At 67.8% G+C, this 96,731-nt stretch carries 85 protein-coding genes, 10 pseudogenes and 2 CRISPR repeat arrays; of the genes and pseudogenes, 38 read left to right on the top strand and 57 right to left on the bottom strand.

The window, feature by feature from the left end:
- Nucleotides 1-126: 126 nt before the first annotated feature.
- Complete coding sequence (locus tag IE277_RS34105; protein ID WP_229882164.1) at nt 127-411, bottom strand: hypothetical protein; 285 nt, start codon at nt 409-411, stop codon at nt 127-129.
- A gap of 197 nt (nt 412-608) precedes the next feature.
- Nucleotides 609-1,205 carry a site-specific integrase gene (locus IE277_RS47900; RefSeq protein WP_229882163.1) on the bottom strand — a complete coding sequence of 199 codons (597 nt, stop codon included), beginning with the start codon at nt 1,203-1,205 and terminating at the stop codon, nt 609-611.
- Nucleotides 1,206-1,319: 114 nt separating this feature from the next.
- Between IE277_RS47900 and IE277_RS34095 the strand changes: the two genes are divergently transcribed.
- Nucleotides 1,320-1,820 carry a hypothetical protein gene (locus tag IE277_RS34095; RefSeq protein ID WP_189957594.1) on the top strand — a complete coding sequence of 167 codons (501 nt, stop codon included), beginning with the start codon at nt 1,320-1,322 and terminating at the stop codon, nt 1,818-1,820.
- Nucleotides 1,821-2,015: 195 nt separating this feature from the next.
- Here the strand turns inward: IE277_RS34095 and IE277_RS34090 are convergent, their stop codons facing one another.
- Nucleotides 2,016-2,510 carry a hypothetical protein gene (locus IE277_RS34090; RefSeq protein ID WP_189957593.1) on the bottom strand — a complete coding sequence of 165 codons (495 nt, stop codon included), beginning with the start codon at nt 2,508-2,510 and terminating at the stop codon, nt 2,016-2,018.
- Nucleotides 2,511-2,724: 214 nt separating this feature from the next.
- On the opposite strand from IE277_RS34090, the gene IE277_RS34085 reads away from it, so the two are divergent.
- The 4 genes and pseudogenes from IE277_RS34085 to IE277_RS47890 all read left to right on the top strand — a co-directional run bounded on the left by IE277_RS34085 (nt 2,725) and on the right by IE277_RS47890 (nt 5,639).
- Nucleotides 2,725-3,084 (top strand): hypothetical protein, encoded by a 360-nt coding sequence (locus tag IE277_RS34085; RefSeq protein WP_189957592.1) that lies wholly within the window; start codon nt 2,725-2,727, stop codon nt 3,082-3,084.
- A complete protein-coding gene (locus tag IE277_RS34080) occupies nt 3,081-3,749 on the top strand; it encodes a nucleotidyl transferase AbiEii/AbiGii toxin family protein (protein ID WP_189957591.1) in 669 nt (222 codons plus the stop codon). Before IE277_RS34085 ends, IE277_RS34080 begins: the two co-directional genes overlap by 4 nt.
- Before the next feature lie 608 nt (nt 3,750-4,357).
- Nucleotides 4,358-4,843: pseudogene (locus IE277_RS47895) on the top strand (RNA polymerase sigma factor); the annotation flags it as partial.
- A 67-nt stretch (nt 4,844-4,910) separates the two neighbouring features.
- Nucleotides 4,911-5,639 carry a hypothetical protein gene (locus IE277_RS47890; protein WP_229882166.1) on the top strand — a complete coding sequence of 243 codons (729 nt, stop codon included), beginning with the start codon at nt 4,911-4,913 and terminating at the stop codon, nt 5,637-5,639.
- 200 nt (nt 5,640-5,839) lie between these two features.
- Here IE277_RS47890 and IE277_RS34070 read toward each other — a convergent pair whose 3' ends face one another.
- Nucleotides 5,840-6,514, bottom strand: coding sequence for a hypothetical protein (locus tag IE277_RS34070; RefSeq protein ID WP_189957590.1), 675 nt, complete (start codon nt 6,512-6,514; stop codon nt 5,840-5,842).
- A 396-nt stretch (nt 6,515-6,910) separates the two neighbouring features.
- On the opposite strand from IE277_RS34070, the gene IE277_RS34065 reads away from it, so the two are divergent.
- Entirely contained in the window at nt 6,911-7,417 is a 507-nt protein-coding gene (locus tag IE277_RS34065; RefSeq protein ID WP_189957589.1) for a hypothetical protein, read from the top strand.
- A gap of 525 nt (nt 7,418-7,942) precedes the next feature.
- Here IE277_RS34065 and IE277_RS49760 read toward each other — a convergent pair.
- Nucleotides 7,943-8,140 carry a DciA family protein gene (locus tag IE277_RS49760; protein ID WP_373310951.1) on the bottom strand — a complete coding sequence of 66 codons (198 nt, stop codon included), beginning with the start codon at nt 8,138-8,140 and terminating at the stop codon, nt 7,943-7,945.
- Nucleotides 8,141-8,780: 640 nt separating this feature from the next.
- Here IE277_RS49760 and IE277_RS34055 point away from each other — a divergent pair.
- The 5 genes and pseudogenes from IE277_RS34055 to IE277_RS34035 form a co-directional block, all read left to right on the top strand.
- Nucleotides 8,781-9,413: pseudogene (locus IE277_RS34055) on the top strand (ISAzo13 family transposase); the annotation flags it as partial.
- 69 nt (nt 9,414-9,482) lie between these two features.
- Entirely contained in the window at nt 9,483-9,863 is a 381-nt protein-coding gene (locus IE277_RS34050; RefSeq protein WP_268252684.1) for a transposase domain-containing protein, read from the top strand.
- Complete coding sequence (locus tag IE277_RS34045) at nt 9,845-10,840, top strand: IS4 family transposase (protein WP_189957602.1); 996 nt, start codon at nt 9,845-9,847, stop codon at nt 10,838-10,840. The genes IE277_RS34050 and IE277_RS34045 overlap by 19 nt, the downstream gene beginning before the upstream one ends.
- 18 nt (nt 10,841-10,858) lie before the next feature.
- Nucleotides 10,859-11,545 (top strand): annotated as a pseudogene (locus IE277_RS34040) (ISAzo13-like element transposase-related protein); the annotation flags it as partial.
- Nucleotides 11,546-11,680: 135 nt separating this feature from the next.
- Entirely contained in the window at nt 11,681-12,823 is a 1,143-nt protein-coding gene (locus tag IE277_RS34035) for a GDSL-type esterase/lipase family protein (protein ID WP_189957601.1), read from the top strand.
- Here the strand turns inward: IE277_RS34035 and IE277_RS34030 are convergent.
- A complete protein-coding gene (locus IE277_RS34030; RefSeq protein WP_189957586.1) occupies nt 12,820-13,518 on the bottom strand; it encodes a nuclear transport factor 2-like protein in 699 nt (232 codons plus the stop codon). The genes IE277_RS34035 and IE277_RS34030 overlap by 4 nt on opposite strands.
- A gap of 453 nt (nt 13,519-13,971) precedes the next feature.
- Here IE277_RS34030 and IE277_RS34025 point away from each other — a divergent pair, with 453 nt between their 5' ends.
- The gene (locus tag IE277_RS34025; RefSeq protein ID WP_189957585.1) at nt 13,972-14,130 is read left to right on the top strand and encodes a hypothetical protein; all 159 of its coding nucleotides are present in this window, start codon (nt 13,972-13,974) and stop codon (nt 14,128-14,130) included.
- A 5-nt stretch (nt 14,131-14,135) separates the two neighbouring features.
- Here IE277_RS34025 and IE277_RS34020 read toward each other — a convergent pair whose 3' ends face one another.
- Nucleotides 14,136-14,738, bottom strand: coding sequence for a hypothetical protein (locus IE277_RS34020; RefSeq protein ID WP_189957584.1), 603 nt, complete (start codon nt 14,736-14,738; stop codon nt 14,136-14,138).
- Between the two features lie 82 nt (nt 14,739-14,820).
- Here IE277_RS34020 and IE277_RS34015 point away from each other — a divergent pair.
- Nucleotides 14,821-15,155: pseudogene (locus IE277_RS34015) on the top strand (transposase family protein); the annotation flags it as partial.
- A gap of 78 nt (nt 15,156-15,233) precedes the next feature.
- Here IE277_RS34015 and IE277_RS34010 read toward each other — a convergent pair.
- The 3 genes and pseudogenes from IE277_RS34010 to IE277_RS49755 all read right to left on the bottom strand — a co-directional run.
- Nucleotides 15,234-16,550 (bottom strand): hypothetical protein, encoded by a 1,317-nt coding sequence (locus IE277_RS34010; protein ID WP_189957583.1) that lies wholly within the window; start codon nt 16,548-16,550, stop codon nt 15,234-15,236.
- Nucleotides 16,550-16,846, bottom strand: coding sequence for a hypothetical protein (locus IE277_RS34005; RefSeq protein ID WP_189957582.1), 297 nt, complete (start codon nt 16,844-16,846; stop codon nt 16,550-16,552). The genes IE277_RS34010 and IE277_RS34005 overlap by 1 nt, the downstream gene beginning before the upstream one ends.
- Before the next feature lie 340 nt (nt 16,847-17,186).
- Nucleotides 17,187-17,297 (bottom strand): annotated as a pseudogene (locus IE277_RS49755) (IS5/IS1182 family transposase); the annotation flags it as partial.
- Here IE277_RS49755 and IE277_RS34000 point away from each other — a divergent pair.
- Entirely contained in the window at nt 17,288-17,506 is a 219-nt protein-coding gene (locus IE277_RS34000; RefSeq protein ID WP_189957581.1) for a hypothetical protein, read from the top strand. The pseudogene IE277_RS49755 and the gene IE277_RS34000 overlap by 10 nt on opposite strands.
- Nucleotides 17,507-17,849: 343 nt before the next feature.
- Here the strand turns inward: IE277_RS34000 and IE277_RS33995 are convergent, their stop codons facing one another.
- Nucleotides 17,850-19,199: an NsdA family TPR-like regulatory protein gene (locus IE277_RS33995; RefSeq protein WP_189957580.1), complete on the bottom strand. Its 1,350-nt coding sequence runs from the start codon at nt 19,197-19,199 to the stop codon at nt 17,850-17,852.
- A gap of 985 nt (nt 19,200-20,184) precedes the next feature.
- Here IE277_RS33995 and IE277_RS33990 point away from each other — a divergent pair.
- From IE277_RS33990 to IE277_RS33955, 8 genes and pseudogenes are all read left to right on the top strand, one after another.
- Nucleotides 20,185-22,008 carry a 1-deoxy-D-xylulose-5-phosphate synthase gene (locus IE277_RS33990; protein WP_189957579.1) on the top strand — a complete coding sequence of 608 codons (1,824 nt, stop codon included), beginning with the start codon at nt 20,185-20,187 and terminating at the stop codon, nt 22,006-22,008.
- Nucleotides 22,005-23,144, top strand: a complete 1,140-nt coding sequence (gene ispG / locus IE277_RS33985; RefSeq protein ID WP_189957578.1) for a flavodoxin-dependent (E)-4-hydroxy-3-methylbut-2-enyl-diphosphate synthase — start codon at nt 22,005-22,007, stop codon at nt 23,142-23,144. Before IE277_RS33990 ends, ispG begins: the two co-directional genes overlap by 4 nt.
- On the top strand, nt 23,141-24,232 hold the full coding sequence (locus IE277_RS33980; protein ID WP_189957577.1) for a polyprenyl synthetase family protein: 1,092 nt from the start codon (nt 23,141-23,143) through the stop codon (nt 24,230-24,232). The genes ispG and IE277_RS33980 overlap by 4 nt, the downstream gene beginning before the upstream one ends.
- On the top strand, nt 24,229-25,209 hold the full coding sequence (locus tag IE277_RS33975) for a 4-hydroxy-3-methylbut-2-enyl diphosphate reductase (RefSeq protein WP_189957576.1): 981 nt from the start codon (nt 24,229-24,231) through the stop codon (nt 25,207-25,209). Before IE277_RS33980 ends, IE277_RS33975 begins: the two co-directional genes overlap by 4 nt.
- 93 nt (nt 25,210-25,302) lie before the next feature.
- Nucleotides 25,303-26,871 carry a hypothetical protein gene (locus IE277_RS33970; RefSeq protein ID WP_189957575.1) on the top strand — a complete coding sequence of 523 codons (1,569 nt, stop codon included), beginning with the start codon at nt 25,303-25,305 and terminating at the stop codon, nt 26,869-26,871.
- 426 nt (nt 26,872-27,297) lie between these two features.
- Nucleotides 27,298-28,254 (top strand): terpene synthase family protein, encoded by a 957-nt coding sequence (locus IE277_RS33965; RefSeq protein ID WP_189957574.1) that lies wholly within the window; start codon nt 27,298-27,300, stop codon nt 28,252-28,254.
- A gap of 55 nt (nt 28,255-28,309) precedes the next feature.
- Nucleotides 28,310-28,450: pseudogene (locus IE277_RS47885) on the top strand (thiamine pyrophosphate-dependent enzyme); the annotation flags it as partial.
- A gap of 307 nt (nt 28,451-28,757) precedes the next feature.
- Nucleotides 28,758-29,033 (top strand): cupin domain-containing protein, encoded by a 276-nt coding sequence (locus IE277_RS33955; protein ID WP_189957573.1) that lies wholly within the window; start codon nt 28,758-28,760, stop codon nt 29,031-29,033.
- A gap of 621 nt (nt 29,034-29,654) precedes the next feature.
- Here IE277_RS33955 and IE277_RS33950 read toward each other — a convergent pair.
- Both IE277_RS33950 and IE277_RS33945 read right to left on the bottom strand, forming a co-directional pair.
- A complete protein-coding gene (locus IE277_RS33950; RefSeq protein WP_189957572.1) occupies nt 29,655-32,129 on the bottom strand; it encodes a M48 family metalloprotease in 2,475 nt (824 codons plus the stop codon).
- 94 nt (nt 32,130-32,223) lie between these two features.
- A complete protein-coding gene (locus IE277_RS33945; RefSeq protein ID WP_189957571.1) occupies nt 32,224-32,787 on the bottom strand; it encodes a hypothetical protein in 564 nt (187 codons plus the stop codon).
- A gap of 208 nt (nt 32,788-32,995) precedes the next feature.
- Here IE277_RS33945 and IE277_RS33940 point away from each other — a divergent pair.
- Nucleotides 32,996-33,151 (top strand): annotated as a pseudogene (locus tag IE277_RS33940) (IS256 family transposase); the annotation flags it as partial.
- Between the two features lie 1,077 nt (nt 33,152-34,228).
- Here the strand turns inward: IE277_RS33940 and IE277_RS33935 are convergent.
- Entirely contained in the window at nt 34,229-34,783 is a 555-nt protein-coding gene (locus IE277_RS33935) for a hypothetical protein (protein WP_189957570.1), read from the bottom strand.
- Nucleotides 34,780-35,475, bottom strand: a complete 696-nt coding sequence (locus tag IE277_RS33930; protein WP_189957569.1) for a hypothetical protein — start codon at nt 35,473-35,475, stop codon at nt 34,780-34,782. Before IE277_RS33930 ends, IE277_RS33935 begins: the two co-directional genes overlap by 4 nt.
- Before the next feature lie 104 nt (nt 35,476-35,579).
- Here IE277_RS33930 and IE277_RS33925 point away from each other — a divergent pair, with 104 nt between their 5' ends.
- A complete protein-coding gene (locus IE277_RS33925; RefSeq protein ID WP_308433445.1) occupies nt 35,580-35,831 on the top strand; it encodes a zeta toxin family protein in 252 nt (83 codons plus the stop codon).
- A gap of 235 nt (nt 35,832-36,066) precedes the next feature.
- On the opposite strand, the gene IE277_RS33920 is transcribed toward IE277_RS33925, so the two are convergent.
- The 4 genes from IE277_RS33920 to IE277_RS33905 all read right to left on the bottom strand — a co-directional run bounded on the left by IE277_RS33920 (nt 36,067) and on the right by IE277_RS33905 (nt 38,520).
- A complete protein-coding gene (locus tag IE277_RS33920; protein ID WP_189957568.1) occupies nt 36,067-36,567 on the bottom strand; it encodes a hypothetical protein in 501 nt (166 codons plus the stop codon).
- A 74-nt stretch (nt 36,568-36,641) separates the two neighbouring features.
- Nucleotides 36,642-37,004, bottom strand: a complete 363-nt coding sequence (locus IE277_RS33915; protein WP_189957567.1) for a hypothetical protein — start codon at nt 37,002-37,004, stop codon at nt 36,642-36,644.
- A gap of 442 nt (nt 37,005-37,446) precedes the next feature.
- Nucleotides 37,447-37,695 carry a hypothetical protein gene (locus IE277_RS33910; RefSeq protein ID WP_189957566.1) on the bottom strand — a complete coding sequence of 83 codons (249 nt, stop codon included), beginning with the start codon at nt 37,693-37,695 and terminating at the stop codon, nt 37,447-37,449.
- 78 nt (nt 37,696-37,773) lie between these two features.
- Nucleotides 37,774-38,520: a hypothetical protein gene (locus IE277_RS33905; RefSeq protein WP_189957565.1), complete on the bottom strand. Its 747-nt coding sequence runs from the start codon at nt 38,518-38,520 to the stop codon at nt 37,774-37,776.
- A gap of 187 nt (nt 38,521-38,707) precedes the next feature.
- Between IE277_RS33905 and IE277_RS47880 the strand changes: the two genes are divergently transcribed.
- Nucleotides 38,708-40,036, top strand: a complete 1,329-nt coding sequence (locus tag IE277_RS47880; RefSeq protein WP_229882162.1) for a hypothetical protein — start codon at nt 38,708-38,710, stop codon at nt 40,034-40,036.
- A 256-nt stretch (nt 40,037-40,292) separates the two neighbouring features.
- Here IE277_RS47880 and IE277_RS33890 read toward each other — a convergent pair whose 3' ends face one another.
- Nucleotides 40,293-40,841, bottom strand: a complete 549-nt coding sequence (locus tag IE277_RS33890) for a hypothetical protein (RefSeq protein WP_189957564.1) — start codon at nt 40,839-40,841, stop codon at nt 40,293-40,295.
- A gap of 11 nt (nt 40,842-40,852) precedes the next feature.
- Nucleotides 40,853-41,326 (bottom strand): hypothetical protein, encoded by a 474-nt coding sequence (locus IE277_RS33885; protein ID WP_189957563.1) that lies wholly within the window; start codon nt 41,324-41,326, stop codon nt 40,853-40,855.
- A 296-nt stretch (nt 41,327-41,622) separates the two neighbouring features.
- Here IE277_RS33885 and IE277_RS33880 point away from each other — a divergent pair, with 296 nt between their 5' ends.
- The 4 genes from IE277_RS33880 (at nt 41,623) to IE277_RS33865 (ending at nt 45,967) form a co-directional block, all read left to right on the top strand.
- Complete coding sequence (locus IE277_RS33880; protein WP_229882161.1) at nt 41,623-42,279, top strand: HNH endonuclease family protein; 657 nt, start codon at nt 41,623-41,625, stop codon at nt 42,277-42,279.
- Nucleotides 42,276-42,878, top strand: coding sequence for a hypothetical protein (locus IE277_RS49305; RefSeq protein WP_308433444.1), 603 nt, complete (start codon nt 42,276-42,278; stop codon nt 42,876-42,878). Before IE277_RS33880 ends, IE277_RS49305 begins: the two co-directional genes overlap by 4 nt.
- Before the next feature lie 897 nt (nt 42,879-43,775).
- Nucleotides 43,776-44,735: a polyprenyl synthetase family protein gene (locus IE277_RS33870; protein WP_189957561.1), complete on the top strand. Its 960-nt coding sequence runs from the start codon at nt 43,776-43,778 to the stop codon at nt 44,733-44,735.
- A gap of 68 nt (nt 44,736-44,803) precedes the next feature.
- The gene (locus IE277_RS33865; protein ID WP_189957560.1) at nt 44,804-45,967 is read left to right on the top strand and encodes a terpene synthase family protein; all 1,164 of its coding nucleotides are present in this window, start codon (nt 44,804-44,806) and stop codon (nt 45,965-45,967) included.
- Between the two features lie 257 nt (nt 45,968-46,224).
- Here the strand turns inward: IE277_RS33865 and IE277_RS48980 are convergent, their stop codons facing one another.
- The 4 genes and pseudogenes from IE277_RS48980 to IE277_RS33845 form a co-directional block, all read right to left on the bottom strand.
- A complete protein-coding gene (locus IE277_RS48980; RefSeq protein WP_268252686.1) occupies nt 46,225-46,680 on the bottom strand; it encodes a trypsin-like serine protease in 456 nt (151 codons plus the stop codon).
- A pseudogene (locus tag IE277_RS48975) lies at nt 46,670-47,002 on the bottom strand (trypsin-like serine protease); the annotation flags it as partial. The pseudogene IE277_RS48975 and the gene IE277_RS48980, both read right to left, overlap by 11 nt.
- Before the next feature lie 239 nt (nt 47,003-47,241).
- Nucleotides 47,242-47,874 (bottom strand): HNH endonuclease family protein, encoded by a 633-nt coding sequence (locus IE277_RS33850; protein ID WP_189957557.1) that lies wholly within the window; start codon nt 47,872-47,874, stop codon nt 47,242-47,244.
- A 111-nt stretch (nt 47,875-47,985) separates the two neighbouring features.
- On the bottom strand, nt 47,986-48,213 hold the full coding sequence (locus IE277_RS33845; protein WP_189957556.1) for a hypothetical protein: 228 nt from the start codon (nt 48,211-48,213) through the stop codon (nt 47,986-47,988).
- 169 nt (nt 48,214-48,382) lie between these two features.
- Between IE277_RS33845 and IE277_RS33840 the strand changes: the two genes are divergently transcribed.
- From IE277_RS33840 to IE277_RS47870, 3 genes are all read left to right on the top strand, one after another.
- The gene (locus tag IE277_RS33840; RefSeq protein WP_189957555.1) at nt 48,383-49,030 is read left to right on the top strand and encodes a glutamate ligase domain-containing protein; all 648 of its coding nucleotides are present in this window, start codon (nt 48,383-48,385) and stop codon (nt 49,028-49,030) included.
- Between the two features lie 174 nt (nt 49,031-49,204).
- The gene (locus tag IE277_RS33835; protein WP_229882160.1) at nt 49,205-49,738 is read left to right on the top strand and encodes a GNAT family N-acetyltransferase; all 534 of its coding nucleotides are present in this window, start codon (nt 49,205-49,207) and stop codon (nt 49,736-49,738) included.
- A gap of 44 nt (nt 49,739-49,782) precedes the next feature.
- On the top strand, nt 49,783-50,304 hold the full coding sequence (locus IE277_RS47870; RefSeq protein ID WP_229882159.1) for a helix-turn-helix domain-containing protein: 522 nt from the start codon (nt 49,783-49,785) through the stop codon (nt 50,302-50,304).
- A 255-nt stretch (nt 50,305-50,559) separates the two neighbouring features.
- Here IE277_RS47870 and IE277_RS33825 read toward each other — a convergent pair whose 3' ends face one another.
- From IE277_RS33825 to IE277_RS47865, 7 genes and pseudogenes are all read right to left on the bottom strand, one after another.
- Nucleotides 50,560-50,982 carry a transposase family protein gene (locus tag IE277_RS33825; protein WP_189957554.1) on the bottom strand — a complete coding sequence of 141 codons (423 nt, stop codon included), beginning with the start codon at nt 50,980-50,982 and terminating at the stop codon, nt 50,560-50,562.
- A gap of 1,608 nt (nt 50,983-52,590) precedes the next feature.
- Nucleotides 52,591-53,139: a CRISPR direct-repeat array (repeat unit 37 nt; unit sequence ATGGCGGTCGTCTTCCGGGACGGCCGAGGATCGCAAC).
- Between the two features lie 118 nt (nt 53,140-53,257).
- The gene (locus IE277_RS33820; RefSeq protein ID WP_189957553.1) at nt 53,258-53,629 is read right to left on the bottom strand and encodes a fic family toxin-antitoxin system, toxin component; all 372 of its coding nucleotides are present in this window, start codon (nt 53,627-53,629) and stop codon (nt 53,258-53,260) included.
- Entirely contained in the window at nt 53,626-53,883 is a 258-nt protein-coding gene (locus tag IE277_RS33815) for a hypothetical protein (RefSeq protein WP_229882158.1), read from the bottom strand. The genes IE277_RS33820 and IE277_RS33815 overlap by 4 nt, the downstream gene beginning before the upstream one ends.
- Nucleotides 53,884-54,173: 290 nt before the next feature.
- The gene (locus IE277_RS49750; protein WP_373310949.1) at nt 54,174-54,560 is read right to left on the bottom strand and encodes a mycothiol-dependent nitroreductase Rv2466c family protein; all 387 of its coding nucleotides are present in this window, start codon (nt 54,558-54,560) and stop codon (nt 54,174-54,176) included.
- A 131-nt stretch (nt 54,561-54,691) separates the two neighbouring features.
- A CRISPR array of direct repeats spans nt 54,692-57,126; the repeat unit is 37 nt; unit sequence ATGGCGGTCGTCTTCCGGGACGGCCGAGGATCGCAAC.
- A gap of 332 nt (nt 57,127-57,458) precedes the next feature.
- Nucleotides 57,459-57,728, bottom strand: a complete 270-nt coding sequence (locus tag IE277_RS33810; RefSeq protein WP_189957552.1) for a hypothetical protein — start codon at nt 57,726-57,728, stop codon at nt 57,459-57,461.
- Nucleotides 57,725-57,943 (bottom strand): annotated as a pseudogene (locus tag IE277_RS50150) (hypothetical protein); the annotation flags it as partial. The pseudogene IE277_RS50150 and the gene IE277_RS33810, both read right to left, overlap by 4 nt.
- Nucleotides 57,944-58,345: 402 nt before the next feature.
- Complete coding sequence (locus tag IE277_RS47865) at nt 58,346-58,660, bottom strand: DUF6009 family protein (RefSeq protein WP_373310948.1); 315 nt, start codon at nt 58,658-58,660, stop codon at nt 58,346-58,348.
- A gap of 808 nt (nt 58,661-59,468) precedes the next feature.
- Between IE277_RS47865 and IE277_RS33805 the strand changes: the two genes are divergently transcribed.
- The gene (locus tag IE277_RS33805) at nt 59,469-60,401 is read left to right on the top strand and encodes a helix-turn-helix domain-containing protein (protein WP_189957551.1); all 933 of its coding nucleotides are present in this window, start codon (nt 59,469-59,471) and stop codon (nt 60,399-60,401) included.
- Between the two features lie 13 nt (nt 60,402-60,414).
- On the opposite strand, the gene IE277_RS33800 is transcribed toward IE277_RS33805, so the two are convergent.
- A complete protein-coding gene (locus IE277_RS33800) occupies nt 60,415-61,251 on the bottom strand; it encodes an SAM-dependent methyltransferase (RefSeq protein WP_229882157.1) in 837 nt (278 codons plus the stop codon).
- 275 nt (nt 61,252-61,526) lie between these two features.
- On the bottom strand, nt 61,527-61,769 hold the full coding sequence (locus tag IE277_RS33795; RefSeq protein WP_189957549.1) for a DUF397 domain-containing protein: 243 nt from the start codon (nt 61,767-61,769) through the stop codon (nt 61,527-61,529).
- 1,037 nt (nt 61,770-62,806) lie between these two features.
- Here IE277_RS33795 and IE277_RS33790 point away from each other — a divergent pair.
- Genes IE277_RS33790 through IE277_RS33780 form a run of 3 tightly spaced genes read left to right on the top strand, consistent with a single transcriptional unit; the run spans nt 62,807 to nt 64,772 of the window.
- Nucleotides 62,807-63,031, top strand: coding sequence for a hypothetical protein (locus IE277_RS33790; RefSeq protein ID WP_229882156.1), 225 nt, complete (start codon nt 62,807-62,809; stop codon nt 63,029-63,031).
- Nucleotides 63,028-63,921, top strand: coding sequence for a sigma-70 family RNA polymerase sigma factor (locus tag IE277_RS33785; RefSeq protein WP_189957548.1), 894 nt, complete (start codon nt 63,028-63,030; stop codon nt 63,919-63,921). Before IE277_RS33790 ends, IE277_RS33785 begins: the two co-directional genes overlap by 4 nt.
- On the top strand, nt 63,918-64,772 hold the full coding sequence (locus IE277_RS33780) for a hypothetical protein (RefSeq protein WP_189957547.1): 855 nt from the start codon (nt 63,918-63,920) through the stop codon (nt 64,770-64,772). The genes IE277_RS33785 and IE277_RS33780 overlap by 4 nt, the downstream gene beginning before the upstream one ends.
- A 1,070-nt stretch (nt 64,773-65,842) precedes the next feature.
- On the opposite strand, the gene IE277_RS33775 is transcribed toward IE277_RS33780, so the two are convergent.
- The 19 genes from IE277_RS33775 to IE277_RS33685 form a co-directional block, all read right to left on the bottom strand.
- Nucleotides 65,843-66,394 (bottom strand): aminoglycoside phosphotransferase family protein, encoded by a 552-nt coding sequence (locus IE277_RS33775; protein ID WP_229882155.1) that lies wholly within the window; start codon nt 66,392-66,394, stop codon nt 65,843-65,845.
- Between the two features lie 190 nt (nt 66,395-66,584).
- Complete coding sequence (locus IE277_RS33770; RefSeq protein WP_189957605.1) at nt 66,585-67,100, bottom strand: hypothetical protein; 516 nt, start codon at nt 67,098-67,100, stop codon at nt 66,585-66,587.
- 74 nt (nt 67,101-67,174) lie between these two features.
- Nucleotides 67,175-69,058 (bottom strand): NACHT domain-containing protein, encoded by a 1,884-nt coding sequence (locus IE277_RS33765; protein ID WP_189957545.1) that lies wholly within the window; start codon nt 69,056-69,058, stop codon nt 67,175-67,177.
- Nucleotides 69,059-69,153: 95 nt separating this feature from the next.
- The gene (locus IE277_RS33760) at nt 69,154-69,636 is read right to left on the bottom strand and encodes a chromosome partitioning protein (protein WP_189957544.1); all 483 of its coding nucleotides are present in this window, start codon (nt 69,634-69,636) and stop codon (nt 69,154-69,156) included.
- Between the two features lie 310 nt (nt 69,637-69,946).
- Nucleotides 69,947-70,435 (bottom strand): hypothetical protein, encoded by a 489-nt coding sequence (locus IE277_RS33755; RefSeq protein ID WP_189957543.1) that lies wholly within the window; start codon nt 70,433-70,435, stop codon nt 69,947-69,949.
- A gap of 90 nt (nt 70,436-70,525) precedes the next feature.
- A complete protein-coding gene (locus IE277_RS33750; protein WP_189957542.1) occupies nt 70,526-71,326 on the bottom strand; it encodes a class I SAM-dependent methyltransferase in 801 nt (266 codons plus the stop codon).
- A 12-nt stretch (nt 71,327-71,338) separates the two neighbouring features.
- Entirely contained in the window at nt 71,339-73,708 is a 2,370-nt protein-coding gene (locus IE277_RS33745) for a tyrosine-type recombinase/integrase (RefSeq protein ID WP_189957541.1), read from the bottom strand.
- Nucleotides 73,705-74,958, bottom strand: coding sequence for a tyrosine-type recombinase/integrase (locus IE277_RS33740; RefSeq protein WP_189957540.1), 1,254 nt, complete (start codon nt 74,956-74,958; stop codon nt 73,705-73,707). The genes IE277_RS33745 and IE277_RS33740 overlap by 4 nt, the downstream gene beginning before the upstream one ends.
- 66 nt (nt 74,959-75,024) lie before the next feature.
- Nucleotides 75,025-75,387, bottom strand: coding sequence for a class I SAM-dependent methyltransferase (locus tag IE277_RS33735; RefSeq protein ID WP_229882154.1), 363 nt, complete (start codon nt 75,385-75,387; stop codon nt 75,025-75,027).
- Between the two features lie 38 nt (nt 75,388-75,425).
- The gene (locus IE277_RS33730; RefSeq protein ID WP_189957539.1) at nt 75,426-76,295 is read right to left on the bottom strand and encodes a phytanoyl-CoA dioxygenase family protein; all 870 of its coding nucleotides are present in this window, start codon (nt 76,293-76,295) and stop codon (nt 75,426-75,428) included.
- Nucleotides 76,292-78,430: a phosphoketolase family protein gene (locus IE277_RS33725; RefSeq protein WP_189957538.1), complete on the bottom strand. Its 2,139-nt coding sequence runs from the start codon at nt 78,428-78,430 to the stop codon at nt 76,292-76,294. Before IE277_RS33725 ends, IE277_RS33730 begins: the two co-directional genes overlap by 4 nt.
- Nucleotides 78,431-78,433: 3 nt before the next feature.
- Nucleotides 78,434-79,591, bottom strand: a complete 1,158-nt coding sequence (locus tag IE277_RS33720) for a nucleotidyl cyclase domain-containing protein (RefSeq protein WP_189957537.1) — start codon at nt 79,589-79,591, stop codon at nt 78,434-78,436.
- Nucleotides 79,591-80,319 carry an HAD family hydrolase gene (locus tag IE277_RS33715; protein ID WP_189957536.1) on the bottom strand — a complete coding sequence of 243 codons (729 nt, stop codon included), beginning with the start codon at nt 80,317-80,319 and terminating at the stop codon, nt 79,591-79,593. The genes IE277_RS33720 and IE277_RS33715 overlap by 1 nt, the downstream gene beginning before the upstream one ends.
- Nucleotides 80,320-80,326: 7 nt before the next feature.
- Nucleotides 80,327-81,508: an enolase C-terminal domain-like protein gene (locus tag IE277_RS33710; protein WP_189957535.1), complete on the bottom strand. Its 1,182-nt coding sequence runs from the start codon at nt 81,506-81,508 to the stop codon at nt 80,327-80,329.
- Entirely contained in the window at nt 81,508-82,572 is a 1,065-nt protein-coding gene (locus tag IE277_RS33705) for a radical SAM protein (RefSeq protein WP_189957534.1), read from the bottom strand. Before IE277_RS33705 ends, IE277_RS33710 begins: the two co-directional genes overlap by 1 nt.
- 85 nt (nt 82,573-82,657) lie before the next feature.
- Nucleotides 82,658-83,083, bottom strand: coding sequence for an ATP-binding protein (locus tag IE277_RS33700; RefSeq protein ID WP_189957533.1), 426 nt, complete (start codon nt 83,081-83,083; stop codon nt 82,658-82,660).
- A gap of 267 nt (nt 83,084-83,350) precedes the next feature.
- Nucleotides 83,351-84,592: a helix-turn-helix domain-containing protein gene (locus IE277_RS33695; protein WP_189957532.1), complete on the bottom strand. Its 1,242-nt coding sequence runs from the start codon at nt 84,590-84,592 to the stop codon at nt 83,351-83,353.
- A gap of 85 nt (nt 84,593-84,677) precedes the next feature.
- Nucleotides 84,678-85,799, bottom strand: a complete 1,122-nt coding sequence (locus IE277_RS33690) for a helix-turn-helix domain-containing protein (protein ID WP_189957531.1) — start codon at nt 85,797-85,799, stop codon at nt 84,678-84,680.
- A 435-nt stretch (nt 85,800-86,234) separates the two neighbouring features.
- A complete protein-coding gene (locus tag IE277_RS33685; RefSeq protein WP_189957530.1) occupies nt 86,235-86,576 on the bottom strand; it encodes a hypothetical protein in 342 nt (113 codons plus the stop codon).
- Nucleotides 86,577-86,723: 147 nt separating this feature from the next.
- Here IE277_RS33685 and IE277_RS33680 point away from each other — a divergent pair.
- A pseudogene (locus IE277_RS33680) lies at nt 86,724-86,948 on the top strand (ABC transporter ATP-binding protein); the annotation flags it as partial.
- 747 nt (nt 86,949-87,695) lie between these two features.
- Entirely contained in the window at nt 87,696-88,079 is a 384-nt protein-coding gene (locus IE277_RS33675; protein ID WP_189957529.1) for a hypothetical protein, read from the top strand.
- A 311-nt stretch (nt 88,080-88,390) separates the two neighbouring features.
- Here the strand turns inward: IE277_RS33675 and IE277_RS33670 are convergent, their stop codons facing one another.
- From IE277_RS33670 to IE277_RS33655, 4 genes are all read right to left on the bottom strand, one after another.
- Nucleotides 88,391-90,067, bottom strand: coding sequence for a hypothetical protein (locus tag IE277_RS33670; protein WP_189957595.1), 1,677 nt, complete (start codon nt 90,065-90,067; stop codon nt 88,391-88,393).
- 1,352 nt (nt 90,068-91,419) lie between these two features.
- On the bottom strand, nt 91,420-92,157 hold the full coding sequence (locus IE277_RS33665; RefSeq protein ID WP_229882153.1) for a hypothetical protein: 738 nt from the start codon (nt 92,155-92,157) through the stop codon (nt 91,420-91,422).
- Nucleotides 92,158-92,609: 452 nt separating this feature from the next.
- Nucleotides 92,610-93,263 (bottom strand): hypothetical protein, encoded by a 654-nt coding sequence (locus tag IE277_RS33660; protein WP_189957527.1) that lies wholly within the window; start codon nt 93,261-93,263, stop codon nt 92,610-92,612.
- 568 nt (nt 93,264-93,831) lie between these two features.
- Nucleotides 93,832-94,830 carry a ParA family protein gene (locus IE277_RS33655; protein ID WP_189957526.1) on the bottom strand — a complete coding sequence of 333 codons (999 nt, stop codon included), beginning with the start codon at nt 94,828-94,830 and terminating at the stop codon, nt 93,832-93,834.
- Nucleotides 94,831-96,731: the final 1,901 nt, after the last annotated feature.

Below are 96,731 nucleotides of genomic sequence, written 5' to 3'. Positions count from 1 at the left end.
CCTGCCCAGCCGAAGAACTGATCCACCCACCCCAGCAAGAGCCATCAGAAACGCCCTAGTGCTCTAGCAGGAGGGCGATCCCCATTGCCGTCGGGGGCCCGTCAGTTACGGGCCCGCCCCGCGCGCCTACGGACGTGCCCTGAACCGCCCGTCGCCCCGCTTGCGCAGCCAGCCCCGGGCGGCGAGCTTGGTCATCTTCGCCCGCAAAGGTTCCAGCTTGCCGTGTACCGAGGCGTCCAGCCCCAGCCGCTCGCCGACCGCCCTGACCTGCACCGGGCCGTCCCCCTCCCGCACGATCGCCAGGATCTTGCGGTAGTCGCCGGGCAGCCCGCCCTCGTCGGCCGCGTCGCCGCGGTGCGGGACGAGCAGGACTGCCCGCCCGGCCACCTTCGTCGATTTCAGGATGCACACCGCTCAATGGCGAACCGTGCAAACCGTCCGCAGCGACGCGTACACACGCGATCAGTTCATCTCGCTGGCTGAGAACGCATCAGCCCTGCCTTGCTCCCCGATCGTCGGCACAGGTGACCGCACCCCCTGCAGGGGGTGCGTGATCGCTTTTTCGGTGCTGCCTACACGGGCATTTCCGAGGCGGCAAGTTCCTTGCCCTACACGGCCCTTGGCGGGGAATTGGGCTCTGACCTGGTCAGATGCACCCCTGGGTGCATCAGGGTGGGGTTCTGACAGCGCGCCAGCCTCTCGTCCCTACAGCACCCCGTGCAGGCGTTCTCCTTGAAGCCGTCGTCTTCCTCGCGGTAGCGGCGCATGACCTTGGAGCCGGGGGCCCACCCGCCCTGCTTCTCCATGACGGCGTCGGGGTTGCCGGCGCGGGAGGACTCGGTGACCAGCCCGCGGCGGGGGCTGTGCCCGGTGGGCCGGATGTCGAGCCCGGCGCGGGCGCCGATGCGGGTGAGGATGTCGCCGATGGTCACGGGGTCGAGCCCGCTCTTAAGGACGGTCTTCCAGCGGTTGTGCACCGCGCGGAAGGCGAAGCTGTCGGGGTCGACGTCCTCGCCCAGCTCCTGCTTCCAACGGCGCCAGGCCCTCACGGGGCAGAGGTGGGCGCGTGAGCCGAAGGGGACCGCGACGGTGCGGGGAGCGGCCTTAGACACCCGGACGTCCACGATGAGCCCGCGGCCCTCGGGGTCCTCGGTGATGTCGCGTACCCGGCGGGGACGGGTCGGCGGACGCCGACCGAAGCTCACCGAAGACCAGGCCGCGCTCGCCCAAGCAAAGCAGGGCAAGATGGGCGCACCTGACGGCAGATGGACTGCCGTAGCATGTCCGGCTCTGCTGCTCGCCGTGTCGTGAAAGGCCCTGTGTTGATCCCGGAATACTGCCCGTTCCACCAGGTCGAGGACGCCTGCGGGCCCATGGCCCGGCTGCTGGAGCAGGCCGGTCTGCTCGCTCTGACGCCGAATGCTCCGGCCCGTCCCGGTCAGGAGGCGCCCGCCGCTGAGGACTCCGCCTTCGGCGTTCCGATGGCCGAGGTCTCGTTGCGGCGGATTGTCGCGCGGATCAACACCTGGGGCCGGACCGCCCTCGACCCCACCATTCCCCGTCTGGACGTGGCACCGGGCGACGTGCGCTCAGTCCGCTACGCGCTGCAGGCCCTGTACGAGACGGTCCAGGAAAAGGCCGGCCTCGACCAGCGATGGTGGCGGGTGAAGGACCGGCTGACCCAGGCGCGTGCCAGCCTCGTCCGCGACGCACTGGCCGATGCCGAGGACGACCGGCTGGCCGCGTATCTGGCGGCCCTGCACGTCGACCGCGCCTACGCCGTCTGGGAGGCGGAGATCAAAACGGGGCTCGGCTCCTGACCCGGCCCGACGCTCTCCCTCTGCAAGTCCTCGCCGACGGCGTACGGGGTGGGAACGAGGCCGGTGTCCTGGCAGGGGCAGCAGGTGTGTGCCGGGCCGGCCGCAAGCAGATGAATCCGCCCCGCGCCTTCGACCGATCGCCGAAGCGCCGACGCCCCGGACCACAACACAGAGCAGCCCGGCGGGCGTCATCGCCTACCGATCGCCGTCCTTGTCGTCCTCCGAGATGAGGAAGCCCCGCATCAGCGTGGGCGCCTCGGACAGCACCTCACCCACGGTGGGCGGCAGGCCCAGCGGAGCGGGCTCGGGCATTGGGATGTCAGGCAGGCGTTTGACCAGCACCCCATGGTCTACGAGTACATCGGTCTTCAAGTTGCCGTGCGCACCCAGGACCGCGGCGATCGCGTGATGCATGTGACGGCGCCCGTCACGGTGGAGGAGAGTCGCTGGGCCCTGGACGATGGCCTCGCGCTGCTCGGTGGCCGCCGTCTCACGCAGCGTGCGGGAGGTGAACCACTCTACGAACACCGCGCCGTCCTCCGCATCAGTGACGACGACACCATGGGCACGGTCACGCTCGGCGGTATCCGATCCAGGAAGACCGACGCTGGCCAGGACGCGCCGCACCTCCTCGTCCAGCGGCTTGGGGCGCGGGGGCTTGCGGCGCAGGGGTGCAGTCTCATCGGTCATGCGCTTGGACCTTACCGCCCTCCCCTGATTGTGAGAGCCGGACAGGTTGACGCGAAGGGCACCCTAGGGTGGAAACGGCCTGGTCAGGCGGCAGACCAGGGCGGAGGCCGCCCGCTGCACAGGTCGATGGGGACCAGGTCGATATCCTGTACGGCCGTGTAGTCGCCGGGGCGCAAGTGGTGGTTGACGCGGCCCTGCAGGCGATACTGGACCCATGGCCGTCATGTCTCCCCGCTCGCCCGTCCCCGACGCCGCCCAGGTGCTACGGGCCCGGTACACCCACCGGCTGCCGACCCGCCTGGAAGACCTGACCGGCCCCGACCACGGCACCGTCGACCTGCCGCTGCACGTCGTCTGGTCCGGGCGCCGCTCCTACGACCTGACCGGCCTCAAGTCCCGGATCAGCCTCTACCGCACCGTCCTCGCCGAAGGACAGCGCCAGGACCTGGAGGTCTTTCTCAACCGGGACCTTCTGATCAGCCAGTGGCCCATCCTGCGCACCCTGATCAGCCGCTTCGTCCGCGATGCGTGGGAGGACGCCTTCCCCGAGCTGGCCAATGCGAAGGCCCCGTGAACCTGACCCAACTGCACCGCCGCCTGCTCGCCGACGTACTCGCCATCGGCACCCCGTACCCACTGGTCATCACCGGCGGGTACGCCGTGCAGGCCCACGGCCTGGTCGACCGGCTCTCCCAGGATCTGGACGTCGCCACCGAGAATCCCGCCCCGATGGATCAGATCATCCGCACCGTCCAGGCGGGCCTCACCGAACGCGGCTGGAGCGTCCGCGAGATCGAGACCGACCCGCTCTCCGGCCGCCTCATCGTCACCGACCCCGCCACCGGCGAGGACTGCGAGGTCGACATCCTCAAAGAAGCCTTCTGGGCCCCACCCGCCGCCACCGAGCACGGGCCGGTCCTCGCCCTCGACGACGTGATCGGCACCAAGGTCCGGGCCCTGGCCGAGCGCGGCGCGGTCCGCGACCTCATCGACGTCCACGCCGCGTCCCGTCACCACACCACCGCCGACCTGGAGAGACTCGGCCGCCGCCATGCCCGCACCGAGTTCAGCCTCAGCGACCTGCGCGACCGCCTCGCCGGCGCGGAATGGTGGGACGACGCCGACTACACCGGCTACGGCCTCAGCCCCCACCAGATCGCGGACCTGCGCGACTGGGCTCTCGCATGGGCGAGCGATCTCGACACCCGCCTGCACGCCGAGGAAGATCCCGACGACTGACTGCGGCCGTCGTACGCGCTTCAGCCACCACCCCAGGGCCCACCGCCGCCCGCGGACATCGTCGTGATCTGCATCACAGGCCGACCCTGCGCGAGACGGGTGTGGCGGCGCCGTGAAGGTACACCGCGCGGCTGCCGTGAGTGATCTTTCCGCTGCTCAGCGTGGCACCTGGTACGGCGCTCCAAGTGAGGGGTCCGGCACTGTGTGAACTCGCTGTGCGTGACCGCAAGTTGACTGTCCGGAAGATTTCGCGGGCGGCCGTTGCACGAATCGCGTCCTCGATCGGTTTGCTGATTCCCGGGAGCGCAGGGCTCTCCGGTGCCCCGGCAAGGGGAGACGGCGCACCGCCCGCTGAGGACAAGGACTGCATAGCCGTGAATGACGTAGCCGATCTTGCGCTGGCCCTCTCGGGGGTCACGGCGCTGCGTGTGTTCGGCCCAGGTGCGGGGACGCTCGTGCGGCGTCTGCTCGGTGCCACTGTGCGCATCGGAGCCGAGTCGCTCGCCGAGCAGCGTGCCGCCGGCCTGCCGGCCGGCCCCGCGCAGCGCGACGACGAGAAGGGGGGGCTGTCTGTGACCGGCCAGGAGCCCCAGCGTGTCGTGCGTACGATGACCACCGAGCTGCCCAACACCTTCTGGGCGTTTCACAGCCTCTACTACCGGCCCTACCTCGAATACGCCCACATCCAGCTCGGTGACCGCCGTTTCGCCGGCGAGCTCGTGCACGCCACGTTCATGACGCTGGCGCTGCAGTGGCCGGACATGATGGAGGACGCCAACCACGAGGCGTACGCGTGGGCGCTGCTGCGTGAGCGGATCGCCCTCGAGCTCCACCTGCAGGGCCGTACTCCCGCGACCGTGGAGACCGCGGCGTTCGCCCGGGTCAACCGTGCAGCCCTGGAGTCCGTACGTGACCAGCTCGCCGACATGGAGAGCGCCCTGGGCCTGTACGCGGCCATCTCCCGCCTGCCCGAGCGGCAGTTCGACGTGATGGTGCTGCGCTACGTCCTCGGCTACACCTGCGAGCGAACCGCCCACATCCTCGGCGTGACGGAGGCGACGGTTCGCTCGCAAGCCCGGCACGCCAAGCGGAAGCTGGCCAAAGACCTTGACCTGAACGTCGACCTGAGCGCGGACTGCGACCATGCGGAGTGTTCACCCGATGCACCTGACATCCCTCGAAGAAGCCCTTGCCGGCGCCCGCGTCCTGGACGACGAGTACGACGACTACGACCCCGCCAAGGCCCGCCGGCGCATCGCGGCCGAGGTGTCCCGCACACGCTGGGAGAACCTTTTCGATCGGCGGCTGCCCCAGGTACTGGCTCAGCGGTACTGCGGCGACACTCTCCTGCCTCGCCCTGCAGACACCCCGCAGCGGCGTCACACGCCCCGCCCTGCGGAGGCGGCAGCGGACCTGCATGCCCTGTCCTGGTCCGTCATTCACGACCCCGAGGCAGCGTCCTACGTGGCCCGCCTCGTCAACGACTGCCTCATCGACCCCGACGGTGCCCTGATCTTCGCCTGCCTGCTCGACCTGACCCAGCAGGAAGAAGGCGCACAGTTCTGGTGGCAGTTCGCCGTCGGAGCCGGCAACGCAACCTCCGCCTACTGCCTCCACCTCCTGCACCTGTGCCGCGGTGAACTCGGGGACGCTGCGTTCTGGGCCGACCAGGTCACACTGCTCCAGCGCGACCCCGGCCAGTACCGTCTCCGAGCAGACACCGTCCTGGACCTGGAGCCCTACAACACCTGCCCCCTGCACGCCCACGAGGACACCGCCCTGCGGCACACCGTCGAGAACCTGACGGCAAGCTGCGACGACGACTACGGACTCGTGCCGCAGCCGGACCCCGCCCTGGCCGAACAGCTCGAACAGCTCGCGACCACCTGAATCGAAGCACCGGCGGCTGCCGGCATCTGCGGCCTCGCGGCCTGGTCACGCCGGGGTCCGCCCTACGGCAGGCTGCGAGACGGCTGCCGGCGTCTCGTGTTTCCGGGCAGGGCGTTCCCGGTGAGGCGATGCTTTGAGCGTGCCCGCGGCTGTGCGCCCTTCGGCGTACCGGCGCGACCGGCCCTGGAGCAAAGCGCGGATCAGCCGATGCCGAGGCGGCTGAGTGCCGTTGTCCAGTCGGTGGCGAGGGCGTTCTGCGCGGCGGCGAGTGTGACCTTCCCGGAGCAGATAGCGGTGTGGATTTTCGTCTCGACCGGGTCTTTCAGGTTGTTCACGCCCGATCCCGGTTTGTGGCCCGGGTCGGGCGGCTGCACCCACAGATTGCGGGCATCGTTCGGGTCGCCGCCGTCCGTGAGGCTGAGCAGGTGGTCGTATTCGGCGTCTTTGAAGGAGCCCTTGTAGCCGTAGGAGGCGGCGTTGGCCTGCTTCTCCTTACTGGTGATCGCCTCCGGGGGCCGGATGTTCTTGGTGTAGCCGCCCTTTCGGCAGATGGTCGTGGCCAGGTTCGCCTGGGTGACTGCCGGGGAGACCGCACCCGGCGTGCACTTCGGGTCCGGCAGCGGCTCACCCTTCTCGTTCCGGTAGTGACAACTGCCCGCAGGCGGCTGCTGCTGCACCGTGTACGTCGTCTGCGGCCCCGCACCCACCGGGATCTTCGCCCTACCGGCAGGCACACCACTCCCCGACGGCCCCGCCGCCGACGCTCCACCCTTGTTGTTCGAGGTGCCCGGCCCGGAGTGCGAACCGGATGAACAACCCGCCAACAGCAGACAGGAGAGCAGCACCGGCGGCACGGCGCGACGGATGGAACCCATGACATCCCCTCACGAACAAAGCGGCAACTGAGCACATGCTGCCCCACCCAAAGGCGCTCCTACCGCCCGCCCCAGACGCATGGGCGTGCGGAGCCCGGCGCACCCGTGCCCACCGCATCAGCTTGTACAGAAGTGATGCTGTTGGTGATCTTGGGAATTCATGGGTCCCGGATCCCCCGACCAGTGACACAAGCTGATGCCTCGCAGATCGGTCCGGTAGTACACCGCTACCAGCAACACTGGGGCCGCCGGCAACACAGCGCGCCAGGAAGTACGCCGCGCCGCGGGCGCGCTTCCTGATCGGTTCGTCGAAATTCCGGCCCGCGACTGCCGGTCCCGATGCCACGATGAGTGGGCGCCTTACCCGCATTTGTTGACCAGCCAGAGGGGGTCGTCATGTTCCACAGCTCCGGCCCACCGGGCCGTCCTGTCGATCGCATCTGGCTGGAGACCCTGCGGGAGTTCGGCCGCCCGGTGGCTGTCCTCGCGCGGCCCGAGCCCAGCTGGCGCCGTCTGGTGGGCCAGGGGTCGGTCGATGGCCTCCTCCAGCGGCTCGACCTCGGATACTACGAGGAGCACACCATGCTGGTGCATGTCACCACCCAGCGGCGCCTGCCCGAGCACGTCCGTGTGTTCTCAACCCTGGAGCCCGATGCGCTCCTGGACGAGTTCCTCTTCAACTCTTCGCCCGATGGACCGATCCGGCTGCCCAACGAACTGGCTGCCGGAACAGGCCAGCTGGTCGTGGACGGAACGGCGGTCGAGGCGCAGCGGCTCACACGCGGCCAATACGTCGCCACCCTCGCCACGATCGGAATGGAGATAGTTGCGGTCATCAGCACCGCCGCCCTCCACGATCAGGCCGTCCATCTGACCCTCGACACCACTGCCATCCCCGGCTGAGGAGGAACACCGGCCGACGGGAGCATTCTGAAGATCGCCAACAACATCCAGAAGTTGTGCCAGAACCGAATCTCGTGAACATAGCCAGCACGGGGATCACCGGATCTCTCCCAGGAAGCCCCGGTCAGGCCGGGGAGGAATAGGTCCTTGCACCGGAGTCGCGCAGCGGCGGAGTTGGCTTCGAAACATGTCCTGGCGTGGCCTGACGGCCAGGCGTCCTGGCGGATGCGTTTCTGTCGTGTCGCCGTACGCGGTGTTCGTGACGAACAGGCTGCAGGCCGGGCATCCTGGGCGGCATGGACTTCCAGCCGGTTGAGCGCGCCTCGGAGGCGTTCCAGCAGTCACTGACCGTCCAGGAGATCGGGAAGGTCTGCCAGCGGGCGTTCGGGGACGGATGCGGCCACCGTGTATAATTCCTGCCCCTCAGCGGGGCGTCTCACCGGTTTCACCTGGCTGGCGAGGTCTTCACCCCCCGATGTCGGCCCACCGGTCCCGGAGGATCTTCGGAACCTGACTGGAGTCGGCCTACACGACGACGCCGCTAATCGTGGCCTGAGGGGCGAGGAGCTCATTGACGCGCGCGGTCAGCTGCGGTCCGGGCATCCGGACCTGTGTGCGCCAAGCGGGGCTTGAGCATCGCACGTGCAGACGTCCACTGTCGTCGATTTCCCGACCGGTTCCACTCGCCGGGCAGTACCCTCGCCCACCGCCGGCGTCCACCATGCGTCGAGATCCCCGAACCACTCCGGTTGCGTCAACGACATGTTCCACGCTCCTCTCGCGTGCCTCCATGATCGGACAGGTCCGGCCGGGCGCGGGTGCCTCGAAGGTGCGTTGCGTCAGCAGCACACAAGGATCTCAAGGGCGTACCAGCCCAAACGGCGTGCCGTGCTGTCCACTTTGCGAGCTGGCAGCCATGCTGGTGGACTGTGGCGTGGCTTCGCTTCTTTGGTAGGCCGCGGCGTGTCAACGGAACGGATCGGCAGACTTCATAGGTCCGGTAGTCCCAGCTCTGACACGAGGGAGCAAGTAACTCGCTGGTAGGTTCCGGGGCTTAACCTTTGCGGCGGGCGGCAGGATCTCGCTCGGCTACGTGCCGGGCAACCGCATCGACGCTGGGGCGGGTGTACCGCTCCAGGGAACGGACGGAGGCGTGGCGGGACCGAGCCAGCAGCATCGGGGTGGAGGCTCCGCCCTCGGCCTCGTGTGTGAGTCCGGAATGCCGTAGCCGGTGCAGCGTCCAGCCCTCCAAGTCCTCAATGTCCTCGGGCGAGGCGAGCGGATTGGCCAGCAGGCGGGTAGCCTCCTCAAAGAGTTCCTCGGCCCGGCGGTAGGAGAGCCGGGCCCGGCCCGTTTCCGGGCTCCCATGTCACCGCTGCGGTGGACGGTGAAGTCGACCCGCACGTTAGCGCGGGAGCTGGCTCGGACCGGGCACAAAGTCAGTGCGGACACCGTCGCGGACCTGCTGCGGGAAGAAGGCTTCAGTCTGCAGGCCAACGCCAAGACCATCGAGGGCAGCCAGCATCCGGACCGGGATGCCCAGTTCCGTTATCTCAACGAGCAGGCCCGCGATCACCGGGACACCGGCCAGCCGGTGATCAGCGTGGACACCAAGAAGAAGGAGCTCGTCGGCGAGTTCAAGAACAACGGCCGTCAGTGGCGGCCTCCGGCTGATCCCGTGCCGGTGAACGTCCATGACTTCGCCGACCCGCAGCTGGGCAAGGCCGTCCCGTACGGGATCTACGATCTCGCGGCGGACACCGGCTGGGTCAACGTGGGCACCGATCACGACACCGCCGCGTTCGCAGTGGAATCGATCCGCCGCTGGTGGTGCGGCCAGGGCCGGGCCGCCTACCCACAGGCGACACGACTGCTCATCACCGCCGACGCGGGCGGCTCGAACGGCTACCGGACCCGGGCCTGGAAGCTCGAACTCGCCCGGCTCGCCGCCGAAACAGGACTGACGATCACCGTTTGCCACCTGCCGCCAGGCACACAATGCCGTTGCTTGAACTCGTCAAGCAGTTCCCAGTGACGTTGGCGGAGCGGGGTCGTTGGGCTCGGCATGCATCCTTGGGTGGGGTTGTCTGATCATGTGCGACTGGGTGTGGTGACCCGATGGGTGACCCCGGAACTGGTCGCCGGGGTGCTGGAGAAGTGCGGAGTCCGGGACAAGAAGCCCGGCGCGCTGCCGGCTGGGTTCATGGTCTACTTCACGCTTGCCCTGGCGTTGTTCCAGCAGGATTCCTATGACGATGTTGCGGAGCAACTTGTGGGCAGTAGCAGAGAGTTGAGCGGGAGCATCCCGAACAAGTCCTCGTTCACGCGGGCGCGCAGGCGTCTGGGGCCGCTGGTCCTGCAGACCGTTTTCCGCGAGTTGGCCAGTCCGTTGGCCCCCGTCGGCGTGGAGGCTCTTTTTACCGCGGGATGCGGCTGGGCGCGGTAGACGGGTTCGTGCTGGACGCGCCGGACACGACGGCCAACCGTGCTGCGTTCGGCGGTCCGGTCAAGAACGGGCAGCCGGCGGGTTTCCCGCAGGTACGGGTGGTGACACTGACCGAGTGCGGCACGCATGCGCAGGTCGACGCAGCGGTGGGCGGATTCAGTGGGGGCGAGCGGGAACTGGCGATCGCTCTGGCTGGCTCGGCGAGCGGGATGCTGGTCATCATGGACCGGAACTTTCCCGGGGTTGCTTTGTGGAAGGCGTACCTCGGGGCCGGGGCGCACTTGTTGATCCGGGCCCGTTCGCCGGTGGCGCATCGGCCGGTTGGGCATCTTCCCGACGGTACCTACTTGGCCAGGATGAACCTGGCCGGGCAGAAGGGCGCACACCATGGTGGGGTGCTGGTCCGGGTGATCGAGTACCGCGTCGACGGCGGCGAGGTGGTCAGGCTGCTTACCGATCTGCTCGACCCGGTTGCCTTTCCGGCGGCGGAGTTGGCCCGGCTCTACCATGCGAGGTGGGAGGCGGAGTCGGCGTTCCGGCACATCAAGACCTTCCAGCGTGGGCCGGCCGAGGTTCTGCGCTCGGGAGACCCGGATCTGGTGCAGCAGGAGGTGTGGGCGCACCTGGTCGTGCACCACTGCCTCACGCGGGTCATCATGGGCTTGGCCGACGACAACGGCATCGATCCGGACCGGGTCTCGTTCGTCAAAGTCCTCAAGCACACGCGGCGCAGTGTGGTCCGTCAGTGTGCGGATACGCCCAAGAAGATCAAGAAGTTCCTGGCCATGCTGGCGGCGAAGGTGCACCGGAAACTCGACAACGGCGCCAGGCGCCTGCGTGAGGCGGACCGGCATCTGAAGCGGCCGGACTCGAAGTACTCCTCGAAGCTCTCCTACCGGATCAACACCCGGGACCGGCAGCCGACACGGCGCGTTGCCCCCAAGGTCGTCACCCTGCAGCCGACGATAGTTCACTGACTGAAGCAACGGCATTGGCCAGGCACATCGAAGTGGAACAAGATCGAGCATCGGCTCTTCTCGCACATCACCATGAACTGGCGCGGCCGCCCGCTGACCAGCCACGAAGTCATCGTCCAGTCCATCGCCGCGACCACCACCCGCACCGGACTGCGTGTCATGGCCGAGCTGGACACCAACACCTACCCAACCGGAGTCCAGATCGGCGACACGGAGATGGCGGCCCTGCCACTGACCCGACACGCCTTCCACGGCGACTGGAACTATGCCGTGCACCCCCAGTCGTGCCCCGCCATCCCAGCGCCGCGGGCTCTGCAAAAGCCGGCCCCGGAGTGGGACCATGCTCTCCTGTCCGACCCCGTCCTGACCGGCATGTCCCGGCAGCAACTGAGCGATCTCACCGACACTTTGGCCGTCGACGGCGACGTCAAGCGCGGCCGCCCGCCCCGGCTCGCCTTCTCCGACCAGGTCCTGGCGGCCGTCCTTCACCTGCGGGTCAACCTGGCCGCGGAACCCCTCGCGGTGCTGTTCGACAGCAGTCGGACCGCCATGCACCGCACCCTGCTGAAGATCAGAAGGCTGCTCAAGACGCACAGCATCGTCATCCCGCCAGCGGCCACTCCACCCTCCGCCCGCACAGCCCTCCAGGCTCGGGTTCGAGCCCAGACCGGCGACCCCAACAGCAAGATCAAGACGACGTGTTAATGACCTGCAAGCCCTTAGGCTGCGAAGGGGCGTTGGTCGTGGTTGTTCCCCCACCGGTTGGTGTGCCGGTGCAAGGCATGGCTATGCCGGACGATCTATCAGGTGACCTAAGGAGCAGGAGCGGTGACGGTGGGGATGAAGGCGGTGCCGCTGGTCGGCGGACCGGTGGAGTTACGGGGTGCATTGGATCTGGAGACCACGGAGGCGGGGGTGATGCCGCGTCGGCTGCCGGCGTGGACCAAGGTGCAGTACCAGGATCCCTCGGTCTACGGGGTGACCCTGATGCCCTCGGGGGTCCGGCTGGTGTTCCGTACCGACGCGTGTGAGGTGGAGTTGGACGTACTCACCTCCACGGGGCAGCTCGACGCCGAACCTCAACCCCGCCCGACCGGGATGATGGAACTCCTGGTGGACGGCGTGCCGTTCGGGCGGCAGCAGGCGCCGCTGGGCAACGTGCTGCGGATGGCGGGCCCCGGCGCCGAGCAGCGACTGATCCCGGGCGAACCGGGGACTGTCCGGTTCGGCGGGCTGCCGGCCGGCATGAAGCAGGTCGAGCTGTGGCTGCCGCAGCAGACCCCCACGGAACTGGTGAGCCTGCGGGCTGACGGCGAGGTGTTGGCGCCGCTGCCGGACGGGCGACGCCGCTGGGTGCACTACGGCAGTTCCATCAGCCACTGCCTGGAGGCCGACGGCCCGACCGGCACCTGGCCGGTGGTGGCGGCAACGCTCGGGGGAGTGGAGGTGATCAATCTCGGCCAGGCGGGCAACGAGATGCTGGATCCCTATGTCGCCCGGACGATCCGCGATCTTCCGGCCGACCTGATCAGCCTCAAGGTGGGAATCAACATCGTGGCCCTGGCCGCCTTTCGGCAGCGGTCGTTCGGCCCGGCGGTGCACGGATTCCTCGACACGATCCGGGAGGGACACCCGCAGACCCCGCTGCTGCTGATCTCCCCGGTGAGCTGTCCGACGTTCGAGGAGCGTCCCGGTCCGGTCGCGGCGGGTGCGGACGGGAAGATCACGGCCCTGGGCGACCCGGCGGACGTGGCCGGTGGGGCTTTGTCGCTGACTTTGGTGCGTGCCGAGCTGGCCCGGATCGTGGCAGCCCGGCGGGCGCGCGATTGCCATCTGCACTATCTCGACGGACGCGAACTGCTCGGGCCCGACGAGGTGGCCGACCTGCCCGATGGCCTGCATCCCACCGCCGCCGCGTACCGCCGGATGGGCAAGCGTTTCGCCGCACACGCCTTTGTGGACGGCGGTCCGTTCGCCTGTTAGTCGGCCTTCAGGCTGCCTGCCGTGATCACGCCGTCGCGGACGGTGTACGTGCCGTGGTAGCTCTTCGTGCTCCCATCCATGGCGTGGACGTTCAGCGCCACGGCTACGACGTCACCTGTGACGGACTGGACGGTGACGGAGGTCGTCGCTGTGTCCGCGAAGCCCGCCACGAAGGTGTCATAGCTCTCGCCAAAGTTGCGGCCTCCCAGCGACCAGGCTGTCCGATAGTCCCTCTCGTTGACCGCATCGAAATACCGCTCGACAGTCTGGGTAGGTCCAAGGGTCGCGGTGGACGACGGCGGCGGCCCGGCCGGCGCCGAGATCTCGCCGGGCGCCAGGGTTGTCAACGCGAAGCCGCCCGCTGCCAGGAGACAGGCGGCGACGAGCCCGACGAGGGTCGGCATGTCCTTCATGGACCGGTCGTTACCGACGCTGAGGGAAGCGGCCCGGATCTGAGGCCAGCGCCACGGCTCGACCGTGACGACGAGATCGGTCGGTGGGTCAACGCGTGAACCTGGAAGCGTTCCGGCCTCGGATGCGGAGTCGACCTCGGTCGGCTCCTGGCGACGCGTGCCCGGCAACGCCGCCTGTACGGCCCAGGCCAGACCGGTCTGTTCGCTTGGACGCGGCTGGAACGCGGGAGCACGGCGCGAAACGATGGCCACGACCCGGCCGGGCAGGGAGTTGGCGCGCACGACCATCAGCTCCTTTGGCCTTCGCCGTCGGCCAGGGCGGTCTCGCTGTCCGGGACCGACGTGTCAGGGCGGTTGCGCTCGGCGGAGCGCGGACCCTGGGGCTCGAGAAAGAACGCGGCCTCGCCACTTTCCCCCTCGCGCGGGGAGGTCGCGGTGACCGCGGTGACGCCGACCTGCAGGACGAGGGGATGAGGGCCGTCGCCTTTTCCAGTAGCAGAGGCGTCCCGGCCCCGACGATCATCGCCACCCAGGCGGTGGCGCTTTGCTCGGATGTGCGCGCTGCGACGGCCACACCCGCCCCGACGCCGAGCCGTAAGGTGGTGGCGAGGATGTAGGCCAGAAGTCCCAGGGTTGGTCCGTCACCCGGATTCTCCCAGGGCCAGCGCTGGTGGCGCCGCACGGCTGTCCAGAACTCCAGCGACTCGACGGCGAAGCCACCAAACAGCCCCCACAATGCCACGGCTGCGCGTGGACCGCATCCTCGACGAGGCCAAGCACACCGGCGACCCGGTCCATCTCATCCGGCTCTTCGGCCTGTCCCCGCACACGGCCATGCAGTACCTGCGCGCCGCCCACCCCGGGCGCCACCGCCCCAGCCCCCTGCAGCCGTGAACACGCTAGGCCGACAATTGACCTTGGTTGACGGCCATTCCCTCGATCTGGGCGTCCACGGTCTTCTCACCGTTGGACGACACCGTGCCCAAACGGATGGGGGCCTGCAACTCGAACCGTGCACCTCCGGTCGGGGACCCGTGGTAGGTGAACGGGCCGGGAGTGTCTGCCTGCCGTTGGAAGGTGGCAGTGAATGACTGAACCCACGTCTCGACGAGCCCGGTGGGGCCGAGAGCAAGGGTGCTGGCAGGAGAATCGTCGTTGTCCGGCAGGACAACGGTGACCTTCCCGAAGTGGGCGTGGGCCGGCTCCAGCGTGAAGTTGAGTGTCTGCAGGCGTACGAAGTCTGGGCCGCCGGCCATGACTTTCTGGACGAGTGAGCCGATGAAGTTCAGCCTGGGCAGCGGCGGCGGCAGGTTCACAACCAGCGTGGCGCCGAAGGAGTTCGCGGTGAGGTTGACCGTCTGTCCGATCTCGGGCAGGCGCTGGTCCTGGGCGGCGGACTGCTGGACGGCGTAGGCACGGCTGGCATGGCCCATAAGCAGCGCGCCGCCGGCGGCCGCCATCACCTGACCAAGCAGGCGCCGACGACTGGGGAAAGAAGTCATGCCGAGAATTTTCGATCTTCACGCCGCACCCGGCAGCGGTCCTGGCAGCCATATCCACCCAACGGGTGATGGCCGCGTCGCTGATCGCGCGACACCCGGGTGCACCCACGACCTGACCTCCGCCCGCGCCCACGGCATCATCCAGGCCTGCCTGACCCGGCAGATCCTGGTCCTGGCCGACCGCGCCTACCAGGGCGCCGGCTCCACCGTCCGCACCCCCTACTACGGCCATCGCGACCTGCACGAGCACTACCAGCAGTTCAACCGCGACCACGCCTGACTCCGGGCCCCGGCGAACGCACCTTCGCGCGCCTGAAGTCCCGGAGACTATTACGACGAGCACGCTGTTCGACCAACCACATCGGCCGCACCGTCGAAGCCGTGCATACCCTCCTGACCTGCCTATACACAGGATGAGAGAAGTGCACTAAGACCGCCGACGACATTCTCGACCAAGCAAAGCCGGGTCGCCGGACGTCATTTAGGTGATATTAGCTACGTCGGGGAGTATCTCCATTGCCCGCTTTGCTTCGACCAGCCCGCAGCTTCAAGGAAGTGCTGTCGATGGGTCTCGTTGTCGCCATACCGATCACTTGTACTGACATCCTGCCGACTCTGTGGCGACGGCCCATCGAGTCCAATGGCGGTTTGGGAATTTATGCTTTCGACCACCGATCTCCAGATCACGTCCGCAGCCTTCGTGCCACCAGGTTCGAAGATTAGGCGCCGCCGCTGGAGCAAAGTAAAACAAGGCTCATTGAGCTTCCGGAACGTCGATTGTGTCGAGTCTTCACCGACGTTGGGCGAAGCGAGTCCAGCTTTGAGAAGCTCATTAATGCTGAGGGACGTGCACTGTCGTAGCAGGAAGGTGCGCCAGGCGCCCTCATCTGGGCCCTGCGGTATTGGCGACCCTGCCGCCAGGTGTGTGGTCCGGGTGCGCAAATCCCTGATCGCTTCTACTGCAAGCCGAAGAGCAAAGAGGTAGCCGCACACGTAGACAGCCTCATCAAGCGTCAATCCGTCTGGCCTCGCCATTTTGAGCAGTTGCATGATTGCGAAGAGAGCGAAGGTGTCGGGAGCAAGCTCATCCAGTAGCGCCTTGGAGATCTCGCTTGCTGGCATCTGCCGGGCGAGGTCTCCTATCTCATCCGGGGGGAGAATCAGTGTCGCTCCGGAAAGGAGATTTTGCTCGTCGACATTTCCCGACGCGATCAGCTTGTAAACGTTGAATGTAGAAGCTGCCTCACGCTCGAGTGCAGCATAGAAGGTAGGATCACTTCTCTTAATCAAATGACCGAGCTCGTGGAGGAATACGTAGAGCCGAGCGATGACGGCATGGTTGAGAGTAGTCGTTTCATCCTCACCCTCTGGAAAATCCCGGCAGAGGAAGGCCGCGAGCGCTAGGCGCGATTCTGGTCGAGAAGTCAGACCGTTCCGACTCTGGACCATACTCTGAAGCGTGCAGGATTCCTTGTAATAGCCTTCATCATAGAGAACTTCCGACATTAGGCTCTGTGTGGCATCGAGGCCACGATCGTCGTACCACATGAGCTGATATTTGTCCGCTATCAGCGTTCCAGCTATCCGAAATACATGTTCCAGGTAGTTCTCATTCCAGATTAGATGCCATTCGCCAGCGAAATGCATGGAATAAATGGGGGCGCCAAGAGATCGGATTGGGACTAGCCGCGCCGATGCAGCCGTTTGAGCCATATAGTCGCGCATCTGGCCGAACTCGTCATTCGAATCTAGATCCAAGAATTCCGCGGTGTGGCTCTGCGAAACCAGCCACTCAACAGTAAGGGGATGCACTACGATCCGTCGGCTTTGAGAATTCTCTCGACCTCTGCGGCTGTGTAGCCCGACAGTCGTCTTTTCTGCCCGTCTTTAACGAAAGCCCGTGCCCTCGCGCGGGCCGTCTTGTCGCGAAAGTAGGCCACGAGCAGGGGCGTGAGCGTGGCACTGAGTGGCACAACCGCTTGTAGGAAGTCCTGCGCCCCTTCGAAGTGGTCCTGCGGGATTACCTCGACGCGTGGATCCTTCACCTTCAGGTCGGCGAAGAAAGCTTCGTCCTCGATTGGGCCCTCAACTACCACGTAGCCGTCCATCGCCCACCTCCTCGCCGTCCGCGGGGGGCATCTCGGCCAGCCGTCTTTAGCAATGGTAGCCGCCGCTCAACCCAGCGGGAAGGAGACGCGGATTGCGCTGGTGAAACGGGCATGAGCCTCGATGTTCCGGGATCTTGCTGGATCGCTCGGTGTGGTCTTCGCGTCTTGATTGGCGCGGTTTCGCGGCTACCGGCCCAGCTGTCGCGGCGGGTGGCGCGGGTTTCCACGGTTCCCGGGTGGTCCTCGGCTCGCGCGGACGGTTGAGTGGCTGGTCCACCGGGGGCCGGGTAGAGCGCACAACCGGGCGAGCGAGGGGACTCCAGGCGTCAGTCCACTTCTTTCATCCTGTGTATAGGCAGGTCAGGAGGGTATGCACGGCTTCGACGGTGCGGCCGATGTGGTTGGTCGAACAGCGCGCTCGTCGTAATAGTCTCCGGGACTTTGTCCCAGCATCCCGTCGACTGGAGCCCGCCCCGCTTCCGGCGCACCCAGCACACCGCCACCCGCGTACCGCAATGGCGCGCCTGGTACGAACACGGCGATGTCTCCCTGCAAGACATCGCCGACCGCGAAGGAACCAGCCTCGCCACCATCCGCCTCGCCCTCATCAAGAACGGCGTCGCCATGCGCTTTTCAAAGGCTCAGGCAACTCGACCGTGAGCCCTCTGCCACCGACCACTGGGCCGAGAGCAGAGATCACGGTGCGCCCAAGCGGCTCAACAGCAACGATTCTGCGGTTATCCGGACAACGCCCAGGGGCGGGGCGCCGCCGAAACGGAGGCTGGGCCGGTTCATTCTGCCGCCATGCAAGATCCTTTCGACTCCGTCCTCGCTCTTACGCACACGGCCCCCCGCCGCTCGGCACAGGCCCCGGATGCGCTGTCGGAGCATCCATCGTGTGGCGTTCGGCCGACCGGAGTGGCCTGCGATATCGCGGCGGTGTCCTCACAGGAGGCCGACGGCAACAGGCGAGGAGGTCGGGGCCCGTGCATGGAGCGGCCCGTCATCGCGCGGGGCGGGTGAGCTCGGCGATGCGGTCGAGGAGGTCGGTGACGGCGGGACGGCGCTGGTGGGGTCGCAGCTTCTGGATGGCTGCGTTCAGGCGGTTGTCGGCTCGGGTGGACGTGAGGGTGGGGTAGACATCGAGAAGGGCGTGCCAGTGGGTGAGGGCGGCATCGAGATGGCCGAGGCGTAGCTGTGTTTCGGCGAGGCGTGCGCGGGTGAGGGCGGCGGGGAGCTGTTCGGTGGTCGTACGCAGGCGCAGCGAGGTGGTCAGGGCCGTGAGGGTGACGGAGTGGTCGCCCAGGATGGCCAGGGCCTGGGCGCGCTGGTAGTGCAGGGCACCGGCCGGGTAGCGGGTGAAGGGGCCCGGCTCGGCATCAGTCTGGGCGTGGAGGCGTTCGGCGCGGGCGAGGGCGGCCAGGGCGGCGTGCCGGTCATGGTGGGCGGTGAGGACGGCGAGGTGGATGTGGGTGTAGGCGCGGACGGCGGGCGGGGCATGACGGGCGTGCCGGTCGGCCTGCTCGGCAAGGTTGAGCACGGCAGTGTCGTGGTGGCCGAGGTCGTGGGCGTGGGTGGCCATGGCGCGCAGGATGATGGCGAGGGTGGTGTGATCGCCGGCGTCGGTGGCGAGGCGGGCGGCGATCTGGTGGTAGTGCTGCGCGGTGACATGGTCACCGCTGTCGGCGCACATCGAGCCCAGCAGCAGGACGAGGCGGGCGGTGGCTGTCTGCAACCCGCGATGGATGTCGGTGCGGGCCGGAAGGTCCAGCAGGGGGGTGACCTCGTGGGCGAGGTAGGCGGCCAGGGCCGCCCGCACATGCCGGCCGCCGTGCTGGTCGGCACCGGTGGCGAACATCAAGGCCATGGTGCGCAGTTGCTCAAGGTCACCCGCTCCGGCGCGGCGGCCGGGGCGCGGTGCACTGGCAGGCGCCGTCGGAGGCGGGGTGGGCTGTTTCTGGTCGGGCAGGGCGAGCGCGGTGGCGGCGAAGACGCCGGCGCTCAACAGGGCGCGTCGGTGCGGGTCGAGTTCGGCACGGGTGAGGTGGGCGAGTTTGCGCATGGGGTCGGCCTCCCAGGCAGGGTCCACGATGGCGGCGGGGGCTCGGGTGAGGCCAGCGTCGTACGCCGTGACGCGCCTGCCCAGACGGCGGGAGAGACATTCCAGGAGCAAAGCGGGGACGGGCGGCCGGGGCTGGGTGCCCTCCAGCCAGCGCCGCACGCTGGTGAGATGGACGGCCAGCGTTGTCCCCTGTTCGGCGGCGACCTTCCGCAGCGCGGCGGCCAGCTGAGCGGGACTCCAGCCGGCCGCCTCCAGTAAGTGGGCCAGCCGCGTATTGGGGGTGCGCGGCATGACCGCCTCCCGGGACGCGCGAACAGGTGTGATCTGGCGTTGCCTGAAGAAGGGGGTTGCGCACCGCTGCCGTGGTCCTGCGCGATGGCTCCACGTGCGTCGGGTGCAAGCCGTGCTTCGGTCATGCCCTCCGGCTGGACATGAGACACCCGCTCCCGTGTTCCGCGGCCCCAACCGGTGGTATGCGGTGCTCTGCTGGTCCGGATGGCACGGACGTCGCCTTCTGGCGAGGGACGTCGGCGGCGATCGGCCTCGCGTGGACCTGCTCGCCCGTCATGCCCGCAGGGTGGGGCGGCTGCGTTCCCTGAGGTGCCCCAAGCAGTGGCGGGATTTCGTCGCCGTCCAGACGGTCCGCCGAGCACGAGACGCCGAGGATCTCCGGCCCGGTGGACGCGGGCTCGTTCGGTGCCGTACAGGCCGCGGCTGTTCGGGCGGGCGCGACTTCGGCGGTTAAGAAGGGATCTTGCACAGCGGGTTCCCCTTCCGCTGGTGCGTCGCTGACGGTGGGCTCGTTTTTGGTGCGGTATGGCAGTCAAGCGAAGCGGTGCGGGCGGATGTAAGCGTGTGCGGACGACGTATGCGGGACGCCGGTTCCCACCCCCAGGCATGTCGCACGCACCCCGCGTGAAGCCGGCGCACTCGGCGCAGAGCCGACCGGCAGGGCAAGAGCTGCAGGATGCGCGAGACGTCCGCCGGTGCGGGACCGACCGGCTGCCCGCATCGGGGTCACCCCGCCAGTAACGGGAACACCGTGGCTCGCACCGTGCCATGCCGCGCTGCACCCCGACCGTGGTTTCACAAATTCACTATGTTGCGAGTTCTGCGACGTACTCACGCCTTGCCCTTCTGTCGGGCACAGCGGTTTGGTGCTGGACTGGCCATCTGCCAGGGCGCCTTGGCGCGATGCCGGTCCGGAACAGAGGCCCGCTCCGCCGTCCCTTCGGCCGTAACGGTTGTCTCCTCTCCCCACGGAGGGATCAACACGATGACGTACACACCGGCAAAGGACGAAGCTGCTTGCCGGCTTCCGGATCCGGCCCAGCTGCGGGCCGCGCCTGCGCCACGGCTGCGTGGTCTCGCGGCCGAGATCCGGGCCTTCCTGATCGACCACGTGTGCACGACGGGGGGACACCTGGGCCCGAACCTGGGAGTCGTCGAACTGACGCTCGCGCTGCACCGGGTCTTCGACTCCCCCCGCGACACCCTGATTTTCGACACCGGCCACCAGGCATACGTCCACAAACTGCTGACCGGCCGGGCCGAGCAGTTCCCGACCCTGCGGCAGGCCGGCGGTCTGTCCGGGTATCCATCCCGGGCCGAGTCCGAGCATGATCTGGTGGAGAACTCCCACGCTTCCACCTCCCTGTCGTACGCGGACGGTCTGGCCAAGGCCCGCCAGCTCGCGGGGGAACAGCAGCAGGCGGTGGTCGCGGTGATCGGGGACGGCGCCTTGACCGGGGGCATGGCGTGGGAGGCGCTGAACAACCTCGGCAGTGCACCAGGCCGGCCGGTGATCGTGGTACTCAACGACAACGGCCGCTCCTACGAACCCACCCACGGCGCCCTGGCCCGCCACCTGGAGTCGCTGAAGGCCAACGGCTCCGTGGCCGGGTGCCGGAACGTGTTCACCGAGCTCGGTTTCACCTACTTCGGGCCCGTCGACGGGCACAGCACCGGGGAGATCGAGGGAGTGCTGCGACGGGCCCGGACTCTCAACCGGCCTGTCCTGGTGCACGTGGTCACCGTCAAGGGCAAGGGATACGCTCCCGCCGAGACGGACGACGCGGACTGCCTGCACGCCGTCGGCACCGTCGACCCGGTCACCGGCCGCCCGGCCGGCTCTGGAGCAGGTTGGACGTGGACGGGCGTCTTCGGCCGGGCCCTGGCCGAAGTGGCGGCCGAGCGGCCCAAGGTGGTGGCGCTCACCGCGGCCATGTTGCGCCCCACCGGCCTGCATGCCATGCAGCAACGTTTCCCCGAACGGGTCTTCGACGTCGGCATCGCCGAACAGCACGCCGTCACCAGCGCCGCCGGACTCGCCATGGGCGGCTACCACCCCGTGGTCGCGATCTACGCCACCTTCCTGGGCCGCGCCTTCGACCAGGTCCTCATGGACGTGGCCCTGCACCGGCTGCCGGTCACCTTCGTCCTGGACCGGGCCGGCATCACCGGCCCCGACGGGCCCTCCCATCACGGCATGTGGGACCTGTCACTGCTGTCCGCGGTGCCCGGCATGGCCATCGCGGCACCCCGCGATCCGCAGCGCGTCGAAGACCTGCTGCGCGAGGCGGTCACCCACGATCAGGGACCCACCGTGCTGCGCATCCCGAAGGCCCCGGCAGGAGGAGACGTCGCGGCCCTGGCCCGGATGGACGGCATCGACATCCTGCACCGTTCCCCGCGCCGGCCCCTGGATGTCCTCCTCGTCCCCGTCGGGCCACTGGCCCAAGCGGCCCTGGACGCCGCACGCCTGCTGGAGGAAGAAGGCATCGGCGTCACGGTCGCCGACCCCCGGTGGGTCCTGCCGGTCAACGACGCCCTGCCGCCGCTGGCAGCACGCCACCTCCTGGCCATCAGCATCGAGGACGGCGTCACCAGCGGCGGAGTGGGCTGGGCCCTGGCCCAGGCATGCCGCGCTCACAACGTCAGCACTCCCGTCGTTCCCCTCGGACTGCCGCGTTCGTTCATCTCCCACGGCTCACGAACCGCCCTGCTCGCTGCGGTCGGCCTCGACGCGGCCGGCATCATCCGCACCGTCCACGACGCCCTGACCGGCACCACCCTCACCAGCCAGGAGACGCTGCGATGACCGCCGTCGACCTTGGAATGCCGACCCTGTCCCACGACTCACCGATCCCGATCCACCGTCGCTCCACCCGCCAACTGCACGTCGGAGCGGTGCCGGTGGGCGGCGGCGCCCCGGTCAGCGTGCAGACCATGACCACGACGAACACCGCCGATGTGGACGCCACCCTGCGGCAGATCGCCGAGGTGACCGCCGCCGGCTGCGACATCGTCCGCGTCGCCGTCCCCTCCGCCGACGACGCGGCCGCCCTGCCCACCATCGTCGCCAAGTCACCGATCCCCGTGATCGCCGACATCCATTTCCAGCCCCGCTACGTCTTCGCCGCCCTCGACGCCGGCTGCGCAGCCGTCCGCGTCAACCCCGGCAACATCAAGAAGTTCGACGACAAGGTCGCCGAGATCGCCCGGGCCGCCTCCGCCGCCCATACGCCGATCCGCATCGGCGTGAACGCCGGCTCCCTCGACCCGCGCCTGCTCGCCAAACATGGCAGCGCGAGTCCCGAGGCGCTCGTCGAATCGGCGTTGTGGGAATGCTCCCTGTTCGAGGAGCACGGCTTCACCGACCTCAAGATAGCCGTCAAGCACCACGACCCGCTGGTCATGATCGCCGCGAACCGGCTGCTCGCGAGCCGCTGCGACTACCCGCTGCACCTGGGGGTGACCGAAGCGGGCCCCGCCTTCCAGGGCGCCATCAAGTCCGCCGTCGCCTTCGGGATCCTGCTGGCCGAGGGCATCGGCGACACCATCCGGGTCTCCCTGTCCACCGACCCGGTCGAACAGGTCAAGGCCGGCTGCCACATCCTGTCCTCCCTCGGCCTGCGCCCCCGGAAGCTGGAGATCGTCTCCTGCCCCGGCTGCGGCCGCCTCCAGGTCGACATCCACCGGCTGGCGACCCAGGTCGAAGCGGCCTTCGACGGCTTCCCCCACCCCCTGCGGATCGCGGTCATGGGCTGCGTCGTCAACGGGCCCGGCGAGTCCCGCGAGGCCGACCTCGGTGTCTCCTGCGGCAACGGCAAGGGCCAGATCTACCGCCACGGCCAGGTCATCAAGACCGTCCCCGAATCCAGGATCGTCGAAGCCCTCCTCGACGAGGCCCTCCACCTCACCAGCGACCTTCCCGCGGAAGGCGAGCAGACATGACCCTCGCACCACCCCTGACGGGCGGCCTCGACCTGCCCGAAGCACGCGCGGCGGCCGAGACGATCCTGTCGCAGTTCCTGGAACGCAAACGGGCCGAGGCTGCGGCCCGCCATCTGTCCACAGAAATCCCCGCTGCCCTCAGGGACTTCCTCACGGCAGGCGGCAAGCGGCTTCGTCCCGTGCTGTGTGTGCTCGGCTGGCACGCCGCCGGAGGCACCGCACCCCCGCCCCGTCCGGTGCTGCAAGTCGCTGCCGCTCTGGAGATGTTCCACGCCTTCTGCCTCGTCCACGACGACGTCATGGACGCCTCCGCCACCCGCCGCGGCAAACCCACCGTCCACCGGGCCTTCGCCGACCGCCACGCCGCAGACCGCTACGGGCCGGCCGCCGACCGGTTCGGCACCAGCGCCGCCATCCTCGTCGGCGACTTCGCCCTGGCTTGGACCGACGAACTCGTCCACGCCGCCGGCCTCACCCCGGACCAACTCGCGCGGCTGCTGCCGGTCCTGGACGCCATGCGCGACGAGGTCCTGTACGGCCAGTACCTGGACGTCGCGGCCGGCGGACAGCCCACCGACGACGTCGAGCGGGCCTGGACGATCATCCGCTTCAAGACCGCCAAGTACACCTGCGAGCGACCGCTGCACATCGGCGCCGTCCTCGCCGGAGCCCCCGGGCCGCTCCTCGACGAACTGTCCGCCTACGCGCTGCCCCTGGGCGAAGCGTTCCAGCTCCGCGACGACCTCCTCGGCGTCTTCGGCGACCCGGCTGTGACCGGCAAGTCCCGCCTGGACGACCTGCGCGAGGGCAAGCACACCCTGCTCATCGCCCTCGCTCTGCGCGACGCCGCACCCCCACACAAGACCTTGCTGCACCGGCTGCTGGGCAGCCCCGGCCTGACCGAGGCTGAGGCCGCGCAGATCCGCAGCATCCTCACCGTCACCGGCGCCCGCGCCCACGTCGAAGAACTCATCGACCAACGGCGTCACGCCGTACTCCACACGCTGGACTCGGCCGCCACCCTGACCCCGCACGCCATCCCTCATCTACGTCACCTGGCGGACACCGTGACCCGGAGGACCTCGTGAACCGGACGGGCAAACGCGTACTGCTGGCCTCACCCCGCGGCTTCTGCGCCGGCGTAGTCCGCGCCATCCAGGCCGTGGAGAAGGCCTTGGAGCAGTACGGGGCGCCGGTCTACGTCCGGCACGAGATCGTCCACAACACGTATGTCGTCAAGGCCCTGGAGACGAAAGGCGCCGTCCTCGTCGAGGACACCAGTCAGGTACCCGAGGGCTCCATCGTGCTCTTCTCCGCCCACGGGGTCGCCCCGACCGTCCATGAAGAGGCCGCGGCACGCAACCTGACGACCATCGACGCGACCTGCCCGCTGGTCACCAAGGTCCACAAGGAAGCCGTCCGCTACGCGCGTGAGGGCTACGACATCCTCCTGATCGGCCACGAGGGCCACGAGGAAGTCATCGGCACCCTGGGCGAAGCCCCCGACCGCATCACCCTCGTCGACGGCCCGGGCGACGCCGAGAACGTCGAAGTCCGCGACCCCGACAAGGTTGTCTGGCTCTCCCAGACCACCCTCTCCGTCGACGAGACGATGCAGACGGTCGATGCCCTGAAGACCAAGTTCCCCCATCTGCTCTCGCCGCCCGGCGACGACATCTGCTACGCCACCCAGAACCGCCAGCTCGCGGTGAAGCAGATGGGTGCCGAAGCCGACCTGGTCATCGTCGTCGGCTCCCGCAACTCCTCCAACTCCCAGCGTCTGGTCGAAGTCGCCAGACAAGCCGGCGCCCAGGAGGCGTACCTGGTCGACACCGCCGAGGAGATCGACGCCGCGTGGCTGGACGATGTGACGGCAGTCGGTGTCACATCCGGCGCGTCCGTGCCCGAGGTGCTCGTCGAACAGGTGCTGGACCGGCTTGCCGCCCAGGGGTACCAGGACGTCGTGCTCCTCAACGTTGCGGACGAGAACCAGCACTTCGCCCTGCCGCGAGAACTGCGGGAGAAGCAACATGCCCCTGTTCCGGCGGGCCCTGAACCTGCCTAGCGAGCAGCCCGCCTGAGCGCGGGAGATAGACGGCTACCTGAAGACATACCCAAAACAGTGCCCTGACCTGGGGTGGAGAGAAAGGAAAGAGGAGTGGAGAAGTCATTCGGGTACATCTGGGCCGACTGGTGCTACGGGGCCGAAAAGGACCAGTGGCTGGCCGATGTGTGGGACGCATGCGGCGCGATCGACGCATCCACGCTGGCGAGTGAAAAGGCAGTCAAACTAGCTCACTTGAGGGAGAAGATTGCGGGAAGCCGGCGGCCGTGGGTGGACGGGGTACGGGACTTCATCGACTTCGAGAGCCGCCGCATGGTGACCGGCAAGGCCCCGCTCATGCACCTCGGCAAAGGAGAAGATTTCCGCGTACTGGAGATCATTGAGGGAGCAGCACGCCACGGTGCCATGCGCGGCCTGTGCGTGATGCCCGGAGGAGAAGAGTGGATTTCCCAGCTGTCGGAGTTCTGCACGACGGCGCTGTACCAGGGGTTCAAGTGGCTCCGTGGAGGACGGCACCTGGATGAGTGGGAGCTTCCCGCAATGGGAGAGGGGTGGTGCAAGGGGGCTGCTCTGTGGGGAACGGTGAGCATGTTCATTGCCCTTGATACGGCGGGAGGAGACCCCGACAACGATGCCGTCCTTGCCCGGGCATTCGAGGTCTTCGGCAACCACCTTGCCGCATCGTCTCTCTGGCTTCACTACAGGGGCGAACACCCCCACTTCTGGTGGAGCGAGGAAGTGAGGGGACGAGCACCTTCAGAGGCCGCCATCCGGCACACCGGCGCGGTACTGGCCTGGCCTGTGCAGATGGTCGACATTCTGGTTCGGGGAGCGGAGCACGTGAACACATGGATGGTCCCGGATTTCCCACCTCAGCACTTTTCCAGGACGCGAGGTGTAGTGATCGGCCCGCACACCCCGCGCCTGTGGAAGAGGGTTCGGGCCGTCTGCGACGAACTGGCGCCGGTGGGTGGGGTGACCGACGAGGAGCTGTCTGAGCTGTACTGGCGAACCGCGAATTGGCTGGCACCCCACGCCGTTACGTGGCGAGGGCGCGGAGATGAGAGCGACCGAGTACAGGAGGTGAGCGTGCCGAGTGCCGTGATGGGTGTCCAGCGGGAAAACCGAGATCACTTGGACTCTGACCTCGTCGACCGAGTGGTTGAGTGGAGCCGTCCGCGTGTCGCCCGCCTAAGGCCCGATCAGCAGTTGCTACTGCTGGACAAGGTTGAGGAGACGGCGAGGCTTCGAGGCCGGGTGCCAGGAGCCCCCGAGTTCGTGGAGTCGACGGTAGGGAAGCTGCGGTTCGTTGAGGGCGTGTGGGACCTGACGACGCACGCGGTGTCGCTGGCTTCCCCGTTCGGGGGCGCTTTGATCCCCGAAGACTGCCACGAGCTGGCCATCCGATTCTTCAACGCTTTCCAGGTCTCCCGTCGTGTAGAGGGCAGGGACGTCGCCCCAGGAGATCCAATCGACGGCGGGGCGGGCTGTGTAGTGTGCGTAGGGAACGAACTGTTCCTGAAGCTAGTGGACAATCGCCCTGGGCAAGGTGTGACCCCGCTAGCCCTTTGGTCGACGCTCATCTACTTCAACCTGGGTCTGGGCAGGCCCGATGACTCAGACATCGGGTTTCGGTCGGCACCTGTAGTCGCGACCGCATAGTCCTTCCGCTGCTGGTTCGTTCGCTGGCTGGGCCCTTCGCCTCGTACTCCTGCTGCGCACGTCCATCCAGCCTACGGCCGACCGCCGCCGGTGCGCAGGCCCGGCACGGCACGGACGGAACTACAGCGCCCCGTAAACGCCTCGTGCTCAGCACGCTGCTGTCCCCTGACGGGCGTCATGCCCCTCGCCGCTGCGGCCTCGTACAAGGTCAGCACAGAACTCTGCCAGGTCTACGAAAACACCGACGAGGGAATGACTGCCGCCTGGGTGGCCGGGATGGATGGACGTCATCGACGTACGCGAAACCCCCGGGACTCCACGTCCGGCCCCACACCGATCCTGAAAGCAGCGCAGCGCGAAACGTCTCCGTCCCGCGGTCCGCGTACAGCAACAGCGTCGTAATCACCAACATGAGGGCGTCATCCCATGACAGTGCATCCCTTCGACGTGCGCGGCCTGAAGATGCCGTTCCCGTCGCACGAACCCAACCCCGCCCGCAAGGGCGCGGACGAAGCCATGTGGGCATTCATCGACAAGCACGGCCTCTGCCCGTCAACAGCTGATCGAAAACGCCTGCAGGCAACGGAGACTGTGCTCTGCATGGCGCTCTACTACCCCACTGCTGACGCGTACCGCTTCCAGGTACTGTGCCAGTGGCTCGGTTGGACGTTCATCGCCGACGACACCACGGACAATCCCCCCGCAAGCAGGGAACCGCAAACTGCGGCGGACGTCATCCTGCCCATGACCGCCGTGCTGGACAGCCAGCCGGCCACCACACCACTCGCCCGCGCCCTCGCCGAAGTACACGCCATGATCAGCTCGGGCCGATCGATCGGATGGCAGGCCGAGTTCAACCTGGCGACCAAGAACTGGCTGTGGGCGGCCTACGCCCATGCCGTCTACTGCGCAGCCCACCAGACACCCGCCGTCACCGACTATCTGGCATCAACCCACTGTGACACCTCCGGTTTCCCGTTGATTCTCGCCATGTGCGAGTACGCAGAAGGCGCGGACCTCCCTCAGACCGTCAGGCAACTGCCCGCCTGGATCACCATGCGCCGGGCCGCGGCCGACCACGCGGGACTGGTCAACGACCTCTACTCGGCCCACCACGAAGGTCCCGGCGGATGGCTCTTCAACACGGCGCTCGTGCTGTCCGCCGAACACCACACCGACATGGACACCGCCATCCGCGACACCGTCTCCCTCGCCAACAGCCGCCTGGACGCCTACTGCGAAGCGAAGGACCGCCTGGAAGCACAGCTACGGGTCACCGAGGACAGCACGACGCGTGCGATCGCCCTGCGCATCGCGGACTCCTACGCAGACATGATGCGCGGCAACCTCGACTGGCACACCCGCGCCAGCCGGTACGCCTGAGCAACGCTCCATCCGTATCCCACCCCACGCTGTGATCAACAACGGCGTGCTCGGCATGGTCCGCCAGTGGCAGACCCTGTTCTACGACGGCGACCATGCCCACACCGACCTCGGCACCACCGACCGGCACCCCGACATCGTCAAGATCGCCGAAGCCAACGGGTGTACGGGGCTGCACTACGAGCGAGCCGAGGACGTCGACACCGCCCTCGCCGCAGCACACGCGGTCACCGACCGCCCGGTCGTCATCGACTTCGCGGTCTCCCCGGACGAGATGGTGTGGCCGATGGTTCCCCAGGCGTGCCCAACGACGACATCCTCATCGCCCGCGACCTGCGGCCCACCTTCGAACCGGACTGAAACACCGCCCTGGAGGCAGGATGCCCCCGTCCACCGACAACACCGCGAAAGCGCCCGCCTGCCTCCGGCAGCCTGCACGCGAACAACAGCCCGCACGAGTGCCTGCACAGCGACAGGCTCCGCCATCGCCACAGGCCACCACCATGGCAGGCGGCCCGCTGAACTTCCCGCTCCCCTGGCACGACACCGAGATCGCTGCAATGGAGTTCCAGCAGATCACCCTGCCTCCGCAGGCGTCGACCGGCTGGCACTACCACCACGGCCCCCTCCTGGTCACCGTTCACCAAGGCACCCTGCGCCGCCGACTCGCCGACGGCACAGTCACCGCCCACGCGGCCGGCACGAGCTTCGTCGAACCGCCAGGTCCCGCCAACATCCACACCGGCGACAACCCCGACAGCACCACCGTCATCCTGTGATGCCTGTTCCTCCTCCCAACCAACAGCCCCCTATCCGTGCCGGTCCAGGAGCCAGGCACAAGGAAATGACACGAAAGCTGGGACAGTTGACGGGTGACACTGCATGAGACACCAGACGGCACCGCAGGTCACAGCGCCGCCGTACGACACGCAGCCTGAAAACCTACAATTCATGTAGGGTCTCAATTTTCGTGTCGGAATCTCACGATCGATGTCGGAACAATGTCGGATCCGACACAGAATTGAGACTCGCAGGTGTCCTGTCGCAGTGAAGCTGTCGGATTCTCACTGGTTCTCGTTCGAGTTGTCGTATTCTCATCGCGTCACGTGTTGAGCGGCTGCGTTTGTTTCGTTCGGTGGTGTGTTGTTCCTCCCGGCCTGGAGCTTCTTCCCCACGGCGAACGAGATTTCCGCGAAGGCCACGCTGTTTGAGAACGAGGGCCGCCGGTGTTCTCAAACCAGTTGACGCCTCCGCAGGTCAGCGAACCGCGACCTGCCAACTCCACCTCGACAGGACACCAGGTCACCCCCTGGCTCTCTCGGGTGAACCATGTCGGCGTCGGCTGGACTCGGGCGTCGTCGGGCCGATGCCTCCGTCTGCAGAATGGGGACTGACAGACGTCATTGATCGGTAGCACCAGCCGTTGCCGTGTCCGGTGGCATGTCCAAGCCACTCGATTGCTGAGCCCGGCGGTGACGCACGCCCAGGGCGGCGGACGCTGACGCGCTGCCGACAGCGACACCGAAACCGACAGCAACGCCGACCACGAAAGCGAGGCTGACGGCGATGGTGATCCACTCCGAGGCCGCCCTTGCAGTCGCCGAGCTGGGCAGGACTACCGCCGCGAACGCCAGGAGTCCGAGGTACCCCAGGAACCCGGCGATGAGTGCTGCATAAGCGGCTGCGGCCACCGGACGCGGCCGCCAGTCAGCAGTGAGGGCCACGCGCACCGCGCAGACAACTTGCGCCAGCGCGACGACCAGCATGGCGAGCAATATTCCGAATGGCACGAGCAAGACAGCCGCCGCAGCGGCACCCACCCCGAACCACACCCCCTTACGGCGCCCCCACGTAACCTTCGGCGGGCCCACCCAGGGACCGGTAACGGCAGCCGACGACGGCTTGCGGGCTCGCTGCTGCGCAACGTCGGCCCGCCGGGCACGGCGACGACGTAGGCCAAGGGCCACTGCTGCTGACGCGCTGCCGGCAATGACGCCAAAGGTGGCGCCTACGGCAACGCGGTGCCAGGTCCCTGCCGCCAGGCCACTCAAGTTCCCTATGAGGCCAGTGCCAAGGGCGGCGACGGTAGCTGCGGCCAAGGGGTGCTGCTGACGGTCCTCGGTGAGGGCCACGTGCACTGCGCAGACGGTCTGCACTAGCGCGACAACTCCGACCGTGATGACGAGCCGAGCGCCGGACAGCAACAGGAAGAAAGTCGGTGCGGCGGCCCCGATCCCGTACCACAGGACCTTTCGGAGAGGCTGCCGGAGACTCGCTGCTCCCGCTCCGGCGAGCGGCAGCACGGCCGTGATAACGAGCACTGGGAGAGCCAAGGGGGGCAAGAGGAGGAAAATCGCAGGCAGCGTGGCGAGTACGGCGACACCGCCAAGCGCGTTTCCTGGGCCGAAGATCGGTTTGAACATCGCGAGCTGCAGTCCCAGGGTCAGGAAGGCCAACCCGAGGTAGACCGGCACGCTTGCCACCCCCAGTACTGCCCACAGCACCCGCTTCGCTGCCCGGCCTTCCCGCGCGCCGACCGCATCGGCCCACGAGGCCAAGACCGCGCCCAGCCAGCGTTGCGCGGCCCATGCGGTCAGGCACAGCAGGGGAATCCACGCCAGGAACTGTCCCCACAGCGGAGCAGGCACAAGGAAGATCGCGCCGATGATGTCCGGCTGCAACAGGCTGCTGCCCGCAGCCAGCCCCAGCCCCAGGGCGACGCTGACTGCAACACTGCGCCGGCCCCGCAACTGGGGCTGTCCCTCTTGTGCGGTGCCCTGCCACGCTGCCATCCCCAGCGCGACCGTAATGAAGACCGCGGCTATCGCAGTCCCCACTTGATCGCCGATTACGTCACCCGCTGGCCACGCACCAAGGATGCTCCGGCGGAGGATCATCGCGCCCGCCCCCACTGCACACCAGTCCCACCCGCTCGTAGTGCGCAGCAGCTGGCTGTCGTGCAGTACAGCGCGGCGGCGCTGCGGCGACGGATGGACGCGCAACACCTCCGGGCGCCGCCGCCGGCTGCTGGGAAAGTATCCGGCGAGCGTCGCACTCATGTCCGTCGTACCGGAGCCCCACAGCTCTGCCTGCGCGTCCGCGAACAACTCACGGCTGCGCAGTACCGAGTTGCGCAGCAGCGGCGCCATCACGGCGAGGGCGAGTAGCGTGACGGATTCGGCAGCGGAGAGGGCGACGAGGGCACTGTCCGTGCTGGTTCCCCGAATCACTGGGATGAACGGGTTGCTCAAGATGCTCAACACCATCAACGGCATGGTGACTCGCCACGCCACGATCGTGAGGAAGCCGATATCGAGGTCCCGGTTGTGGATGTGTGCCAGCTCATGCAACAGCACTGTGCGGAAGGCCACCGGGTCGCGGCGGAACAGGGTCTCAGAGCCCCCGGAGAGCACGATGCAGCGATGGCCCGGCCGTCCGAAGGCAAGTGCCGAGCAGCGTGGGTCCAGCGGATCGAGCAGGTATGTCACGGGCACGGCGACGTCGGTGCCGAGCTGGATCCGGGCAAGTAGTGCGAACAGGTCTGCACGGTCGGGGAGCACCCCGTCCGACGCGATGCTCGCCGGTACGACGCGGCCGATCTGCTCGTACCGGCGGCGCCGGATGCGCCAGGCAGGCAGCCACCACACGACCAGGCCGATCGCGATCCACCACACCACCAGCCCGATCAGAGGCCAGCCCTCGAAGCTGTACGGCCTCACGCAGTCGCGTGAGGCAGCCGACAGGTCGCCGCCGCCCTGCCAATTCTCCAAAACCTGGCGTCTCTGCTCGGTCACGCAGCTCTGATACGCCCCCTCGGCGGCGTCGCTGACGTGATCGAAAAAAATGGATGCCATGTTGGCGACCTCGGACGTCATCAACGCCGAGGCGATGGCAGCGAGAAGAACGAACCTGAGGGTCGTTGCGGAGATCAGCGTCTGAGGGAGGCGCTGCCGTAACGCCGCGGGGTGATTAGCCACGCTCATCGTCGCGCACGGCGGCCGTACCCCCGTCGGCGTCGGCCGTAATGGCAGTGCCCCTGCGCGTCGCCAGCTCTGCCACGATCCCATCCGCGACCAACTCCGCCTGTTCGGCGGTCAGCCCCAGCCGGCGCGCTTTACGGTCGGCCACCGCACGGATGGTGGCCAGTTGTTCAGACCCGGGAATCCACTCCGCTGCCGTTGCGCCTTCCCCGGATGGGCGACCGCCCCGGACAACCCGCCTCGTCCACCCGCGCATTCGGCCGATCAGGGTGGTCGCTGTCTGGTCGGCGAACCGCTGGAGGACAGAGTCGGCCAGCTTGGAGGTGACGTACAGCACCGCCAGGGTCAGCATCGTCGTCACACCGTCGGCGCCGATGCCGAGTGGCTCGTTCCGTCGCGCGGCCCGGCGCACTTGGCTCCGTGAGGCGGCGTGGAACGACCGTGCCACAGCGACAAATTGAGGCATCTCGTCAGGGGCAATGCGCTGGACCACGCCACGGGCCAACTCATCCACGCCGGACGTATCCCGCCCGGCTCGCGTCACCAAGGTCATGGTCGTCTCCCCCGTCCCCCGCACCCCTCACCGGATCGCCCCGGTCGCTGTCGTCATACTCTCCGCGAGGGTAGCGCGGGCCGCGTACTGCCGTCGGCGCCACCACAAGAACTGCCTGAAAGCTCCAACAACGGCATCCGGGGGCGGACCTGCCCTCGCATCCAACCCGCTCGACCAGCACTCCTGCGAACGTGGGCGCGCCCAATGGACGGAGGCCGCCGCGTTGAAGTGCGTCTATATGGAGCTGATTAGCCTCGACCCGACCAGCAAGGACCGGCGCCGCTGGGCGATGCGCTGGAAGGCGCCGCTGAACGCCTTCCAGATCGCGTTTGAGGGCCGACTCACCCCCACCACCAGCAACTGACACCTCAACAACCAAGATCAACTGTTGACTGGACAGACCTCAGCCTTGGGGAAACCACGTACAAACACCCGGATCCGAGGAGAGAGACGTTCGACGAGGAAATGACACGGATCTGAGACAGCCGACGGATGACACGGCGTGAGACGCCTGCGGAACGCCCAGGCCAGAGACGCGGCGGATGAAATGAGCCGCGAGATCCTACATCATCAGTCAGCCTAAGAACGCCACAGCCGTCCCGCGCTTCGAGGAACGAGGTGCAGGCTGGGATCAGTGACTTCGGAGAGCCCTCGTCAGCTCACGGGACGCCCGCTTCCTCGGCACCTGCCCGCGCGAGAGGAAGAGAGGAGTGAGGGCTGGTTCGGGACTGACGTCGCTGCGGCCTGTGCCGCCCTCGCCCGGCTACCGGGCCAGCGTGACGGTGATCGGTGCGTCGGGGTACGAGCTCAGCTCCCCGGAGAGTGAGGCCTGCTCTGCCCGATCATGGCCCAGGCTGTCGATCTGGCTCGAGGTCAACAGCTCTGTGGAGGTAGTCAAGCGCGGTGGCCAGACGTAGTCGCCCCTCGTCGCTGTGCGTGTCGATCCACATTGCTGCGTCAAGGTTGGCTGCCGCGTACCCAATGAGAAGCTGCTGGTAGCCAGACCTCAGGGATTCGGCGTGCCTCAGAACTGCCAGGAGGGACGGCGCTGTTGTCCTGACCAGTGGTTGCGGGGCCAATACGCGCGCGAACCTGGCGATGTGCTCCAGGACCGTCTTGGCGTAGGCTCTGTCGGGGACGTCGGTGTCGGGCAGTGTGCGTTCTTGGGCCAGCCGAACGACATCGTCCGGCTGGGGATGGCGGTCTGGATAGTCGCGCGCGGGCTTTGGGAGATGGGGCACGGGGCAGGAACTCCTGCTCATTCTCGTGCAATGGGATCACTGGGATGTGCGCGGAGCCGCCAGGGTAGGGAACACGCCGTCGACACCGTCGCGAGGCTGAGGTGTGGGCGTGGTATCCGTGGTGTGCGGCTCAGAGGCGAGTTCCGGCAAGCGCACTCGGAAGCACTTGCCGGCGGTTCGGTTCTGCTCAGTGAGTGTGATCAGGCCGCGCGCGGCGTCCAGTAGTACGGAGGCAAGGGATGGCCGTCCCTCAGCCAGTAGCAAAACTCCTGGGCGCCGCGCAATGTGCCGGTCCCGGTGGGCGTGCGGCCGTCGACCATCTCGAAGTGGTCGATCTCGATGAGCACGTGGTCGCCCACTTGAGGGGACATTCCGAGGTCAAGCAAGACCCGGCCGTTGCAGCTTCCGATGAGGGTCCAGGCGTTCTTCCACATGAACGTCGCGCGTGCTCCCTGGCGGGAGGTGAAGAAGAAGTCGCCGAGCGCATGCTGGTTGATGACACAGAAGACCCACATCAGCCCGGTGGCGTGTGCCAATTCTTTGCCGTGGGTGTTGGGTACGCTCTCCTTGGACTGCTGGAGCTCGACCCTCGTGCTGTCGGCACCGAGGAGGTCCGAGCGCCGGCGGCCGCCTGCCATGCGGATCTCCGATCGTGCCGCGCCGACCACCCGCTGGTAGCACAGGGTCCACATCTTGCGCTGCTGGGACGTGCGCATCGGGGTGGTAACGAGTTCGAAGGCCGCAGCGGGGATCATGCAGCGGCCGACGGGGCAAAGGCTGCCAGGAACTCGCGGAGCTTCTTGTACGTCAGGCCGTGGATGCGTACGTCGATCTTTTCGGCTCGGATGATCTCCTCGACGCTGGTGATGTCGGGGTGCCGGGGCTGGGCGGCTGCGGCGAGTTCCAGGACGTCGTAGTAGCCGCGCATCTGGATGGACTGGCGTTTGACCGTCTTGATGGTGTTCTTTCGTTCCTCGATCTGGCGCACGGCCTCGGCAACCAGATCTGTGTCTTCGGCTTCTTCGAGGCAGTGCAGCTGGCGGGCGTAGCCGCTGAGCTTCTCGTAGCAGTGGCTGCGTGCGGCGTTGAGCTGGACTGCGATGGCGTTGACCTTGGGTTCCTGCTCGGGCTCGGGCTGGCCGGGCACGATGACCGTCATGATCTCGCCCGTTTCAGGGTGGATCATCTCCACCCGCTGCCCGGGAATGAGCTTCTCCGGCAGCGGTTGGGGCTCCCTGACCTTGTGCGGCGGCAGCTGTGGGCCGCGCTGGTCACGGGCATGAGCAGCCCAGGCGCTCTTGAAGCTGCGATGCAGTGCGGCGGCGTGCCGCCGCTGTTCGAGGCCGGCGTAGGCAGGGGTGTCCGCGGTGGGCGAGGGGAGCTTCCGCCGGATGTAGTTCTGGGCCTCCACCGGGTTGTCGGTGTGCAGCGCCGTGGCGTCTGTCATGTCGATGAACAGGGCAAGCGCGGCGGCCTGGTCTTCCCGCTCATATTCGGCAGGACCGACGAAGACCTGTCCTTCGTGCTCGATGACGTGGTAAAGACGAGGACCTGTACAAGCCGGCGCACCCGGGCTACGAGAGTCTCCTGGCTGCTGACGTCCGCACCGCCGGGGCCCTCGTTCGCCCGGACACCGCCGGCTGGCAGTCCGCGGTCGAGGCCCATGTACGCGATGGGCGCCTCGACGCCGTGGTGGAGTCGGCCCTCGCCGACCCGGACGACTTCCGTGTCTCCTCCCGTGCCTACCGCGCCGCTGGCCACCGGGTCGAAGTGGTCGCGCTTGCCAGACGCGCGCCCAGATGAACATCGAAGCGATCTGGCGCTTGGGATCGCCGCGTACAGATCGACCTTGGACTTTGGCAGCACCCGGGCCCCCTCGTCGTGCAGAGCACAACGAGAGTCCCGAAGCAAGCACCGAGGTGTTCTCACAACTCAGCGCCATCACGCTCACGTGGAACGAGGCGTTCGCGCCGCTGAGCAACAGACGTTCGCGAAACTCACCTACAAAGCCAGCGTGGGCGTGGGCGTGATGGGAGGATCACTGCAGGGGGCTGGCCTCATCTGCTGCCTGACGCAGGACGTCCCCGCATGTGAGTGCCGCCTCTGGCGAGCGTTCGGCGAGGGTGACCAGCGCGTGCCGCACTTCCGTGCCCAGCTGGAAGAGTCGGCGGCTGTACTGCCCGCCCTTGTAGGCGTACAGGCGGAAGAGACCGGCGGCCTGCTCATCACGGCTGCCGGTGAAGGTGTCCGGGAGTCCGGCGAGCAGCTCGATGTCGCGTTTGCCGGTCGCCGCGTCGGCTACTGCCCTCAGCGGTAGCGCGTCGAATTCTGCGGGGGGCGTGGAAGCGTTGGCGGCTGCGTGGGCGGCCAGGGCTGTGAAGACTTCGATCAGCCGCTCGCCTTCCACCGTGCTGATGCCCCAGGTCCGCAGGTTCTCGTGCCGCCGGGTCTGACGCCATGGCTCCTGGTCCACCAGCGGCAGCAGGACGCATCCCAGGCGTGTGCACAGACGCCACAGTGTGTCGTGCTCCGAGGTCATGCTGTTCCTCTCTGCAGCGTTCGGAGGGCCTGCGGCCGAGAGGGGCCCGCCACCGCAGGCTCTCCAATTTGCCACTACACGCAGGGCACGTACAGGACGGGGCTGTTGCCCGTACCGCCGGCCGAGGCGCCGTTCGGCGCCACGAAGGTCCCGATGGTGGTGGTGCGCCAGGCAACGTTCGGGTCACCAGGGTGGTGCACACAGTTGGACCCTGCGGTCGACGACCGCAGCGGCGGCGCGCACTTGGACTGACGCGCGGTCCCTGCCGTCATCCACATGCTCGAGAAGTTGTTGTAGAACTCAAGGTCCACCTCGCTGGTGCAGGCCACCGGGCCGCCCGAGCAGGTCCTGATTCCCCCGGTACCCGTCATCCGGGAGCCGCTGTGGTTGGGCTTGGACGCGTAGAAGTCGCAGCTCACTGTTGCCTCAGGGCTCATACCCGGAGCGGTCACAGTGACTTCAGGCGGCTCCGGATTCGGCGGCGGCCCCGCCAACGCCGTCGGAGCGCTGGTGGCGACTAACGCCACGCCGATAACGAAGGCGCTCATGGTGGTTCTTAATCGCATGAAACGGTCTCCTCTTCGCAGTGCTGCCCAACTGCCTATTAGTCGGACCTTTGCGGAGAACAAACCGTAGATGCGGAAGCTGGGCTACAGCAGTGGCGTATCGGCCAACGCCCCCTCCTGTCGCACAAGCCCGAAACGCCGCTCCCGACCGTCGTGAGGAAACCAGCGCAGGCAGCCACTCGGCCTTCTCTGGACAGGCGCGACGCAGAGTGGCGGTCTCGGGTCAAGATTGCCGACTCGCCACCGCACGGCCGCGGTGCCCGCTGCCTTGCGGTTGGCATAGGCCGTCCCCGGCCGCCGGTGTTGACGTCGGTCACTCCTCAGCGGATGCTTCCGGCATCGTCTGGAGAACGGCTTCCACCAGGTGCTGACGCACAACGGTCCCGACCGGCAGTGTCGTCTCGTGGCCCCCGCTGGTGACCGGGTGCTGGAGAAGATCAGTGGCAGCAAGTACCGCCAGAGCCGCCTGCTCTAGGCCGAGCACGCCGGCCAGACGCTCGTGCAGCCGCTTAAGGTGGGCAACCGCTCGCCGGGTGACCCGCTGCTCGACGTCGTACTCCATCCCTGCAGCGGTCTGCTGGAGGTCCCCAAGGCACTGGAAGACGATCTCCGGATCCCAGCTGCCGGGGTACGCGTTGAGTCACCTGATGAACAGCGCCAGATCGTCGTCATCGTCCTGAGCTGCCGCCTCGCCCTGGAATCCGCTTTCGGCAACGGAAGGTGGCGCTTCGGGAGCCGGCTGCGGAAGTTCCTGCACGATGTCAGGAACAGACGTCTCCAGCGGCGGGAGATCGAGCAGGGTGTAGAAGAGCGTGCGGGCCATGGCACTCAGGCCGCAGCCCGCCACCGCACCAAAGGCCTTGATGGGCCACTCGGGATCGGTCACGGCACGCTGTGCGTGCGTCTCGAACTGATTGACCGCGAAGGTGCTCATGTTGACGCGCGGCGCCCGGGGGTTCTTCTGCGCAGCCTCGGCAGCGGAGCGGGTGGAACGCCACACCAGGTTGTAGATCTCGCCGAGGGGCCGGTGCAAGGCCGTCTTGTAGACGGCATCACGCAGCCGCTCGATGTGGTTGTCGGTCACGACCGGCAGCTTGAGTTCCGCGAGACGCTCGGTGAAGTAGCGCAGCGCCTCTTCGGCAATCAGCGCCTGGCCCAAGGCGAGAGGGTCGTCGTGCTGGCCGGCGCTCAGATGGCCGGGTTCCAGGCGTGTGCTCAGAACCTTGTCCAGATGCTGTGCTCCCGTGCCTTCGCTGGTACCGAACGGTGCGTAGAAGGACGCCGACAGCGCATAGAAGTCCGACGTAAGAGAAGGAGGCTCCACGGCCCCAAGATCGTCACCTGCCGCGTCCAGGGCCTCCTGGAACGTCGCCGGTTCCCACTCCATCGCGGAGGCCGAGACCGGATGGATACTCAGCAGGCGCCATGGCCGTGCCGCATGCGAAGCGTGGACGGCAACGGCCCGGGCCGGTCAGCCGGACATCAGCCGGTCCGTCACGACCTGCCTGATTTCGGCCTGAACAACCGCCGCTCTTAGGCCAGTTGATCGGTCATCCCGCGTGGGAAGACCCGCCATGGGCAGCATACGCAACGAACTTGCACGACTACTCATCGCGACGAAATGGGGGATGATGGCCCGTCAGCCGAACCCGGACCTCACCAACACCCTGACCATGCTCCACACCGCCGTGGTGCACACGGACAAGAACATCCGGGACGCGCTCGACAAGAGCGTTGAGAAGCTGGAGTCGGCCGGCCGGGCCGCCCACGACAAGACGACCAAAGAGGTCGTCGACGAACTCGGTCGGATGCGCGCGAACTTCCGCGACGTCTACAACAAGCTGAACTCCAACGCAGACACGGTCAACACCACCGTCCACGACGTCGTCGCCCTGCTGCGCGCCGAGCTGCGGGAAGTCCGCGTTGTGCTTGCGGACCTCACCTCGCCCTCCCGCGCCTCGGCCGTCCAGGAGACATCCGGCACTGAAGGCGGCCACACGCCTCTCGTCCCTGCACCGGTCACCGCCGTCACCGAGCCCGATGGGCTCCTGGAGGAACCCGCCCGCCATACCGCGACGCCGGCGCAGCGCGCCGATGGTCAGGGCTCCTCGCCCAGCCCGGCACTGTCCATGGACGCAGTTTGCCAGGCCGTCCGCGAGGTCATCACCGAGGAACTCGCCCCCGTGCTCACCTCGCTTACCGCCCCGGACCACAACGGCAACGCCCTGGCCGCCGACCAGCAGGACGTGCCGCACCGCTCGGGCGAAGCAGCCAGGCTGATCAAGGAGGAGACCAGCACCGCCCTAGAGGGAACCCGGTCAGCCCTCGCCGCCCTGCAGCGGGAGATCGCGGACCTGCGCGCCGCCATGGAGGAGATGCGGCCCCAGCCCGACGCCACCGCCGAGACCACGGCCGCCGAGGTGAGCGCGGAGCACAGCGCTCTGCTCAAGACGGCGGCCCGCGTGTCCTCCGCCGGCCTGCAGTGCCACCGCGACATCTGGGAGTTCATCACCGCCCACGCCGGACGGCACACGCACTTCCGAGTACCGCCTCAGGTCACCGACGAGGGAGATGCGCGGATCCACGCTGCACTGTCCGGCCGCTCCCTGATCGCCCTGCTGATCAGCCTGCACTCCATCGAACACGCCGCCAGCGACGGCGACGGCGACCGGGAGCTCGCCGCCACGCTGTATGCGCGGATCGAAGAGAGCCTGACCGACCTCACCCCCAGCGGCAGGCCGGTCACCATCACCCTCGACGACCGCGCCACCCCCGCCCCGAACACCCCAGTCGCCGACAGCGGCAGCGAGGCCGGCAGCGAGCCGGAGAGCACCGACACCCCACCAGCCACCACAGAGCGAGACTCTGATCCCGGCGAAGAGGCCAGCCCCACCGCCGCGTAGATACACATGCGGTCACAGCAGGGCCTGGGATCAAGTTCAGTCACTGCTCTCGGCTGCCCTACAGCCGGTCGACCGACACTGAGGCTCAACCGCTGCGCGTGTTTCCAGACGGGGTACGTCAGCACGGAGCTTGGGCTGTAGAGGCCGCCACTGACAACGACGTCCAAATCTGCGACGCCGCCGGACGTGCGCACAGGGTCTTGCGGGATGCGGCTTGCCCGGCTGACGAGCTGTCGGGCAAGCCGCGAAGCGCACGTCAGCAGGCATCGACGAGTTCTTCGATCTGGTCGGCGAGGCGCTGGTCCGGCCTATGGAATTCCCCGGCGGCTTCATCGACTCTGAGTCGTTCCACGGCTTTGCGTAGGACGCCGGAGGTGTCGACGTTGAGATGCATCCATGCCGGCGGCGGGCCCAGTGCGAGGTACTGGTGCCACCAGTGACCGGCGTCCCGGAGGTCGCCGCGGCGGGTGTGGAACAGGTACAGGCAGTAGGCGGCAGTCGGGTTGCCGGCGCCCGCGGCGAACTGCCACCACCACAAGGCCCCGTCGGATTTCTTGACGAGGTCGAGCAGGCAGCCGAAGTAGAGGGCTCCTTCGGGAGCTTCCTCGGGGTCGACAGGACTGTCGGCGGTGCGGGCGAGGTGTTGTGAGGCACCGTCGCTGCGCAGGAGATGGCGGCACAGCGCCTGCAGGGTGATGTCGGCGCGTTCCAGCCTGACCGGATGATGACGCATCGGGGCGGGGGCGGGCGGGCAGCGGCAGGCCGCGACGTCTGCTCCTCGGTCGCCTGGCGCATTGATGCGCATCCGATGGAGGCTCAGTCTGTAGAGAGCCCGTCGGTACCCATGTCGAGTCGCATCGCGTCGCGGACAGCCGTGAGCGCTTCCATCACCTCATGAAAAGCGAGTTCGTACCCATCGGCTCCGCCCCGGGTGCCGCGTATGGTCGCTTCCCTTGCCCGACGCACGCTACGGAAGTAGTCCAGGGCTGGCTCGACAACGACGCGCGGGGCGAACACCTCCAGCTGGTATCGGGTTTCATAGCACCTTGCGAAGCTCTGCCGGGCCGCGACCGTGCGCTCAGCCTCCGACATCGTGCCCTCGAGAACGATGAGCTGAAGCTCGTTGCGCGCCTGAGCGAGCACCCCGAGGTAGGCCCCGTACAGCTCCCTCTTGCTCCGCCTCTCCTGGGCTCGCGCCTCACGCCGTTCCTTTCTTGCTTCAACCAGCAAGGCGGAGACCGTCGCGATCACAGCACCGAGGAGTGTGGCGAGGAGCGGTGTCCAGTCCATAGCGGCAAGGTAGGAGACAGCACCTCGTACGGACAGACCACCCACTGGACAACGCTATGCACGGGTTCTCCGGTTCAGCGGGCGTGGACCGGTCGGGACAGAATGACCGGTACCTGTTCGTCCTCCGGCTTGCGGACAGGCGAAGCAGCCCAGTATGGAACGGCCCCAGGCTTTCGGCCCAGATGGCAGGTCGGCCTGTGGCGTTCTCGTTTGGGTGACATCCCGCATGCGGGAGCGTTTCTGCTGGTCATGCCCTCTGCATGGTCAAGAATTCCTGGTGTCGCGCCGCCGTCACGATGGTTGCTGCCGCTATCGCTGTGCTGGTCCCGGCAGCAACCGGAGCCGCCGTACCCGCCGCTGCAAAGCCGTCCTCCGCAGCCCCGCACCGGCTCCCGGCCACGCTGCCGGAGCCACCGTCCGTCGGCGTGGTCCGTGTCGAGCTGGCCGGGCTGAACGTGGAGGCGCCGCATTCGATGGCCGGCTACAGCCGGGCGAAGTTCCCGCACTGGATCAAGCAGTACGGGGAGTGCGACACCCGCGAGGTCGTCCTCGCCCGCGACGGCCAGGACGTCAAACAGGACGAGATGTGCCGGGCGATCTCGGGGACATGGTTCAGCGAGTACGACGCCGCAATCTTCCACAACTCCGGTCAGCTCGACATCGACCACGTCGTCCCCCTGGCCAACGCCTGGCGCTCCGGCGCCGACACATGGACCACCCCCGAGCGCAGGCACTTCGCCAACGACCTTGTCCACTCGCAGCTGATCGCGGTCTCCGCCCGCAGCAACCGGCAGAAGGGCGACCAGAGCCCCGACCAGTGGGCACCACCCCGCCACGCCTACTGGTGCACCTACTCCCGTGCCTGGACGGACATCAAGCACCTCTACCACCTCAACGTCACCGAGGCGGAGAAGGCCAAGCTCACCGAGATGCTGGACACCTGCCCCGCATGACCACCGCCGACAACCAGGACACCCCAGCCGCCGGCCACGCACGGGCGAGCGAGGACCACACGATCGACCTCGACTACCCACCAGAGAACTTGAGCCTGTGGGACATCACAGAACTCCAACCGCCCTGCGACGACATCCTCGGCGAAGGCCCCGACACCGTCCTCATGCCTGAGGCCGATCTCGACACCGACACATGGCTGCGCACGGTCCGCGCCAAGGTGAAAGAGCATCTCCACGACCGCACCGGCCACGTCCAGGAGCCGCACCACATGGCCCAAGAGCCAAGCCCACCAGAGACCACAGCTTGCGAGCGTATGGAGGCCACCTGGTACATCGACGACGTCGTCGCCGGGCCCGGCGGGGTGATGACCTGCGAAGTCGGCGTCATCACCGGCGAACTCACCGTCCGCACCTACCTGGACTACGACGGGCACAACGCGCACGTCACCGTCCAGTACACCGGCGCCGAGGAATGGTACGAACTCCAAGGCAGCCCCGTAGCCCTCCCGGCAGACGGCCTCGCCACCGTCCACAGCACGGTCGTCGAGGCCATCCGTGCAGGCGGCCCGGCCTGCGCTCCCGGTCCAGGACGGACGTAGCCCGCACCCTCACGGCTTCCTGGCCTCGGCTGTCCGCCGGACATACCGACGGGCGGCTCCGGGACGAAGCGTGCGTCGCAGTGAGGTGCGCCGGGGCTCAACCACCCAGCAGCGCCTCACTGAGTGGGCGTTTAGGGATGTTAAGTAGAGGTGCGTCACCTTTGAGGTCAGCGGCTTTCAGGATGCTTTGCTCCGTAGGAGTGCATTCGCACGCTCCGAGGCGGCGATCGGAGCGCCCGTTTAGTTCGCACATGCCGCCCGGATTCCGTCTGGCTTAGTAATGGGATGGAAGCTCCCTGCTTGTAGGGAGCTTCCAGGAGTTTCGGGCCATGCTCGTCGGCGGCAAGTCCTGACAAAGCGTGTTGAAAGGGTCAGTGCGAATCAACATCAAACGCCCAGTCAGAACCCATCTCTGAACCTCGGCTTGTTCCTTAATATCGGGCTCAATCACGTTCGGTCAGTGTCGCGGGGGGCTTGACGGTTTGCCCGCGCCATGGCGGGTGGCGGGGTGCTGGTTCTTGGAGCCGGGCGGAACCCGGCTCCCTCCGGGCCCTTCGGGACCTGGACGAAGGAGGACGACCAGGAGCGGGAAGGGCCCGAGGCCGAGCTCTGGTGCTGAGTACCGAGTCGGACGGCGCGAGACCCTGGAGACGTGGCCCGTGTCCGGTACTGCCCGAACTACGGCGCCCGGGTCCCCCTGGAAGGCTCGGGGGAGGAGGCTGCCCGGCACGTGAATACGCTCCCGCGCGCGGGCATTGCGCCCCTGTCCTGTGGTGATGTGGCACCGCACACTGTGGCTGCACGCCTCGGCCACCGCTGGCAAGGGAGGCTTACGTGGTTGACGTACCGCGTGACTGCTCGACAATCCTCGTGCAGAGCTCATCCATAGTGAGGCCGTTGATCCGTTCAAGGATCAGCGGCCTTCTTCCTGAGGTCCGGCATGTCGCCGGGCTGCACTTCGGCTGGTGGACCGACGACCGTATCCCGCTAGACGTTCCGGCGGGCGGCAAGGCCCTGCGGCCGGCGCTGGCCCTCCTGGCCTGCCAGGCCGTCGGCGGCTGTGTGGAGGCCGCTTGTCCGCCGGCGGTAGCCGTGGAGCTGGTCCATAACGCCAGCCTGCTGCACGACGACATCATCGACCACGACCCGCTGCGCCGTGGCCGCCCCGCGCTGTGGAGCTTCAAGGGCCTGCCCGCGGCCCTGCTGGCCGGGGACGCCCTGTTCTTCGCCGCGGTCCAGACCCTTGCCGAGGCACCCCGCCCCGACAAGTCCATCCTCATCCTGCTCGCAAGCGTCCAGGTCCTGATCGAAGGCGAGTACCTCGACACTCTCGTGGACGCCGGCACCGGCACGAGCGAAGACCGGGCTCTGGCCGTCGCTGCCGCGAAGACCGGTGAGCTGATGGGCTGCGCCTGCCACCTCGGCGCCCTCGCCGCGGGCGCCGCACCCGAACGCGCCCGGCATCTGCGCAACTTCGGGCAACGGCTGGGAACCGCGTTCCAGTGCGCCGACGACCTCCTGGGCATCTGGGGCGACGAACAGCACACGGGCAAACCGGTGTGGTCGGACCTGCGTGAGCGGAAGGTCACCGCCCCGGTCGCCGCCGCGATGGCCGGACACACATCCCAGGCCCGGGCCCTGCGTGCCCTCTACCAACAGGGCGGCACGCTGAGCGAGGACGACTGCCGCCGGGCGGCGAAGCTGATCGAAGAGACCGGGGCGAAGGAAGCCACACTGCGCCGAGCCCGGCGTCACGTCGCCGACGCCCTGGAGCACCTGTCACTGGCACGTCCGGAGGCAACCACGGCCAGCGAGCTGGCCGCTCTCGCCAGCCTCGTCACCGACCGAGACCGGTGACGGCCCTACTCCGGGGCATCGCTCCCGATCAACCACACCACTGTGTTCACTGCCATCGCGAGGACACGATGAAGCACTCGACCGTCCACAAGGGCTCTCTCCCGCAGCCACGTGGCCTTCAGGCCTGCCCTGGCCTGCGTCGGGGAACGTCTGTTCGCCTTCCGGAAATCCCCGACCCGTTCGCAGTGGAGCCGCACCCCGACTGGCTGGAGATCACCCGGGCGTGCAACGAATGGACTGTGCACCGGCTGTGCCGGGGCGATACCGCCCTGGCCACCGACCTGATCGGCGCGGGCACTGGACCGTATGTCTGCGAGTCCATCCCCAAGGGCCTGCCCGAACGGCTGCTGGACTTGTGCAAGCTGAGCGTCTGGTGGTTCGGCCTTGACGATGAATTCACCCGGATCAGATGGGATCTGTCTACAGGAGAACGGGAGAGGACAACCCGTCTGCACGCCAGGGTCGAGGAGATCTGGGCTCTGGCGACCGGCGCCCGCAAGGACGACGACCTTTGGCCCGGCGATGTCGTCCGCGAGATCTTCCACACCATGATCGGACGCGTCGCTCCGAGCCGTGCCAGCTGGCTCATCGACGTCCTCGGCAGCTGGCAGCAGCGCGGAGCCAAGCTCGATCTCGACCAGACAGCCCATCGTGACGACTCGATCGAGGCGTTCATCCCCAACCGCGCGGTGGACAGTGCCTGCCCGACCTTCGCCAGGCTCATCGAATACACACTGGGCATAGAGGTCACGGAACACGAGCGGACCGCTGAACCGGTCCGACGGTTCCTCGTCACCATCTACGAACTCTGGTTCCTGCTCAATGATCTCTTCAGCTTCCGCGCCGAATGCTTCGCCGACCAGCACGACAGCACCATCTGCTTCCTTCGCCGGGTCTACGGCATCTCCCTTCAAGAAGCCGTGGACTGGACAGCCTCTCGCATGATCGCCGCACAGCAGCAGAGCGTCGAGATCCTCGACGAGATCAGCCGGAGCGACCTCGGCACATCCGACGACCTGATGCTGCTGCTGCGCACGTATCAGCACACCGCTTCAGGCACCTACCACCAAAGCCTCAGCGCGCAGCGCTACCACGGCCGAGGATTCCGCTGGAACGGCGCTCGCTCAGGCACCATCGTCCTGCATCCCGACCTCACAGAGTTCCCCCCACCCCCCAAAGCACAGCGCCTGTACCCCGCTACCAGCCAGGAACGGTATGACGCCCTCTCCTGAACGGCGTCATCCCCACCTCCTCCGACCCGAAGGTCTGAGAACCCGTCTTTGAACTGCTCTGATGGCCGCCGACGAGCCGATGCTGGTTGTTGCCCAGGCGGCAATGCGGCGCCGCGTAGTCCAGGAAGCGGAGTGCCCAGAACGAATCGGTCGCCGTGACCGATTCGCCCCGCAGTCCGCCACCTCATCAGCGGACTGCAGGGCGAAGGAACGGTCAGGGGGCGTCCCCGACGGGCCGGGCTCCGACCCGGCGCTCCCTACGAGCCGCTGGGCACGGTACCCACGACGTCGCGGAGCCAGTCGGCGTACTGGTGGGCGTGGGTGTAGATGCCAAAGCCGTCCGGCAGAGCGCAGGTTGGGTTGCCCTCGGGGTTGGCGCCGTAGGAGAGGATCCCGGCCAGGTACCGGCGGCCGCCCTTCTCGATGGTCAAGGGCCCGCCGCTGTCACCTTGGCAGGCGTCGGCGCCCGGATGGTAGGAGTTCTCGGTGCAGATGACCGGGCCGTTGGCGGACCGATAATCGTGCTTGACGCGGTCGCAAGCCTTGGGCTGGCCGACGTAGACGTCAGCAGCCATCAGCCTGTCCGACAGGTCGGAGGAGCCGGGCTTCGTCGCGCCCCAGCCGGAGACGGTGAGCCGGAAGGCGACCGTCGTAGAGCGGGATCGTCTCCACGACCCCCTTCTCCATCTGTAGCGGGGGGATCTCGACGACAGCGATGTCGTTGTCCACCGTCGCCTCGTCGAAGTGCGGGTTGACGTCCACTCGCCTCGCCGTCACCACGCGTTGCCGAGGGCCCTTGTTGTCTCCGAAGAGGACGAAGACCTGATGTGGGGCGTAAGGCCTGCCCTGGTCGATCATGCAGTGTGCCGCGGTGACCACGACGTTTGGCCTGATAAGGCTGCCACCGCAGTGCCCCTTCGCATCGAAGGCGAAGGTCCGGAGCTGAACTGCCCAGGGGGCCGCCCGCTGACATTGCCGACCTTCTCCGTACTCGGCACCACGCCCACCCCCTGCCAGGCCGGAGTACGGCCCCATGGCCGTAAGAGGGGAAACTCCGGCCAGCCCGGTACTGGGCAGAATCCGCCAGCCGTCCCACACCCGAAAGGCGCGCCACCACAGCGCGTGGAGCACCGGAAAGCTCTCCGCAAAACCCTCTGCCTTACCGCTGAGACCCCACTGCCTGGAGGGCCCGATGCGCACCACGCCCTCCAGCGAGGCGTAGGAGCGAGATCATCAGAGGTTCAAAGATGGGTTCTGAGCGGCCAGGACTCCGGTCAGTTCTTGCAGCCGTCCAGCATCGACGACAGTGCCGACTTCTCCTTGTCCGTGGTCGTCAGCTTCCACACCGACTTCACGTGCGTGTAGTCCTCGGCATACGTACACCAGAACGAGCGGTTCGTGGGCTTCCAGTCGGCCGGCCCACTGTCGCCCTTCGCCGAGTTCGACGACTCCGACGCGATCAGCAGCTGCGGGTCTTTGAGGTCGTTGCCGAAGGCCTTGCGCTGATCGGCGGTCCAGGTGTCGGCGCCGGAGCGCCAGGCCTCGGCCAGGGGGACCATGTGGTCGATGGTGGCCTTGGCGACATCGGTGACCGTGGTGTCGTCGTAGACGGAGTACCAGGACCCGGATGCCGGCTGGCAGTGGTCGGGCTTGTCCTGGACGTTCTTGCCGTCACGGGCCAGCACGTCCTGGCGGGTGGTGCAGCCGTCCGACTGGGTGGCCCAGATGTCGAACTTGTCGCGGGCGTAACCGTTCATCGAATGCGGCGCGGCCACCTTCAGCGCCGACAGTTCCCCGCGGGCGGTCGCCGACGACGGCGGAGCGGGAGGATCAGCCAGAGCCGGAGCAGCAGCGATGCCGATCAGGAGCAGGGCGGCGGCGGGCAGGCCGTAGAAGGCGCGGCGCATGAACTCTCCAAAGATTGTGGGGGGTTGGAGATGCGTGTATGAGGAAACCGCAACGCCAGCATCGTGCGCTACGCGCGTCGACCGGATACGAACAACTCCCACACAGCCCTTTCACTCCCTGGGCACGCCCCCGGGTCGAGCCTGGCGAGCCGAAGAGCGAGGTCCGTGCAGTGCCGCTTCTCGCCCGACGGAGAGGGGCTTGAGGATCAGCGGGAACGTGATCGTGCTGGTGATCGTCTGCGTCGTGCTCACGTCGCCGTCGCAGGTGGGGAGGGTGACGGTGGGCAGGACCGCCACCCCGACGGCGGCTGCGACGGTCTTGGCGAGAGCCTTGTGCATGCCGACGGCGGAGGCTGGCCAAGGGCGAACTCGTCGAAGCCCTCCCCGCCAAGGGGCTGGCCATCCTCAACGCCGACGACCCGCTGGTGGCCGGCATGGCCCCCCCCGTTACCGCACCCGCGCCCAGGTCCTGACGTTCGGCACCACGCAGGACGCCGACGTACGGGCGATGGACGTGACGCTCGACCCGGCCGGCCGGGCCTCCTTCACTCTCGTCGCCGCCGGCCGCGACGCACGGGTCAGCCTGAACCTTCACGGCGCGCACCACGTGTCCAACGCGCTGGCCGCGGCGTCCGTCGCCATCGGGCTGGGCGCCGATGTGGACAAGACCACGGACGCGCTCTCCCGCGCGGTGCTGGTGGCGTCCGGACGCACGGAGGTCACCGACCGGCCCGACCACGTACGGGTCATCAACGACGCGTTCAACGCGAACCCCGATTCGATGAAGGCAGCGCTCACCGCCCTGGAAGCCATGAACAGCGGGCGGCGGACCATCGCGGTCCTGGGAGAGATGAAGGAGCTCGGCGCCGACGGCACCGACGGGCACCGGCAGGTCGGCCGCCTCGTCGCCGCCTCCGGCGTGGACGTGCTGATCACGGTCGGCGGCGCCGACGCTCAGGCGATGGCCGACGCCGCCCAGGAGAACAACCCGAGCCTGAAGGTGGTCAGCGCCCGCGACCGGGACCACGCCCTGACCGTGGCCCGCGACCTGACCGAGCCAGGGGACATCGTCCTGGTGAAGGGCTCCCACAGCGTCGGGCTGGAGCACACCGCCGAACGGCTGGCCCAGCCCGACACCATGGCCGGCGACCGCTAGACAGCGGTCAGCGGTCGGGCCGAAGACTTACGACCTTGGGGGCAATTGAGCTGAGTCATATCCTCTGATGGATCTTGCTGGCGCGATGGCGCGTCCTCCATCGCGAGTCATGCCTGGCTGCCGATGGCGGCCTGTGGGGGAACCAGTCGGGTGGGTACAGGCGTCCAGAGGGGCATGGATCAAGGTTTCCGGTTGCGTGAGGCGAGTGCCGAGGACGCCGACGTCCTTGCCGACGTGCACACCCGGACCCGGACCGCGTACTACACCGCGGGCGGCATGCCCGAGGAGGAGCTCGCCGACCCGAGTGCTTGGGGAGAACGGCGCGACGCCTGGGCGCGGGTGCTGGCCGCGTCGGCGCGCGCCACGCTGGTCGCGGAAGACTCGGACGGGACGGTGGTCGGGCTGCTCACTGCCGGGCCACCGCACCACGAAGACCTGGACGCCTCGACGTACTACGAGCTGTACCAGATCGGGGTACTGGCGCACGCCTGGGGGCGCGGGGTGGGTGGGGCCCTGCACCGGGAGTTCGTTGCGCTGGCCGCGGCCGCCGGCTGCACCGAGGGGGTGCTGGAGTGCTGGGCGTCCAACACCCGTGCGCAGCGCTTCTACGCCCGAAACGGGTGGCGGCCGGACGGAGCGCGCCGTCCAGGACCGCTGGACCATGACTACGTCCGACTGCAGCTGAAGCTCGTATCGCACAGTTTCTGAGCGGGCTGACGCAATGTCAGAGGCGGGCGGCATGATCGGGAGATGTGACGTCCGCCCTGAATCGTGCCGCCCTGTCCCATCCTGCCTTCACCGGGATCTCCCGCCAACACTTCGCCGAGCTGGTTGTCGAGTTGGCGCCACGCTGGGAGGCTGCGCGGGAGTCGGACCGGGCCGAGCGGCGTGGGGGTGTTCGGAAGCGCCTGGCCAGGGCGGGACTGAAGGTGAAACTGGTGTTCACCGACCGGCTGCTGGTCACCCTGATCTGCCTGCGTCACCAGCTGCCGCACGCCGCGTTGGCGGAGCTGTACGGGGTGGACCGCTCCACTGTCTCGGCGGCGGTACGGGAGATACGGCCCCTGCTCGAGGCCCGCGGCTTCACTGTCCCCGACCGCCCCGGCATCCGGATCCACACCCTGGAGGACCTGTTCGCCTACGCGGCAGCCGAGAACATCGAGCTGCGCATCGACGGCACCGAGACCCAGGTACGCCGGCCCCAGGCTCACCGGCCCAGCCGTGTGGGCGGTCACGGATTTGGCTCTGTCCGCAGTTCCGGATGCTGTTGGTGATCTTCACTCGGTGGAGTGAAGTCTGACGACCACGCCTGCGTTGATCTCCTTGTAGTGCTGCCCTGGTGGAAGCGGGGCGGTTTTTGGCGGTCGGAGGGGTGGCCGCGGTGGTGATGGGTTCGGGGTTGGGGCGGGTGATTCCGCCATTGACGGTTCGGATGGCGCGGGCGAGCAATCCTCATGGCACGCCCAGCCCCCTCGGACTGGACGTGGCTCTGGTGGCTGCCGGATCGGGCAGGGCCATCAGCAGGCTGATCAGCGTGACACGGCTGACCGCCACCGGGAGGACCGCGGCGACACGGGCTCCGGCCCGGCCTGCCAAGGCCAGGGCAAGCGCCACCAAGAGGCTGTGCAGCGGCGGGTGCGGCGTTGGTATCGGATGGTCAGGCCGTCGACCTGCTCGACGAACGTGCAGCGCGAGCAGGCACGTTGGTCACAGAACAGCCGGCGCACCGACAGGTCGATGACCACCGGCCGCCCGGCGACGGCGGTATCGGCGAGATGCCTTTGGTAGCGGCTATGCACTCGGCGTGCGGAAGTCCTGCAGTCCGGGCAGACCACCACCCGGCCTTCCGGAGTACGCGAGGTGACATGCACCGTGCCACCCTCCACGAACACCCGCTCCACCTGTACCAACTTCAGATGCGGGAACACTATGTCCAGAAGCTCGTCACACATACATGACGATGCAAGGAATATGACGCTACGTCACTCATCACGAAAATCTTGCCTGAACCGAATTCAGGAAGCGCCATCACTGGCTAAATCCCGGCCCGTCGGCGCCGTACTGCCCCACCAGACGACGGGCAGCGGCTCATGATCCCAGCCTGTACCAAAGGAATGGGCGGTGATGCCGGAGCGGGGCGGTGGTGCTGCGTAGGGGCGGATGCGGCCCGTTTCCACGAGGACTTGCTCCGGGTCGCAGCGCGACGCCGAGGCAAGGACCACGAGTCCGGCCAGCACGATCGTGATGACCGCTTCCGTGGTCCGGGTCCGTTACGGCGGCTTCGGTGAGGTCATGAGCGGCCGCCTCTTTGGTCGCTGGTGACGATGCCGGGGGTCTGGCGCGGTTGACGGGACGCGACGGGGGCCATGGTGATCGCCAGGTCGCCCGTCACGAGGAGGGGCGGGTCGTCGCCGCGAATCAGGGCGGAGAGGCCGGGGAGGCGGCGGGGACGCTGCTGCATCTGGGCGTAGCGCCGTCCCTGGGCGTCGCAGTTGACGCGGACCTGCTCCGGAGGGCAACCGCCACCAGGATCCTCCTCGCCAACCTGCCGATGATCTGCGACGTTGCGATCCTCGGTCGCCCTGGGGGAACCGCCACGCTGGCTGCGCCGCAACGCCGCCAGCTGACACGAGGGTTGCGATCCTCGGTCGCCCCGGGGGGGGGGGGCAACCGCCACGCGGTCGGCCTCGCGGTCGATCCGCTGCACCAACTCGTTGCGATCCTCGGTCGCCCCGGGGGGCAACCGCCACACCACGAGACCGTTCGCGCGGCGTACAAGGAGCTGGAGTTGCGATCCTCGGTCGCCCCGGGGGGGCAACCGCCACACGAGCGCCATGTCCAACCTCGGCGTCCTGTTGCTGGTTGCGATCCTCGGTCGCCCCGGGGGCAACCGCCACCCGTCGTGGTCGACGTCGACCCGGTCAAGCGCGGGTTGTTGCGATCCTCGGTCGCCCCGGGGGGGGCGACCGCCACCAGTCCCGGGGTGTCCAGTGCTCGACCATGGCGGCGTTGCGATCCTCGGTCGCCCCGGGGGGCGACCGCCACCCCGATCGGCGTACCGTTCCGAGTGTCGAGCACGGTTGCGATCCTCGGTCGCCCCGGGGGGCGACCGCCACGCCCGCACTCCCTGTCTCATGCGTCCCCGGAAGAGTGGTTGCGATCCTCGGTCGCCCCGGGGGGCGACCGCCACCCGACCCGGCTCGGGTCACTCCGGACACACACCCTCAGTTGCGATCCTCGGTCGCCCCGGGGGGGGCGACCGCCACCGTGCGACGGCTTGGCTTTGTCCTTGTACTCGTTGCAGTTGCGATCCTCGGTCGCCCCGGGGGGCGACCGCCACTTCGAGTTCGGCGGTCTTCACGCCCTGGATCTTCGCGTTGCGATCCTCGGTCGCCCCGGGGGGCGACCGCCACATCTCCTGGTGCGCGGCCGCGCGGGCGGCGGCCAAGTTGCGATCCTCGGTCGCCCCGGGGGGCGACCGCCACGTTGCCGAGGAAGATGTTCTCCGCGATGGAGAGGTGTTGCGATCCTCGGTCGCCCCGGGGGGCGACCGCCACCCTATGGCGGTCGTCTTCCGGGACGGCCGAGGATCGCAACCACCCGCGCCAGGTCCTCACCCGTGAGCAGATCCTATGGCGGTCGTCTTCCGGGACGGCCGAGGATCGCAACTTTCCCGCACCGCGCTGTTCGACCAGGCCGGTCGCCATGGCGGTCGTCTTCCGGGACGGCCGAGGATCGCAACTTCTCGACGAGCCCGGCGCCGACCAGCTCCTCGAGATGGCGGTCGTCTTCCGGGACGGCCGAGGATCGCAACGTTGTCAAGCTCGAGGACGAAGGCCACCACCTCGCCGAATGGCGGTCGTCTTCCGGGACGGCCGAGGATCGCAACGGCGCACCGAGGCCGGACTCGCGCAGCGTCCACTCATGGCGGTCGTCTTCGGGGACGGCCGAGGATTGCAACTGTCTGCCCGACCGGGTGACCGAGGCCGGCGCGATCATGGTGGTCGTCTTCCGGGACGGCCGAGGATCGCAACGGCGAGAGCGCTGACGCCGACGTCCAGCTGCTGTCCGTATGGCGGTCGTCTTCCGGGACGGCCGGGGATCGCAACCGTCAGCACAACGGAGCGGTGGCCACCTTCATACAGATGGCAGTCGTCTTTCGGGACAGTGGTCGGCAGGCGGGGGCTCCGGGGCCTCTTCGTCCCTTGCGAGGGGCACAGCAGGTGCTCAGGGTTTCCAGGTCTGCAGGAAAGAAGCGATCCGGGCCGCGCTGCAGCGCGGATCGTTCAGCTCGTGGGCGAGCGCGGTGAGCTGCTCACGGGTGGGGCTGACCGGGATGTTGCTGGCCTCGAGATACATGACCGCGACGGCACAGGCGACGGTGAGGTTGGAGCGTTCCAGCCAGCGGCAGCGGCCCAGCGTGTGTACGAGAGCGGCGGCGCGGGCGTAGGCGCCGTCGTAGACGGGTGTGTCGAAGAGTTCGCCGCGGTGGCGGGCGACGGCGGCGATGGGCACGCCGTAATCGTCTGCGGCCGGGTCGCGGCGGCCGGCCCGTTCCGCCACTTCGAGGATCCAGGATTCGTCGACGTGAAGGATCACGCGGCGGCGCCCGGCTGCCGCTGGTCGTACGGGGTGTCGAGTTGCTGTTCCAGATCGTCGAGGAACGCGCCGTGCTCATCGATGAACCGCTGGGCGGCCGCCATGCCGGCGGCGCGGGCTCCCGTGGTGTCCTCGATGATGAGCCGCTCCACGTACTTGTTGAAGTCCAGTCGGCGGGCACGCGCGGCCGCCTTTCCGGCCTCCAGCACGTCCCCTTCCAGCCTGACCTGTGTCTGCTTCTTCGTGGAAGTCACACTTGTAGGGTAGCAGGGTGGTAGCAGGTTGGCGGGGCGGCTCGCGTCGCGCAGCATGCAAGGCGCGCTGGTGATGCTGCGCGGCATGCGGAATGCACCACGGGCCACGCCTTGCAGTGAAGACTGGGCAAGATCAAAGCCGCTGCGTTCGGGCATCTGCTTATCAGGCCACCCTCCCGGCAAGCTCCTGGACGCGGTGATGGGCGCACACACTGCGGGTTGGCAGGGGCTGGCGGCTGCACAGGACGTCACCGTCGCGGCCCGAGCACATCACGCTGGCTGACCCGGGTTCACGGCCGAAGCGGCCCGCGGGGCCGAGGTGCGCAGGTCGGGGCTCGGGTTTCGTTGTTCGTCTTCCTGCCGAGTCGGCCGCGGTGTGGGCTTTTGCTGTCCCGGCTTCGCTTGAGCTCGAAGGACCCGTCCGTTGCGGCGACCATGACCAGCCCGTCCCAGAGCTGGCCGGCGGCGTCGCCGCGGGGGGCCTGCCGGAGCGCGGGGCCGGACGGGGCCGTTCCTGCGATATAGCCGCCCCCAGGACCGAGCACAATCTCTTCTTGAACGCCGCGGACCGGAAACGTACGCGCCACCAACGGCAACAGACCCGTACAAGCAGAAACGTGGCGAGACAGCCGACATCTGCGACTACGCTCCTGTGCGTTCGCCACGTCCGCGAGCATGCTTCGGAACCTCAAGTGCACACGCAACACGCGAACCGCACCGAAGCCGAACAACCTATTTGCCCTATTTTTCTTACCTCAACGGCTTTCCAAGAAGCATCAACTACAGTGACCTGGCTGGTCAGTCAGCAATGGCGGTCGTCTTCCGGGACGGCCGAGGATCGCAACACGAAGCCCTCGGTGTCCTCCCGCAGGGCCTTCGGGATGGCGGTCGTCTTCCGGGACGGCCGAGGATCGCAACGCGCTGATCGCCTTCGCGCAGGCTCGGGGGATCGCGCATGGCGGTCGTCTTCCGGGACGGCCGAGGATCGCAACGCCGTACGGGCGCGGCATGCTCGATCAGGTCCGCGGATGGCGGTCGTCTTCCGGGACGGCCGAGGATCGCAACCCCGCTGTTCGTCGGCCTCGCCGTCATGCTGTGCGCATGGCGGTCGTCTTCCGGGACGGCCGAGGATCGCAACGCGGATTCGCCCACCGGGCCGGGCGGAACGTGGAGATGGCGGTCGTCTTCCGGGACGGCCGAGGATCGCAACGACCTGAGCGCGATGTCGCGCAACGTCCTGGACTAATGGCGGTCGTCTTCCGGGACGGCCGAGGATCGCAACCTCGCGGGTGCGTCCGCTGCCGATGCCGGGCCGGAATGGCGGTCGTCTTCCGGGACGGCCGAGGATCGCAACCTCAGCGCCACGAGACACCCCCGATCGCGAGGGCATGGCGGTCGTCTTCCGGGACGGCCGAGGATCGCAACCCCGGCACCGCGACCACCGTCAGCGCGGGTGTGGCCATGGCGGTCGTCTTCCGGGACGGCCGAGGATCGCAACCATTCGCCGTGCCACTCGGAAAACGGGTGCATGAGGATGGCGGTCGTCTTCCGGGACGGCCGAGGATCGCAACTCGATGGCGGCGCGCTACTGGTCGAGCACACGACCAATGGCGGTTGTCTTCCGGGACGGCCGAGGATCGCAACCGGTAGACCCTCGTGACCCAGGTCGGGCGCTGTGTGATGGCGGTCGTCTTCCGGGACGGCCGAGGATCGCAACTGTCAAGGTGGACTCGCTGTGGGAGGCCCCCTAGCAATGGCGGTCGTCTTCCGGGACGGCCGAGGATCGCAACGTCCAGAACGCCGTGTGGCAGCACCGCATTGCCCAGATGGCGGTCGTCTTCCGGGACGGCCGAGGATCGCAACGGCGGGTTGGTCATCTTGTCGGCACCGGACTGCAATGGCGGTCGTCTTCCGGGACGGCCGAGGATCGCAACCAGGCGTCGGTCTCCTCCACGACGCGGATCTGCTGGATGGCGGTCGTCTTCCGGGACGGTCGAGGATCGCAACTTCGACGTCCTCGCCTCGGACGACCGCGCGGAGGTGATGGCGGTCGTCTTCCGGGACGGCCGAGGATCGCAACCCTGATAGCTGGGTGCATGGCCAGGCAGGGCCGGTGATGGCGGTCGTCTTCCGGGACGGCCGAGGATCGCAACATCGACGGCTGGGACTCGGTGGCGACGAGCTACCCCATGGCGGTCGTCTTCCGAGACGGCCGAGGATCGCAACGCCGTGCTGGTGATGCGCAGCGTCTACGTGACCGGATGGCGGTCGTCTTCCGAGACGGCCGAGGATCGCAACTCCCGCAGCGCGACGTGCAGCGGCCAGACCCAGTCATGGCGGTCGTCTTCCGAGACGGCCGAGGATCGCAACCTCCACTGCGTCGCGGGCCGCTCGCGCACCCCCGCCGATGGCGGTCGTCTTCCGAGACGGCCGAGGATCGCAACACTTTGTACTGGTGGTGCAGGTGAGACTACGCCCTGATGGCGGTCGTCTTCCGAGACCGCCGGGGATCGCAACTTCGGGTGGGACGACCGCGCCAACCCTGCCGACGCCCATGGCGGTTGTCTTCCGGGACGGCCGAGGATCGCAACGCGTGACCAGGACCAGCACGACGACCAGGCAGACATGGCGGTCGTCTTCCGGGACGGCCGGGGATCGCAACGCAGAGCTGCGCCGCATCACGTCGATGCCGGAGGATGGCGGTCGTCTTCCGAGACGGCCGAGGATCGCAACGCCACACCACCCGTGCCCGTGCCAGTGAACCCGGTGATGGCGGTCGTCTTCCGGGACGGCCGAGGATCGCAACCGTGCCCGGTCCTGTCGACCACGGCACGAGCACCACATGGCGGTCGTCTTCCGGGACGGCCGAGGATCGCAACGAGGACAGCACCATCAGCAGCAGCCCGAGCCGGTCATGGCGGTCGTCTTCCGGGACGGCCGAGGATCGCAACGCTCTGGCCGTGCTGCGGATCGTGGAGAGCGCGAACATGGCGGTCGTCTTCCGAGACGGCCGAGGATCGCAACGACTCCGGGCCCGCGGCGATGGCCGCGCTGGTGCAGATGGCGGTCGTCTTCCGAGACGGCCGAGGATCGCAACGTGAGAAGCAGGCGGACACCGATCGGGCGGAGGGAGAATGGCGGTTGTCTTCCGGGACGGCCGAGGATCGCAACCTCGGATACCAGACCGTCGCCCAGTCGCTGCCCGAATGGCGATCGTCTTCCGGGACGGCCGGGGATCGCAACTCCGGCTCGAACCTGCCGAGCCACTCGAAGATGAGATGGCGGTCGTCTTCTGTTCGCCGTCATTAGCCCCGTCGGCCACTTGCATGGAAGCAGCCGACGGGGCCTCTCGCCGTCAGCTGGTGACCGGCTGCCCAGCGGCTGGCTGTGCGAGTCACGCCGCTTCCCGACACCGCTCCCACCACAGCCGGTCCAGCTCTCCACCTGGCGGCCTCCCCCGCCCGACCTGACTCGACCAGGACGGAGCCGAGGTCGAGCGGGCAGGCGCCGCGGCAGCCCGTCGGGTGCCGGCACAGCAGGCCCGGGTCGAGCCGGCGTGGTGACGTGGTCAGCGGTCATCGGGCGGCCCTCGGTTCTTCGTGCGCAAGACGACGAACGCGAAGTACGCGCCGGGAAAGCAGGCGAGCGACGAGGCGCCGAGCGCCGCGGGTCTCCCGCGCGCGAGGCGCGACCGCTCGCGCGTGCCGGGTGGTGTTGATCTCCCATCCCTCGATGGCGAGGCGGTCGAGCAGCTCGGCCGCGGTGAGCGTGGCGACGTGGGGGTGTACGTCGAGGGCATCGGTCAGGTGGGCGGCGATCACTGCGCGTGCGACTGCGGGAGTCATCGGCGGTTTCCTCCCGAGGTGTGGCGGGCGCGGGTCTCGCGCGGTGCGGGCGGCTGGCACTTGAGGCGAGCGAGGTGGACTTGCTCGGCCTTGGCCTGCTCGTCGTCGGTGGGGTCGAGTTGGGCGATCAGGGCCTCGATGCGAGAGGGGTGAACGCCGGACAGAGCGCGGCAGCCCTTACCGTTGCGCCGGTATCCGCTCTGGCACGGCTGGTCGGGCTGCGCGTGGCAGTGCGGGCAGCGAACGCCGACGGGTCGGGGATGCCCTCGGTGACGATCGCCTCGCGGTGGGCCCGGGCCGGCCGGTAGGCGAGGTCACGCGCGACGTGCTCGGGCATGTAGTGGCACGGCCATCACCGATTCCCTACCGACATATGGCGAAGTTTCGGTCCCGTCAGTCCCGTAGGTCCCGGACAGGGTACGCAAGTGGCCACGAGGGCAGGTGAACAGATAGCGAGAACAGCAGGTCAGACATGCTATCCGCATAATCGCGGGACTGACGGGACTGAAAGTCCGGCATACAGATCGACCCCGGTGGGGACGTTTCGTGGGCCCCTCGCGGCCGTCTCGATGCGTCGGTCCCTTCAGTCCCGTCTCACACGGTCATCCTGATGTGCCCTAACGGCCGGCTGGTGCTATCTGCACTGCCTGGGACCTCTGGGAGCGTGGTGTCTTGGCGCCGACTTTGCCCGGTTGGATGGTGCGGGGGTCGACGGCTTCGCCGGGGGCGCCTACGGAGTAGGGCCCGTGAGGCTGCTGGTCGCGGTCGTGGGCCAGGAGGAAGAACGCGCGCCGGGGGAACAGCCCGGAGTCGGAGTCGCTGGCGGCGCCCGGCTGGAGGGGGTGCCGGCCGCGCGGGATCCGTTGTGATCTCGGATCCCGCTGTTCGCACGTCCTCGTCGCTCGCGTTGTACGGGCAGCCAGGTCACGCACGTGCTGCTGCCGGAGATGACGGGGCCGCAGCGGATGCAACGGCCGAGCTAATCGGAGCTGGGCTGGAGATGGCGGCCTCGGGACGGGGCACCGTCAGGTCACCGCCCGTCTGGGGCTGGCCGAGGACACCATCCTTGGCTGGATCCGCCGGTTCCACCGCAGGTCGGAGGACATCCGCCGGCACTTACCGTCGCCCTGGTCGCGCTCGCGCGGACGATCCCGTGATGCCTGAACCAGATCTGGATCGCGCTACGCGGCACCTGGACGTTGCGGGCGATTCATCGGCCCACCGTCTCTGCGCCGGAGTCGTCGTCGAATCAGGCCGCCGGGTCCCGCTCTGAAACGACCACGGAGTCCTCGGCAGGGCCCGTCCCGGCAGCGCCCCACAGGCGATCGCCAGGGCGCCTGCGGCCCGGGCACTATCGAAGACCCGGTTGGCTGGCCCGGTCGTCCCAGCGTCGCAGGCCCTGGATTGGAGTGAGCGTCCTCATCCTCGCGTGGATCATCCATCTCGCACGATCGCAGACAGCCCGACGGCGTTCATCACGACCTCCGTGGCCATCTGGTGTGTGCTCGATTCTGTCTGTATGTTCGTCGGCTCGATCGTCGTCGACCTCGCCCATGCCGTGATGGGGCGCGCCAGAAAGGCCTGTTGCCCGCCGCCCATGAGACGGTTTCTTCCCCTATGTTGATCGGTTTTCAGCCGATTTCATGATCCGAAGTGGAATATTCTTCCGATTCCATCTTGTCTGCCGTAGCGGTCGTGCACGATGAGCGCCGTCATGCTCACCGTGTGCAAGGAGAGACAGTGGTCCAGGGGTCGGCTGGCGCTGCGGCTTCCGGTGATCCGCTGAAGTCGGGCCGTCGCGTTCGCTACATCAGGGACGAGATCGTTCCGTCCGCGCAGCGGATGGTGCTGGGCAATGCCTTGTGTGCGCGTCGCACGACGATCGGTCTGAAGCAGGAGGAGGTCGCGCGGCTGCTGGGGGCATCGAAGTCAAAGGTGAGCCGTATCGAGACCGGGCAGCACCAGTTCAAGGAGCAGGACCTGGCCCGGTTCTTCGCCATCTACCAGGTCACGGACCCGCTGGAGCAGGCCCAGCTGCGGGAGCTGGCGCAGGAGGCTAATCAGCAGCCGTGGTGGCAGTCCTGGTCGGGAGTGGCCTCGAAGCATCTGCAGGCGGTGGTGAGCTTCGAGGACATGGCGCAGCGGATCCGGATATACGAGCCCCTGCAGCTTCCTGGCCTGGTGCAGACGGAGAGTTACGCACGTGCGGTGATCGCCGGCGGCAGCGCAGAGGTGCAGCATCGCCAGGCCCTGGTCGATCTGAGGATGGAGCGCCAGCAGCGTTTCCGGTCAGCCGGCGAAGACAAGAAGCTCATCTGCGTCATCGACGAAGGTTCGCTCAAGCGCCGGTACGGGACACCGCAGGTCATGCAGCAGCAACTGGAGCACCTGATCGACCTGGCGAGCAGCCCACGCTATCTGATCCGCATAGCGCAACAGGACCGCTACGACCTTCCGGTGCACATCGGTTCCACCACGATCTGGGAGTTCTCCGCGCGGATCCTCCCTGACATCGCGTACTCGGAGATCTTCGACGGCGGGTTGATCTTCCAGGACGAGGAACAGGTCGACAAGCGTAAGAAGGCGTTCGACCGTCTGCGCGGGGCGTCGTTGTCCCCTCAGCGGTCGGTCCAGCGGCTGAAGGACCTGGTGAGCTCGAGCTACTACCGCTGAGGTGGCGCCTGCGTTACGTCTTTGGTTTGCGGCCGACACCGGCGTAGAGCGATACCTGGCCGTCCGTCACCGTGGATGTGTCGCTGCCGGGTTCGGGTCGCCAGCGATGGGCGACGACCAGTCCCGGGTCGACAAGTTGCAGTCCGTTGAAGAAGCGCAGTACTTCGGCGCGGGTGCGTACCCGGGCCTGGGTTCCTCGCTGCCGGTAGGCGTCGATGACTCCTGCCCAGGCCTTCGGCTCGAAGTCGCCGGTCCAGTGCGTCAGGCTCAGGTACGAGCCCGGTACTAGCGGCTCCAGGAGCCGGCTGACGATGCGGTGGGGATCGTCGTCGGTGATGAAGGGCAGCACAGCGTGCAGGAGCAGGGCCACCGGCCGGCGTAGATCGACGGTCCCGGTCTCCTCAACGGCCTGCAGCACCCTGCCGGGCTCCGTCGCGTCGGCTTCGACGTAACAAGTGGAGCCCTCGGGCGTCCCGCCCAGCAGTTCGTCGGCATAGACCTTCACGATCGGGTCGTTGTCCGCGTAGACGACCGTCGCCTGCGGCGCCACTTCCTGGACTACCTGGTGGAGATTGGGCGCCGCCGGTATCCCGGTCCCCACGTCGATGAATTGGCACACCCCTTGGCGAGCCAGGTAGTGGGCGGCCCGGTGCATGTAGGCGCGGTTCGCGCGGGCGCCCACCTCGACGGCTGGGAAGACGCGGATGGTCGCTTGCGCCGCCTCGCGGTCCACGGCGTAGTTCGTCTTCCCGCCGAGGTAGTAGTCGTAGATCCGGGCGCTGTGCGGCCTGTCCTGTCCTAAGTCCGCTTCCCGGCCGCTGCCCTGCCTGGACGCAGGCTGTTCCCCCACAGCTCTTCCCCTCGTCGCCATCCGCACACCCCTGACCAAGGCAAGCACACGCCCTTCTGTAGGGCAGCTCACGTCGTCGCACCGGCCTCATCCCTACTGGCAGGTCAGTCCTTCTGTCCAGTACGGAATTACAGGCAGCGCGTTCATCTGAGCCCAGGCACGCTGGTCAGAGTGCTGTGAGCACGCTGACCGCGCGCGCACTGGGTCGGGACCACGTAGAAGTCATGCGTCGTGCGACGTTGCATAGGCACACACTCGGCGCATGACACGGCAGTTCACGCCGTTTGGAACTCACCCCGCGCCAGGGCGGTCGTGAAGGCAACCGCCGCAGGACGGCAGACGCCTATAACACTGCCTTGCCGCATTTTCGAATCCCGGAAGAGAACCCGGTCTTCAGTCGGTCGCGCGACCTCGACGCACGCACCGTCGGGATTGCTGTGCGAACTCTTTCGCCAGTCCAGCAACGCCCCGTGCCCGGATACAGCGGACACGACCTGCGCATATGCCAGAGTCTCCATCCATGGACCTCCGCCCTGCCTCAACTCCCCCTTCCGTGGATGCAATTGCATCCACGGGCCACCAAGAGAATCGGCACCCTTGACGCTACCCATGCGCGCTTCAAGTGATTTTGTCTTAAACAGGGTGATCCGTGAGACGTTTCAGGACCCTGCCCCCTGCCGGAGGGCCATCCTCCGGCCATGTTCGCACAGTCTTTCGCCCGTGCAACGATGTGACGCCGGCAGGGCGTCGCCGCCGCCGTGCGGTGATCACCGCAGACCAGGACACGGAGCGCAGAACAACGCCTTCTCGCTGCAACACAGCGCGCGCCATCGCCACGGATCAGCAGACCCGGTAATACCCGCGCCGGGGTTCGCGGAGCGCTGCTGCCAGTCCCCTTCAGAACGGGCAGCCCTGCCCGGAACAAGCCGCCGGTCGCCCGTCCGTGGCCGCGCCGCCATAGGCCGACCGGGCCGGAAGCCGGCCTTCTCCTGCGCGGTGAGGCAGCTCGCCGACGCTGGGACACGCGCGCACCTGCTCCGCTCGCTTCCTACGGGTCCCCGGCCCAGCACGAAGGGCAGCTCGCTTCGGCGCAGAACTGAGCGTGCGGTGGGCCGACCCAGGCCCGACAGCCTGGACCGCTGCTGGGCGGCCGGTTCTGCTCTCGCCTGGCCTGTTCCAGGCCAGGCGAGAGGACGATGCTCGCTCCCCAAATTCTTCGGCACGGGAGTGAGCCCTTCCGGATAGAAGGCCGACACCGAAGGTGTCCTGCGTCCATTGAGGCGGGTCCGCAGTGCAATTGCAAGGGAAACCGGGAACTTCTAACCCCTCGCGTACTTCCTGGACCTCGCGCGTGTCCCGGCGGCCGCCCTAATCCCCCCAAAACGGGACCCCGCGACCGCATTGTTCCGTGATTTCATGATCACATGGCGTGACAACTCCATTGCCCACCATGCTGGTTGACCTCCCAGGCCGACGGCTTCGGCACCCGTCAGCCCGGGACCCCGCAGTGGTTTACCGGATAGGCCTCTGGGCCGCACATCGAACGGATTTTTGGATGATTCGGAAACAGATACTGATCGCCATCGCGACGGTGACAGTGTTCGCCTGGAGCGCAGTGCTGGTGGTGATGGGGCACGTCACCGTCGCCGCCATCGCCGCGATCGCTCCGGTGCTCGGCCTGACCGTCCAGCAGATCGTGCGCGCCGCCCTGCCTCGGACCGAGCCGCCCCCAGCGGCTCGCATCGAGGCGATCGGGGACCAGGAGGGCGGCGCTTCGTGACGACACCGTTCGAGCCACCAGGACCGGCCCGGCCCGGGCGCAAGCTCGGGCCGATCGCGCAGAACGTCGGCAGCGCCCACCGTGCCTGGCTGGCACCGATGCGCGACGCCTACCTCAAGAGCGGGCTGACCTTCAGTGAGCTCAGCATCCGGGTCCGCCTTTCCAAGTCGAAGATCTCCGAACTGCTGCGCGGGACCGGCTTGTATCCCCGATGGGAGATCATCCTCAGTCTGTCCAGCGAGCTGGACATGCCGCAGTGGCCGCTGTACCGGCTCTGGCGTCAGGCAGCGTTCGAAGCTCACAAGACCCGTGAGTGGATCGACCGCTCCAGTGAAAGGACCACGGCCGCTCTCACCACCTCACACACGGTCCCGCCTCTGGACCATCGCGCCTTCCGCGAACTGGTCGAAGACGACTACGGCCTGTATGTCCAGGTCTTTCTCGACGACGACCAGCGCGACAGCGTCGTATCCGACACGTTCGACATCCTCTGGTTGCGCTGGAACGACGCGTTGGCCAGCCCCGACATCCGGCGCTTCGCATGGGAAGTCCTGCGTGCCACCGTCATGTCCCGGACACCCCACCTTGACGGCCGGCCCGAGTTCGGCTCCGCGGCCTTCGACACCGTCGTTCTGCAGTCGCTTATCAACCCGGATCAGCTCATGAACCAGATGACCGAGAGTCTGGAGCTGTTCAAGGCGATGAGCAGGCTGCCGGACCAGCAGCTCGACGTCATGGTGCTGCGTTGCCTGTGCGGGTTCACTCCAGACGCCGCGTCAGCCCTCTTGGGCGTTCCGGTGGCCACCGTGGGGTCGGACGAGCGTCACGCCATCCACTTTCTTGACAGCGTCATCTGCCCCCCGCCCGAGACGGAATGGAACCTTGCATGACCTACATCGAAGAGGTGCTCTCCCGGGCCCTGCTCGTGCGCAACCGCACGGTGCCCCGCGACATCATTCCGCCCTCCACGACGGAACCACGCTGCGACATCAGTCTCGCCGGCCCCAGTACAGCCAAAGACAGCGCGTCCGCAGAGGCCGCCCAGGACCTGCGTACGCTGTGCGAGATCCTCATCACCTACACTCCCACAGCCGATTTCGGCGAGTTCGTCACCGATCAAGTGCCCGAACCGCGCAGCGCCCTGGCCCTCGCATGTGTTCTACAGCTGACGAGCACGGACGACGGGGCACGCTACTGGTGGCAGTACGCCGCCGGCGCTGGACAGCCTGTTGCCGCATACTGCCTCTACCTCGACCACTTGGCCCGCGGGGAGAAGGTCACGGCCGACTGGTGGCGCCGCCAGACCGACGCCGTCCAGCCTCCCCCTGAGGTACCTGTGAGCGGACACCCAACGATTCCGTGGCCTGACCGCTCCTGGTTCGGGCGGGATGCCGGTACCTCTGCCACATCGATCCTGAGGGTCCTGATCCACGTCGCCAAATGCGCCGCCCGCCCTCGCACGACGGCCGTCACCGACCTCATGGCCTACGTCCCCGCCGCGGTCGCCTCCGGGTACCTACGCCAGCCGGAGGCAGAACTGCCACTGCCCGGAGCGCAGTTCGCCCGCCAGATCCGTTCCCTGCTGGCCTCCGCCGCCAACCGACCCTGCCCCTACGGCACCTTCCCCGCCAACACCCGCGAAGAGACAGAGCTCGGCACCAGCCAGCACCCCTCCGGGCCACCCACCGCCAAGGCACCCGAAGCAGTTCACCCGCAGATAGGAGAGGCTGCAAGGCATTGACACAGAAACCAGCCCCGACACCCGAGTCGGCACGCTGCACTGCGGTCCAGCTGGCACGCGCAGTCCGAGCCACCGCTGGGCGTACCGCGCCCCACACGGCGGACCAGTCTGCGCGGCTGCCCAGACACCCGTCCCAGATAGCAGTGCCCGCCGGCGATCCCGCGCCACACCGCCGGTGACGATGGCCGTCACGGGGCACTGCCGTCGAGACCCGGGCCCGAATGCGAAGACGGCCGTGGCCGCACGCCGGAGCACACAGGCAGCCTCTAGGGTCACCCGATCGAGCACACTCGGCATTAGAAGGACATGAAAGGCAGCGAGTCTGAGGATGCCTCGGGCGGTCAACCTCCGCGTGCGCGGAGCGGACGCTGCCTCGCCCGTCCGGGGGTCGGTGTGCCGCGGTCAACCTCCGCGTGCGCGGAGGTGGCTCGTCCGCGATGGACGCCCCGAGGTGACGCGGGCCGTCCGCTCCGCACACGCGGAGGTGGCTCGGCGTGCCGGCTCTTCTGCTCCGCGCACATGAGGTCCGCTCCGCACACGCGGAGGTAGCTCGTTGTCCTGGATGCTCCAGCCGTAGCGCATGGCGTCCGCGGAGGTGGCTCGGTCGTCCAGGGCGCGGGGCGCGAACCAGTGGGGTTCGCTCCGCACACGCGGAGGTGGCTCGGCCGACACCATGAGCATCTACGCCCCGCATTCGATCGCCACCTTCACCGGCACTCTCCCCTCAGTGTTCCGTGGAGGTAAGGCGTGGCTGCGAGGGCTGCGGCGGGCGGTCGCAGCCGTCCACCGCACGGAGCCACGGCGGCTACGACGGGGTCGTCGGGGGGCGCCGGGCGGGGTAAGCCGCTGGTGAGATCGTGAAGTGTGCAGGGCTGCAGGGCTGCAGGGCTGCAGGGGCATGCTGCTCCTGTCGTAGAGACGGGGGGACTCGGACAGGTACGTGTGCGGCCGGAGGACCCACTAGTGGGAGGCGTCCGAGGATGGTGCCGAGACGAGGAGCATGCGGTGGTAGGGCACCCGCCGCTACGGCCGAGGCCCGGCTGCAAACACGCTTGCGGCGTGCGGGGCGGCTACCGGTACTCGTGCGTCATCCGCGTGAGGATGAGGTGGCCGCGCTCGATCAGGTCCGTCCGCTGCTTGGTAAGGCCGGAGTGCAGGTAGGAGACGCCGAGCCGCGTGGTCAGCAGACGCAGAACCCGCTCCTCGATGTCCGACAGCGCGCGCCCGTAACCGGAGAAGTAGGCCGCCTTGAGGTCTGGTCGCACGACCCAGACCGCGCCGCACAGCCACACGAATTCCTCGACGGCGATACCGTGGGCGGACATCGCGAAGTCGATCACCCCGTGGCCGTGCTCCCGGTGCCACATCCAGTTGCGGGTGGAGTAGTCCCCATGGCGGTATACGGCGGGAAGTGCCTCGGTCAGCTGCGGCAGCTCCTGGGCGACGCCTTTCACCAGGGCACGCTGCTCATCGTCGAGGTGTCCGGCGGTGCTCTCCAGGCAGCTGGCCGCTTCCTCCGTTTGGTCTGCCATGGAGGTACGGATGTCCTCAAGGTCCTGGGCCGAGGCCGGGTCGGAGTGATCGTGCCAGCGCCGCAGCAGATGGCCGGCGCGCTCGTGCACGCGCCGCTCCTCCAACTCCGTCTCGCACGCTCCCTGGTCACTCAGGGCGAGCGGGGGCGCAACTCTCCGCGTACTCACCGAGGCCGAACATCTCCTTGACGCATCGTCTGGGGAACCTGTGCCTGCTTGGTGCGGCTGGATGTCCACGACCGTTATGTGGTCTGTCAAGTTGTCTCAGCCTGGGAGTGTCTCAAGGCCGCGCTGCTGCCTGGCCGCATAACGGGGGCGTCGGCCAAACAGCAACGCGCGGGTCGTCAGGGTCGGATGGCGATGATGGCTTCGGTGCGTACGACTTCGTCGAAGACGCCGTCGGGGTTGAACTCGCTGAGGGCCTGGCGCAGGTCGCGTTCGAAGGCGCCCTTGTGGTCGCCGAGTTGGGCGTGATGGCGGGGCTGGAGTAGCTGTAGGAGAACTGCAGGCCGATGACTTCGTCGAGAGTGCGAGTGACGGTTCGGTCCCAGCGGGCGGTTTCGACGTTGGAGAACGGGGAGCGGGCCAACACGTCCTGGTGGCGTTCCTTGGGGTGGGAATAGGTGCCCGACCCGGCTCGGCGCTCGGGCCCGAGGTAGCGGGTGCGGACATTGACGATGGCCTGGAGCCAGGGGGCGGGCTCAAGGTCGCCGGGGGCGCCGCCGGAGGCGAGGACGACGGCCCCGTTCGGCTCGACGAGCTGGTCGAGGTCGCGCAGGGTCTGATCGCGATCCATCCAGTTTCTCTGAACTAATGCCGCGTCGGTCAACGTTCGCCCTGTCAGCTACATTGACTGAGATTTGAAAGGGCTCACTTTCCGGTGGGCAGCGGATCCGGGTGCTGGGCGAGCCAGAACTGGAGTTCCCGGTGACGAAATTGGTAGGCGGAGCCGGACAACCGCATCAGTCCCGCGTCGCAGGCCCAGTCAAGGAAGCGTCCCAACCGCAGCGGCAGCGTCCGGTCACGACGGGAACACAGCACGAAGGCCAGGTACCGCCGGCTGGCTCCGACGCTCATGGCCAGCGCCCACACCAGTCCGGACGCCAGGCCCAGCGAGGGTCCCTGGACGAACCAGCCCAGCGTTCCCATGGGCAAGCCAATGGTGATTATCCGCGCCAGCGTGAACATCAGATCACCGGAGATGACCGTGCGTGGCCGCATGGCTTTCGCCCCACCGACAGCAAACCGGACGTCGAAGAGAGGATATGCGAGACTCGCTGGCCCGAGCACGAGTGCCGTTCCGATGCCTAGCTCGACGTTATGCAAGCTCAGGACGAGACCGACGGCCAGCGCGAACAGCTGTGTGAGTGCGAATCCCAGCAAGAGTGGGCGGAGTGGGTGAGTCCGTTGTGAGCGGATTTCCTTCCATCGAATCCGTCGTGGCTTGTCGACCATGAATGTGCCTGCCGTCGCCCAGGCCGCCCACGCTTGGGAGCAGAGCAGCAGGCTCATGGAAACAGATCCCGAGGCGAACAAGAGAGGTATGCAGACCAGGAAGACGGCTTGGCTCAGGCGTCGGTCGAGCCTGCGCACACGATCCCGTCCGGCCAGCGGCCAGAGCTCGTGCAAGATGATGTCGGAGCCGGCCGACTGCGGGCGGCCGTATTCGCCTGGCCGGTCAAGGAAGGGGAGAGTTGGGCCCGAAGGCGAGTGATCCTTCAGGTGTTCTGCAAGATGGTGCAGGTAGCGGTGAACCCGGTGGGAGCCATAACGGCGGCTTGGCCGCAGTGCGGTTGCTTCAGGGATGTAACGGCGCAGAAGGTGGCCATCCAGATGTTGCGCGCTGGAATATCTGAGTAACTCGGCGGGGTCGCCCTTTATGGCATATGCGGTCACTGTCAGGCACAGGCGCCACGGGGTCGACAGGGTGCGGGCCAAAAGCCCCTCCGGATGACGTTGCAAGGCGTCCAGGAGGGGTGTCCAGCGGGCGTCGCCTCGGGCGTAGCTCACCAGATAGGCATGGGCGTCGACCGCCGGCACAGGTTCGATGTCGATCTGAACGGAGTCCAGGAGTTGTCCGTTGCCCTTGGACTCGGGGATGTACATCGCCTGATAGTGCTCGGTGCGGCATGTGAGAATCACTGGCCCGAGCTTGAGCCCGTCCCTGGCCAGGTAGTCGTTCAAGGCGGCGAGTACCGCCTGGGCCCGCGGAGCCTGGCTGGCCGGCGTGCCGTCCGGGTGGACCGGATCAAGCTCGTCCAGACCGTCCATAACCGGCAGCACCATTTGCCGGGCGACCAGTTTCTCGGCCTCGCTCCGGGACCTTCCGTAGGACCGGACGAGCTCCGCCACCAGGTACTCATCCAGCTTCACGGACGTGTCCCAGGCGGCCAGCGAGAAGCGCACCGGGACCGGCTCGTCCTCCCTGCGTCTGTTGATCAGCTCGATCAGCAGCTCCAGCGCCATGAGGGTCTTCCCCGCTCCCGGCCCGCCGGTGATCACAAGCCGTCCGGAGTCGGTAGTGCGGTAGTAGTCGGCGATACCGGTCAAGCCGGCGTGCTTGCCGAACAGTCGTCCGTAAGCGGCCGCTTCCTCCGCGCCGATCCGCTCAACCAGCCGATAGCTGAGGTTGATGCGCTGGACCTCGCGCCCCAGGAGCAGCCTCCGCTGGCACGACTCCCTCTTGTGCACCGCGCGGGCGAGGCCGGCGGCCGACGTGCTGACCAGATCGGGCGGCAGGATGAACTGGAACAAGTTGTGGATGATGTTCGCCGCGACAGAGCCGCCCTCGGCATGAACAGCCGGATACTGAGCCGGATCGTGTAGCTGGGCGGTAACACCGGGATCGGTCAGTGCTGACCCGACCCCGGATTCGTAGGGTTTCCCAGGTTGACCTCCCCGATCAGGAAAGCGGACACCGATCCGTTGTCGGATTTGAAGGCATCGGGGTGAATCGTGAGGTCCCCGCCGACGGCGACGCCGTGCGTCGCCGTCGGCCCCCTGCCTGTGGTCTTCTCGGCCTTTTGGAGCTCCCGGACCGCCTGCTCCAATCGGGCGGCGAACTCGGCGTCTTCCCCGGCGGCTTCCTTGATAGCGGCTTCGATGCCCTGCCGGGTCTCGTCATCCGGGACACCGTTCCCGGCCTGCGTCGCTGCTGTGAGTTGCTGCACCGCAGGTTCGGCGCCGATCTTGGAGCTGATCAAGTCGTGCACGCGCTCCATGCCAGCGTCCAGTGCTCGGTCAACTTCTGTATCCGCGGCGTCGGCCACCCGCCGGGCCTTGCGGACGGCCCACATGATGAAGTACCCGGCAGCGACTTCGATCCCCGTCACAGGAACCCTCCATGATCCTTCGTCACCAATACTGTTCGGTCTCAACGCCATTCAACCGCCTTGGGGGAGAACTGCGCAGCCGGTACTCATCACGCATGTTGCGCCACAGGACGACGAGGCGGGCGATGCCGATCACGTCCTGGGTGTGGCCGGCTCCAGCCGTGTGAGAGGCCAAGGAACCCGATCTCCATGATGAGCTTGTCCAGCGCAGACAGCAGGGCGTCGCGTTCGGTCCAGTTTCTCTGAACTAACAATCTTGCCTCCGGTCGGGTGGCGGGGGAGGACAGTGGGGTCCTCCCCCGCCTATCCGTCAATGGACGCGATGCTGCTTGAGCCAGTCGGCGTCAAGAATGATGAAGGCCCAGTTCTCCACCTCGGCCTCCTCACGTCCTTCGGCGAGGATCTCGTTGAACTCCGCTACTTCGATGAGGTAGAGGCGCACGTCCTCATGTCGGATGGTGATCGTGGTCTCGGTGAAAGATGTACGGCTCTCGGCGCTCCAGTCCGAGGGGAACTCCACGAGCATGATGTGCGTGGTGCGCGTGGGGTCGAACGCTTTCCACCGGTCCCGGCGGAGCTTGTGCGTGCAGCCTGGATAGCGGGTCTGCTCGCTGGCGGAAGCGGACACGAGAAGCTTGGCGTCGATGAGGTGGTCGCCGTCGACGATGTCGTGGCCCTTGCGCCGGCCTCCGTGCAGGGTCGGGTTGCCTCCCTGCAGGTCGAGCCAGTGGGCGACGACGTGTTCGGCGGCGACGGCCCTGACGGGGCCGAACGCCGATCGCTCTATGTGGATGGTCACTGCTCTCTCCTTGGGATGCGGCCGTCTGGCTGGCGGCGGCCGGAAAGTAGCAATGGCCTTCTCCTCATTCGCATCCTGGGAAGCCGCTGGTCACTGGGGTCGAGTGGCGATGATTGCCTCGGTGCGTACGAATTCGTCGAAGATGCCCTGGGGGCTGAACTCTGTCAGGGCGCAGCGCAGGTCGTCTTCGAAGGCATCCTTCTTGTCGCCAAGTTGGGCGGTGCTGGAGTAGCTGTAAGAGAACTGCAGGCCCACGACGGAGTCGAGGTCGCGGGTGATGGTCCGGTCCCAGTGGACGACTTCGATGTGGGAGAACGGGGAGCGGGCGAGCACGTCCTGGTGGCTCTCCTTGGGGTGGGTGTAGGTGCCGGAGCCGGCCCGGCGTTCGGGGCCGAGGTAGCGGGTGCGGACCTGGGCGACTACCTCCAGCCAGGCGGGCGGCTCGATGGCGCCGGGAGCCGGCCCACCGAGCACGACAACAGCCCCGTCGGGTGTGACGAGCTTGTCCAGGGCGGACAGGAGCACGTCGCGTTCGGTCCAATGGAAGGCTTGGCCGAAAGTGACGAGGTGGAGCTGGCCGAGGTGGAGTTCATCGAGGTGCTGAGAGTCGCCGAGGCGCCAGTCGATGTTCGTGATGCCGCGTTCGACGGCGAGTTTGCGGCCCTCGTCCAGCATGCCGGAGTCGGGGTCGACGGCCATGACCTGGCGCACGTGCTCGGCCAGGGGGATGGCGATGGCCCCGGTGCCCGTGCCGAGGTCGAGAGCGTTCTGGGTTCCGTCGAGCCCGAGCCGGTCGGTGAGGTGGGTGAAGAGCTCGGGTGGGTAGCCGGCCCGGTATTTGGCGTAGTAGGGGGCGGTGGAGGTGAACAGTTCGTCGGGCTGGTAGTGCACGATGGGGTTCCTTCAGGACGAGTCGGGTTGTCGTCGGGGCGGGATGGCGGGCATTCCGAGATTGATCTGGCGGGTCATGTCGGCGAGCTTGCGTTCGGCCGCGGCGATGCTGATCTCCAGCCCTTCGACCTCGCCGAGCCAGCCGCGTTCGTGGGCCTCGGCCAGGCGCTCGTGGAGATTCGAGATGATCTCGTTGAGCCGGTGTTTCTGGGCCGGGTCCGGTTGCAGGAGCGGGCATCGCAAGCAGGCGTGCTCGTGGGCGCAAGGAGTGCCGTAGCCGCGGCCACAGGTGCCGAGTTCGACCTTGCGTTTAGCGAAGTGCTGGTGGAACTCCTCCCATTCCTCTGGGGTGGGGTCGCGGTATTCCTCGCTCGGGCGGAGCTGGCGGCGCCTGGCGAGGAAGGAGCGGTAGTGGCGGAACATGTCCTCGGGATAGACCGCCATGTAGTGCTCGGTGGTGGACAGATGTTCGTGACCGAGGATCTTGGCGACGATGTGCGGGGGCAGGCCGCTGCTGACGGCTTCGCTCGCGAACAGTCGCCGGAAGTCGTGCGGCGTCAGTTTCAGCTCACCGTGCCCCAGGGCGGTCAGCGCGTCGTTGACCAGGTTCTGGACGTAGCCGTCGGTGAGCACGCGGCGCTGGACGCCGCTGCGTCGCTGGAACAGGAACGGCAGTGGCGGGCTGAGTACCCGGTCGTGGGCGTCCCATCGCTGGAGCAGTGGGATGGCTTCCTGCCCGTCACGGACCCGCTGCTTGACCTTGGCCAGCACGTGGGCGAGTTCAGGCGGGACGAGCAGGACGCGCTCGGCGTCGGTCTTGGACGGCACGATCTGCAGCAGGGGCACCGTCTCGCCGGAGTCCGGGAGGCGGAGAGTGGTCAGTGCGGTCTGGGTGATCTCCAGTAGTTCTTCGACCCGGACACCGGTGTAGAAGAAGGTGTTGACCACCGCCCAGGTCCAAAAGGCCCGCTCCTCCGCGTGGAGCAGGTCGATGTGCTTGCCGCTGTCCGGGTCGGTGGCGTGCAGGCGGCGCAGCCCCGCCTTGTCCTCTTCGTCGATGACCGCGTAGTGGCGTCGCCGGTAGGTGCGTCCGCCATGGCTGAACTCCTTGCCCGGCGCGACGGCGCGGGTCCGGTCGATGAACTGCTCCTGGAAGCGCAGCCTATCCTCAACGCTGGACATCAACTGCGGTAGTAATGGCGCCAGTTGGCGGACCTTCTGGTGCATCCGGGCAGTGACATGCTTGCGGTGCTTGGCCACCCCCTTTGTGTCCTGGAGTGAGATCGGGCAGGGTGCCGCCCAGCGTGCCCAGTACGCATCGTGCAGAGCCCACTGGGAGATATCCAGGTAGAACGAGCGGACCGCGAAGAGCACCGAGTACCCCTCGTAGGGGCGCTCGGGATTGTCGTGGCCGGCCCGTTTCTTCCACGCGTCGGCGATCTCGTGCGGAAGGTGGAGGCTACAGATGCCGGGGTGATGTTTCTCCAGGTCCTTCCAGAAGCGGGAGGCGAGCTTCCAGATCAGCTGGCGGGTGGTGTTGTAGTCGATGGCGGGCGCCCGCTCGCTGGCATACCGAACGATCAGATCACGGACGTCCTGGCAAGCCAGGCCGTAGAAGTCGACCATCTCGGACACGTTGGGCCGCTGACGGCGCACGACGTCGTGCAGGGCCGGGGTGTCCGGTGCAAGGATGTCGAGTTCCCGCAGCAGGTCCCAGGCCAGGGTGAGCCCAGGCGGGCGCTGTCCCCTGCGAAACAAGAGTCCCTGCCACAGGTCGAGCATGTCCTGGCCGGTCAGCTCGCATGGTTTCTTCCCTGTGCGCGCGAGCGGGAAGGTCAGCATCCGCATGGCGTGCTGCTCCTGCGTCTGAGTGACATCCCGTGCCCGGCAGGCTGCGTGGACGGCGGCAAAGAAGTCGGGGTCGCGGACGAGGCGGAGCCGCTCGAACCCGGCGGAGAAACGGAAGCGACCGAGCCACTCATAGGAGGGGCGGATCGCATCCAGACAGAGCAGAATGCCCAGCCCGTGCATGACCTCGCCGCTCTTGAAGGCACTGCCCCGGACCGTATCGCTGATCATGGCCGTCAGGTCAGCGGCCTCGTCCCAGCCGCCGTCCTTCCACCGTTGCTGCCAGCAGGCGCCCTCGGTGCGGCGCAGAGCGGCCAGAACGATGCGAACTCCGCGCACGGCGTCCTGCTGACGCTTGTCCGTGAGCAGCGGAATCGTGGAGATTCCGTCGACGATGTCGCCTTCCCTCAGCAGCGTCCCTGGCCAGGGCTCCCACTCGGCGGCCGGAGGGTCGACGGACCCGGCCACGAGCAGTGCGGCGTCCGCCACGTCGGAGAGCTCCTGCGCCGCCGGAGGCGGAGCGACAACCCTCATGACGCTCCCCCGAACAGCTCGAACATGTCATCGGCGTCGTAGCCGAGCACCGGAGACGGCAGGTGCGGCTGGGCATCCCGTCGGCGCTGCGGATCCCGCAGCCGCTCGAAGTGCTCGCGCGCGTGGGCCAGCACCTCCTCCTGCCGCGGCTGCAAATACGCTTCCGTCGACCGCAGGGAGCTGTGGCCGGCGATGTCCCGGACCTCCACCAGGTTCAAGTCCTGCGACATACGCATGAGCGCCGTGTGCCGCAGATCATGTAGCGACCAGTCCGAGCCCAGCGCCTTCTGGGCCCGCAGCAGCACGGCCCGGGCCGCGTCGTATTCCAGGGGTCGGAGCGGTCTGCGCAGCGTCCAGAACATTGGTGCGGACGCGCGCAGGCACCGTGCCGGTAGATCCCGCTGATACAGCCGCAGCCACACGAACGCGTCCGGTGAGGCCGGCACATGCTGCAGCGCCTTCGTTCCCTTGCGGATCACCCCGATCGTCTGGTTCCCCGGATCCACCAACTTGTTGGTCACACCCAGCAGTTCACTCGGCCGCGATGCGCTGCTGACGTAGAAGGCCAGCAGCGCGCGGTCGCGGTCGTACTTCATGGACGCGAACAGTTCGTCGAAGGCCGCGTCCGGCAGCGATCGCGGCGCCCGCTTGGGCACCTTCTGCCGCAGCGGGGCCCGGCGGCTGCTCGGGAACGCCTGCAGCGGATTGTGATGCGCCGCGTACCGCTCCCCGCCCGGGCCCGGCCGCCGGGCCGGCACCGGATTGAGCAGCGGGCCGGCACCTGCGCTCAGGTGGTACCGGTAGAACTCGCTCACCACGGACAGCGTCTGGTTGATCGTGGTCGGTGCGGTGCCCTTGCCTGGACGGCGCTTCCCCGTCTTGGCGTTCACCGTGCCGACGCGGCCGGGCCGGGGCTTGCGACGGTGGAACTTGTTCTGCTGTAGCCACAGCGTGAAGTCCCGTGCCTCCACGCTGGTCGCCTGGTCCCAGGACACCTCGACAGCCCACAGGAAGCGGAACCAGCGCAGCAGCCCGCGGGCATACGCCTCGATACTCAAAGGCTCGAAGCCGCACGCCCGGCACGTGCGCAGGTAGTCGAGAACCGCGACTACCGGTTGATCGTGCGGGTCGAGCACCAGGAACGGCACGTCACCGTCGTGCGAAGTAACCCGGCCGACCTGTGGCAGGCGCAGGCGGCCAATATCGCGGACAACCATAGATTCGTTCACGAGCCAGAAGTTGAGCAACATCCACCCCCTTCCACACGCAGACACGCCGCAACCCATCTGACCTGGCATTATTCGACGCTTAGTTCACTAAACAGGGTGGAAGGCCGCGCCCATCACAGTCAGCAGCACCGGTTCGAGGCCCATGCTGAGCAGGGCGGTGGAGTCGCCTTGGCGCCAGTCGATGTTGGTGATGTCCTGTTCGGCGGCGAGCTTGCGGCCCTCGTCGAGCATGCCGGGCTCGGGGTCGACAGCGGTGACGTGGCCGACGAGCCTGGCGAGGGGGAGCGCGAGCACGCCGGTGCCGGTGCCCAGGTCTAGGACGCGCTGAGAGCCGTCCAGGGCGAAGCGCGCGTCCAGCATGTCGTAGAAGGCTTGGTCGTACCCGGGCCGGAAACGAGCGTAGTAGGGGGCGGTGGAGGTGAACAGCTCGTCAGGCGTGTAGGAGGTCATCTCTTCAGTCTTTCGCGTCCAGTTGGCCGAGGGCGGTGTCATCCCGAAGATCGAGCCGGGTCCGGGTTGAGGTGCTGCCACCAGGTGCGCAAGGGCGCGGCTCCGGCGCCTTCGTGTGCGACGGAGCCGTCGGGGTGGCGGTCCGGTCGGCCGAGCAGCTGCCGCTCGATGTCGGCCATGTCCTCGCGCTCCAGAAGGTGGGGGGCGGGGTCGTCGACGAGGGCGAGCCAGCGGTAGCCGTATTGCATCATCACGGCGAGGCGGGGGTGGCCGGAGGTGTTCAGGCCGCCCGCGTGCCAGGTGCGGTTCTCGAACAGCAGCGCATCACAAGAGCCGATGTCGGGGGTGATCGCGCCGGGCGGGTCGATGGCTCCGGCCGGGACGGTGACGGGGCTGGTGTCGGTATGGCTGCCGGGAAGGATCATGGTCACGCCGGCCTCGGGGGTGACGTCGCTGAGGAAGTAGGCGGCCTTGATCGACAGTCGTGGGACGACCTCGGTGCCGAGGTCGCGGTTGGTGGAGCTCATGTCGCGGTGCCAGCCGTGCCGTTCGGGGACGCGGATGGTGCGCGTGCCGCCGGGCGGGATGGACGGCATGTAGATCAGGTTGCTGGACATCAGGTGCAGGTTCGCGCTCAGCAGCGCGACCAGGGTGGGCAGCACCTTCGGGTTGGTGACCAGCGGCAGAAAGGTGTCGTCCATGGCAACGATGCCGCGGAAGCCGTCCTTGCCGTCGACGCTGCGGTCCCTTCCGGGGGTGCGGTCGCTGGCCAGCAGCCGCATCGCCGCCGCGGCGGCCTGCTCACGCCACTCGCGCGTGATTACGTCGCGCAGCACGACGAAACCGTCACGTTCGAAGGCGTCCAGGACCTTCGGGTCGGGCGGGGGTGCCGTATCGAGGGTCGTCATCCGCTGTGTTCCTTGATCATGAGGGCGGCTCGGGCGGAGAGGGCGGCGGCCGAGAGGCCGCAGTGCTCCAGCAGGCCCTCGGGGGTGGTGGGGCGGCTGGGCTCCCGATAGCCGACGACGTGGAACCGGCTGGTCTCGCCGCGGGCGGCCAGCAGCGCGCGGACGGGAGCGGGATGGGTAGGGACGGCCATCAGGACGAGGGTGTCGGTGCCGAACATGCGGGTGAAGGTCCTCTCATCAAGAGCGTAGGGCCAGTGCGGGGCCGGACCGAGGACCGCGAGGTCGTTGACGTGCAGATAGCGGATCTTGATCTCGGGATGCGACCGGCGTAGCAGCGTGGCGGCGGTGGTCAGCTCGCGGGCCGGGATGTCCCCTGCCGAGGCGAGGACGAGGTGCGGGCGGCCGTGGTGGCTCAGGTGGGACCAGATGGCGGCGCCGTCGGTGAGCTCGTCCCGGAACGGGTCCGGCGGGAAGGCGGGGCCGGGGTGCTTGTCGGTGATCAGGAAGTTGACGCGGTCGTTCCCGGCGAGCATCACCGCGAGGACCGCGGCGGCACGGGTGGCGTCCGCGGGGGTGTAGACGTGTACGAAGCCATCCTCGGTCTCCAGCATCGAGGAGACCAGGCCGGGGTTCTGATGGGTGTAGGTGTTGCGCCAGCCCAGCGAGGTGATCAGGTAGTTGACCGACGGCAGCCCGCCCTGCCCGGTGAGATAGCGCAGCCGCCGGTGCTTGAGATGCTGGACCAACAGGCTGGTGTTGACCGGGGCAAAGGCTTCGTAGGTGGCCAGCAGCGCGTCCCGGCCAGTCTCGGTATAGCCCTGCAGCCAGCCGTGACAGATCTCCTCATTCAGGATCTCGGTCGCCCAGGGCGGCAGCGCATCGTCCGTCGTCACCGCCAGCCGGTTGGAGGCGATCTCGTCCGGGCTGAACAGGCGAAACGCCCCGCTGGCCGCGCGTTCGCGGACGACGGCGGACACGTCGGGCCAGGACTGGAGCTGCTGGGAGGCGTGCGGGGCCGACGGCCGCGTTCCCGGTTCGGCGGTGGGACCGGGCAGGGCCTGGCGGACCAGGTCGGTCGGCCGCCCTTGGGTGGTGAACAGCTCGGCGGGCCGGTAGGAGGCGAGCCAGGCCGCCAGCGCGGCGAACTCCGCGTTGTTGTGGCGGGGACTTTTCAGCGGGGTCTTGTGGACGGCCGGAGTGCCCGCGATCTGCCGGTCGGCCACCCGTTCGGGCCCGGTGTGGCCCTTGGGCATGGTCAGCACGATCATCGGCTGCCGGGCGGGCTCGCCGAGCGGCCGCTGCCGGGTGAGGGCGTCGGCCAGCATCTGGCGGAAGCCGGGCAGGTCGGCGCCGTCGTGGATCAGCGGCTCGTAGCCGAGGCCGGTGAAATATGCGCGTACCTCGTCCTGGTTCATGTCAGCCAGCAGGGAGGGGCCGCCCATCTTCAGTCCGTTGGCCAGCACCACCGGCAACACCGCCCCGTGCTCTCCGCTGCCGTGAAGGGCTCGGCGGGCGAGCCAGGCCGCCGCGGTTGCCCCGGTCTCCAGCTCGCCGTCCCCGATCAGCGGGACGACCAGGCGGTGCGGGGCATCCAGCGCCATGCCCTGGGCGATGGCGAGGGCGGGGCCGAGCTGTCCGCCGGTGTGCCGGACGCCGGGGATGAGCGAGGTGATCTCCCCGCCGAACCGCTCAGGGTGCGGGAAGCCGGTGATCAGGGCCCGCAGTTCGGGCATCGAGCAGCCCGGCCCGTTCCCGGTCAGGTGCAGGCTGCCGCCCAGGTATGCGTGGGCGAGCGCTGAGGGTCCAGCGTGCCCGGCGCCGTGCAGCACCAGCAGTTCGGACCCGGCGGGCCGCCAGGCAGTCAGCGGCCCGAGGTGGGCGAGCATGTAGTTGACCGGTGGGCAGACGCCCCAGTGCCCGCAGGGAGTCTCCTTGACGTCCGCGGGCCTCAGCGGACGAGCGAGGCGAGCGTTGTCTGTGAGGTATAGCTGGGCGGCGGACAGGTGGTTCAACGCCCGCCAGCAGGCGTCGATGGCCTGGTCAGGCACGACCTCGGCAGCCTGCCGTGCCGCGTAGCTCCAGTCGGGGAAGCCAGGCGGGGCCGGGTCTGCGACGCGTTTGGTGGTCAGGGCCATAGGTCAGCTCCGGGTGCGGGTGGCGACCGCGTCGATGACGGCGGTGATGCGGGCGGTGCGGATGTCGGCGGTGGCGGATTCGGTGATCAGGTGGAGCATCTGGGCCTGCTCGTGGGCAGGCAGTACCGACCAGTCCAGTCGTTCCTTCTCCAGGGCGGTTGCCAGGTCGTCGGGGATGCCACGGGTGGACTTCTCGCGGACTGGCTGAAGCGTGAGCGGGACGCCCGGCCCTTCGATTGCGTCGGTCGCGGCGGTTTCGTGGGGGACGGCGGCCTGGCCATGCACGGAGACGGCGACCGCGGTGCGGGCCGTGCCGTCGGGGAAGGTCACCCGCAGCCGTTTGCCGCGCAGCCCGGCCGGTCCGGCGCAGGGCAGAAGCAGCATGCCGCGTGTCCCGGTGCCGGCCGGGCGGGCGAGTACGTGCAGCGTCTCGGCCCCGTTGGGCAGCGGCAGCAGGGTGCGATCATCCCGGGTGGTGTGGGCGGCCAGCGGGGGCTGGGTGATGGCGATGTTGCCGCCTTCGCCGCCGGTGGCACGGCGGGTGGCCTTGTGGGTGAACAGGCAGCGGTCCACCGCGGCGAGCAACTGGTCGGTGAAGTGGTGCTTCCAGCCGCCGGCGCCGCGGTCGGCCGGTAGGTGCTCGGCGGAGGCGAAGGCCAGCGCGAAGGAGACGCGCACCGGCAGCTCGTCGGCGAGCTGGTCCCGTAGTTGGGTGACGGCCCGGTGGAAGGCGTTCGCGTCGTCCAGGGCGGCGGCGATGATGACCTCATCGCCGCCGAAGGTGGCCGCGCATCCGGACTCCCAGGGCTGGGTGTGGAACCAGGTGCGGGTGACGGCGCCGAGGCGGGCCATCACCTTGTTTCCGGCCAGGTGCCCGTAGCAGCCGGGGTCGGTGGCGTTGGCCTGCTCGACGTGGCCCTTGAGCCCGTCGACGTCGCCGATCGCCAGTCCCACCAGTCCCCCGCTGGTCAGGGCGGACGCCAGCGCGCGGGGGATGTGGCTGTGGAAGTCGGGGAAGGCGACCAGGCCGGTAACCGCGTCCTCGCGGCTGCCGGCGCACCACTCGCGCAGCGGCAGCTGCGCGGGGTCGAACAGCGGCACCGAGCTGACGAGCGGGTCGTGGGCGGGCACCTTCGGGCAGTGCTTGCCGTTCGGGTCCATCAGCGGGAAGCCTCCGAGGTCGTCGCCGGGGCTGGTGCGGGCCCGGCGGGCAGCAGCAGGGGAAGGGTGGTGAGTGTGTGGAGGCGAACGGTGCGGGCGGAGGTCATCAGCGGGCCTCCGGCCATGCGGCGGTCCAGCCAGGCGGTGTGCCAGCCCGCCGCGGCGGCTCCGGCGACATCCGCCCGGGGCGAGTCCCCGACGTGCAGGAGACGGTCCGGGCCGAGCCCGGCGGCGTGTTCGACGGCGGCGAAGGCTTCGCGTTCGGGCTTGACCGCGCCGGTCTCGGCCGAATAGATCACCTGATCCAGCAGGTTGCGGAATGCCTGCGGGGGCTCGGCCGGGATGGAGGATCCGAGGCTGTTGGTCAGGGCGAACAGCGAGAAGCCCCGCTCACGCAGCACGGCCAGTGCCGGCTGGGCGTCCGGGAACAGCTCCGGCTCGGCGGCCCGTTGCCGGGCCCGTTCCAGCACGTGGGTGAGCGGGCCGACCAGGGCAGGGCGGCGGAAGGCGGCTGCCAGGTCGCGGGCGAGGTCCTCGGGGGTGATCCGGCGGCGTTTCGCCCTCTGTTCCATCACCGCGCGGGCCTCTTCCAACGAGATGCCCAGCAGCTGGGCGACCTGCCCGGTGGTCGGCTCGGCCTCGGGACGTACCAGGGTGCCGCCCAGGTCGAAGCAGATGCCACGTACTCCCTCCCAGAGGGTGCGGCGCAACCGGTGCTGGGTGGTCACGAGCCCGTCACCTCCAGCACCGCCGCTTCTCAGGCAGTGTCGGGGCCTCGGCGAGCGCCGGGACGGTGCGGACGGGCAGCATCCCGTCCTCGACGTGGACGGGGGTGGGGTAGATCTGCTGCCGCAGCGGCTCCAGGGTCAGGTGCCACTCGACGGCCGGGATCTTGTCGCGGCAGCAGGCGCCGGCCAGAGCGAGGGCGGCGGGCAGCCGGTCGCCGTGCGGGAAGGTCGCCATGCCCAGGTCCGCGGCGAGCTCGGTGGTGTGAAGCGAGCGGGCCAGCCCGCCCGACCAGCCCGGATCGACCTGCCACACATCCACCGCCTTGCCGGTCAGCAGCCGGGTCTGCTCGGACTCGTCGACGGCGTGTTCGCCCGCCGCCAGGGGAACTCCGGTTCCGGCCGCCCGCAGCCGGTGCCAGCCGAAGGAGCCGGGCGGCAGGAGTTCCTCGGCGAAGGTCACCTGAAGATCGGCCAGGACGGGCAGTAACTGCATCGCCTCGTCCAGGCGGCAGCGGCCCAGGGCGTCGACCATGAACCGGCCCTCGCCCGCCGCGTCCCGTAACCGCCCGAGCGTCTTCGCGACGGCCCTCGGTCCGGCGAGGATCAGCGGTTTGGGCAGCGGCCACTTCTGCCCCCAGAACCCCGCCGCGGTGATCCAGGCCGCCGCCTCCGGGGCCGACGGGTGGGCCGGGTCGAGGCCGAGTGCCGAGGCGTAGGCGGGGACCTTGGGCCGGATGGTGCCGCCCAGCAGGCCGGTCACGCTCAGCCCGGTGGCACGGGAGGCCAGGTCCCAGCAGGCCAGTTCGACCGCGGAGGCGGCCTGCCGGGCGTGTGCACCGTTGCGGTGCCGCCCGGTCTTCTTGCGGTAAGCCAGGCGGCGGGGTGCGGCGGCATCGTGCCCGATCAGCCCGGCGGCCAGATCGTCGACGATGATCTGCGCGACCGTCTCGGCGACCGGGGCATGCCAGCCGGAGACTCCATCGCCGACCAGCTCGATGGCGAACCGGGTGCGGTGCTCGGCCCAGGCCGGGCCCGCCGGCGGCTCACCTGCCGCAGCGGCAACCGGCTCGGGCAGTTCGGACGGCAGCCCGGCGGGCTGCGGGGGCAGCTGCCAGGCGCGGACGGCGCGGACCACGGTCTTCGTGGCCACCCCGGCTTGGGCGGGTGCGCGAACCGTGAGGGCCGTCATCAGATCTTCGCCCCCGTCAGTTCCTCCCCGGCGAAGGTGAAGCACCACGGACTGCGGTAGTTCTGCCACCACTGCGGACGCAAGCCCGCGGGGGCGAACAGCTCCTCCAGATGCCGGCGCATGGTCAGGTGCCACTCGATCGTGTCCGAGCCCGGCGTGCGGTAGACGTCCATGAACGCGTTGTGGGCCTGGTAGGTCTGGAACCGGGGGAAGGTGGTGGTGACCGGCACGAAGTCCTTCAGGTGCTCGATCGCGTCCTCGATCGGGTCCAGTCCGACGATGTAGGTGAAGTCGGTGGTGATGCCGCGCTGCTTCGCCCGGCCCAGAGCGGCGGTCATCTCGGCGGGGGTGAGCTTGGCCTTGGACTCCTTGAGGATCTGCCGCCGCTCGGTGAAGCACTCGGCGGTCAGCGTCAGATGGAACGGGCCCAGGCCGGCGGCGGCGTCCATGCCCTCGTCGCTGCTCAGCACCGAGGACAGGAAGTGCAGGGTGCCGCCGCAGCCGTTCGCACCCATCGCCGCGCGGACCTCGGCGAGGTGTTCCAGGGCGAGGTGCTCGTAGAGGAAGCAGCCGGTGCAGACCGTCACCGTCTCCACTCCCGACAGGTCCTCCATGCCGGAGTTCGCCGCGAGAGCGCCGAGGTAGCCGGGCAGGTCCAGGGCCGTGATCTTCGGGTCGGAGGCGTCTTCGAGGGTGTTGGGGCAGAACACGCAGCCGGTGCACTGGCTGCGGGCGTTGGAGTTGAGGGTGAGCATCTTCGTGCCGTTGCGCCAGTAGCCCAGCACCGCGTCGTCGTCCTCGATGCCGTCGACCTCGCCGACCTTCTCGCCGTTCAGCCGCAGCTCGTACTCGTCCAGCTCGAACGGGGAGTCCTCACGGCCCAGGGAGAGGATCAGGAACAGCGGGGTGTCGGGGCGGGAGTCCAGCCGCAGCCGAAAGCGCATGCGCGGCTTGGCCAGCGGGGACCTGGCGCCGAAGGCGTTCAGCGCGATCAGCAGCACGTCCTCGGGGTTGATGTTCCACTGGCGGGCCACCTGGTCAAGGTGGCGGACCGATTCGAGCATCAGCTGTCCTCTTTCTCGTGGTGGGAGGTGCCGGTCGTCGACGGCGCTGTAGCCGCCGTCTGACGCGGGTGCCGTGAGGGGTGGATCAGGCGGCAACGGGAGCCAGGGGAAGACGGATGACGATCCGCTTGCCGCCCGTGGCGGTCTCCGGGAGGACCTCGGCTCTGCCGTGGACTTCGTTCACCAGGGCGTCGACCAGGAACAGGCCGCGGCCACCGAGGTCGTGGGCGGCGGGCAGCGGCTTCGGCTTGAGCGGGTGGGCATCCGCGACGGCCAGCACCAGCGCGGCCTGCTCCTCGACAGCGAGGGTGACCGTGGCGGTGGGCGAGAGCACGGCCGCGTGCCGCACCACGTTCGTCACCAGCTCACTGATGATCAGGCAGGCGGTGCCCACGACCTCCTTGGACATGCCCCAGTCGGCAAGGACCTTGGCCGTCTCGCGGCGGGCCAGCGGGACGTACTCGGCCTCGGAGATCACCTGGAAGTCGTGGCGCATCACAGTGCTGGACATCGCGGGACTCACCCTCTCTCCGAGCGGCAGCCGCCCGGACCGTGACCGAAGGTAAGAGCCCCAGCACGCAGAGGTGTTCACGACGGTGAACCCGTGTCCCCGAGCCCGGATCAGGGTCGTTCGGTGAATGCCTGCTCGGGTGCGGGGAGTTGCGTACAGACCAACGTGCTCAACCGCGTACGGCGCCTGCACAGAAGTCACGTACCGGCGAACGTCCAGCCACGTAACGGGCCTATGTGCTAAGCCGGGGCAGGGAGACGTTGCCGGTCAGAGCGGCAGGCCGATGCGGTGGGCCAGACCGCGCAGGTCCCGCGCGGCGTGGGTGGACAGCTGCCGGTCGGTGAGGAACTCGACGGTGTTCCTCACCGGTGCGTTGGCGTGGATGCGCTGCGGTGCGATCTCCTCGGCGGTCAGCAGGGCAGCGACCGCCTGGGCCTCCCGGCCTCGCAGATGGGCCAGCGACCGGCCCAGGTCGGCGTGGAAGGCGGCCTGCCGTCCCGGAGCCTCCGCCAGCGTCTCGGGATGGACCCCGTTCCCGGCGGTGACGGCCACTCCGTGCAGACCGAGGTCGGTGTTCAGGCTCACCTTGTGGATGGCGACGTTGGTGGGGCCGAAGTTCAGGTGCCAAGCCCGCGTCTCGCCGGTGCGGCCGGCCAGCTTGGCGGCCTCCGCAAGATGGCCGCGGACCTCCTCGGCGCGGGTGTTGCCGGGCCGCTGCCTGTCCTGGGTCAGCGAGGTGGCCGAGATCAAGTGGAGTTCGCCGAGCAGTGCATGGGCGTCAGGGCTCGTCAGGTGCGCTTCGAGGGTATTGGCGGCGGTGGTGGCCTGCGCCAGGGCTTGGGTGGGGCTGCCGGCCGCCATCAGCACATGGGTGTGGAAGAAGCCGGACAGGGCGGAGTAGACCGGGTCGTCCAGCTCCGCGATCGCCTCGGCGGCACGGGTCACCGCAATGTAAGCCAAGTCGGTGTAGCCGAGGTTCTTCAGCAACAGGGTGCAGGCCGGATGGTAGGCGTCCGCCAGCAGTTTCAGCAGCTCGTGGCGGGCGGCGCCGTCGGCGGCCTCGGCGGCTGCGTGCAGGTCGGCCAGCAGTGTCGGCAGCCCGGCGGCGAGGGTGCCGTATTCGGCCGCGTGGTAGAGCCGGTTGGCCTTCGCCACCCGTTCGGTCAGCACTGCCTCCGGAACCTGAGGCGGGCGGCGGTCCGGCGGGGTGGCCATGGTCAGGCCCATGAGCGTCAGCCGCAGGGCGGGGATCGCCTCGTGAGCCGCGCTGGTGTGTGGGTCCACCGGGGCGAAAGGCTGGCCGGTCAGCTCGGACGGGGCGATCTGCAACGCCTCGGCAAAGGCGGTGATGAGGCTGGAGCGGTCCAGCAACCGCTGGCCGTTCTCCACCATCGACAGATAGCCGACCGACACCCCGGCCAGACCCGCGAGGTTGCGCAGACTCATCCCGCGCTGGCGGCGGGCCGACCGCAGACGCTCGCCGATCCTGACGGCCTGCTCTTCGTTCATCGCCCCCGCCTCAACTCCCGTGCCTCAGCCGTAGCGTAGGGCGAGCCTGCCGCCCACAGGGGTCTTTCCCGCCAGACGGGCGGCATCACCACAGCCCGGCCCGCTCGGCCAGATCCCGCACCGCCGCGGTGTGAACGGTGGTGCGGTCGGTGAGCGCGGCGACCAGGTCCCGGGCGAAGGGGTCCAGCCGCAGCCGAAGCGGTGCCGCCGCGTCGGCCTCGACCAGCCGGGCGGCAGCCGCGTCGGCACGGTCCTGACGGGCCTCGGCCGCCGCGGCGACCACCAGAAGCCTGGAGCGGTGGGCGCCGTCGAGTGCGGCATGATCCGCCGCGCGTACGTGGTCGGCGGCCTCAGCCGCGTCGCCCACCTCGGCGGCGACGGCTGCGCGGGCTGCGATCACCAGGGCCGACTCCCCTGCGCCGGTGGCCCGTTCGACGGCCGTGGCAAGGAGGTCTTCGGCCTCAGGGCGGCGTCCAGCCATGGCCTGGGCGACGGCGGCCAGCGCCGGTACTTCCCAGTCGGCTCCGACGTCCTCGGCGCGTTCGGCACGGGCCAGCGCGTACTCCGGCAGGCCGAGGTCGATCAGCAGCCGCACCTCCTCGACCAGCACCGGCAGCGGTTCGCGCGTGCCCGGCCGGGCACGGTGTAGCAGCATCCACGCAAGATCTCTGTAGCCCAGACGCCGAAGCAGCCCTACGGCCAGCACATGCGCGTCCACGCGCAGCCGCACCGCCTCTTCCCGCCCAGGCCCCGTAGCGGCGGCCAGCGCGCGGTCGGCCGCCTCGATCAACTCCGGCAGCGCGAGCGCGAGGTGGTGCTCATCGCCCCCGGCATCGGCCCGTGCGGCGGCCCGGGTTCGTTCCGCCAGCTCCTCCAGCAGCACGCCGGGGGCCCTATCCGGTTGTCGGCGGACCAGGCTGCGCCGCAGGTGGAAGGCAACCGCCCGCACAGCCGCGTGCTCCTCCCCGCACGGCGGGTAAGGCTGACCGGTCAGGTCCGCGACATCCAGCCGCAAGGCGGCAGCCAGCGCCGCCAGCCGGCCGCGGCGGTCCACCCACTCCCGGCCCGTCTCCAGCCCGGCGAGGTAATCGAGCTCCAGGCCGGTGCGGGAGGCAAGGTCATCCCGGGTCAGTTCCCGGCGTCGGCGCCAGACGGCCAGGCGTACCCCAATCGGGCCGCCCGCGGCCGTCTCGTCCAGCTCGCGCATCACCAGATTGCTCGCATACCCACTCGCCCGGACCGTGTTCCGCCAGGACAAAGGTCCATGCATCCCGTTCAGGGGAAGGTCGAGTCCCCCGTAGCAGGCCGCATATGCCTGGCGCACGACACATTAGTCACACCGCTGAAGGCCGCGCGAACTGGCAGGTAGATCCCAACGTGAGCCGTGACATGGTAGTTGGAACCTGGCCACGAGGACTGGGACCATCGTCGGCTCTGTGGGGAGGGCGATCCCACTCAGTTGCGTCCTCGCCAGGTCAGACCCTGGTGGGCGGTCCGCGACCGGTGCCAACATGCGTGGCAAAACCGCCGCCGGTGCCAACAAGAATGTCCCGTCGGTTCCAACCTCGATGGCCCGTCACCCGAAGAGACGCAGGTCGTCTATCCCCCGCGGTTCCAACTACCGCGTCACGGCACGCCACGGTCAGGGCGAAGGAACGCTCGGGGCCGGAAGGACCGCGACGTTGTCCCCGGACTGCCGCAGCCGTTCGAGGAGGCGGGCGTTCTGGGTTCCCAGCTCGGCATTGCGCAAGGTCAGGACCTGGATCTGGTTGGCGTAGAGGGCCAGGGTGTCCTTCAGCTCGCGGACCTCGGAGGCATGTTCTCGGCGAAGCTCGCGCTCCGCCTTCTTCAGCCGGGATACCTCCGCCCGCAGTTCCTCCAGTTCCGGGCGCCGAGTCTGTGGCGCCTCCAGAATCTCCTTCACCGCCTGCGCCACCGGCGAGCGGTAGTAGGAAGCGCGCGAGACCTCGGCTTCGGCGCACACATTGACGGAGGTGGCTCGTCGGTATTGTGCCGGGCGGGAAGCATTCGCTGGTCCGCTCCGCACACGCGGAGGTTCTGCCACTCGAGATCGGCGGCTACACCAGGGCCATCACTTTCGAACGGTACGGCGATGTCCTCCAGGCACGGAAAGGACCCGGAGTTCCGGCGGCTCATCGACGTCGCCCAGTACGGCGCCGGATCCGCCCGCCGCATGATCAGTGCCTGCGTGGCCGCGCTGAACGGCACCATCTCCCTGATCTCCACGGCTGGCGTGCTCACCATCCTCCACCCGGAAGTCCTGCCGATGCTGATCCTGATCGCGGCGCCGCGCGGCTGGGGTGCGATGAGGGTGGCGCAGGAACGGATGGCCTCCGCATGCGCGGAGCGGACTCGTCGGCGGCGACCAGGGCCGCCGCGGTGAGCGGCCAACCTCCGTGTGTGCGGAGCGGACGTCGTCGCTCACAGCCCGCTCCCCCTCGCCGCGGTCCGCTCCGCGCACGCGGAGGTGGCCCACTCCCCCGGCCGCCCCGCCCAAGCCCGAGCGGGTCCGCTCTGCGCACGCGGAGGTAACCCGCCCGGCCAAGGGAAGAAGGCCACCCTGATCGTGTTCGCTCCGTACATGCGGAGGTCACCCGTATCAGGGGGCAATCACGCTCGACGTCTCGAAGCTGACCGCTGGCATGCACATCGCTGCGTCGGCCGACACTGGCCTGTCTTACAGCCGGGACCTGTCCGGCGTGCCGTCAGCAAGATCACCACCAGCCGTCTTTACGGCGCTTTCGACCCGGCGGCGACCGATGGCCGCCAGGCGCTCGTCGGCTTCGTGTTCGCCGAGGTGCTGTCGCGCCGACCGCGACGAAGGCCCCCGCCGCGCTGCTGTGGCACGGCGTGGTCGTCGCCGCCAATTTTCCCGGCGGCATCGACATCACCAAGGTCACTCCGTCGGTGACCGTTCCCCAGATCCGGTACGTGTGAGAGGCGGCCAGCGATGACCATTCAGGGCCTGATCAAGAACGTCGCCGCCCGCGACCTCACCACGTTCACCCGCGCCATCCCCTCATAGAAGGACCACCTGCTCACCAGGGAAGGCGGGATCATCCCAACGCTGGAGCAGGACGGGGTGACGTGGCGGGTCAAGGACGACGGCCGGTACGTCAACGTCGCCATGTGCCGCGGGTCCGATGCCAGTGTTCCGTTCGCGTCCCATGAGGCGTGGCAGACCGCGATTGAGGGCATGGTGCCGCGGCTCGGACAGAAGCTGCTCGTCGGATTGCAGGAGCAGCTTCTGGTGGAGGCGTCCCGCGGTACGAACGAGGACTGGCTGATCGAGCTGCTGTATGACGACACCGAGCGGCGTGTAGAAGCGATCTGCTCCCGCGTCGAACTCGCCTGGGGTGACGTCCTGGTCGGCGGTAAGTTCTCCCTGAACCCGGAGAACCGCCTGACGATCGAAGTCGACTGGGGCGTGCCGGCGGGCAATCTGCCGAGAGCGCCGGAGGTGTGATCGGACCCCGCCTTCGACCCGATCAAGGACGAGCTGGCATGAATCCAGTACATGCTGCCGCCGGATCGCACGAAGTGGGGGCAGACGATCTTCGGAGTGACTGCCGAGGGCCTGGCGCTGTCGCGTGGGTCGATTCCGTTCAGCTTCATGGCGGCTGAGATGATCGCCCAACTCGGGGCTACCTGCCGAACTTGTCCTCCAAGCTCGGTCTCGTACGGGTTCTGGCCCATCGGCGTCCAGGATTCTACGAACTCGCGGTTCCCGCAGTGACCTGGGCAAGGTCAAATCAGCTGAGTTCGGGTTTGTGTTCATCAGGCCACCGTCCCGGCGAGTTCCTGGACGCGGTGGCGGGCACACACGCTGCGCGTCGGCAATGCCTGGCGGCTGCATGGGAGGCCGCCGTCGAGGCCCGAGCACGTCACGTTTTCCGTCGAGACAGCGGGAACAAGAGGCGTTCTGCCCTCGGCCGGCGCGGCGGACTCTTCACGGCACAGCTTGCACAGCTCGTCCTCGAGCGCGCGACCGACGAGCATGATCCGGGCGCCGCAGTCGCTGCAGCGGCTGCGCGGCGGGCCTTCCGGGGTACGTCGAACCGTGACCGGGCTGGGCTGGCGGATCATGTCTTCAGGCAGGCAGTCGACACACCGCCCGGTGGGCCCTGGCGTGGTGCCGTGTTCGGGACACAGTCCTTTGGCGAGGTGCTGGGCACGCTGTTGGGCTGCGGCCTTGTCCTGGACGATCTCGGCACAAATCTCGCAGTTCTTGCCCGTCGACCAGAGGATCCCGGCCTCGCAGTCGTGATGACCGCAGCCCCAGCGAGGGAGTGCCACTCCGAGAAGCCACCGGCCTGGGTCACGGATGTCGGAGAGCATGACCCTGGCGAACCGGGCGGTGAGCCGATGCTGGAGCTGCTCGGGCATCGCGCCCTCGCGCATCTGGCGGCCCACTTCCCGGGCGATCTTCCGCACGACGAAGTCGTTGTGCACCTGCTTCAGCAGCACATGAACAGGCTCCAGCACGGAATAGATCTGCGAGCTTATGGTCAGCTGCGGGCCGTTGTATGGCGCACTCAGTGACCTGCGCGCGCTGCTGCTGCGGGTGTCGGGCTTCGAGGGGAGGGGCTGGGGTTTTCCACCCGCGTGAAGCGCGAGATCACCTTCGTCGACTGGGTGTTGTGCATCACCAGGAGCCGGGTCTTCTACAGGCCCGGCGGCCTTATCTTCCGGTAGCTCGCCTGCGGCGGGTGAGATGGGGGCGCGTGTGTATTCCGGTGAGTCAGTCCTAGGTGATTCCTTATACGCGAGGGATCCCTCACGATCCAGAGCACCTGACCCCTCGTCAACTTGGGAACTAGCCAACTCTCCCTCACCGTCCACGGCAGCCTCGGCATCCCCGGAAGATACCGTCCCGCCGGCCTTCGGACGGGCCTCCGGGGCGAGGTCATGCGTGATGTAGAGGTTGCGTCCCCGAGCCCCGGCACGCCGCTGCACGGTGAGCCAGCCAGCCGCTTCCACCTCGTTCACCACCGCCGAGGCTGCCGTCACCGACAGCGGCATGCCGGCCTTCTTCCCTGTGTGGTGCCGCAAGCCGTCCGCCAGCTCGGCCTCCGTCAGCGCGATCCTCCGCTGCTGGGCGTGCGCGATCAGTGCGTATGCCCGAAGCTGGCGGGGGGTTAGGTCCTCCGCGGCTGCCACCGGCACCCACACGAACGCCTCCGACCGGGGCATCGTCCGCACAGACCGCAGTGCCGAGAGCCCCCGTCCGCCTGGCTGCGTCCGGCGGGTCGAGATCAGCTCCACGACGCCGTCAGGTGCGGGACGGCGCAATTGCGTCATCCCGCGCTCCACCGACGCCACCGACATCCCCAGGTACGAGGCGATCGTCACCGACTTGGCCTGGCACCCCTCCGGCCGCAGACCGAGCCCTTTTACCTTTACGTACACGGACAACGCGACATCCTCGTAGCACAGTGACGCGACCAGACGCATGGGCACCCGAACACGCTGCCGCCGCGCAGGCCTGACGATCTCCGATGGCGAAGCACCCGTCGCCGCCGTGGCGTTCACCGGCCTACCCCGTCAAACGGCACCAGGCCACGAAGCTGAGAGGTCCGGGCGAGTTGTCGCAGCTGGACGAACGCGTACGTGACAGAGTCCGCCACAGCCTGGTCAGGAGCGGCATGGACGAGTGCAGAGAGATTGGAGATCACGTATGGAAGGGGGAAGTCGAAACAGCTGGTTGTGACACCTCTCCCCCGCCGAATCGCTTGAACAGGTAGTGTCTCGGCGACCGTCCACCGCCGCAGCCGGGTCACCTTGCTCGCTTTTGGCACTGGGCATGCCAGAGGCCGCGCGAGTGTCGCAGTGCACCGGCCGCGTCCGCCTTGAACTCTCCCGCCGATCAAAGGCACTGTTCTGTGATTCCGCGCGTGCGGCGCCAGGAGCAGCAGGGCCTGCTGATCCGTGGCAACGCCCCGGTTTCGATGTTTCACGGGCAAGCCTGCGGGGGTTTCGCTGTTCGCCCAGGCGGGGGCGAAGAGGGCTTCCAACAGGCCGAGCGGAACGGCGAACTCTTGGCGTGCCAGGGCCAGGGGAGATCCGTGCGAGACATGTGCCTCCCGCAGTGCTTTGGCTCGGTGAGAGACACCTTGTGCGCGGCTGTGCGGCGCCGTGACGACTTGAGTGCTGATTGCCTTCGTTGCGATCAGGGCGGGATGTACGTAGTGATCGACGCTCGATTCCGTGCCCCTTAGCGACCGGTGCAACTTCCGGGCTGTGTTGGGGGCGCGCAGGGTGGGGTGGTTCGCCTTCGTCGCCAGCACGAGGGCCGCACGGGTTTGCGTGGGCGGGCAACTTGCCGATCGTGGGTCGGAGGGGAGAGCCCGGACGGCGGTGCGCCATCGTGTCTGGATTGCGCGTCTCAGGCTCAGCGAGTATCCGTGGGGATTGAGACGCGAAGTCCTGAAAGGCACTTGTGGTGAAAATGGTGCATATTCGGTCGTATTGGGCTGTGGGCTCCTGCCTGTTTGAGGCATGCCTGAGCTAGCCCTCGTGTGGGTAGCTATGATGTGCTCCGGTCGAGGAAGTGCAGGGCGTCCCTCATCGCCACCCGGGCGGCTAGCGCGTAGCAGAACAGCCGGGCGTGCGACGAGATTCAGTTATCGGGTTGTCCTCACCTCCTTGAGAACAGCAGTGGCCCGGGACCGCAGATCCCGGGCCGTCCTGCTACTTGAGCTCCTGCGGGGTGTGCTTTCGTGCACCGTCCTCGCGCAGGGGAAGCGCACGATGAAGGCCGGCGTTTGCACGCGGACTGCTGACTTGGCGACGGACTGGTCGACGCATCATGTTGTCTCCCGGTCCGGGCGACGTCCGAGGTGCTTGAGTTGGGGTCCGTACTCGTTGAGAAGGCTCGTGTAGTCGAGTGGACGTCGTGCGAGGCCACCGTCGGGAAGGTCGCAGAGTTCGAACCACGGTGACGGGGCCCCGTTGGCACGGCGTTCGATGATGCGGACGGCTGAGCCGGGATGTTCGGATGCCGCGTGCTGCCTCACCTTGCCGTACGAGGTGTCGTCGAGCGGCTTGGTGGACGTGGCGAACACGGTGACCTGCTGGGAAATGGTGCTGAACGCCAGGACGTCGATTGCGGTGTCGTGGACGGTGATCGTGGTGTCCGCGAGCTTGCGGGGCCAATGGAAGATCGTTTCCAAGTTCGGGGGGAGTTCGGAAACCCATTCGCCGATTGGGACGGCGACGAAGTTGGATCCTTGGTGTTCGAGGACGAAGGCGATGTGGGTGCCGATCTCGTTGGTGACCTCGACTCCCTCGGGAGTGATCCACAGGATCGAGTTCAGCTTGGTGGCGTTGTCGCGTGCAGCTTCCCGTGCCGCGTTGACGGCGAGTGACTGCCATGGCTCCATGGCCCGGGCCTCGCTCCTCGACCGCTTCCTGCCAGGCCAGACGAGCTGGTCCACGAATGCAAACACACGTACGACAATGAGGTCTTCGCCGTCGAGCGCGCTCGGGTTGACGAGGCCGAGCTGGGCGGCTTTGGTCACCCAGGAGCGGTTGAGGTTGGCCATGTTCGCGAGGACGGCCGGCTGCACGTAGGCGGACAAGGCGTCTCCAGTGTGTGTCCTTAAACCTGTGGATCACCGTACCGCATCGTGACCCCTTTTCGTGTCGCGACGCGACACGGACACGCCGTCAATTTCCCAGGCCCGCCTGGACTTCAGTCCCGGTTGTCCACTTTGGTCTACCTATTTCGGTGTCGCGTCGCGTCATGGATGAGGCACTCGAAAGCAGCGAACAATGCAAACAGAGGACATAGCCAAGATGCCTACAGAGGTACCTACTGACATCCCTTTAAACATGCCTACCTGGCTATCAGTGCAGCTACTGAGCAACCTATGAACATGCCTACTGGAGCAGGATGTGGTGGCTGACCAGCCGCGGAGTGCGCCGGCCCGAACGCCGAAGCGCCGACCACAGAGCTGCGGTCGGCGCTTCGGCGGAACTGTACGGACGCGTCCCTCTACTTAGAGAGCGGCCCTTCTGCCTCAAGATCCCGTAGGAACCTGTCAAGTGCACCGGAGTACACGTGGACGGCGATGCGCGCGTGCCCTGCTTCGCGCAGGTCGTTGGCGAGGGGTGCTGCGAGGGCAAAAACCTCGGGGCTGACGCGATGGCTGGCCTGCTTGCCGGTGCCCACGTCCGTCTCACGGGAGAGCAGGAACTCCTCCGCGAGATTCAGCTGCTCCTCTATCGTTCGCGGCAGGTACAGGCCCATGGCCGCATCAACGTACTGCGCAGCGGTCAGCGTCTTCCCCGATGAAGAACAGTCCTGCGCCACCCGCTTGCTGAGCTGCGCCACCAGATCGGGCGCGAAGCGGAACGGATGGGTCTGCCACTCCTGGCGCCGGAGCTGGAGATCCAGCCTGCTGCTGCGCCACGAGCCGAGCAGCGCCTCGTGCGCGGGCCCTGCCTTGGAACTCTGGCGTGATCCCCCAGATCGCCTGCGGCGCGAGCCCGAGGCTGTTGCCTGACCGGCAGGAGACTCCTCAACTGTCGGCTGTGACGGCGAGATTGGCGAGAAGGTCCCCTCCCCCGGTGCACCACCGCCACTGCCGGTACGGGCATCCGGCCGCGGAGCGGGGGAATGCCCGACGCCGGCGGCGTTCGAGGACATCCGCTCGACCGGGCCGGACGGCTCTGCAACCGGTGTGCTGGGTGTGCCGGGGTCCGGACGAGGCGTCTGAACAGGGCGGAGGGCCAAGTCGGCGATCGGTCCATCGTCGTGCACACCGTCAGAGGCCGTCCGCGTTGAACCGTTCTTGGAAAGGCCCGCACGAGCGCCGACAGCGGGGTCCGATTCTGCTGCAGGAGCGAGCCGACTGGCCTGCCCTCTCCCAGCAGAGGCAGGCCCGGTGCCCACGCCGGGATGCGGTTCGTCCACTGCAGCCGGAGCCGTTGCCTGGGAGAGCGGCGCACTGGGCTCTTCGATCACGACCGAGGCAGGCGTATCCGGCGGGGTGCTGGGGGCCGGCACTGCCTGAGGCGGAGTCGGCTGAGCAGTCGGAGTCGGCGGAGCCGCGGCAGGCGGAGCGCCAGCACCTTGTCCGAGCACCGATCGAGCCGCGACGCTTGCCGCGCCCGAGAGGGCCGGATTGTCGAGCAGCCCTGGGCGAGGCCGAAGCGCGGCCCGCTTGGCTGTCTTCTTCTTGGGCCTCTTGTCTGCCTCGGAGGTCTCGGCTTCCTCAGGCATCGGCGTTCTCCTCCATGAGCACCGGGTCGGCGATCGTCCACTTCTGGCGTGGCAGCTCGATGCGGTCCAGGATCTCCTCAACGACCCCCGTGTACTGCTTGCCACACGAATGGTTCGGGAACCGGACCACGGCCGGCCGCCCGTAGATGTACGACTCGGAGATGCGTACGTCGCGTCGCACATCCGTGACGAACGGGAAGAGCCCCCGCCCAGGCTCCGCGTTGATGCCGTCACCGATCATCGCGTTGCGGATGTCGATGTCCTGTGTGGTCCACGCGGACTCCGGATTGGACCGGTTGAGCAGGGCGCCCAGGAGCTGAGGCTTGCATTCCCCACCGGTGTTCGTCTCGACCGCGTGCGTGGCCGCACTGAGGACCAGAGCGCCCTTGATGGACTGATACTCCGGAATGCAGACGGTGACGACGTAGTCGGCCGCCGCGAGTGCCACGGCGTTGAGATGCGAGACGGCCGGCGGCGTATCGATGAGCACGAAGTGAAAGCCCCGGGCCTCCTGGAGGAGGATGTGCCGAAGGGTAGCGGTCTCCTTGTAGGGCTTCGTCACGAATGCGTTCTGCGCCGCGGACATGGAGGCCTCCTCGGAGGCGAGGACACAGAGCGCTCCGTTGCCTTCGAAGCCTTCCAGTACTTCCTCGGTGCGATCGAACATCGCCTGCTTGAGGTGAGGGCGCGGGAACTTCTGGAGTGCCATCTGCAGGATGAAGCCGAGAGACCGCTGGAGTTCGGCCTCGTTCTCGGCGGGATCGGGAAGCCCGCCAAGGGTGATGCCCAGTGCGGTACCGGCCTGGGCCTGCGGTTCGAGGTCGACGATCAGGACGTTGTACCCAGCCAGGGCAAGTCGTGCGCCCAGGTTGACAGTGGTCGTTGTCTTGCCGACGCCACCCTTCTGGGTTGCGATGGCGATCACCAGAGGGGCGGGGAGCGTTGCGTCGTCAGCGGCGGCGTCGAGGGCGCTCGCAGGGGCTGTGGTCATCTCGAAAGCCTCCAGAGCGGAAGGAGAAGGTGGCTGCGGGAGACATCCAAGCGGCTGTCGCGTCGCGTCACGAAGGCGGGAAGTATCTGTGTGGCTGTGCTTGCGAGTTGCTGCATCACGAGGGCGCTCTACTGGTGATATCGGACATTGGCGGCGCGTCTCGTGTGCTGGGCGCCTTTCACCCGTGTCACGACGCGACATGAGTGACCATAACAGGAACAGGCGAGCAATGTTGGTGCTCCGCGGAAGCAACTGGCGTGTCGATGCCCTTGGGTTGGCGTGAGGCAGCACGCAGGACGGTAGCCAAAGGGGCATATCGGTGATGCTGCGAGAGAAGCCGTCCCCAAGTCGGCAGGCGCGAGAACGTGGAACGGCGGGGTGGCGAGGGTGTGGAGGCGGCGAGTGAGCGTCGTGGCGGTCAGACGGCTTGAGCGCTGGAGGAAGGAGAAAGCACTGTCCGCCTGAAGTCAGGTCGCGAAGGAAGCGATAGAGACGCTGCGCAGGCGTGGACGACGAGAGTTCGTGAGGCGTGAGAGCCCGAAAGAGAGTCAGTGCATAGCTACGAAGGTTGATACCTACAGAGATTCGAGTCTGCCTACATACATCTCTACACGCCTACATGTGTAGCTACCGGCATACCTACAAAGATGACTTGGCGGGTGGTGCGGTGTGCGAAAGGGTGCATTGCGCTGAATGTAGGCAGATGTCGAAGACTATAGAGGTCATGGCAGTAAGTACTGTGCGGAAGAATGTCCGGGAGGGAGTACTTCAGATCGGAAGCTGAAAGCAGCACCTGCCTGATCGTACTCATCAAGATTCGCATGAGGTTCTATCTCAGCAACTAAGTCTCTATCGGAACATCATTCAGCAAGCAATCAGGTACATAGGGTATGGCTGAGACAGGGAGACCTCTCGGTGCATCGTTGAAGAGCAGCATCAGGATCAACTCACGTGTGCGCAGAGTAAACTCCTGCAATGTCTATGTGGCATGACAGGCGTCTGCATCATTCGAGACCAAGGAATCGGATCACTAGGAATCAGCAGTTCGAACTGCTGGACAGGAATGCGCCTGTCCGCTCCGATTGCAGGATCAGCATCCGACAAGTGCAACAGCCCTCGAAGGCCTCTACGGGCCGTGCCTCGAGGTAGGTATGGATTGCGTGGTTGCCTGCAAGTGCCATCCATCAAGCCGGACACACCTCACCAGTCAGGTGGTCGCTGGGATATGCACCTCGGCAGGTGATCTGGACAGGACGTAAACCTGCACACCGGCTGAGCCGTTCACGCTGTTCCACCCTTGAGAGCACGCTGCACGTGCCGATGCAGAGGCCGTCCGCGCTGCTGGACAAAGAGCCCTTACGGACGCGCTCCTCGCCGCCGACTCAAGAAGAGCAGGTGGTCTCGCCACTGCCTCCCTCCCTTGATTCGCTGACATGCCTCAGACAGGTCGCACGTTTTCGCGGGGTGCGCAGTTTGAGCGCCGGCGCGGAGGCCGGCGAGCCGGTGTGTTCGCGACGGCGTGCATACGGTCGGAAGAAGCCCGACCCTGCCGCTCTGTCGCCTCTCGACCAGGCCAAGTGACCTGGGCGGCCCATCCCGGACCGTCGACGCCGATGCTGACTCCGTTCCGCCCGCGCAGCGCAGCGCGGCCATCGCCGAGCCCGCACTCCCAAGACACCTCCAGGAGCGCAGGCCTCTTGCTGCCGGCTGTCCGTTCTCAACGAGGTTAGTCGTCCACCTCTGCGCTGACCTGCGTGGACTGGATTGGGTGAGACGAGGGGACTTGGTTCGTTGAGACAGATCTCGGAGGTCAGGGCCGAACGGGCTGAGTGCCGACTTGTCCCGTCTCGGTCGATCTGGTCCACGTCTCAAATGGTCTGGTCCGGTTCGGTCGTCGTCTC

Origin of the sequence: Streptomyces alanosinicus, assembly GCF_014650595.1 — a bacterium.
Classification (GTDB): domain Bacteria; phylum Actinomycetota; class Actinomycetes; order Streptomycetales; family Streptomycetaceae; genus Streptomyces; species Streptomyces alanosinicus.
This window is presented reverse-complemented; position numbering and strand designations above follow the sequence as displayed.

What these genes read in the sequence shown, in the direction of transcription:
- IE277_RS34070 (WP_189957590.1), bottom strand. Translation starts at nt 6,514, where the DNA reads ATGGGTTCCATCCGTCGCGCCGTGCCGCCGGTGCTGCTCTCCTGTCTG.
- IE277_RS33920 (WP_189957568.1), bottom strand. Translation starts at nt 36,567, where the DNA reads ATGACCTCGGAGCACGACACACTGTGGCGTCTGTGCACACGCCTGGGA.
- IE277_RS33720 (WP_189957537.1), bottom strand. Translation starts at nt 79,591, where the DNA reads ATGGACCCGAACGGCAAGCACTGCCCGAAGGTGCCCGCCCACGACCCG.
- IE277_RS33710 (WP_189957535.1), bottom strand. Translation starts at nt 81,508, where the DNA reads ATGACGGCCCTCACGGTTCGCGCACCCGCCCAAGCCGGGGTGGCCACG.
- IE277_RS34020 (WP_189957584.1), bottom strand. Translation starts at nt 14,738, where the DNA reads ATGACTTCTTTCCCCAGTCGTCGGCGCCTGCTTGGTCAGGTGATGGCG.
- IE277_RS33735 (WP_229882154.1), bottom strand. Translation starts at nt 75,387, where the DNA reads ATGACCTCCTACACGCCTGACGAGCTGTTCACCTCCACCGCCCCCTAC.
- IE277_RS33915 (WP_189957567.1), bottom strand. Translation starts at nt 37,004, where the DNA reads ATGAGCCCTGAGGCAACAGTGAGCTGCGACTTCTACGCGTCCAAGCCC.
- IE277_RS33980 (WP_189957577.1), top strand. Translation starts at nt 23,141, where the DNA reads ATGACCCTCGCACCACCCCTGACGGGCGGCCTCGACCTGCCCGAAGCA.
- IE277_RS49750 (WP_373310949.1), bottom strand. Translation starts at nt 54,560, where the DNA reads ATGCTCGCGGACGTGGCGAACGCACAGGAGCGTAGTCGCAGATGTCGG.
- IE277_RS33950 (WP_189957572.1), bottom strand. Translation starts at nt 32,129, where the DNA reads ATGACGTCCGAGGTCGCCAACATGGCATCCATTTTTTTCGATCACGTC.
- IE277_RS33910 (WP_189957566.1), bottom strand. Translation starts at nt 37,695, where the DNA reads ATGGAGTACGACGTCGAGCAGCGGGTCACCCGGCGAGCGGTTGCCCAC.
- IE277_RS33840 (WP_189957555.1), top strand. Translation starts at nt 48,383, where the DNA reads ATGGACGTGACGCTCGACCCGGCCGGCCGGGCCTCCTTCACTCTCGTC.
- IE277_RS33790 (WP_229882156.1), top strand. Translation starts at nt 62,807, where the DNA reads ATGATTCGGAAACAGATACTGATCGCCATCGCGACGGTGACAGTGTTC.
- ispG (WP_189957578.1), top strand. Translation starts at nt 22,005, where the DNA reads ATGACCGCCGTCGACCTTGGAATGCCGACCCTGTCCCACGACTCACCG.
- IE277_RS33655 (WP_189957526.1), bottom strand. Translation starts at nt 94,830, where the DNA reads ATGACCACAGCCCCTGCGAGCGCCCTCGACGCCGCCGCTGACGACGCA.
- IE277_RS33990 (WP_189957579.1), top strand. Translation starts at nt 20,185, where the DNA reads ATGACGTACACACCGGCAAAGGACGAAGCTGCTTGCCGGCTTCCGGAT.
- IE277_RS33700 (WP_189957533.1), bottom strand. Translation starts at nt 83,083, where the DNA reads ATGTCCAGCACTGTGATGCGCCACGACTTCCAGGTGATCTCCGAGGCC.
- IE277_RS33780 (WP_189957547.1), top strand. Translation starts at nt 63,918, where the DNA reads ATGACCTACATCGAAGAGGTGCTCTCCCGGGCCCTGCTCGTGCGCAAC.
- IE277_RS33725 (WP_189957538.1), bottom strand. Translation starts at nt 78,430, where the DNA reads ATGGCCCTGACCACCAAACGCGTCGCAGACCCGGCCCCGCCTGGCTTC.
- IE277_RS33890 (WP_189957564.1), bottom strand. Translation starts at nt 40,841, where the DNA reads ATGCGCATCAATGCGCCAGGCGACCGAGGAGCAGACGTCGCGGCCTGC.
- IE277_RS34065 (WP_189957589.1), top strand. Translation starts at nt 6,911, where the DNA reads ATGTTCCACAGCTCCGGCCCACCGGGCCGTCCTGTCGATCGCATCTGG.
- IE277_RS33955 (WP_189957573.1), top strand. Translation starts at nt 28,758, where the DNA reads ATGGCAGGCGGCCCGCTGAACTTCCCGCTCCCCTGGCACGACACCGAG.
- IE277_RS34050 (WP_268252684.1), top strand. Translation starts at nt 9,483, where the DNA reads ATGCATCCTTGGGTGGGGTTGTCTGATCATGTGCGACTGGGTGTGGTG.
- IE277_RS33670 (WP_189957595.1), bottom strand. Translation starts at nt 90,067, where the DNA reads ATGCGTCTGGTCGCGTCACTGTGCTACGAGGATGTCGCGTTGTCCGTG.
- IE277_RS33835 (WP_229882160.1), top strand. Translation starts at nt 49,205, where the DNA reads ATGGATCAAGGTTTCCGGTTGCGTGAGGCGAGTGCCGAGGACGCCGAC.
- IE277_RS34025 (WP_189957585.1), top strand. Translation starts at nt 13,972, where the DNA reads ATGCCACGGCTGCGCGTGGACCGCATCCTCGACGAGGCCAAGCACACC.
- IE277_RS49305 (WP_308433444.1), top strand. Translation starts at nt 42,276, where the DNA reads ATGACCACCGCCGACAACCAGGACACCCCAGCCGCCGGCCACGCACGG.
- IE277_RS47890 (WP_229882166.1), top strand. Translation starts at nt 4,911, where the DNA reads ATGCACCTGACATCCCTCGAAGAAGCCCTTGCCGGCGCCCGCGTCCTG.
- IE277_RS33795 (WP_189957549.1), bottom strand. Translation starts at nt 61,769, where the DNA reads ATGGAGACTCTGGCATATGCGCAGGTCGTGTCCGCTGTATCCGGGCAC.
- IE277_RS33850 (WP_189957557.1), bottom strand. Translation starts at nt 47,874, where the DNA reads ATGCGCCGCGCCTTCTACGGCCTGCCCGCCGCCGCCCTGCTCCTGATC.
- IE277_RS33705 (WP_189957534.1), bottom strand. Translation starts at nt 82,572, where the DNA reads ATGCTCGAATCGGTCCGCCACCTTGACCAGGTGGCCCGCCAGTGGAAC.
- IE277_RS33905 (WP_189957565.1), bottom strand. Translation starts at nt 38,520, where the DNA reads ATGGAGTGGGAACCGGCGACGTTCCAGGAGGCCCTGGACGCGGCAGGT.
- IE277_RS33665 (WP_229882153.1), bottom strand. Translation starts at nt 92,157, where the DNA reads ATGGCCAACCTCAACCGCTCCTGGGTGACCAAAGCCGCCCAGCTCGGC.
- IE277_RS33935 (WP_189957570.1), bottom strand. Translation starts at nt 34,783, where the DNA reads ATGATCCCCGCTGCGGCCTTCGAACTCGTTACCACCCCGATGCGCACG.
- IE277_RS33810 (WP_189957552.1), bottom strand. Translation starts at nt 57,728, where the DNA reads ATGACTCCCGCAGTCGCACGCGCAGTGATCGCCGCCCACCTGACCGAT.
- IE277_RS33825 (WP_189957554.1), bottom strand. Translation starts at nt 50,982, where the DNA reads ATGTGTGACGAGCTTCTGGACATAGTGTTCCCGCATCTGAAGTTGGTA.
- IE277_RS33730 (WP_189957539.1), bottom strand. Translation starts at nt 76,295, where the DNA reads ATGACGACCCTCGATACGGCACCCCCGCCCGACCCGAAGGTCCTGGAC.
- IE277_RS33885 (WP_189957563.1), bottom strand. Translation starts at nt 41,326, where the DNA reads ATGGACTGGACACCGCTCCTCGCCACACTCCTCGGTGCTGTGATCGCG.
- IE277_RS34005 (WP_189957582.1), bottom strand. Translation starts at nt 16,846, where the DNA reads ATGGACGGCTACGTGGTAGTTGAGGGCCCAATCGAGGACGAAGCTTTC.
- IE277_RS33745 (WP_189957541.1), bottom strand. Translation starts at nt 73,708, where the DNA reads ATGAGGGTTGTCGCTCCGCCTCCGGCGGCGCAGGAGCTCTCCGACGTG.
- IE277_RS34045 (WP_189957602.1), top strand. Translation starts at nt 9,845, where the DNA reads ATGCGGCTGGGCGCGGTAGACGGGTTCGTGCTGGACGCGCCGGACACG.
- IE277_RS33845 (WP_189957556.1), bottom strand. Translation starts at nt 48,213, where the DNA reads ATGCACAAGGCTCTCGCCAAGACCGTCGCAGCCGCCGTCGGGGTGGCG.
- IE277_RS34085 (WP_189957592.1), top strand. Translation starts at nt 2,725, where the DNA reads ATGGCCGTCATGTCTCCCCGCTCGCCCGTCCCCGACGCCGCCCAGGTG.
- IE277_RS33965 (WP_189957574.1), top strand. Translation starts at nt 27,298, where the DNA reads ATGACAGTGCATCCCTTCGACGTGCGCGGCCTGAAGATGCCGTTCCCG.
- IE277_RS33995 (WP_189957580.1), bottom strand. Translation starts at nt 19,199, where the DNA reads ATGCCGCGCACCCCCAATACGCGGCTGGCCCACTTACTGGAGGCGGCC.
- IE277_RS33865 (WP_189957560.1), top strand. Translation starts at nt 44,804, where the DNA reads ATGAAGCACTCGACCGTCCACAAGGGCTCTCTCCCGCAGCCACGTGGC.
- IE277_RS33930 (WP_189957569.1), bottom strand. Translation starts at nt 35,475, where the DNA reads ATGACAGACGCCACGGCGCTGCACACCGACAACCCGGTGGAGGCCCAG.
- IE277_RS33660 (WP_189957527.1), bottom strand. Translation starts at nt 93,263, where the DNA reads ATGTCCTCGAACGCCGCCGGCGTCGGGCATTCCCCCGCTCCGCGGCCG.
- IE277_RS47880 (WP_229882162.1), top strand. Translation starts at nt 38,708, where the DNA reads ATGGGCAGCATACGCAACGAACTTGCACGACTACTCATCGCGACGAAA.
- IE277_RS33690 (WP_189957531.1), bottom strand. Translation starts at nt 85,799, where the DNA reads ATGCGCGAGCTGGACGAGACGGCCGCGGGCGGCCCGATTGGGGTACGC.
- IE277_RS33695 (WP_189957532.1), bottom strand. Translation starts at nt 84,592, where the DNA reads ATGAACGAAGAGCAGGCCGTCAGGATCGGCGAGCGTCTGCGGTCGGCC.
- IE277_RS49760 (WP_373310951.1), bottom strand. Translation starts at nt 8,140, where the DNA reads ATGGTGGACGCCGGCGGTGGGCGAGGGTACTGCCCGGCGAGTGGAACC.
- IE277_RS33740 (WP_189957540.1), bottom strand. Translation starts at nt 74,958, where the DNA reads ATGTTGCTCAACTTCTGGCTCGTGAACGAATCTATGGTTGTCCGCGAT.
- IE277_RS33880 (WP_229882161.1), top strand. Translation starts at nt 41,623, where the DNA reads ATGGTTGCTGCCGCTATCGCTGTGCTGGTCCCGGCAGCAACCGGAGCC.
- IE277_RS34090 (WP_189957593.1), bottom strand. Translation starts at nt 2,510, where the DNA reads ATGACCGATGAGACTGCACCCCTGCGCCGCAAGCCCCCGCGCCCCAAG.
- IE277_RS33770 (WP_189957605.1), bottom strand. Translation starts at nt 67,100, where the DNA reads ATGGATCGCGATCAGACCCTGCGCGACCTCGACCAGCTCGTCGAGCCG.
- IE277_RS34035 (WP_189957601.1), top strand. Translation starts at nt 11,681, where the DNA reads ATGAAGGCGGTGCCGCTGGTCGGCGGACCGGTGGAGTTACGGGGTGCA.
- IE277_RS33945 (WP_189957571.1), bottom strand. Translation starts at nt 32,787, where the DNA reads ATGACCTTGGTGACGCGAGCCGGGCGGGATACGTCCGGCGTGGATGAG.